This is a genomic window from Bacteroides sp. AF32-8BH (assembly GCF_003435205.1).
Lineage (GTDB): Bacteria > Bacteroidota > Bacteroidia > Bacteroidales > Bacteroidaceae > Bacteroides > Bacteroides ovatus.
This window is the reverse complement of the sequence record NZ_QVLZ01000011.1, coordinates 1-115,343: the sequence shown is the minus strand read 5'-3', so window position 1 is coordinate 115,343 and position 115,343 is coordinate 1. Positions and strand designations below refer to the sequence as shown.

Sequence of the window (115,343 nt, the reverse complement as noted above, 5' to 3'; positions counted from 1 at the left end):
CCATTCCCATGGATAAAATCTGTTCCACCAGCCCGCTAAGCCTTTGCAACTGCTCCTGACTGATGCGTAGATACTGGTCGCGCTTGCTTTTCTCTTCCGCCTGGTTAAAGTTCAGTAATGCGTCATTAGCCGCATAGGCTACGGCAATGGGAGTCTTTAATTCGTGCGTGATATTATTGGTAAAATCACTTTTCATTTCATCCAGCGTTTTCTGTTTCAGAAGCGTCCGGATAAGGAACCAGAAAGAGAATCCGAGAATCAGAAGAATTACAAATGAAGTGACCAGAATACCTGTCATCTGCTTTAACACCAATGAATTGATCGGCTCGAACACCAGTTGGTAGCGTTGGCTGTGATGCATATTAAATTCATAGTCATAGCGGATTGCCTTGGGACTGGGAATATAACTGCTATCTCCCGCAATACCTAATGTATCGGTATATACAATGGAAGAATCGGCACTGATTCCGGTATAAATCAAAAGAGTGTGATGAGGAATAGAGAGATTATGCTCTTTCATCACATGGGTGAGCAAACTGTCATATCGCTGCAGGTTGACATCTATATAAGTGTCCACACCCGAATGAATACCCTGCTGAATACTCATTAACAGCTCCTTTAGCGAATCTTGCTTTTTCAATAACACATCCAGCCCGTTCTCGCTACTTGCAACAGGTGTAGAATCTTCCGGAGCGTTACCAACGGCCTTTACCGTATCCGTAGTAGTTTCTGTCCGGGAGTGTATCGTATCCTGACGGCTACTATCCGTATAAGAAATCGTTTGTTTAGTCACTAATGAATTGCCGTCCGCATCATATCCGGCTGATACCGTCAGCGAACCGTGTTCCACATTATCTTTTTGCAAATCATTTACCCGGAGCACGACCTCGTTAAAGTCACTCGTCCGCATCGCATCTCTGATATTGCTCTCCATTTCCATCTTCATAGACCGGTAAAGCCCTGTCAACCAATAAGCTTGATAAACAAAGATTCCGATTAATGAGCAGATAACCAGTATGACAATATGTTTTAGTGGTAATTTCATACTGACAAAGATAATAGGAAACTATTCTTATTCTTCTCTTTGATAAGACTAAATAACACTAGATAAGCCAGTGATAACGCAAATTTCCATTTTTTCTACCGTATTTTGTCGTATTCCAAAAATAAAGACGAAATGAAACGGATTAATTTACTATTTATGTCTCTTCTATGTGTGTGGATATCCGCTACAGCACAAGTCGGACAACAGTCACAGGAACCTGTCGACAGTATCAAGAATATAGGTTATATGGATAGTTTGTTTCAGGAACTGCCCGAAGTGATGATTACAGGTGAACGCCCTATCGTGAAAGCCGAACAAGGCAAACTCGTGTATGACGTGCCGAGACTGGTGGGCAACCTGCCTGTGGATAATGCCTATGATGTTGTGAAAAATCTTCCGGGTATAGTAAATATGAATAATAGTCTGATGTTGGGAGGACAGGAGGTAACTGTTGTCATCAACGGAAAAGTGACCACTCTGTCTGCCGAACAATTGGATGCTTTATTAAAATCGATTCCTGTCAGCCGGATTGAAAAGGCGGAAGTGATGTATTCCGCTCCGGCACGCTATCAGGTACGCGGACCGATGATTAACCTGATATTAGCACCCGGCACAGGACAAGCATCTTCCCTTCAAGGAGAACTCTATACAGCTTTTAACCAACATCACTACGAATCTTTGGCAGAACGTGGAAGTCTTCTGTACTCCGGACGTAAATTCTCTGCAGATCTTCTTTACTCTTACTCTTATGATCGTGACCGAAGGATTACGGAGAAAGAAGCACTTCACACGTTAGCCGATGGTTCAGCGCATCAGATGGATATGGATGAAATAATGACTTCCCGTACCAACAGTCATCAGATACGTCTCGGAATGGATTACTCTCTAGCAGAAGATCATCTGTTAAGCCTGGTCTACACAACAGCTTTTACCGATTCCAAACATTATTCCATAGCTACCGGTGCGCAAAATTCTGTTACCGATTCACAGGGAGACAGCCAGCTCCATAACGCAAAGTTAGATTATCAAACCCCTTTCGGGCTGAAAGCTGGAGTGGCATTTACATCCTATCATTCTCCCGGCAGCCAATTATTATATAGCACGATGGGAACAGAGACAATGAATTTCTTGAGCCGGGATAAACAGCAAATCAATCAATGGCGTTTTTATGCCGGGCAAGAACATACCTTAGGTAAAGGCTGGGGATTGAATTATGGTATAACCTATACGACCGCTTTAGACCATAGCTATCAAAGATATTATGACCCGGAAACAGATAACCTGTTACCGGATAATAACATGAACTCCCGCCGTCGCGAACAAACCCTGAATGTGTATGCCGGACTAAGCAAAAGCTTCGGTGAAAAACTCTCGGCCGATGTTTCTCTGGCAGCAGAGCAATATCATACAAATATCTGGAATGAATGGAGCCTGTACCCGGTAGCCAATCTAACTTATATGCCCGCTGCCGGACATGTCCTGCAATTCTCATTGAGTAGTGACAAGGAATATCCCGAATACTGGAGCGTACAGAATGCAATCTCTTACATGGGAGCATACTCTGAAATTCAAGGAAATCCCTATCTCAAACCTGCCACGAACTATGAAACCAGCCTTAATTATATACTAAAAGGCAAGTATGTTTTTTCCGCCTTTTATAGCTATACCAAAAACAAGCAAATGCAAACCCTCTACCAATCACCGGAACGCTTAGTAGAGATTTACAAATTCTTCAACTTTGATTTTTCATCACAAGCCGGATTGGTAATGACAGTTCCCTTTAAGGTGAAAAAATGGCTCGACTCCCGTTTCACCGCCATCGGTTTTCGTTATCGCCAGAAAGATAGTGACTTCTGGGATATCCCGTTTGACCGTAAACTATATACATTTGTGTTGACGATGAACAACACCTTTACCCTTTCCACAAAACCCGACTTAAAATTCACCTTGACCGGATTCTATCAAAATAGAGCCATCCAGGGTATTTTCGATCTTCCCCGTTCGGGAAACCTGGATGCGGCACTTCGTTACACCTTTGCAAAAGGAAAAGCACAATTGACGCTGAAGTGTGACGACCTGTTCAATACCTCCACCATTTCGACACAAGTCCGTTACGGATTGCAGAATGTGAAAAACCACTATATGCGCACTACCCGTACATTCGGTATTTCGTTTAACTATAAATTCGGAGGATACAAAGAGAAGAAGAGGGAAGAAGTCGATACCTCCCGCTTTAAATAAACGCTAATTAATTTTTAGACATAAGAGCGAGAAAAATTTCAGACATAAGAACAAAAGAACATAAATGCTGCGCTTTGAAAATTATTTCTGTTGTTTATTTAACTGCTATTTTATTTTTTGTTCTTATGTTCTTCTGTCTGAATTAAATTCTCATTTATAAAATGAACTACTTAGTTCATTCTTTTGATGCTTTCCATGTTTGGGCATATTCTTCCAACACACACTTGATGCTTTGTCCGATTTTCACATAATCGGCCTCATTCAAATTGGCTAGTGACACACGCACACTCCATTTCGGTCCGGCAAAGCCACCACCATTCAACAGAACGAGTGAAGTTTCGTTTGCCAGGCGGAAAACCACATCCAATGGATTGTAGGTCTTTTGCAGATAAGTAACGAAGTCATCCCCATAGAATTTCTTCGCCCATACCAGCATATCGATCTCCGAATAATATCCGGCACGTAACGGATCTTCCACCAGCGTGAAACCTGTGTTATCCCACAACGCATGCAGACGACGATGAATAATTTCCTGCATCTTCTTCTTATAACTGTCTTCTTTATCCAGGAGCGAGAAGATGGCAAACAAACTCATCTGTATCTGTTGGGGCAGGGAAAGCCCTGCAGTATGATTCAGCGCAATTTGTCGGCTGTCAGCCACCATGCGGTCAATAAATTTCATCTTTTCCGGTTGCAGGCTAAGGCTGGAATAACGTTTGTTCAAGATTGATTTCTGCTCCTCCGACAGGCGGGCAATCATTTTGTCGTAGATGTTGTCTTCGTGTAGAGCGATAACAGCGGTTCTCCATCCTGTAGCTCCGAAATATTTGGAGAACGAATAAACGCAAAGCGTATTGTGCGGCAACTCTGCCATCAATGAACGGAAATGAGGAATAAACGTTCCGTACACATCATCCGTGATAATCATCAGATTCGGATTATCATTCTTCACAATGTTGATGATACGTTCGGTGGTCTCCTTGCCAAGTGCATAGCTGGGCGGGTTGCTCGGATTGGTGATAAACAACGCTTTGATCCGCGGATCTTTCAGCTTGTCTATATCTTCATCCTTATACTGCCAGGTATGTAAACCGTCAGGAGTCATCTGGTCAGCAGAAATTTCGGTAACGTCGAACTGATAGCGTCGCAGTTCCGGGATTTCTATATAAGGAGTGAACACAGGAACCATCAAAGCAATAGCATCCCCCTGGTTCAACAGGAAATTCTCTTGCAAAGAATCGAACAGATAACACATGGCTGCCGTACCTCCTTCGGTCGCGAAAAGGTCAAAAGTACCTTTCGGCGGACGGCGGTCACACATCTCTTGCGCCAGGTAATCCTGTACGATTAACTCCGTAAAATGTAAAATACGGTCGGGCACAGGATACTGGTCGCCAATCACCGATTCTGCCCATTCGTGAATAAGTGTATCCGGATCGGCAGCATGTTCCATCAGCATATAATTATAGCCCTCTTTCAATAGGTTAGCACCGGGAGCTTTCTCGTTTTCTTTCAGGAAAGCCTCGAAACGGGCAGCAATTCCCGCCTTTTGCGGAATACCTGCTATTCCTTCTTCCAGTGAAAACGCATGACGACATTCGCAAAGGCCGAATTGTCCCAGCAGAAAAAAGGCTTCGCGTGGTTCGGTAGCAATCCAGTTCGGGTTACCTCTTCCGGCATTCAACATCGTATGCGCTATCTTCTTGATACTTTCATCTGCCATATCGATCAGTTTGTTTTTCAGCTCGAACGGGCTGATCGTTTCCATTTTCTTGGCATAACTTTTGGTAATGGCAGGGTTATTTGTTTTCTTTTCCATAATGATATTTATTTATATAGTTTTACATAAGTAGTACGATGACAACTCCCCAGATAATCAGGAGCGTATTGCCGACTGCATACGTCACCGTATATCCTAATGCCGGTGTGTCGCTTTCCACTGCATCCTGAATAGCTCCCAATGCAGCTGTTGTAGTACGTGCTCCTGCCGTACATCCCAATGACAGGGCAGGGTGGAATTTGAACAAGTATCTCGCCATCAGCAATCCGGCGAGGAGAGGAATGGCCGTTGCCAATGCGCCGACGATAAACAGACTGACGCCTACTTCCTTGAATCCGGCAATGAAACTGGGACCTGCAGCGATACCGACCACTGCGATAAACATATTCAGTCCTACATTATTCAATACCCATAAAGAAGGTTCGGGGATACCTCCGAAAGTAGGATGCTTGCTGCGTAGCCAACCGAACAGAAGTCCGGCTATCAATGCGCCGCCACTGGTAGAAAGACTGATAGGAACACCTCCCAGATGAATAGCCAGTGCACCGAAAAGACCACCGAGCAAAATACCCAATCCAACGAAGATCATATCCGTCTGGTTGGTAGGCCGGTCAATATAGCCCATTTGTTTGGCAGCACTTTCCACTTCATGTTTAAGACCGGTAAGTTCGAGAATATCTCCCGAATCTACGATTGTTTTAGGTAATACCGGAACATTGATTCCGGCACGTTTGATATTCCGGATACTAACCCCGTGCATAAACTTCTGCGCCCTGATTTTGGAAACCGTTTCTCCGGCAAAAGTCCGGTGGGTCACCATTACAGGAAGAGTTTCTGCCGGGAAGTCGAGTAATTGTGCATCAATCACTTCCGGACCGATCCAGTCTTCTTCTCCAATCACAAATTCACGGCGTCCGCTAAGTACCACTTCGTCATTCTTATGAAGAATCAGGTTCGGATCTACTTCCTTCACCACTCTTTTTTGACGAATCCGTTCTACAAACAGTCGTTTATCATTTTTACATAGATAAGCTTCAAGTTCACTGACTTTCTTTCCTTTGCCAAACCATTCATTGGTGATTTTATAAGCACGGAACACAACCGGACGAAGAGCTGGGGAAAATCCGGGTTCGTCAGCTTCCGATGTTCCCATTTGAGCCTCCAATTCCTTGCAGTCGGCCTTCACCTTATCCAGTCCACCCAGCATTTTAGGGCCGAGAGAAGCCAGAATCCACGCCGAACCGGCCGTTCCGAAAATATAAGTTACGGCATACGCTACCGGAATTGCATTGATGAACGTGGCTTTCTGTGCATCGCTGATTCCCAGCTGGTTGATCGTATCGCTTGCCACGCCGATAACGGCGGATATTGTTTGTGAGCCTGCCAACAGTCCGGCAGCTTCTCCTACATGATATCCCATGATTTTGGCCAGTATCCACGGGGCTACCAGACTGACAATACACATCAGTACGGCAAATCCCACTTGTGGCAGGCCGTCTTTCTTCAATCCGCGGAAAAACTGCGGACCTACCTTATAGCCAACGGCAAATAAGAAAAGCAGAAAGAACACAGCTTTCATCGGACCATCTACAGTGATATTCAGTTGTCCGACCAATACTCCGACCAGAAGAACGCTGGTGACTGTCCCCAAGGAGAATTTCCCTATTTTGAGTCTGCCCAGCCAAAATCCGGCAAAGAGCGTCAGGAAAATAGCAAGTTCAGGATGTACCCTTAATTGATTAATAATCCATTCCATAATTAAGTTGTTGTTTTAGGTTATGTCATTTACAACAGTTATAGCGTAAAAAGAGTTTGTTGTGTTATGAAAAATAGAGATATAATATCCGTCGAACTTTAAATTTCTCTATTTCGCTTTTTTGTTATACTTTTGTTCCTTCAAAAATAAAACTAATCATATTCTGTATGAAATCAGACATAGAAATAGCTCGCAGTATTGAGCTGAAGAAGATTAAGCAAGTTGCCGAAGGTATCGGAATCCCTCGTGAGGAAGTGGAGAATTATGGCCGCTACATAGCAAAGATCCCCGAACAACTGATTGATGAAGAGAAAGTGAAGAAAAGCAATCTCATTCTGGTAACTGCTATCACAGCAACCAAAGCGGGCATTGGCAAAACTACAGTATCTATCGGTCTCGCTTTGGGATTGAATAAAATTGGAAAGAATGCGATTGTCGCTCTTCGCGAGCCGTCTCTCGGTCCATGTTTCGGAATGAAGGGAGGAGCAGCCGGTGGGGGATATGCACAAGTGCTTCCGATGGACAAAATTAACCTCCATTTTACCGGAGATTTTCATGCCATCACTTCTGCCCATAACATGATTTCCGCCCTGCTCGATAATTATCTCTATCAGAACCAGGCAAAAGGTTTCGGATTGAAAGAAATTCTTTGGCGGAGAGTGCTTGACGTGAACGACCGTTCGTTGCGCAGCATCGTTGTCGGCCTCGGACCTAAATCGAACGGGATTACCCAAGAGTCCGGTTTCGATATTACTCCTGCTTCGGAGATTATGGCAATTCTTTGCCTTTCCAAAGATGTGAGTGATCTGCGTCGCCGTATTGAAAATATCCTGTTGGGCTTCACGTATGACGACCAACCTTTTACTGTGAAAGATTTGGGAGTGGCAGGAGCCATCACCGTGTTGTTGAAAGATGCTATCCATCCTAATTTAGTGCAGACTACCGAAGGAACCGCTGCTTTTGTACATGGTGGTCCGTTTGCTAATATTGCACATGGTTGTAACTCTATTCTGGCCACTAAATTGGCAATGTCTTTCGGTGATTATGTAATAACAGAGGCCGGATTCGGTGCCGATCTCGGTGCAGAAAAATTCTATAATATCAAATGCCGCAAGAGCGGACTCCAACCACGTCTCACAGTGATTGTCGCTACAGCACAAGGATTAAAGATGCACGGAGGTGTCAGTCTCGACCGTATCAAAGAGCCGAATATGGAAGGCTTGAAAGAAGGATTGCGTAATCTCGACAAACACGTTCGTAACCTTCGCTCATTCGGTCAGACCATCATCGTAGCTTTCAATAAGTTTGCATCCGATACGGATGAAGAAATGGAATTACTGCGCGAACATTGCGAACAGTTGGGAGTGGGTTTCGCCATTAACAATGCGTTCAGTGAAGGAGGAGAGGGAGCAGTAGATATGGCCCGTCTGGTAGTAGATACCATAGAGAACAATCCGTCCGAATCTTTACGCTACACTTATAAAGAAGAAGATAGCATACAGCAGAAGATTGAAAAGGTAGCCACTAATATTTACGGAGCCAGCGTTATTACTTATAGCAGTATTGCCCGCAACCGTATCAAACTGATCGAGAAAATGGGAATTACTCATTATCCGGTTTGTATTGCGAAAACACAATATTCATTTTCTGCCGATCCAAAGATTTATGGTGCGGTAAACAACTTCGAGTTCCATATTAAAGATATTGTTATCAATAACGGAGCTGAAATGATTGTAGCCATTGCCGGAGAAATTCTTCGTATGCCGGGATTACCCAAGGAGCCGCAGGCATTGCACATCGATATTGTGGATGGAGAAATAGAAGGATTGAGCTAAAATATATACCTCAAAAAAATATTCCGGTATGATGCCGGTAAAATAAATCCCCGTCTTTCCCTATGAAATAAAATGTGGAAAGACGGGGATGACTGTATATAGAGTCCAGTGCGCTTCTGTTTTCTCTTCTTGCACACTGTACGGTTGAATTCGTCCTTGCTATGAGTGATATATGACATCATATATTTCTTTTATAGTAAGAAAAACGAAAATATGGACAGATGGTTCGGGCGGGACCGTTAATAAATAAAAAAAGCCTGCTCCTTTCACAAAGAGCAGACCTTATAAATAAGAAATAAAGCTGATAACAGTGAAGCTATTAGCTTTGAAATCGTTTTTTAATAAGCAAAAAGAGGATATTTCTTCATTGTCTCATTGACACGTGCGCGTACTTGTGCAATAACTTCCTCATTTTCTACGTTAGACAATACAGTCTCGATCATTTCAGCAATTTCGAGCATCAAATCTTCTTTTGCACCACGAGTTGTGATAGCGGGAGTACCCAAACGGATACCGGAAGTCTGGAAAGCCGAACGGCTGTCGAACGGAACCATGTTCTTGTTAACAGTAATATCGGCAGAAACCAATGCTTTTTCTGCCACTTTACCTGTCAGTTCAGGATATTTGCTACGCAGGTCGACCAACATAGAGTGGTTGTCTGTACCACCGGAAACGATGGTAAAGCCACGGTCGATTAAAGCCTGTGCAAGTACAGCAGCGTTCTTTTGTACTTGTTTAGCATATTCCTTAAATTCAGGTTGCAGGATTTCACCGAAAGCAACTGCTTTAGCAGCAATTACATGTTCCAGTGGTCCGCCTTGGATTCCCGGGAATACGGCAGAATCCAGTAATTGAGACATCATCTTGATCTCACCTTTCGGAGTGGTCTTACCCCATGGATTGGGGAAATCCTTACCCATCATGATGACACCACCACGAGGTCCGCGAAGTGTTTTATGTGTAGTAGAAGTGACGATATGTGCATATTTAACCGGGTTTTCGAGCACTCCGGCAGCGATCAGACCGGCAGGGTGAGCCATGTCGATCATCAGGATAGCGCCTACTTTGTCAGCGATTTCACGCATACGTTTGTAATCCCATTCACGAGAGTATGCAGAACCACCACCGATAATCATTTTCGGTTTCTCACGTAGAGCGACTTCTTCCATCTGGTCGTAGTCAACGCGTCCAGTTTCCTGATTCAGGTTATATTCGCAAGGAGTATAGATGATACCGGAAGTGTTTACCAGTGAGCCATGAGAAAGGTGTCCGCCGTGTGCAAGATTTAATCCCATGAATTTGTCGCCCGGATTCAGAACTGCGAGGAAAACAGCAGCATTAGCTTGTGCTCCCGAGTGTGGTTGTACGTTTGCCCATTCAGCGCCAAAAATTTCTTTCAGGCGGTCGATAGCGATTTGTTCGCTTTGGTCTACTACTTCGCAACCTCCGTAATAACGTTTGCCGGGATAACCTTCTGCGTACTTGTTAGTCAGGCAAGAACCCATTGCCTGCATAACCTGGTCACTCACAAAATTTTCTGATGCAATAAGCTCGATTCCTTTCAACTGACGTTGATGCTCTTTTTCGATGATGTCGAAAATGATGTCGTCTCTTTTCATTCTTTTATAAGTAAGATTAAATTTCTAATTCGAGATACCTATTTTAAGCGCACAAAGTTAATGAAAATAAATAAAGAATGAAGGAAGTACAAGAAAAATGTTAGTAAAAAGCCGGATTTAATGATATTTTATTCTTAAAGGATGAATCCCAGCGAAAAACTTAACGCGCTGTCACGGCGACGGAAAATAATGTTGCTCACTCCCGTGCTGCCGTCGAAATTGATATTGTCGTAAATGATGGACTTGGAGATATTTCCGATGCCTTGCTCGTAGCGGAAATCGAAAAAGATACGGGAGATGTTGACGCCTACACCGATCACTGCACTGACATTGAACGGATACAGCCTTTCGTGAATCCCTTTTTGGTCAAAATTCTTAAAAGTGATTTCATTGTGTTTTCCCCATAAGTAGCGAAGTTTGGGGCCTGCGAAGATAGACATTCCGTAAGGCCCTTTTTTCACCACATTATAGCCGTATAAAATAGGGAAATCCACACTGTGCAACACCGATTGCACGGAAGCATAATCAGGCTCGATGGCAGGATGCTGCGAACCGAGCTTATCGAAAGTAATCTCACATTTACTTACATTATAGGATACTTCCGGCTGAATGAAATGCTTCTTCATGTTGATGCGCATAAAGAGGGCGCCGAAATAACCTATCTTGTAGTTATTCTGCACCTCATCGATAGTTACATCCTTAATTTTCAGTTCAGACACCATGAACATGGAAGAGTTGAATCCCGCCTTGATACCGATATTTATTTTTTTTGTATTGGGGCGGTCTACTTTTTCTGCGTTATAGTTCTGGCCGACAGCCGTGCAGGCTATGGCTAACAAACCGGGAAGGATGAATTTACGCAGCATATTCATGGCAATATCGCACTTTTTATGATTTCTTCTTTTCTACACTCCAACCGAATTTACCGATTTTCTCTCCCAGATTATAATATCCTCCGTGCACATATACCAGCGGATTGGCTTCGGCCAGTTCCAGCTTTCCGGTTTCAGGATTCAGGTTCCGGTCGTCCGCACGCACATTTACTACGTCAGCGATAAACATATCGTGTGAGCCGAGAGAGATGATTTCTTTCACACGGCATTCAATGCAGAGAGGAGATTCTTCAATCAACGGAGCACTAACCACCGTACACTGTCCGGGTGTCAGCTTCATCTCATCAAATTTATGATAATCACGTCCCGAACGAACTCCGCACCAGTCGGTGGCAAAAGCCATATCTTTCGTTGTCAGGTTGATGACAAACTCCATGTTTTTTTTTATAATGTCATAAGAATGGCGTTCCGGACGTACGGATATATAACACATGGGCGGGTTTGTACAAATCGTACCCGTCCATGCTACTGTGAACATATTATATTCGCTTTCTTCCTTTCCGCAGCTGACCAGTACAGCCGGCAGCGGATAGATCATCGTTCCTGGTTTCCAGTCCTGTTTCATAGGCCTATACGTTTATTCAGAGGATTGTAATCTCTTCACGTTTCTGCTCTTTCTCGCAATAATGGCACTTTACGATACAATTATCCTTGTCTATCACATGAAAGATAGTGGCCATCGGTTCGTTGTTGGTGATACATTTCGGATTGGCACATTTCACGATGCCCCGAAGTTCATCCGGCATTTTCACCTCTTTCTTTTCCACTACTTCGTAATCGCGGATGATATTCAGTTTGACGTGCGGGGCAACTACTGAAATACGGTTAATCTCTTCGTCGCAGAAGAATTTATCTGCAATCTTGATGATCCCTTTTTTACCTAATTTCTTACTGTCGAGGTTGAATCCGATAGTGATATTGCTAGTCATCTGTTCCACACCGAGCAGTTGCACTACGGTAAAGAGCTTTTCGGATGGTATATGGTCAATCACTGTCCCGTTTTTCAGGGCAGCTACTTGCAATGCTTGTTTATTTTCGCTCATAATAAAATATCGTTTTTAACGTCATCTAATGTGATACCTAATACATCGCAAAGGATTGCTTCGCGGGCATACAGACCGTTTTGTGCCTGTTGGAAATAGTATGCTTTCGGATTGTCATCCACATCGTAAGCAATTTCGTTGACACGGGGAAGCGGGTGCAGGATACGCAGGTTCGGACGTGTGTTTTCCAGCATTTTGTTACGGAGAATATATACATTCTTCACCCGTTCATATTCCATCAGGTCGGTGAAACGTTCGCGTTGTACACGGGTCATATACAGAATATCGGCGTCGGCGATAATCTCTTCGGAAAAGTCTGTATGTTCAACGTATTTTATTTGGTGCGTTTTGCAGTAAAGTTTGTATTCTTCCGGCATTTTCAGCTCTTCGGGAGCGATAAAATGGAAAGTCGGATTAAAGTGTCGCATCGCCATCAGCAATGAATGTACGGTGCGGCCGTATTTCAAGTCACCCACCAGGAAAATATTCAGATTTTCCAGCGTTCCTTGCGTCTTGTAGATAGAGTAAAGATCGAGCATCGTCTGCGACGGGTGCTGGTTGGCTCCGTCACCTGCGTTGACAATGGGTACCGGGGCTACTTCGCTGGCATACCGTGCAGCTCCTTCGAGATAGTGTCGCATGACGATAATATCTGCATAGTTGCTCACCATCATGATCGTGTCTTTAAGTGTTTCCCCTTTGGCAGAGCTGGTAGCTTTGGGGTCAGAGAATCCGATTACTCGTGCACCGAGACGGTTGGCAGCTGTTTCAAAACTCAAGCGGGTACGGGTGGAAGGTTCAAAGAACAGGGTTGCTACAACCTTTCCTTGTAATAACCGGCGATTGGGGTTCATTTCAAACTGCTTCGCCATTTCGAGCATGTAGAGGATTTTTTCTTTAGAATGTTCGGCAATGGTTACTAAACTTCTGTTTTCCATTTTGTTATCTTTTATGTGGATAGAACTTGTTTTACCGGAGCGTAAAGGTACGAAGAATTTGTGAAAAGCACAGATTTTTCGTACCTTTTTTATCAGCTTTTAATCAGTCGGTTTATTTCCGTCCGCTAGCTAACGCTGCAATGATATATTTCCCCGGTGCTCCGATTTTACTCCAGGCCGTATTGGAGAGCAGTTTCCACACCTGGGTGCCTTTCCTGCCATAGTCCGATAGCCGGAGAATCGTCTGTTTCTCTTTTGGGTCAGTCACTTTATGGTTGTCCAGGCTCTCCATCAATCCTGCTATGTTGTGTGTAGCCAGATTGTAGGCATACCCCGGAATTTCAATCGGAACAACGTTGGTTTCTTCTTCTTCATGATTTAGTTTAGTTTCCTTTAGTTTAGTTTGTCGGGAAATGTCTGCATTTTCTTGACTCACCTCCTCTTGAGTTTCAAAAATGTCTGCATTTTCTGCGTTCAACTCTTCTTTTTGCATCCCTTTTTTCTTCTTGGTCTCTAATAAATAAGGTAGTTGGGAGAAATCAATTTTCCTTCGTGTAGTAGCTTCAAACCACACCCTTTGAATCTGTTCCGAAGTGAGTATGCCGTATTTTTCGTAGGTTTCCTTATGGAAAAATCCTTTCTCCAATAACAGATCGACAATCTTTTCCATCATATCCTCTTTAATCCCGCCGCCTACTTTACGGACAAAAATCAGGTTTTGTTCCTTTCCCCAAGAGATATAATATCCCTCTTTATATATTTTGCAAAGCAATCGCATGACAATGTAAGAAGCTAACACTCCAAATTTAGCTTCTAATAGTTCCATCACTTCTTCGTCAAAGAAGTTTGCCGGTGTCGGGAAATAAGGTATCCCTTTGTTAATCATATTCATTGTTAAATATATTTTAATCTAAGTTATACAATAGCTTTCCACTCCATCAGGTTCCCGATCATAAATCTTCTCCATCCTTTTTGTTCTTCACTCCAATAGACAATAGACTCTTGTTTTGCTGTGATATTGAATTTTCTATGAAAGAATTTTTCATATCCTACTAGTGTTCCTTTTTCCAGGCAGAATGTGCCATCCTGCCTATGAAAAGCGATCATTGCATTTCCATACAACATGCGTTCTATTAGTCTAATACACTCTTGTACAATTCTCTCTGCGCATTTATCCGAAATCCCCTTTTCAGCAGTAATACGTTTTTTCCATACTAATTTGCAAGCTTCTAACTTACTCTTCCTGATTTTTTGTCTCATTTTCTTCTGTTTTTAATTATGAAAAATAATCTGTTTGAGCGTAAATCTTCCCTTATAGATAGTGACGGTATGTTGTTGTCATAGCGTCACTATCCTTTCATTATAGTGACGCTATAACGATAGCATACCGTCACTATTTTTTTAAGAGAAAATCTGTAAGTTTTCGACCGGTTGAAAACGGCGGCGAAGGTAAGCCTTATATTCCAACTGTCCCATTATTTTTTTTAGTACTTGCTTTTGATCTTTTCAGCTTGTTCTCTTTTTTCCTTTTTCTCTTTCATGTACTCTTCTTCAACAGGTTTTCTCAATGCCCCTAATTCAGCATGTATACTACTAAGTTCCATTAACTTATAGCCACCGTGTTTGTGGATGTATAATACTTTTTGGTCATAGATATATTGGGCTAGATTTATCAGCTTTCTTTTCTTGGGATGGCGGAAATGTCCATCAATAAAGATTTTTAAATACATGGTGAAATAAAGACGGATATCTCCATCGATTGCTATTCTGTTATCCAGTTCTTCTTCACTGATGATTTCTTCCCTTGAATGCCTCCTGGGGGCTTTTTTCATTGTTTGGACATTTCTTTTCACCTTGCCGTTTTTACTACCTTTTTTGGCATTTTTACTTTTCATAATCTACTAATTTTAACGTTGGTTAAATATGTATTAATTCTAAAAATAATATCTGGAAAGCGGAATTAAACGTGCAAAAAGATTTGTTCTTTTGCCGCTTGCCAAATAGTATATATATAAAATAACTAGTGATGCAAATGATGAATAAAAATGGATTTAGTCGATGTGGTGAGAACTACATCAATCGTTTACGAAAGGAGGGGCGCTATTCTACAGCGCATGTCTATAAGAATGCCCTTTATTCTTTCAGTAAGTTTTGCGGTACGTTGAATATGTCGTTCAGACAGGTCACCAAAGAACGTTTACGACGTTATGGTCAGTATCTTTATGAGTGTGGTTTGAAGCCTAATACGATTTCTACGTATATGCGTATGCTTCGTAGTATTTACAATCGGGGAGTGGAAGCGGGTAGTGCCCCTTATGTTCCCCGATTATTTCATGATGTCTATACAGGCGTGGATGTCCGGCAAAAGAAAGCTTTGCCTGCCGGTGAATTGCACAAACTTCTGTATGAGGATCCCAAATCGGAGCGTTTACGTCGCACACAAACTATTGCCGCCCTGATGTTCCAGTTTTGTGGAATGTCATTCGCCGATTTAGCGCATCTGGAAAAATCAGCTTTAGAGCAGAGTGTATTACGTTATAATCGAATCAAGACGAAAACTCCCATGAGCGTGGAAGTGCTTGATACTGCCAGGGGAATGATTAATCAACTCCGGAATAATCAGGAACCCATTCCCGATTGTCCGAACTATCTGTTCGACATACTTTGCGGTAACAAGAAACGAAAGGATGAAAGGGCATACAGTGAATATCAGTCTGCTCTTCGAAGATTCAATAATAGTTTGAAGGATTTGGCGAGAGCTCTGCGTTTGAATTCTCCCGTTTCTTCTTACACACTTCGCCATTCGTGGGCAACGACAGCCAAGTATCGTGGAGTGCCAATTGAAATGATTAGTGAATCATTGGGACATAAATCTATAAAAACCACACAAATCTATTTAAAAGGTTTTGAGCTAAGAGAACGTACAGAGGTAAATAAAGGGAATTTATCTTACATTAGGAACTATCGTTTAGGTAGATAATTAATGGTAAAGTGTTAGAAATCAAGGGCGAAGTATATCTGTTACTTCTTAGGTAACGGAAAATTATTCGATGCAAAGATATGCAAAAATACAAATAGTAAACAAGTAAAATCTTCTTTTTTTTCTGATTTGTTGAAATATGCAACAAAAATATATCAGGACATGATAATTCTGTTTCATCATGCCCGATATTCCTATATTCTGTTTTCAAAGATGTTTTTCCCTTCGCGTAGGTTAGAAAAACATTGCTGTAGGCGGTTCTTGTCCATGTTTTTCTGTTTTCATCTGTTTTCCTGTGAATGAGTACCTTATCCGTTACCTAAGAAGTAACGGAAACATAAGGGGTAAAAAAGTATGATTCTAACGAAAGAAACTTTAAGTGCTGGGCCTAGTATTGGGACAGGGGAAGGCGTAGCACACTCTAAACGCTGGTATGTCGCTCTGGTCCGTATGCATCATGAGAAGAAAGTAGCCGAGCGTTTAGACAAAATAGGGATTGAAAATTTTGTACCGGTCCAGCAAGAAGTACATCAATGGAGTGACCGCCGTAAAGTAGTTGAGTCCGTGTTGCTTCCGATGATGGTTTTTGTACATGCTGATCCTAAAGAACGTAAAGAGGTTCTTTCCTTTTCTACAGTTAGTCGGTATATGGTAATGCGCGGTGAGAGCAGTCCGACTATTATTCCTGATGAACAAATGGCCCGTTTCCGTTTTATGCTCGATTATTCCGAAGAGGCAATCTGTATGAATAGCGCTCCTTTGGCACGTGGTGAAAAAGTACGTGTTGTCAAAGGTCCTTTGACTGGTCTTGTAGGAGAACTTGTCACGGTGGATGGCAGGAGTAAGATTGCTGTCCGGTTGAATATGTTGGGGTGTGCTTGTGCGGATATGCCGGTTGGGTATGTGGAACCGTTTAAATAAACACAGAATAAAAGCTACTTTGTGTCTATCTCAAAACAGCTTACTTATTTTCTAAAATTGAAATAAGCTTTTATGAAAGGAATAGTTTTAGCCGGTGGTTCAGGCACTCGTCTGTATCCTATCACCAAAGGAGTGAGTAAGCAGTTGCTTCCTGTCTTTGACAAGCCCATGATTTATTATCCGATTTCAGTCCTTATGTTGGCTGGAATCCGTGAGATCCTGATTATTTCCACTCCTTATGATCTTCCGGGTTTCAAGCGTCTTTTGGGTGATGGCTCCGACTATGGAGTACGGTTTGAGTATGCCGAACAACCCTCTCCGGACGGTCTGGCACAAGCCTTTATTATCGGTGAAGACTTCATCGGCAATGATTCCGTCTGCCTGGTATTAGGTGATAATATCTTCTATGGCCAAAGCTTTACCCGCATGTTGCAGGAGGCTGTCCGTACAGTCGAGGAAGAGCAGAAAGCAACCGTATTCGGTTATTGGGTTGCCGATCCCGAACGTTATGGAGTTGCTGACTTTGACAAGAATGGGAATGTTTTGAGTATTGAAGAAAAACCAGAAAATCCAAAATCCAACTACGCTGTAGTGGGACTCTATTTCTACCCCAATAAAGTGGTGGATGTAGCCAAACATATACAACCTTCTCCCCGTGGAGAGTTAGAAATCACTACCGTTAATCAGGAATTTCTCAATGACCACCAATTAAAGGTCCAATTACTAGGCCGTGGTTTTGCCTGGCTTGATACCGGCACGCACGATTCTCTTTCCGAAGCCAGCACTTTTATTGAAGTGATTGAAAAGCGTCAGGGATTGAAAGTCGCGTGTCTTGAAGGTATTGCCCTGCGTCATGGCTGGATAACAGCGGATAAAATGCGTGAGCTGGCCAAGCCCATGCTAAAGAACCAATATGGCCAGTACCTTTTAAAAGTAATAAATGAACTGGGACTGGAATAATGCCATATTCCTTTCCGGTAATTTAAATAACTAACAAACACTAATCACAGTGGAAATAATCAAAACTGCTATAGAGGGCGTTGTCATCATTGAACCCCGCCTTTTTAAAGATGACCGTGGTTACTTTTTCGAATCCTTCTCTCAACGTGAATTTACAGAAAAGGTCCGTAAGGTAGATTTTGTCCAGGATAATGAAAGTAAATCCAGCTATGGTGTTTTACGTGGTCTTCATTTTCAGAAACCGCCTTATGCCCAGAGTAAACTAGTACGTGTCATTAAAGGCTCTGTCCTTGATGTGGCTGTCGATATCCGTAAAGGCTCACCAACATTTGGAGAGCATGTATCGGTGGAATTGACAGAAGAAAACCACCGTCAGTTCTTTATTTCGCGTGGATTCGCCCATGGCTTTGTTGTCCTGACGGAAGAGGTTATCTTTCAGTATAAATGTGACAACTTCTATGCTCCCCAATGTGAAGGTGCCCTGGCTTGGGATGATCCCGCATTGAAAATTGACTGGAAGGTTCCTGCTGATAAAATAATCCTTTCCGGGAAAGACCAACATCACGAACATCTGGAAGAAGCCGGCTGGTTATTTGATTATAACGAAAATCTGTATTAAGCTCAATGAATATTCTAGTGACAGGAGCTAACGGTCAGCTTGGTAATGAGATGCGCCGTGTGTCATCAACCAGCTCCAACCAATATATTTTTACCGATGTGGCAGGATTGGATATAACCAGTCATGATTCTACCCGTAAAAAATGGTTTCTTGTATCAGAATTATAAAATGCGACTCTTCGCTATCGAATAAAAAATAATAATATAATGTATAGTTTAATTGATTTTGATTTTTTATCCACTATAAAGCGGAGGGCGTTCCTCTGGGCGAATCCCTTATGTCTTTTTGTATGCGGAATAAAGTGTCTTACCATTTGTGAAACAAATGATATAAGGAAACGTGTCATAAATTAGTGGTGTGGAGGGTAAAGGGTGAAAATGGTGAGGTGTATATTAACACTAGTGGGGCTTTAATGATTAGTAAAATATAATATTCAATTTCGGACAAAAATAAATTGATGGAGAAAATTGCAATTATTGGTGCTGGCATATCTGGCTTGAGTGTAGCACATTTTCTTAGTGATAGATATGATATTACCGTTTTCGAGAAAGAGAATAGGGCAGGTGGACTTATAAGATGCCTTCGCGTAAATGGTAATTTGTTTCATATATGTGGTGGTCATGTTTTTAACTCAAAACGTCAAGATGTTTTAGATTGGTTTTGGTCTAAGTTTATTCAAAGTGAAGAATTTTCAAAAGCAGACCGAAACTCTTGTGTTTTTATGGATAAGGGCAATAATTCTCTAGAGTATGATAATATTCCTTATCCTATAGAGAACCATATGTATTTGTTTAGCGAGGAAATTCAGAAGTCTTTTTATAAAGACCTTGAAGAAATAGATAAGAACAAAGGATTAAATGCTAAATTAACGGACTACGATAATTTTGGTGATTTTCTTAGATGGCGTTTTGGAAAGACTCTTTATGACATGTACTTTGAACCATATAACAAAAAAGTTTGGAGACGCGATCTTACTACCGTTCCTATGTCTTGGATGGGAGGAAAATTGCCAATGCCTACCACACAAGAAATGCGTGAAAATAATGCTAACAAGGTAGAGGAAAGAGCTTTTGTTCATTCTACTTTTTGGTATGAAAGGATGAATGGTTCACAATATATTGCAGATAAATTAGCAATAGGATTGAAGATTATTTATGATAGCGAGGTCACTTCCATTGATAGAATGGGGGAAAAATGGATAATCTGTGGGAAAGAATTCGATAAGGTTGTATTTTGTGGTAACATCAAAGATATGATTAAGATTGTTAAGGGCATAGACCTTTCTAAATACAATACGGATGTTGAATCTCTTGAATATCATGGCACTACAGCTGTATTCTGTGAAATAGATAAGAATCCATATTCTTGGATATATCAGCCTAGCAGACAACATGAGAGTCATCGTATTATTTGCACCGGTAATTTTGCTGAGAGTAATAATTCAGAGTTACCTAAAGGACGTATTACAGCTACAGTAGAGTTCACAGATGCAATTAATAAAGAGGGTATTCTTGAAAATCTAAAAAGAATCCCTCTTAATCCTAAATATTTAGACCATAAATTCAATAAATACACTTATCCTATCCAAGATGCAAATACACGCACAATAATTAATAAGCTGAAGAAAGAAACCTCTCTCTCTAATTTCTATTTTACAGGTCGATTTGCAGATTGGGAATATTACAATATGGATGTAGCGATAGGTGCAGCAATGGATTTGTGTAAAACACTTTAGTTAGATGTATGTTTAACCAAAAGTTTAAAAAAGGTAGCTTTTTTAGAAATTTTACAGTTTTGATGAGTGGTGAAGCATTAGCACATGCTTTCAATATGGTCATCAATATCATTCTTGCAAGAAAATTGGCTCCAGATTCCTATGGTCTCTATGCTTTATTTCTTACTTACGTTACCCTATTCTTTACCTTTTCAACTTTCGGACTTAGAAGAATTGTGATTAGATGCATAGCCCGTGATCAGGACAGTTCAAAAAAATATTTTGTAATATCTTTGGTACTCCGATTCTATGGAGTTATTCTATCAAGTATAGGGTTCATTGTCTATAATAAAATAAATCCCGTTTTTGATGACAACTACATTGTTCTTATGATATTGGCTGGTGTCTTTTTGCAATCTTATTGGGAAGGATTTCAAAATGTAGCTTTTGGTATGGAACGTATGGAGACGACAAGCTATATTAATGTTGGCATGTCTTTTATATTGCTACTTACATATTTATGTATGGATTCTTCGCTGATAACTGTAAAGCTTATAATAGGCATATATATAATAAATTTTTTTGCAAAAGATTGTTTGTACTTGTTCTCTTTATTTAAGCAAAGGTTGATAAAGGGCGTATATCGTTATGAAAAAAGTGAATTTAGATTACTACAGAAAAATATGCTTACAGATAGTATGCCATATTACATTCTAAATATATTTTCTTTAGTTTCCACACAACTACCCATACTATTCCTAAATAGCAATAGTTCTATCACAGAGGTATCATACTTCAATATTGCCAACAAGTTATTGCTACCGATGACTCTTTTTATTCATAGTGCATTAGTTGCTCTGTTTCCGAATCAAGCAAAGGAATTTGTGCGTAATCAGCAACGATTTACGACTAAAGCTTCTCTGATGCTTTATTTTATAAGTGTTGTTGGAACAATTTCCTGTTTGATAATTTCGTTATTTAAGAATGAAGTCGTTTTGTTGCTTTATGGAGAAAATTATGCAAGCACCGGTAATGTTTTAACGTTACAGTGTTGGTATATGATTTTATTTTCTATGTTTGGATTTATAGGAAACACTTTAGGTGCCGCGGATAAGCAAAAATGGATTGCGAGTCTGTCCATATTTTATGCGTGTGTTAATGCTCCATTGCTATGGTATTGTTCTAAAAATGGCGCAATTGGTCTTTCGTATGGTTATATTGTTGGAGCCTTACTTAATATGACCTATCATATATATTATTTACAAAAGGCAATGCCAGTAAAAATACCTACACGCACATTTATTTGTTTCTTTGGTGTCATGTTATCGGGTTTTATTTTTTCGATTGTCATTCCCGAAACAATATCAATATTTCTACGGTGTATAATAGTTCTGGTAATATTTGTCATACTTTTCTTGTATAGGGGAAGGTTTCTAGCAATACTAAAAAATCATGAGTAGAAGATTATCAAACAAATATTATTGGATTCTAACCTTCATAATATTACATTTTTTTCATTATTTGGATTATGTAAATTATAATCCTACGATAGGTGGACAATTGTCCAATGTTATCGTTTTACTTTTGATAGTTTATGTTCTTACAAGAAAAATAGATATAAGCAATGCGGTATCATATAAATATGTTCTCTATTTTATGTTAGTGCCAATGCTTAGTATAATACCTTGTTATCTAGATAGAGGGCAGAGTCTGTTTATTTCATTTAGAGCGTTCATGCCTTCTGGAATATGGTTATTGTATTTTTTTCTCCAAGATAAAAAATTTAATGCAGATAAAGTTGTAAAAGTTATACTTATAATTGCTTTTTTAAGAATAGGCATTACGTTTGTTGAGCAGTTTACATATCCTGTTTATTACTTTGCAAATAGAACAGATATCGAATTGGAGAATGGCATTATACGAGAAGTTGAGATTCGTTCAGGTTTTAGGCGATACCTTATATCAGATACATTCTTCTCAATGTTTGCAATATTCTTTTATTATCAAAAGTTGATAGAACGACATAAGAAAAAGATTATATGGTTAATTTTATTCTTAATAGCCTGCTTCGGGTTGTACATGGATCAATCAAGACAGTTCTTAGCATCTACAGTTGGTTCCATTGCCATTTTATCTATTTTTTCCTCAAAATATGGACTGGGAGGTAAAATTGCTTTTATAGCTTTGATAGTGGGAATATATGTAGGATATAACTTCCTTTTTTCAGAGTTGGCATCTAAGACAACAGAAGAATTGAATGATGATAATATACGAGTTGCAAGTTATGCATTTTATTTATTTGATTATTGGGGAGGACCTCTTTCGATAATCTTTGGTAATGGTTTGCCTGGTTCTACATCTGATTATGGTATTGAAATCCAAAAGTTAGAAACAACATTACATTTTTATAGGTCTGATGTTGGAATAGTTGGTGCCTTGAATATAGGAGGTATTTGTACCGTATTGGTTTTCTTTTTTTATTATTTTAAGGTTGTTAGAAAGAACTGGAGCTATATGGAGCTGTACCAACAATTATTTCTAATTAGTGCTTTGCTAAATATCCCATTAATATTTCCTATCACACAAGGTACACATTATAAATGTTTTTGGGCGATTCTTTTATTTATCATAGATAGAACAATATACAAAAAAAATACAATACATAAATGAAACTTCAAAAGATTATTTCTCAGCGTAATTATAATAGTGCTGCTCCATTTAAGATTGTATATGAATGGGAGAATATTATCTCTGATAAAGGAAATATAAATCTATATAAAGAAACTTCCTTTCATTTTCACAAGATATATGGATGGTTGAAAAAAATAGGATTAGTAGATTTTTATAAATCTATCATATCTTCTAAGGAGCTATCTCTATTTTTTGTGATGAGGGCTGATGTTTTTAAAGAACCATGGTTAAACAAAAGCACAATCCCTGTTATTATTGATTTTTGGTTGAATGACTCTGAATTGCCTTCTTTCTACGAAGCTTATAAGGATTGTCCATTAGTTCTGATTACTAGTGCTGAAGTAGTAGAATATCTAAAAACTAAAAATTGTCCATTAAAAATAGAACATTGGCCATTGTCAATACCTGATTACATGAAGCCCGATCGTAAGGAAAATTATGAGAAACTTTATGATTTATGTTTTCTTGGTCGGCCGTCGCCCTATTTCGTTGATATGCTGAAACAGTATGAAATAACGCATCCAGATTTTAAATATATTCTCGGATCTCGTTCCTCAAAAAATAGAGAATACATTGATAATCATGGAAATTTCATAGCCAAGGATAGTGGACGTGAGAGTTACATTCATATGATTCGAAGCAGTAAGATTACTTGCTATTCAACTCCGGGTCTTGATAGTAACAAGTCTGAAACATCAATTTTCAATCAGGTTACTCCGCGACTTTTTGAGATGCTTGCAGGAGGTTGTTATGTATTGGCACATTATCCAGATAATGCAGACACTCGATTTTATGAATTAGATAAATATGTAGGAAATATTCCTGATTACGAGACTTTTGAAATGAGATTAGATTATTTGCGAAAATCTGCTCCAATGGATTTTTCAATAGCTCATGAATTTCTGAATAAGCACTATACTTCTACGCGTGTTCATATGCTTTTCTCCATTTTGGACAAGTATCAAATAGAATATTAATTATGAGTAAGATTGGTTTTATTACCATACAACAAGCTAATTTCGGATCTGTTCTCCAAACTTTCGCAACTTCATATGTCCTAAAAAAAATGGGGCATCATCCTGTTTTGATAGACTATCAATACCCAACGGAGTATCATCGTAAAAACGCCATGGGAACAGAAGCTAAGCGGTATGTTTCTCCTTTGCTAGAACGTATATGGAAGAATGTTTTTAAATACTCATATAGGTTGTTGCATAAAATGCCAGTTGGGCAAGTAGCTTATCAGAAATGGGCTGCAATAAAAAGTCATGAAAAGTTTGTCCAGTTTCAAAGTCAAATAGAAAAGACTAATATTTCGTATGATATGGATAGCATTGTTAATAATCCGCCTCTCTTCGACATCTATATGACAGGAAGTGATCAGACATGGAATCCAAGATACTATGCAGATGATCATAGTTTTTTACTCAATTTCGCTCCTGATGATAAGCCTAAAGTGGCTTATGCCGCAAGTTACGGAACTAGCGAGTTTTATCCACAATATACTGAAGTTTATAGTAAATACCTGAAACGCTATGATGCAATTTCAACACGTGAATCTACGGGTGTTAAGATTACAAGCGATTTATCTGGAAAGAAAGCTGTACACTGTTGCGATCCTACGTTTCTTCTTACAAAGGGTGATTGGATGGAATTTGCTGCAGTAGAAAATCCTATTAAGGGTAAATATGTGCTTGTTTATATACAAGCCTATGCTATAAATCCTTATCCTTATGCAGATCAGCTGGCTAAACGAGTGAAGAAGTTGATAGGGGCAGAGCATGTTATTGTCTTAAACTCTGAAATATATGAGATTGCGAAGGGGTTTAAGCCAATGATTGGCGCTGGTCCTCATGAGTTCTTGCGTCTCTTTGCTGATGCATCTTTTGTTATTTGCTGTTCTTTTCATAGTGTTGCTTTTTCTATTAATTTTCGAAAACCATTTTATGCAATAGCTGGTGATGTACCTACGAAGGATAATCGTCAATCGGATATCATTGAAAAGCTAAACCTTCAGGCAAGAGTGAAAACTGTTGGTGATAAGCTACCAGAAACTTATGAAGAGTTGCTGCTGGATTATTCTTTTTGCGAAGATAAAATAGAATCTTTTAGGAAGCAGTCATTTGACTATCTAAAAAAAACACTAAAGTAATGAATATAAGCACTAATGAATTTTGTTGTGGATGTAGGGCTTGCGAGCAAATATGTCCTAAGCAAGCCATAGCATTAACCTCAGATAGAGAAGGATTTTATTATCCTCTTTTAGATGCGTATAAATGCGTTGATTGCGGCTTATGTTCCGATGTATGTCCTGTTCTGAATTATGAGACTTCTCTCTATTCTCGAGGAAAAGCTTTTGCTGCTCAAGCAAAGGATAATAAGATTTTAAATGTTAGTTCTTCTGGAGGTATTTTCTCTGTTGTAGCTAAAAATGTCTTAAAAAAAGGAGGGGTTGTGGTTGGTGCAGAATTGACAAAAGAGCTAATAGTGAAACACGTCGCTATTGAAAAAGTCACTGATTTATATCGCTTGCAAGGTTCTAAATATGCTCAGTCAGATACGACAGAAATCTATCAAGAAGTTAAGGGTTATCTTAAATCAGGAAGACTGGTCTTCTTTACCGGAACTCCTTGTCATGTTTCTGCATTAAAACTCTTTTTGCGTAAAGATTACGATAATTTGCTGACTTCAGATGTCGTTTGTCATGGTGTTCCATCAATAAAAATGTTTCACCAGTTAATAAAGTATATAGAAGAAGACCAACAATCGAAAGTTATCGATTATCGTTTTAGAGATAAAACTCTTTTGGGTTGGTCAAGAGTGTCTTCATGTACCTTACAAAAGGGAAACAAAATTTTGCCTCTTTATTATAATAAATATATGAGAGCTTTTTTTCAAGCTTTTCTTGAAGGACATGTTTTGCGAATGGATTGTTATAAATGTCCATTTACAAAAGTGGAACGAACAGGTGATTTTACCATGGCAGATTTTTGGTCTTTAAAGGATTCTAATCCAAATTTTCCTCGTCAACATCGAGGGGTAAGCATGGTTCTTGTTAATTCGGATAAAGGACGAAAGTTATTTAATGATATATCTAAAGATATTTTATTGGAGGACTCAGACTTGGATATAATTCTTGGTGGTTATAATTATCAACTAAAACATCCAACCGAATTGACACCAGAGCGGTCTAGTATCTTTGAAATTTTTATGAATGATAGAGATAAGTTTCTTTCTAACTATATAAGATGTAGAGTGAAATGCGACCGAAAGAAATTTTATATATCTGCGATTAAAGAGATTATTAAGAAAACGATACGTTATCATGGGCAATATTAGATTATCTATCATCATTCCTCTATACAATAAAGAAAAGCATATAAAGAAAACCATTGATTCTGTATTAAACCAAGATTTCTCTTGTTTCGAACTTATAGTTGTTGATGATGGCTCTACAGATAAGAGTGCGGAAATTGTTAGTCAAATACAAGACAATAGAATTCGATTGATTCAACAATCGAATAGTGGTGTTTCTAAAGCGCGAAATATGGGTGCCCAAATAGCATCATCAAGTTGGTTGATATTTTTGGATGGTGATGATGTCTTTATGTCAGGAACTCTAAGAAATTATGCAAATATGATTTTTCGTTATCCACATAATGAAGTCTTTATTGCTAATTATAAGAGTAGTGAACACTTGAAATTAGGTTCGTTCAGAGGGAAAAAAGAGCGAGTATATGAAAATCCTTTGAAGGCGATGTGGCATAGAGATTTTTATCCTCATCCAGGAAACATAATGTGTAGTAAAAATGCCTTTATGAAAATAGGAGGATTTGATGAAAGAATGTCGTACTATGAGGACTTTGAATTTGGCGCAAGATTAATTAAGAATTTCAGTATCGTTTATTCTCCATTTGTTTGTATGGAATATGTCGTAGAAAGTAACGAAGCAAGAATCAAATTACATCCTTTAGAAAAAGAATATGCTTTTTATATAGAGTCCGAGAGTCTTGAAAATCCATGGTTGAAAAATTATTGCTATACGATTTTTAAAGGTTTTATTCAAAAAAGAAGAAAAGGAAACGATATAGACGGGCTAAAAGCACTTATAGATGTTCGCAATCGGAAATTTGGTAGATATTATTATTTGAATGACTTCTTATATAGAATACGGAGAAAATTATTGAGACATGGAATATAATTATGTAATTTTTGGTTCAGATTGGGACTTGTATAAACAATCCTATTCTGACATATATAATCAAGACAATGTAAGATATATAGCAGGTCATGTGGATAATAAAAAAGGATTAGAAAAGATGTTGTGCAAATTGCATTTTTCCGCGGCCCTTTATAATCATATAAATGTTCCAGGAAAAAGCTTTTGGAATAGCTCTTATTTTAAGGATGACTTTCAAACGAAACGTCCATTATGTTTTATCTTTAATGGTGGGTGGTTGGAGTTTGATAACTATGGTTTGTTTGATTATTTAAGAAAACAACATCCAGAAGCTAAATTCGTTTTGTTTCTGCAAGATTTGATTAATAAAATCAAGCGAGGCAATAGATGGCTTCAAGTGGATGTCGCAAAGGTAAAACAGATATTTGATTTGGTATTGTCATTCGATCAAAGTAATTGTCAGACTTATGGTTTTGTTTATCATCCCCTTGTCTTTTCTAGTTATCATGGCATTATTAATAATACCATCGAAGACAGTGATGTCTATTTCTTGGGAAAAGCAAAGAATAGATTGCCAGAAATCATTAGTGCTTATGAAAGGTTATGTTCTTTTGGCTTGAAATGTGATTTTCATCTTGTTGGTGTTGAAGAAAAGAATCAAGTTCATAAAGATAATATATGCTATATATCTGGTATGGATTACCAAACGAACTTGCAACACATTCTTCATACGAAATGTTTGCTGGAAGTTATGCAGCAAAATGGAACAGGTTATACACAAAGAATGTGTGAGGCAGTTGCCCTAGATAAGAAAATTATTACGAATAACAGTAAAATTAATGAGGCACCATTTTATAATGATAAATTCATATTGAAATATTCCGAACCATCTGAAATCACAAAGGATTTTTGTGATGCTATCAAACGGAAAGAAGTGATTGATTATCATTATAAAGAAAATTTCTCGCCTAATGAGCTTCTAGCCTTTATTAATGAAAAGTTATAAGATGAAAAGCTCAGACATAAACTATGCAGTAAAGAATAATCTTTGCTTGGGATGTGGTATCTGCGCAGATGCTTGCCCTACAAAAAGCATTGTTATGGAGATTGTTAAGGGGGAATGGCGTCCAGTTATAAACCCAGCTCAATGTTTGAATAAGAAAGGATGTAACAAATGCTATAAGGTATGTTCGGGTGTTGGTATGGAGATTAAGAAATATGCAAATGATTTATATTCATCTTCAGAAACGTCAGATAAGTATATTGGTAATTATGAACGACTCTATACGGGATATAGCAGCGATATGAATATAAGGAAAACGGCTAATTCCGGTGGTTTGCTTAGTTCTATTCTCATTTTTTTGTTACAAAAAAGATATATTGATGGAGCCATTATTACTAGGTATTCATCCGAGAATCCTTTACAGCCCTCAGCTTTCATAGCTACTACATCTGAAGAAATATTAGAATCAAAAGGTTCTAAATATGCTCCAGTGCAGTTATCAGGAACATTAAGAAAAGCCCTTCTTTTAGGAAAAAGATATGTTATTGTAGGTTTGCCTTGTCATATACAGTCAGTTAGGAAATGGGCAAAGATCGATTCTAAGGTAGATAAGGTGATATTTGCTTATTTTTCTTTGTATTGCAGTAGTGAAAGATGCTTCTATGCGCAAGATTACCTTTGTAGGTATTTCAATATAGAGAAGTGCAACATTAAAGAATTCTCATTCCGCGAAAAAGGAAAATTGAAGTTCATCGGAAATAATGGGGAGAACTTGCTTTCTATGAGAAGGGGCGACTCGCCAGTTTTTCATAAATATTACCGACTAGTTGGTAGCCATTTTAAGCCCAATAGGTGTCAAATGTGTGTAGATCATTACGGTTATCTAGCTGATATGAGTTTTGGCGATATCGGAATAGCTCCTTATACTCAAGACAAAATAGGAATAAATAGTTTGATTGTCAGAAATCCCAAATTCATTGAGATCCTCAATGAAGCCATCAAGGATGGATGTATTGAGTTAAAATCTTTAGATCCTGATTTATTGAATAAGTCACAGGGAGATATGATGTTTTCTCGTCTGAAGAAAGCAAAAGCTAAATGTATACTTCAAAGTTTGATAGGTAAAAAATCTGTTGAATATGATTTGTTGGAAAATGAATCAATAACTTTCCACGACCTACTAAAAATTATCGTTGTTGACATAAAGCGATTTATTGGAAGAAGAAAATATTTGTGGTTTTTAATTGATTTTGAAAACAGAAACCAAAAATTATGAAAAATATTTTGATTACAGGTGGAGCCGGTTTTATCGGTTCTAATGTAGCTCTTCGGCTATTGCAAAAAGGCTATTATGTCACAGTGTTGGACAATTTGAGCAAGCAAATTCATGGTGTCACCCCAGAGATTACTTCTCCTTTGTATTTGTCTATCAAAGATAAAGTGAGATTCATTCATGGCAGTGTCGTTTCTCGTGAGGATTGGATGAAAGCTTTAGATGGTCAAGATGCTGTTATTCATTTGGCAGCCGAAACAGGAACAGGACAGTCTATGTATCAAATAGAAAAGTACGTAGATACTAACATTGGTGGTACAGCTTTACTTCTCGATATTCTGACAAATACCAAACATCATGTAAAGCGTGTTTTGGTGGCTGAGTCTAGAGCTATTTATGGTGAAGGTAAATATCATTGTCCTCATTGCGGTGATGTTTATCCTATGGGACGAAATGATGCAGATATGGCAAAAGGTGACTTTGAATGCAAGTGTCCTAAGTGTGGTGGAGCAGTTGAACTGGTAGCAACTACCGAGGATAGTGCAATACATCCATCTTCAGTTTATGGAATTGCGAAACAGGTTCAAGGTCAACTGGTTCATTTGGTATGTCCAACCATTGGCGTTGAGTCAGTATCTTTCCGATATCAAAATGTTTATGGCCCTGGACAGTCTCTAAGTAATCCTTATACCGGCATTTTGAGTATTTTCTCAACCCGGATAAAGAATGGTCATGGAATCAATATTTTTGAGGATGGTAAGGAAACACGTGATTTTGTTTACATCGACGATGTTGTAGACGCGACCATTCTTGGTCTTGAAGTTCTAAAAGCAAATGGGTGTATTTTTAATATTGGTACAGGTATGGCTACGGATGTTTTGACTGTGGCGAATACACTTTGTGAAAAATATGGAATTCAAGTACCTGTCACGATTTCTGGAAATTATCGTTTAGGGGATATTCGACATAATTATGCAGATATAAGTCTTGCACGTAGAATTTTGGGATTTGAACCAAAGTTCTCTTTCACTGACGGTATAGCTCAATTTTGTAAATGGGTTGATAAGCAAGAGGTACAGGATGATATGTATGAGATTTCTATTGAGGAAATGAAATCTAAAGGACTTTATAAATAAATGATATTATGAAAATTTTAGTAACTGGAGCTGATGGCTACATTGGTCGGCACATAGTAAATAATTTGTTGGATTTAGGCCATGAAGTAATTGCTGTAGACATTCATACGGATGATATTAATGATAAAGCGGAAAAGAAGAAACTTAATCTTTTTACAGCAGATCTAACGAATGTTTACACATCATTGGGAAGTCCTGATGTTTGTTTGCATATGGCTTGGCGTGATGGATTTGTTCATAACTCAGTCAACCACATAGGAGATTTGTCTTCTCATTATAAATTTTTGGTGGCATTGATGGAACAAGGATTGAAACACTTGGCTGTCATGGGAACCATGCATGAAGTAGGTTACTGGGAGGGTAAGATAGATGAGAATACACCATGCAATCCCATTTCTATGTATGGAATTGCGAAAGATGCTCTTCGTAGGTCTATGATAGCATATTGTAAATCTAACAGTATATTATTGCAATGGCTTCGTGGCTTTTATATTCTTGGCGATGACAAGAAAAACCATTCTATCTTTAGCAAATTATTGCAAGCAGATGAGCAAGGACAAGAGTTGTTTCCTTTCACTACTGGCAAAACAAAATATGATTTTATCAATGTTGATGAATTGGTAGAACAGATTTCTAAAGCAGTAACTCAAACAGATGTTACTGGTATTATCAATTGTTGTTCTGGTAATCCTATGACATTGGCTGAACGTGTAGAGAACTTTATCAAGGACCATAAGTTGAAAATTCGTCTGAATTATGGCGTTTTTCCAGATAGACCTTACGATTCTCCGATAATTTTCGGTGATGATAAAAAGATAAAACAAATTATGTCGTTGAAATAAGATTTTAATGACAAAAATAAGAATTTTGTCGGTGATGGTGTTATTTTTGATAGTTTGTACCCTGAGAATATTAGAATTGGTATACATATTACAATAACTATGGGATATATCTTTCTAACTCATTCGTTAGACACTGAAAAATTGGGTATATCATGGCGAAAGCACAATATAAAAATTGGAAATTTCGTCTTTATTGGTGCTCGTACAATCATCTGCAGCGATGTAGAAATTGGTGATAATTCAATAATTGGAGCTGGTTCCATTGTTACAAAAAATGTACCTCCAAATCAAATATGGGCAGGAAATCCTGCGAAGTTTATAAAAGAAAGACAAAACAAGACTAAAAATATTGATTTATGATAGGAGTTTATTTGGTTTTAATTCTGCAACTATATGTGTCAATATGTCATGTGCAGTGCTTTATAAGGTGATATCATTCTTTTGGGTAGATGATAGATAGGATTGTTGAATAAAGGAAAATAGAATATATGCAAATGAAAAGAAAAGTGGGTGCAGTGATTATTATGCACCCGGGGCAATGTAACTATGGTAGTTCTTTACAAGGATACGCTACAGCCAAAAAAGTGGCGGATTTTGGATATGAGTATGAGATAATCCGGTACAATAAGGTTCGCGATGTGAAATCTTTTTTGAAGAATTTTGTGGGACTTATGCGAAGTGGTGCTTTTAGGCAATGGAAATATTTGCGTAAAAAGAAAAAAGATTTTATTCAGTATCCGGAATTTGCAAGGACGAGAAAAATTAGGGAAGAGGCTGTGAATATATTCAAAGCGAGATATTTGGATAGTGTGTCGCATTATTATAATGGATATAAAGCTCTTCAAGAGGGTTCAAAAAATTACAGTGTAGTCTTTGTCGGCAGTGATCAGGTTTGGGGGCCATTGAGTTTGTACAGCAAGTTTTATAATTTGTATTTTGTAGATAATAGTATACCTAAGTTTTCTTATGCTTCAAGTTTTGGAGTTTCTTCTATTTTTCCTTGGCAGAGAAAAGGAGTGGCAGGTTTCTTAAAACGATTGGATTTAATTGGTGTGCGTGAACAGCGTGGTAAGCAAATAGTGAAAGAGTTGACTGGAAAGGATGCAAAAGTGGTATGTGATCCGACTTTTCTTTTGACTACTGATGAGTGGATAGAGGCACTAATGGAAAATGAAAAAGAGAGAGGGTTAGAGAGAAATGGCGAACCATATAAAATTGATACACCATACATACTGGCTTATGTTTTGGGGGAAAGGAAAGATGTCCGTGAAGAGATAAAAAAACTAAGAGAGCAATCTGGGTTGAAAATTGTAAATCTTCCTCATGTAGATAATTATCATGCAATGGATGATAATCTTGGTGATATTAATCTGTACGATGTTGATCCTTTTGATTTTATACGTCTTATACGTGATGCGGAATATGTAGTAACAGATTCTTTTCATGGTTCGGTATTCTCTATACAGATGCATAAAAAATTCCTTACTTTTTATCGTAAACCTTCTTCTGAAAAGGGAAACACGAATAGCCGGATAGATAGCTTATTCAACATTCTTGGCTTGAGCGAACGGTTATATAAAGGTGATGTATTCAACCAAATCAAAAAAAATATTGATTATGGTTATGTGGATAGACAGGTCGAAGAGTTAAGAATAGATTCTCTTGCTTTCTTTAAACAGGCGTTAGGTCTTGGACGGATTATTTAATTATGAATTTCCTAACAGATGAATATTAGTGGAATAAAAGATTGCTATGGTTGTGGCGTTTGTGCCACAGTTTGTGCCAGACAGATTATTGACATAGCTCTGAATGAAAATGGTTTTCTCGAACCTCGGATTACGGATGAGGGGAAATGCACGAATTGCAGGTTGTGCGTGGATGTGTGTTCTTATTCACATAAAGAGTTGTCGTTGAAAGCTTCGTGTGTCAAGAGTTTTGCTGCTTGGAGTAAGGATGCTGCTGTACGCCGGAAATGCAGTAGCGGTGGAGTAGGCTTTGAGGTGGGAAGAACATTGATTGGTGAGGGATATAAAGTGTGTGGTGTGCGCTATAATGCGGAGCGGAATAGAGCCGAGCATTACGTGGCAACAACTATTGAGGAATTGATTCCTTCGATCGGTTCGAAATATATTCAAAGTTACACAGTAGACGGATTCAAGGCTATCAACAGGAATGAAAAGTATCTGGTGACAGGAACTCCGTGTCAGATAGATTCTTTTCGTAGGTATCTTCAGAAATTTAAGAAAGAAGATAACTTTGTTTTGCTTGACTTTTTTTGTCATGGTGTTCCTTCTAAACTGATGTGGGATAAGTATGTGCATTGGGCGGAAAAGCAAGTGGGAAGTCTGACGTATGTCTCGTGGAGAAATAAGTTCACTGGATGGCATGATTCGTGGGCTATGGCCATTGACGGAAGTGAGAAAGGGGAATCTGTGAAATGGCACGAAAGTTACAACTTGTCAATAAGGGAAAAAAAAAGTTTCCTAAACACCCGATTGTCACAAGGCGATATGTTCTATCGTTTGTTTCTAAGTGATGCGTGCCTGGGTAAGGCTTGTTATGAAAAATGTAAGTTTAAATATGAGAATTCTTCAGCCGATATTCGGATTGGAGACTTGTGGGGCACGACCTATCAAGATGATGAAAAGGGGATAAGTGGTGCTATTGCGTTCACTGATAAGGGGAACAATTTATTGATGAAGGCCAATCTTGAGTGTGTAGAACATCCTTTGTCCGTTGTAGCAGAAGGGCAAATGAAGGAATGTGCTCATCGACCGTTTTTTTATAAAAAGTTGATGACGTTGTTGAAAGACAATAGCCTCGATATTGAAGTAATCATGCTACGCTCGGGAGGCTATTTGAAATGGAAGCGATTGAGGGAACGACTGATGAATCCTTCAAGAACAGCAAGAAATTTGATAAGACGATTCAGAAAATGACAGTAAAGGTTATTACAAGGCATGCTCCTTCGAACTACGGTTCTTTGTTGCAATCGATTGCGACTCAAACAGTTCTTGAACATTTAGGATATGAGTGCAAGATGATTGATTATCAGCGGAAAGATGAGAGGGGGATAAGAATGGTTCTGAATCAGGTGAGCCGGAAAAAAGATTTCAGTAGCCCTTTGAAGAAACTGTTTTATATAATAATTCGTTATCCTGTAGAAAAATATGCTCAATGTCGTTTTGATAGAATGAGGAATCGTTATTTGAAGATGACAAAACGATGTACGACACCGGAAGATTTGTCCCAATTAAAAGCGGATGCTTTTATGACGGGGAGTGACCAAGTGTGGGGACCGGTCATAACAGGAATGTATGATGCGGCTTATTTCCTACAATTTGCTACTGGAGGTGCGAAGCGTCTTTCTTATGCCGCTAGTTTTGGTAAGACAAATTTTGATGCTGCAACTACTAGGGTATATCAGCAAATGCTTGCTTCCTATGACAAGATTACAGTTCGTGAAGATTCTGCCGTGCAGATGCTTGAATCATGGGGAGCAAAGAATTGCTATGGGCAAGTGCTTGATCCTACTTTACTTTTGAGTGCGGATGAGTGGATTGATCTTCTTGTCTATGAAGAAATGCAAATTAAATATGCGAGTCAGAAATATATCTTGGTTTATCAGATTCACAACGATAGACAGTTGTCTTCGTATGCCTTACGACTGGCTGCGCATACAGGATTGAAACTGTTGAGAGTTAATCCTTTTATGCATCAAGTTCACCGTGGAGGAAAATTTGTGTTGTGTCCTGACGTTACGGAATTTCTCTCTTTGATAAAGAACGCTACCTATATTGTGACCGACTCCTTTCATGGGACATGTTTCTCTCTCACTTTCGAGAAGCAATTCATTGAGGTTCTTCCTAATAATACTACGGGAACACGTAATCAGAGCATCTTGGCGTTAACAGGACTATCTAATAGAATTGTATATGATTTTGATGATTTTAGCATCATAAACAGAATGATAAATTATCAGCCGGTGAGAGAGATTCTAGCGAAGGAGCGTGGACGATCAGTCAAGATGTTGAAGTGCTTATTGAATTCTTAATTTTTATTTGAATTAAGTAGCGGTTCATTACTGATTTGAGTAATGGGCATTAATGAAAAGATAATGCGAATATTATTAGCCAACAAATTTTACTATACTCGTGGTGGGGATTGTATTTGTGCCATCAATTTGGAGGAGCTTTTAAAGAAAAACGGGCACGAAGTAGCAATCTTTGCTATGGATTTTCCGAAGAACTTGCAGACTCCATGGAGTAAATATTTTCCCAGTGAGATTCGATTTAAACCGGGAATTGGAATGATAGAAGCTTTTACTCGCCCTTTTGGTACAAGCGAAGTGAGAAGAAAATTTAATATGTTATTGGATGATTTCCATCCGGACGTGGTGCATGTTCATAATATTCATAGCCAGCTTTCGCCAATCATAGTGGAATTGGCTCATCAAAGAGGAATAAAAGTGGTTTGGACATTGCACGATTATAAGTTGCTTTGCCCACGTTATGACTGTCTGCGCAATGGTACGGAAGTTTGTGAAGAGTGTTTTGCAGACAAGCATCGAGTAGTGAAGTATAAGTGTATGAAAAACTCGTGCATTGCTAGTATGCTGGCCTATTGGGAGGCGATGAGATGGAATAGACAACGTTTGGAGGCTTCTACGGATATTTTCTTATCACCCAGTTCTTTCTTGGCAAAAAAAATGAAACAAGGAGGTTTTGATAAATCGAAAATTCACATTCTCTGCAACTTTATAGATGTGGAAAAGACTATAAGGCACGAGTATAACAAGCAAGATTATTATTGTTTTATCGGTCGTTTGTCTCATGAGAAGGGAGTCGCAACTTTGGTAGAGGCAGCTCGGCGGTTGCCCTACAAATTGAAAATCATTGGCGGAGGCCTTCTTATGGATGAACTTAAAACATTGGCAGTCGGAACAAATATTGAATTTGTGGGCTATAAGCAATGGTCGGAGATTAAGGAATTAGTTGGATGTGCTCGCTTTAGTGTTATTCCTTCAGAATGGTACGAAAATAATCCACTTTCAGTAATTGAGGCACAATGTTTAGGAACTCCGGTTTTGGGAGCACGTATTGGAGGAATACCAGAGTTGATAGAAGAGGGAGAAAGTGGTATGTTGTTCGAGTCGAAAAATATGGTGGATCTGAAAAAGAAAATTGAAGCGATGTTTACACATACATTCGATTATGAGGCATTGGCTAAAAGTTCACAAGAAAGATATTCTGCCGATGCTTATTATAAACGGTTAATGACGATTTATACCGGGAAATAAAAAATCGTATATATTTAAAATCATATTTATATTATGGCTACAAATAGTATCCCGTGTCCTACGGACGCAAGCATTATTTTGACGTATCGTTGTCCGATGCGTTGTAAGATGTGTAATGTGTGGCAATATCCCACAGAAAAGAGTAAAGAGATACAACCGGAAGACTTGCGTACACTGCCGAAGTTGAAATTCATAAATCTGACAGGTGGAGAACCTTTTATTCGTGAAGATTTGGACAAGATTGTAGAAGAATGTTATAAACATTCGGATCGTATTGTGATTTCTACATCCGGATGGTTTGAAGACCGTGTGGTAGCATTGGCTAAGAAATTCCCGAATATCGGTATTCGTATTTCTATCGAGGGATTAAGCTGCAAGAATGACGAGTTGCGTGGTCATGCGGGTGGCTTTGATAAAGGTTTGCGAACGCTATTGACGCTGAAAGATATGGGATTAAAAGACATCGGTTTTGGATGTACGGTATCCAATAATAACTCCAAGGATATGCTTTCACTCTATCAGTTGAGTAAGTCATTGGGGATGGAATTTGCTACAGCTGCTTTCCACAACTCATATTATTTTCATAAAGACGATAATGTGATAACAAACAAAGATGAAGTCTGCAAAAACTTTGAACAGTTGATAGAATGGCAATTGAAAGAGAATCATCCGAAAAGCTGGTTCCGTGCTTTCTTCAATATGGGACTAATCAATTATATAGAAGGAGGTCGCCGTATGCTGCCTTGCGAAGCCGGTTCTGCCAATTTCTTTATTGAGCCTTATGGCGATGTGTATCCATGTAATGGTTTGGAAGAAAAATACTGGATGAAGAAAATGGGTAATATCCGTGAAACTCCGAACTTTATGACTATTTGGGAAAGTGAACAGGCGCAACAAGTACGTGCTATGGTGCGCAAATGTCCGAAGAACTGTTGGATGGTAGGTACTGCTTCCCCGGTGATGCATAAATATATTAAGCATCCTTTGAAATGGGCGTTAAAAAATAAATTCTTGAGTATAAAAGGTAAGCCTGCGTGTCTGGACAAATGTTGGTATAACGTAGGACAGGATCCTTGTCAGGGAGATTTAAGAGATAAGTTCTGATATAAAACAGTAGAAATGAATAATCAATCTCGTCCGATTACCCCCCCCCAAAAAAAACCGTTAAATAAGTTTAATAAACAACGATATGATTCGTTAGATGGGCTACGGGCTTATGCTGCTGTAGGTATTGTGTTAATGCACGTTTTGAGTAACATCACACTGAAACCTTCGGAAAATTATCTCACATTAAAGCTGATTCCTTTTTTTACGGATTTCACGCTGTTGTTTATGATAGTAAGTGGATTTTCGCTTTGTTGTGGTTATTATGAGCGATTCAAGAAAGGAACCATTACTCCTAATTCTTTTTACAAGAAGCGATATGCAAGGATTTTGCCTTATTTTGCCTGCCTTTGTTTGCTGGATTTGGTTATGAATCCTAGTCGTGGAGCATTTTTTGAGACATTCGCCAACCTCACTTTATGTTTTAATCTTTTGCCTAATCCACATATCACGGTGATTGGAGTGGGTTGGTTTTTGGGAGTTGTGTTCGTTTTTTATTTGCTTTTCCCCTTCTTTGTTTTTATGACGGACAATAAGCGGCGGGCGTGGCTGTCTATGTTGATAGCTTTGGGCTTTGTATGGGTGGCTATGCTTTATTTCTATACTCCGGAGTTTGTGGACAAGTCTCCCGGGCGTACAAATTTTATTTATTGTGCACCGTTGTTTTTATCGGGAGGAATCGCTTATTTATATCGGAAAAGCATTTGTCAATGGGGCGGTAAGTACAGTTCTCTTTGTGCTGTTTTTACTGTCCTGCTGACGGTGGCTTTCTTTATGTTTTGTTTGAGGGTGAAAAATGATTTCGTGCATTATGTTATTGAAAGCGGAATGTTCGTGGCTTGGCTGCTCTATGCAATTGGAGCTAAGAATGCGTTCTTGAATAATAGAGTGGCAAGATATATTAGCAACATCAGTATGGAGATTTATTTGGCTCACATGGTGATATTTAGAGTTATTGAAAAAGTACATATCGAACGTTTTATCAGCCAACCTGATATGAATTATATCGTTACTTGTATAATTGTGCTTGGTGGGGTTATCTGTTTTGCTCATATCATGAAGTATTATGTGTTGCAACGGGTTGTAAATTGGATAGAAAAATAAGACTTTTGATTACATGAGAATTGTAGTAACTGGCACTCGGGGTATCCCTGATATTCTGGGCGGTGTTGAGACACATTGTGAGGAGCTTTTTCCACGTATTGCGAGAAAAGATATTGACGTCACTCTGATTCGGAGGAAAAGCTACGTCCATGATTCGCTTACAGAATACAAAGGGATAAAACTGGTGGACTTGGTGACTCCCAAGAAAAAGTCATTTGAAGCTATCATTCATACATTCAAAGCTATTCTGAAAGCTAAAAGCCTGCATGCGGATATTGTACATATCCATGCTATAGGACCTGCACTGGTGACACCGTTGGCACGCCTGCTGGGCATGAAGGTGGTGTTTACTCACCATGGTCCCGATTATGACCGGGATAAGTGGGGATTTGCTGCGAAGACGATGTTGAGATTAGGGGAACGGATGGGATGTATGTTTGCTAATGAGGTGATTGTTATCTCGGAGGTGATCAATGACCTTTTGGTACGCAAATACGGGCGGAGAGACTGCCACTTGATTTACAACGGAGTACCTGCGCCGGATAAGGTGGCGGATACGGACTATTTGAATAGCCTGGGGGTAGAACCCTGTAAATATGTATTTGCAATGGGACGATTTGTACCGGAAAAGAACTTTCATCAGTTGATTCGGGCTTTTGCAGCTCTGAAACAACAGAATTATAAACTGGTGCTTGCAGGTGATACAGATTTTGAGGATGATTATTCAAAGAAACTGAAGTCTTTAGCAAAAGAGAATGGGGTAATTCTGACTGGTTTTATTAAAGGTACTAAGTTGCATGAACTGCTAACTCATGCCCGTTGTTTTGTTTTGCCGTCTTCTCATGAAGGTTTACCTATCGCTTTATTGGAGGCAATGAGCTATGATCTTCCAGTGATTGTGAGTAATATCCCTGCAAATCTGGAAGTAGGGCTGGCTTTTGATTGCTATTTTCAGACAGGGAATGAAAAGCAACTACAGGAAAAATTACAAAAGAATTTAGTGCAGGATTTTTGTTCTGTCCATTATTTTATGGATGAATATAACTGGGATAGAATAGCAGAACAGGTTGTTTCTGTATACAGAAATATGTTTTAATTTTTATATATTTAAGTTTGTTGTTATGCAGGAAGTCCAACGTTTTAACAAAGTCCTAAAGTCTTTGGTCCTTTTGGGGGATCTTATTTTGCTGAACCTGCTTTTATGGGGATTTAATTTGTTTCTAGGTACCCGTTTCTGGTGTATCCATTGCGGTTCTATCTTTCAGGGTATGACTCTTATCACTCTGTGCTATTTACTTTGTAATATGCATTCAGGTGTTATTCTTCATCGTCCTGTGGTGCGTCCTGAACAGATTATGATCCGTGTCTTACGTAACATGGTTCCTTTTGTTTTTTTTTCGGTTTGTACGTTGCTTGTTTTTCATTTTCATTTTTCCCATTCCCGCTATTTCGGACTGTTTTATGTTACACTGATAATTGTCATTATTAGCTACCGCCTAATTTCCCGTCATTTTCTGGAGCTTTATCGGAAAAAGGGAGGAAATGTTCGCAAGGTAGTATTAGTTGGGAGCCATGAGAATATGCAGGAACTTTATCATGCGATGACGGATGATCCTACGTCCGGTTATCGTGTACTGGGGTATTTCGAGGATTTTCCTTCGGACCGGTATCCGCAGGATGTTCCATATTTGGGACAACCAAACGAAGTATGTGCTTTTTTAGAAAAACATGCGGGAGAGATCAATCAGCTTTACTGTAGTCTTCCTTCTGTGCGCAGTGCGGAGATTGTTCCCATCATTAATTACTGCGAAAACCATCTGGTCCGTTTTTTTAGTGTTCCTAATGTCCGTAACTATTTGAAACGTAGAATGCATTTTGAATTATTGGGGAATGTTCCTGTACTTTCCATTCGTTGTGAGCCATTGGAATCACTGGAGAACCGTATTATCAAGCGTGCTTTTGATGTTGTTTGTTCAGGGTTATTTCTTATTACTGTTTTTCCGTTCGTCTATATATTCTTCGGAATTGCAATTAAATTAAGTTCTCCCGGTCCTATCTTTTTCAAGCAGAAACGCAGTGGTGAGGATGGTCGTGAATTCTGGTGTTACAAGTTTCGTTCGATGAAGGTTAATGCGCAATGTGATACTCTTCAGGCTACGGAAAATGATCCTCGTAAAACACGTATCGGAGAGATAATGAGGAAGACTAGTGTGGATGAATTGCCACAATTCATCAATGTGTTGAAGGGGGATATGTCCATTGTAGGTCCCCGTCCTCACATGTTGAAACATACGGAGGAATATTCCAATCTGATAAACAAGTTTATGGTTCGTCATTTTGTAAAACCTGGAATAACGGGTTGGGCGCAGGTGACAGGCTATCGTGGTGAGACGAAAGAACTCTGGCAGATGGAGGGACGTGTGCAACGTGATATTTGGTATATAGAGCATTGGACTTTTTTATTGGACTTATATATTATGTATAAGACGGTGTATAATGCTATACATGGAGAAAAAGAAGCATATTAGAAAATTAAAAATTAGGAATTAAAGGGCGTTTAATTATGAATTTAAGAATTATGATGAGAAGACTTAACAAAAGAAATTCGTGGCTACTATTGTTGCCATTCCTATTGGCTGCCTGCCAGTCTTATAAAAAGGTTCCCTATTTCCAGAATGTGGAAGTTGTGAACGAGGTAGAACAACAGGAAAAACTGTATGATGCCAAGATCATGCCCAAGGATTTGTTGACTATTGTGGTATCGTGTACTAATCCTGAACTTGCGATACCTTTTAATCTGACGGTTGCCAGCAATGCCGGAATAGCTGTAAGTACTTCGTCTTATGTGACTACTCAACCTGTATTACAACCTTATTTGGTAGATAATGAAGGAAACATAAATTTTCCAGTATTAGGAGAATTGAAGTTAGGAGGTTTAACGAAAAGGGAAGCGGAACAGCTGATTATAGATAAATTGAAGCCTTACATGAAGGAGACTCCCATTGTAACGGTCCGTATGGTAAATTATAAAATATCTGTTATCGGCGAAGTTACCCGTCCCGGTACTTTCACTATCTCTAATGAGAAAGTGAATCTGTTGGAGGCATTGGCCATGGCTGGTGATATGACGGTCTACGGTCTTCGTGATAATGTAAAGTTGATTCGTGAAGACGCAAACGGTAAACAGCAAATTGTAGCCTTGGATTTGAATAAGGCCGAAACCATTCTTTCACCTTACTATTGGTTACAGCAGAATGATATTGTCTATGTGACCCCCAATAAAGCAAAGGCTCGAAATTCAGATGTCGGTAATAGTACTAGTCTTTGGTTCTCCGCTACTTCTATTCTGGTATCCGTTGTCAGCCTATTAGTAAATATTTTAAAATAATGATTTGCAATGAAAGAAACAAATTTCAACGAAGCACAAGAATCTAAGGAAGAAAATATAGACGTCAAGGAACTACTGTTTAAGTATTTGATCCACTGGCCTTGGTTTGTGGGGGCGGTTGTGGCGTGTTTGATTGCAGCTTGGGTCTATTTGCATATGTCCACTCCCGTATATAATATTTCCGCTACGGTTTTAATAAAGGATGATAAGAAAGGGGGGAGTGCTGGAATGCTTTCCGGGTTGGAGAGTCTGGGATTGGATGGCATGGTCTCTTCTTCGCAGAATATTGATAACGAGATTGAAGTTCTCCGTTCCAAGACTATTGTCAAAGAGGTGGTTGAAGATTTGGGACTCTATATTTCTTATACGGATGAGGATGAATTTCCTTCCAGAAACATGTATAAGACTTCGCCTGTGCAAGTAAGCCTGACTCCACAGGAGGCTGACTTGTTGGAGAAACCGATAATTGTGGAGATGACATTGCAACCACAGGGAAGTATAGATGTGAATGTGAAGATAGGCGATGATGAATATCAGAAACATTTCGAAAAGTTGCCAGCTGTTTTTCCTACCGATAAAGGAACATTAGCTTTTTTCCTGACGCCGGACTCGGTATTGTCTTCTAAAAGAACATCGGAAGAAACTACGGATTCGGAAAAGACTACACGCAATATTACTGCAACAATTAATAAACCTTTGGCTGTAGCGAAAGCATATTGCAAGAATATGACTATCGAGCCGACTTCCAAAACCACTTCCGTGGCTGTCATATCTTTGAAAAACTCAAATGTACAGCGAGGTAAGGATTTTATCAATAAGCTATTGGAGATGTATAATATCAATACGAATAATGATAAGAATGAAGTGGCACAAAAAACTGCAGAATTTATTAATGAACGTATTAGTATTATCTCTAAAGAACTCGGTAGTACGGAAAAGGATCTGGAGAGTTTCAAACGTGGGGCGGGTATTACGGATTTGACCAGTGATGCACAAATTGCATTGACGGGTAGCGCTGAATATGAAAAGAAGCGTGTGGAAAATCAAACCCAGATTAATCTGCTGCAGGATTTGCAGAGATATATGCAAAATGAAGGTTATGAGGTTCTGCCTAGTAATATCGGATTGCAGGATGTGAATCTTGCGGCTGCTATCAACCGTTATAATGATGTTCTTGTTGAGAGGAAACGTTTATTACGTACATCAACGGAGAATAATCCTACCATTATAAATCTTGATACCAGCATTAGTGCAATGAAAGAGAATGTACAAGTATCTTTAGACAGGGTTTTGCGTGGATTATTTATCACAAAAGCGGATCTGGATCGTGAAGCGAGCCGTTATTCCCGTCGCATTAGTGAGGCACCTGGGCAGGAACGTGAGTTTGTGAGTATTGCGCGTCAGCAGGAAATTAAGGCCGGACTCTATTTGATGCTTCTTCAGAAACGTGAGGAAAATGCTATAACTCTGGCTGCTACAGCCAATAATGCGAAGATTATAGATGAAGCTATAGCAGATGATGCTCCTGTGTCTCCTAGAAGTAAAATTACTTATTTGATCGCTTTGATACTAGGAGTCGGAATTCCGGTAGGGGTTATATATTTGCTTGAATTAACCAAATTCAAGATTGAAGGTCGTGCAGATGTAGAAAAACTTACTAGTGCACCTATTGTCGGTGATATCCCGTTGACAGATGAAAAGCAGGGAGTTATTGCTGTATTTGAGAATCAAAACAACCTGATGAGTGAAACTTTCCGCAATGTCCGAACGAATCTTCAGTTTATGCTTGGAAATGGCAAGAAGGTGATTTTAGTTACTTCTACAGTCAGTGGTGAAGGTAAATCTTTTATCTCTGGTAATCTTGCTATCAGTCTTTCTTTATTAGGGAAGAAAGTAGTAATAGTTGGTCTTGATATCCGTAAACCGGGCTTGAATAAGGTATTTAATATTCCGAGAAAAGAAGTTGGTATAACTCAATATTTGGCTAATCCGGAAAAGAATTTGATGGATTTGGTACAACCTTCTGATGTTAGCAAAAATCTTTATATTCTTCCTGGTGGAACAGTTCCTCCTAATCCGACCGAATTATTGGCTCGTGATGGCTTGGATAAAGCAATTGAAACACTCAAGAAGAGTTTTGATTATGTAATTTTGGATACAGCTCCTGTTGGTATGGTAACTGATACATTGCTGATAGGACGTGTGGCTGATTTATCAGTTTATGTTTGTCGCGCAGACTATACTCACAAGAATGAATATACTTTGATTAACGAACTTGCTGAAAAAGATAAATTACCTAACCTATGTACTGTGATAAATGGTTTGGATCTGAAGAGAAGAAAGTACGGTTATTATTACGGTTATGGCAAATATGGCAAGTATTATGGCTATGGTAAGCGGTATGGCTACGGTTATGGATATGGAGAACAATCTCACGCCAAGGAAGACTAAAGCCATTAATGACCGATATTTTTTAGGTTAATAATGTCATAGAGTACTTTTAATACTTTACACGAAAGTGAGATGGAACATGTAGGTCCCTAACTTCATGCTACACACATGAAGACCCCTACATTTTGTGGTCAGGAAATACACAGCGGTGTATTCTTGATCAACGCCCTCATGTCGGTGTAAATCCGATGTGATTTCTATTATATCAACCGTCTGTGAAGATAGTTGATATTTTTTTTGTAAAGCAATGACTGATGGATAATTTTTAGTAGCTTTGTGAAAAATATGATTGATATGGAAGATTTGCAAAGACTATATCCTATCGGGATACAGACATTCTCGAAGATACGGGAGGGGAATTACCTCTATGTTGATAAGACGGAGTATGTTTACCGGATGACTCATTCGGCTTCCAGCTATATGTTTTTGAGCCGTCCACGACGTTTTGGGAAATCATTACTTACTTCTACGCTGCATAGCTATTTCTCCGGTCGTAAGGATCTGTTTCATGGATTGGCTATGGAGAAACTGGAGAAGGAGTGGACGGAATATCCGGTGCTTCACTTTGATATGAGTATGGCGAAACATGTGGATAAAGGAGGATTGGAACGTCTTCTTGATTTTATGCTTGCTGAATATGAACGTACGTTTGCTATTAACGCAGTAGAGGGGGATGCCAATCTACGCTTAGTTAATCTTATTAAGCGTGCTTATGAGCAAACAGGTAAGAAGGTGGTTGTGCTTATTGATGAATATGATGCTCCTTTGCTTGATGTGGTACATGAACGGGAAAATCTGGATGTATTGCGTAACATCATGCGTAACTTCTACAGTCCGTTAAAAGCTTGTGATCCTTATTTGCGTTATGTATTTCTGACTGGTATTACTAAATTCTCACAATTAAGTATTTTTAGTGAGTTGAATAATATAAAGAATATTAGTATGGATGAGCCATACGCTGTTATCTGTGGAATTAGTGAAGATGAGATACGTTTGCAAATGAAGGATGATTTGGAAGGATTGGCAAAGAAATTGGAGATAACACCTGAAGAGGCTTTGATGAAATTGAAAGAAAATTATGATGGTTATCATTTCACATCTCCTTCGCCCGATATATATAATCCTTTCAGTTTGCTAAATGCTTTTGCAGATGGAAAATTTGGATCTTATTGGTTTGGTAGCGGTACGCCTACATATCTGATAAATATGTTGGAGAAGTTTGGCGTAGAACCTTCCGAAATTGGAAATAATAGGGTTTCGGTCGAGGATTTTGATGCACCAACAGAAAGGATGACAAGTATTATCCCGCTGCTATATCAAAGTGGCTATATCACTATTAAGAATTATGATGAGGAATTAGACTTGTATACATTGAATATTCCTAATAAGGAAGTGAGAATAGGCCTGATGAAAAGTCTTCTTCCACATTATGTCGGTAGTAAAGCTCCGGAAACCACGACAATGGTGGCGTATCTTTCCCGTGATATCCGTAATGGGGATATGGATACTGCATTACGCCGTTTGCAAACGTTCCTGTCCACTATACCGCAATGCGATAATACGAAATATGAAGGACACTATCAGCAGGTTTTTTATATCATATTTAGTTTATTAGGGTATTATGTGGATGTGGAAGTTCGTACTCCTCGTGGACGGGTAGATATAGTACTTCGTACGAAGACTACATTGTATGTGATGGAACTGAAATTGGATAAAAGTGCGGGTGAAGCGATGGAGCAAATTGATTTGAAGAATTATCCGGAACGCTTTGCTTTATGTGGATTGCCTGTCGTAAAGGTGGCTGTCAGTTTTGATAGCGAACGGTGTACGATTGGGGGCTGGGAGATTATAAATGCTTAAGTATGTGAAAAATATGATTGATATGGAAGATTTGCAAAGACTATATCCTATCGGGATACAGACATTCTCGAAGATACGGGAGGGGAATTACCTCTATGTTGATAAGACGGAGTATGTTTACCGGATGACTCATTCGGCTTCCAGCTATATGTTTTTGAGCCGTCCACGACGTTTTGGTAAGTCATTACTTACTTCCACGCTGCATAGCTATTTTTCCGGACGTAAGGAGCTGTTTCATGGATTGGCTATGGAGAAACTGGAGAAGGAGTGGACGGAATATCCGGTACTTCACTTCGATATGAGTACCGCCAAACATGCGGATAGTGAACAGTTGCTCCAAGAATTGAATCTGAAACTATATGGTTATGAACAGATTTATGGACGGCTGGAGGAGGAGGTTAATCCCAATCAGCGTTTGATGGGACTGATAAAACGTGCCTATGAGCAGACCGGAAAGAAAGTGGTTGTGCTTATTGATGAATATGATGCTCCTTTGCTTGATGTGGTACATGAACGGGAAAATCTGGATGTATTGCGTAACATCATGCGTAACTTCTACAGCCCATTAAAAGCTTGTGATCCTTATTTGCGATATGTATTTCTGACTGGTATTACCAAATTCTCCCAACTAAGTATTTTTAGTGAGTTGAATAATATAAAGAATATTAGTATGGATGAGCCATACGCTGCTATCTGTGGAATTAGTGAAGATGAGATACGTTTGCAAATGAAGGATGATTTGGGAGGATTGGCAAAGAAATTGGAGATAACACCTGAAGAGGCTTTGATGAAATTGAAAGAAAATTATGATGGTTATCATTTCACATCTCCTTCGCCCGATATATATAATCCTTTTAGTTTGCTAAATGCTTTTGCTGATGGAAAATTTGGATCTTATTGGTTTGGTAGCGGTACTCCTACATATCTGGTTAAGATGTTGGATAAATTCGGTGTGAAACCTTCCGAAATTGGACGTAGACAGCTGAAATCTTCAGTTTTCGATGCTCCTACTGAAACGATGACTGATGCAGTGCCTTTATTATACCAAAGTGGTTATATCACTATTAAGGATTATAATAAGATGCTAGATCTTTATACGCTGGATATTCCCAATAAAGAAGTAAGGCTGGGACTTATGGAGAGCCTTCTTCCTTATTATGTAAATAACAAGACACCTGAAGCAACTACCATGGTGGCTTATCTTTTTTATGATATTCAGAATGGTGATATGGATGCTGCTTTACACCGTTTGCAGGAATTTCTGTCTACGATTCCTTACTGCGACAATACAAGGTTCGAAGGACACTATCAACAGGTCTTTTATATCATATTCAGTTTGTTGGGATATTACGTGGATGTGGAGGTTCGTACTCCTCGTGGACGGGTAGATATAGTACTTCGTACGAAGACTACATTGTATGTGATGGAACTGAAATTGGATAAAAGTGCGGGTGAAGCGATGGAGCAAATTGATTTGAAGAATTATCCGGAACGCTTTGCTTTATGTGGATTGCCTGTCGTAAAGGTGGCTGTCAGTTTTGATAGCGAACGGTGTACGATTGGGGACTGGGAGATTATAGAATGCTGATTATGTTGTTGATTTATAGTTTGTTATATACTTAGGTAAATGAAAATAGCTCCGCAAGGAGCTTTTTTCTTTTCTATCCGGAATAAAAGTTTCACCTTTGCATTGTTGATCAACAAAACGTGAATAAATAAACTTGAATTTAAATCTTTAAAAAAACGTAGTATGAGTGTAATTTACAAAGTCATTACGCGGCCAACAGATCCGCGTGTTCCCAATTCTCCTAAGAGATATTATCCGCATCTGATCACTTTAGGTCAGTCCGTCAACCTGAAATATATTGCACAGAAAATGCAGGATCGTTCTTCGCTGTCTATCGGTGACATCAAGAGTGTAATCCAGAATTTTGTGGAAAAAATGAAGGAGCAGTTGTTGGAAGGTAAGTCTGTGAATATCGAAGGTTTGGGTGTGTTTATGTTGACTGCCCGTTCGAAAGGTGCGGAGTTGGCGAAGGATATTAATGCTAAGAGTGTAGATAGTGTTCGTATCTTTTTCCAAGCTAATAAAGAGTTGCGTGTCACCAAAACTGCTACCCGTGCAGATGAGAAGTTAGATCTGATCAGTCTGGATGAATATCTGAAGAAAATTAGCGTTACTGTATCTCCGGAAGATCCCGAGAAACCGGATGAAGGCGAAGGTGGCGGAGATGAAGGTGGCGGTAGCGGAGAGGCACCGGATCCCGCAGCTTAATGTCTTGTTGATTAATAGCTGACGGTTAGAGTGTTCATTTAGTGTTTAATTTAAAAAGAGAAATGTCTATGAAAAAAACGTGGAGTATTATTTTGAAAGTGATTATTGCTGTTGCCGGTGCGATTGCCGGAGTGGTAGGTGTGCAGGCAGCAACCTTGTAATTGATTATCTTATAAATAGGTATATTTATGAATGAATAACAGGCGGGATTTTTCCCGCCTGTTTGTGTTTAGATATAATAAGAGGGTTGCTTTCTTGAAAAAAGCTCTTTTTTGTTTTGTTTCATGCTATTTGTTAGGAGTATCGCTCTATATTTTAACAAAATAGAAATTATAATCAAACTCGTTGGCTGAATAGCGGATTTTATCTACCTTTGCATCTTAATTAAATGCGTCATTTTAAGCGAGAAAAAACATGATTCGAAAAATAATAAAAGCTCTTTGGATATTCTTGGTAGTCATAATATTGGCTATTGTTATAGTCTTTGTCTCCATTTCAAAGGGTTGGATTGGCTATATGCCTCCTGTAGAGGAACTTGAGAACCCGAGCTATAAATTTGCAACAGAGATTTTTTCTGAAGATGAGAAAGTGCTTGGTACATGGTCTTACAGCAAGGAAAACCGGGTGTACACGGCTTACAAGGATTTGTCACCCAGTATTATCAATGCTCTTATTGCAACGGAAGATGTTCGTTTTGTCGAGCATTCGGGTATTGATGCCAAAGCGTTGTTCCGTGCGTTTGTGAAACGTGGTTTGATGTTTCAGAAAAATGCAGGTGGGGGTAGTACCTTGTCACAACAGCTAGCTAAACAGTTGTTTACGGAAAATGTGGCTAGAAATACACTTCAACGTCTTTTCCAAAAACCGATTGAATGGGTGATTGCGGTGAAACTTGAACGTTACTACACCAAAGAGGAAATATTGAGTATGTATCTCAATAAATTTGATTTTCTGAATAATGCTGTTGGTATCAAAACTGCTGCATATACCTATTTTGGCTGTGAACCGAAAGACTTGAAGATTGAAGAAGCAGCTACGTTGGTGGGTATGTGTAAGAATCCGTCACTCTACAATCCGGTTCGTTTCAACGAACGTTCCCGTGGCCGTCGTAATGTGGTGCTCGAGCAGATGCGTAAAGCCGGATATATCACAGATGCAGAATGTGATTCTTTGCAGGCTCTTCCGTTGAAACTGACTTATAACCGTGTTGACCATAAAGAGGGACTGGCTACTTATTTCCGTGAATATCTCCGTGGCGTTATGACAGCACCGAAACCAGTAAGAAGTGATTATCGTGGTTGGCAAATGCAGAAATTCTACGAAGATTCTATCGCTTGGGAAACTAACCCGTTATATGGCTGGTGTGCGAAAAACAAGAAGAAAGACGGTACAAATTATAACATCTATACAGATGGATTGAAGATTTATACAACTATCAATTCACGTATGCAGCAGTATGCCGAAGATGCTGTAAAAGAGCATTTGGGTGATTATCTGCAACCTGTATTCTTCAAGGAAAAAGAGGGAAGTAAGAATGCCCCGTATGCACGATCACTACCGGAAAAACGAGTGGAAGAGTTGTTGACGAAAGCAATGAAACAAACGGAACGTTATCGCCTCATGAAAGAGGCGGGAGCTTCGGAACAACAGATTCGTAAGGCGTTCGATACACCGGAAGAAATGACTGTCTTTTCCTGGAAGGGTGATAAAGATACGATTATGACACCGATGGATTCCATCCGCTACTACAAATCTTTCTTGCGGACGGGATTTATGTCAATGGATCCGGCAAACGGACACGTGAAGGCTTATGTGGGCGGACCGAATTATGTATATTTCCAGTATGATATGGCGATGGTGGGACGTCGTCAGGTAGGTTCTACTATTAAGCCGTATTTATATACATTGGCAATGGAGAACGGATTTTCTCCTTGCGATCAGGCACGCCACGTAGAGCAAACTTTGATTGATGAGAATGGAACTCCCTGGACACCACGTAATGCAAATGATAAGCGTTATGGAGAAATGGTAACTCTGAAATGGGGATTGGCAAACTCCGATAACTGGATTTCTGCATATCTGATGGGTAAGCTGAATCCGTATGATTTGGTACGCTTGATCCATAGTTTTGGTGTACGTAATAAAGCAATTGATCCGGTGGTTTCACTTTGTCTGGGACCTTGTGAAATTTCTGTCGGTGAAATGGTCAGCGCATACACGGCTTTTGCCAATAAAGGAATCCGGGTGGCTCCATTGTTCGTTACCCGCATTGAGGATAGTGATGGTAATGTCATTTCTACTTTTGCACCGCAAATGGAAGAAGTGATAAGCGCGTCGAGCACTTACAAAATGCTGGTTATGCTGCGTGCCGTTATCAATGAAGGAACGGGTGGACGTGTTCGTCGATATGGGATTACCGCCGATATGGGTGGAAAAACTGGAACGACCAATGATAACTCCGATGCCTGGTTTATGGGATTCACTCCTTCACTGGTATCCGGTTGTTGGGTAGGAGGGGACGAACGTGATATTCACTTCGGTAGAATGACCTATGGACAGGGTGCTGCTGCAGCTTTGCCTATCTGGGCAATGTATATGAAGAAAGTGTATGACGATCCGACCTTGGGATATGACCAGCAGGAGAGATTCAAACTCCCTGAAGGGTTTGACCCGTGTGCCGGTTCGGAAACTCCTGATGGCGAAGTGATAGAAGAAGGGGGATTGGACGATCTTTTCAATTAAAGAAGTGCACAAGTATATTGTTTGCATAGGGAGTAATTACAACAGGAAAGAGAACTTGACTTTTGCCAGGCAGAAGTTGACTGAATCGTTCTCTTCTATATGTTTTGCTCCCGAACTGGAAACTAAACCTTTGTTTTTTAAGAATCCGGCTCTGTTTTCCAACCAAGTGGTTCTGTTCTATTCCGATAAGGATGAAGAGACGGTGAGGAAAATGCTGAAAGATATAGAACAGAGGTCCGGACGTCGTTCGGAGGATAAGAAAGAGGAAAAGGTTTGTCTGGATATTGACATGCTTTTATATGATAACAAAATATTAAAACCGGAGGATTGGCAAAGGGGATATATACAACAGTCATTATCTGCTTTCCATTCTTCATTATTTATTAAGTAGATGAAATTTCTTGGAATTATACCTGCTCGCTATGCATCCACTCGTTTTCCTGCGAAACCGTTGGCTATGTTGGGCGGAAAAACAGTCATACAACGCGTATACGAACAAGTGGCAGGCATTTTGGATGACGCTTATGTAGCTACGGATGATGAACGCATTGAAGCTGCTGTTAAGGCGTTCGGGGGAAAGGTTGTGATGACTTCCGTTCACCACAAAAGTGGTACGGATCGTTGTTATGAAGCCTGTACCAAGATTGGAGGTGATTTTGACGTCGTAGTGAATATACAAGGAGATGAGCCTTTTATTCAGCCTTCACAATTGGATGCGGTAAAGGCTTGTTTTGAAGATGTAACCACGCAGATTGCTACGCTGGTGAAGCCTTTTACTGCCGATGAACCGTTTGCTGTACTGGAAAATGTGAATTCACCGAAAGTGGTAGTCAACAAGAACTGGAACGCACTTTATTTCAGCCGTTCTATCATTCCTTATCAGCGTAATGCCGAGAAACAGGACTGGTTGAAGGGACATATCTACTACAAGCACATCGGATTGTATGCTTATCGTACAGAGGTGCTGAAAGAGATTACCATGCTTCCACAGTCTTCTTTGGAGTTGGCCGAATCTTTGGAGCAGCTTCGCTGGCTGGAGAACGGATACAAAATAAAGGTCGGTATCAGTGAAGTGGAAACTATTGGAATTGATACCCCACAAGACTTGGAACGGGCAGAAGAATTTTTGAAGAATAGAATCTAATCTTATGGATCGTACGATACAACCTGAAATACAAACCCTGAAAAATTTTCGTATACTTCCTCCCGTTCGAATGACGTTGCCAAACGGTATTCCGTTGACTGTTATTAATGCGGGTGAACAGGAAGTGGTACGCATAGATGTGCTTTTTGCCGGGGGACGCTGGCAACAGTCGCAGAAACTGCAAGCTCTGTTTACGAACCGGATGCTGCGTGAAGGTACAAAAAAATATACGGCTGCCACCATTGCCGAAAAACTGGATTACTACGGCTCATGGCTCGAATTGTCCAGTTCGTCGGAATATGCATATATCACTGTTTATTCGCTGAATAAGTATTTGGCGAAAACATTGGAGGTGGTGGAATCTATGATTAAAGAACCGCTTTTCCCGGAGAAGGAATTGCATACTATCCTTGATACCAATATCCAACAATATCTGGTCAATACTTCCAAAGTTGATTTCCTGGCACACCGCAGTCTGTTACAGTCGCTTTATGGCGAACAGCATCCATGTGGCAGAATAGTGGTGGAGGAAGATTATCATGCCATCACTCCGGAAGTGCTCCGTGGATTTTATGAACGGTATTATCATTCGGGTAATTGCTCTATCTTTTTGTCCGGTAAGGTGACGGAGGATATTATCAGCCGGGTGACAGATACATTCGGCACTTCTTTCGGCCAGCATCAGCAGCAGGTGTCGAGATTAAGTTTTCCTTTTACTGCTGTTCCCGGAAAGAGAATTTTTACAGAGCGTGAAGACGCCATGCAGAGTGCTGTGAAGATGGGATATACGACCATTACTCGTAATCATCCTGATTATTTGAAACTTCGGGTATTGATGACTTTATTCGGAGGTTATTTCGGCAGTCGGCTGATGTCTAATATTCGTGAAGAGAAGGGATATACTTATGGTATTTCGGCAGGAATCATGTTTTATCCGGATAGCGGACTATTGGCTATCTCGACAGAAACGGATAATGAATATGTGGAACCGTTGATACAGGAAGTGTATCATGAAATAGACCGCCTGCATCAGGAACCTGTGTCGGCGGAAGAACTGACTATCGTGCGCAACTATATGTTGGGAGAAATGTGCCGTAGTTATGAGTCGCCTTTCTCACTTTCGGATGCGTGGATCTTCATAGCTACTTCCGGTCTGGATGATGACTACTTTTCACGTTCTCTGCTGGCTGTGAATGAGGTTACTCCGATGGAAATACAAGATTTGGCACAGCGCTATTTGTGCAAAGAGACATTAAAAGAGGTCATTGCAGGTAAAAAGTTGTCATAATTTGCTTTCCGAAAGTGGGCTGTTTGGGATAGAAATTGTATCTTTGTCCAAATTGTAATTCTAAAATGAGTAACGACTAAAACCAATGAGGAAATATCTATATACTACACTTTTGCTGGCTCTTCTTGCACAAGAGGGAGTGATGGCACAAGAAAATGAAGGAAAAACAGGCGGATTTTTCGGAAAAATTAAAGATACATTCTCCACTGAAATAAAGATTGGCAACTATACTTTTAAGGATGGCAGTGTCTATACGGGAGAAATGAAAGGACGAAAACCGAATGGAAAAGGAAAAACAGTCTTTAAAAACGGTGATGTCTTTGAAGGAGAATATGTGAAGGGAAAACGTGAAGGATATGGAATTTATATGTTTCCCGACGGAGAAAAATACGAAGGACAGTGGTTTCAGGACCAGCAGCACGGAAAAGGTATCTATTATTTTATGAATAATAACCGTTACGACGGTATGTGGTATCAGGATTATCAGCATGGTGAAGGAACAATGTATTATCATAACGGTGATTTGTATGTAGGTAAATGGGTGAATGATAAGCGTGAAGGCGAAGGTACATACACTTGGGCGAATGGTGCCAAATATACCGGTCACTGGAAAAATGATAAGAAGAACGGCAAAGGCATCATGAACTGGGACGACGGCTGTAAGTATGAAGGAGACTGGAAAGATGATGTCCGTCACGGAAAAGGGGTATTTGAATATACCAATGGAGATAAATACGATGGTGACTGGGCGGATGATATTCAACACGGAAGAGGTACTTACTACTTTCACACGGGCGATCGTTATGAAGGTTCTTATCTCTTAGGTGAACGCACCGGTGAAGGAGTTTATTATCATGCTAACGGTGACAAATATGTAGGTAATTTCAAAAATGGCATGCAAGACGGAAAAGGTACTTTTACCTGGGCGAATGGTGCCGTGTACGAAGGAAGCTGGAAAAACAATAAACGTGATGGCAGAGGAGTCTATAAATGGAGCAATGGCGATGTTTATGACGGTGACTGGAAAGACAACCGTCCCAATGGACAGGGTACTCTGAAAACCGTTGCTGGGATGCAATATAAAGGTGGCTTTGTTGACGGATTGGAAGACGGACAGGGCGTACAAATCGATAAAGATGGTAATCGCTTCGAGGGCTTTTTCAAACAAGGAAAGAAAAATGGTCCTTTTGTGGAAACAGATAAAGATGGGAAGGTGATTAAAAAAGGAACCTATAAATTCGGAAGACTTCAATAGATGATAAATGGTAGTGGGCTGCGCATTGCGTGGCCTATTTTTTTGCATATATGTACCAGGTGATGGAATAATGATAATTGGTATGGACAAAGAAAAATGGATAATAACCCAAAGCGGCCATTATCCATTTTATAATTTCCTGTTGAAAGTAACTTCAACTATCATTTATCACTTGTCATCTGTTAAATGATGTATTGTGAACTGATAGATTCGTTATTCATCACTCGTTTGATTGTTTCAGCAAACATATCGGCAATACTCAACTGTTTTACTTTCGGGCATTTCTTTGCGTAAGGGATGCTGTCGGTAAATACCATTTCTGTCAGACCGGACTCTTGTACACGGAAAGAAGCCGGATCAGACATTACGCAGTGGCTGGCGATGGCACGTACTGATTTGGCACCGGCATCCAGCATAATGTTGGCTGCTTTGGTGATTGTTCCTGCTGTGTCAACTATATCGTCGATCAGTACGACGTTTTTACCTTCTACGTCACCGATGATTTGCATAGATGCTACTTCATTGGCTTTTTCGCGTGATTTGTTGCAGAGTACCAATGGTACACCGAGGTATTTGGAGAAAGTACTGGCACGTTTTGAACCTCCTACATCCGGTGTAGCAATAACCAGATTTTCCAGTTGCAATGACTGGATATAAGGAAGGAATACTGCTGATGCGTACAGGTGATCTACCGGGATATTGAAGAATCCCTGAATCTGGTCTGCATGCAAGTCCATCGTAATCAGACGGTCGATACCTGCAACAGACAGCAGGTCGGCTACCAACTTAGCGCCGATAGATACACGGGGTTTGTCTTTTCTATCCTGACGTGCCCATCCGAAATAGGGGACTACAGCTACAATACTCTTTGCAGACGCACGTTTTGCAGCATCGATCATCAAGAGAAGTTCCATCAGGTTGTCTGAATTAGGGAAAGTGGATTGAACCAGGAATACGTGTGCGCCACGAATTGACTCCTCATATGAAACTGCAAATTCGCCATCGGCAAAATGGGTAATGTTCATATTTCCCAGAGGACAATCCAGGCTTGCGCAGATTTTTTCTGCCAGATATCTCGAGTTCGTTCCCGAGAATACCATAAAGGGTGCTTTTTCGCTCATTTTGTAATAGATGTTACCTATTTGTTAATTTGCCTGCAAAGGTAGGAATTTCTCTTATTATTTAGAAGGACTTATTGTATAAAAAATATTTTTCTCTCCAACTTATCGGAAATATTTGTAGATTTGCTTTCTGAAAACAGTTAATAGTCAAAAATGAGTTCACGCTTTCCTTTATATATAATAGGTATAGTGTTGTTTGCCTCTTTTTTTTCGTGCACTGATATGGTGCCGACCAAAGAGGTGCGCCTGATTGATTCATTAAACGGGAAAGCGTATGCTTATCGTTATCGAAGCCTGGATTCTTCTTATAAATATGCCAATGAAGCCTATCGGCAGGTGAATTTCTACAAGTCGGGGAAAGCGGAAGCATCCAACAACCTGGGGTTCTGTGCTTTTATGGCTATGGACTTTGACCGGGCGGAAGCGTTGCATAAGGAAGTATATAAACTGACTAAAAATGAACTCGAACTGTTGATTGCCGACATCGGACTGATGAAAATCTGTCAGCGGACGGCTATGAACAAAGAATTTTATGATTATCGTAATAGTGCGCTCAAGCGCATGAAACGTATTCGTGAAGAGAGTGATTTGTTTGCCGACCGTCACGAGGCACTACGGCTGGATTATGCATTCACCGAATTTTTCATCGTTTCTTCTATTTATTATTACTATCTGCAGCAACGGCAGGAGGCCATCACATCTCTTAACCGGATTCCGGAAGATGAAGCTTTGACAGATACTAATCAGTTGCTTTATTATCATTATATTAAAGGTTCGGCCTCGTTGGTGGAAGCAACCAAGCCGGAAGACCGGAAAATGCGTGAGTTCGACCAACTTTATATTACCTGGCGGACAGCTGTTCAGACTAATCATCCTTATTTCGAAGGAAATGGTCTGCAAGGATTGGCTAATCTGATGGTTTCACCTAATAATTTCGAACTTTTTCGGACGAGAAGGGGATATGCGCTGGATCAGTTTGGGTTTCCCGTAGATTCGCTTTTGCCTTTGCGAATGGCACAGCGTGCGCTTGAAAAATTTCGTGAGTACAATGATTTGTATCAGATTGCCGGTGCGTATGTGTCTATCGGTAAATATATGAATGAGCACGGACGTTATACGGAGGCATTGGATACGCTTGCAAAAGCGTTGGATTGTGTGAATCAACATCACATGCTCTATTATCACCATGCGGCGGATACATTGGATAAACTACATGTTTTTGTAGAAGGAGATACGACTTATACCGGGGTTCCATGGATCATGCAGGAAGATGTGAGAACGGTACCTGAATGGATCTCAAGGATTCGGGAGCAATTGAGTGTGTCGTATGCGGGGCTCGGGATGAAGTATGCTTCTGATTACAACCGGAATATATATTTGGATATTTTAAATTATACCCGTCAGGATAAGGAGTTGGAGAGCCGCTATCTTTCATTGGAAGCCGATTCACGACAAATGACGCTTGTACTTTCTTTGGTTATTGTCGGACTTGTATTGGTGGTTATTCTTTGGTGGTTTTTCAATAAACGGTCTAAAATAAGGAATCAGGTAGACGTGGAGCGTCTGCAACGGATTCTGACTCTTTGCCGGGATATAACTTCGTCCATTCCGATGAATGTTCCATTAATTCAACAAGGTATCGATCAATTATTTGGGAAAGGACGTCTTCAACTGGAAATTCCGGAGGAAGGAAAAGCGGCACTGGTTCCTCTGCATCGGTTGAACCGTGATGAAAAAGCATTGGTGCATGTGCTTGAACCGTATATTGTTTGGGCTGCGGACAATGAGCAGATGGTGGAAGCGTTGAGTGACGAGCGGATGCAGTTGGAAAAGCAACGGTATGTTTACGAACAACATATTGCGGGAAATAAACGTCAGAATCTTATAAAGAAGGCTTGTCTGGGCATTGTCAATGGTATTAATCCTTATATTGACCGTATCTTGAACGAAGTGCATAAGTTGACGGAGCGGGGGTATATTGATAATGCGAAGATTAAGAAAGAGAAGTATCAATACATTGATGAGCTGGTAACTACGATTAATGAGTACAACGATATTCTGGCTCTTTGGATTAAGATGAAGCAAGGAACGCTTAGCCTGAATATTGAAACTTTCAGTCTCAATGAACTGTTTGAGCTGCTAGGCAAGGGAAGACGTGCTTTTGAAATGAAAAATCAGAAGTTGGAAATTGAACCGACTACGGTTATGGTGAAGGCCGACCGGGCACTAACTTTGTTTATGATTAATACGCTGGCGGAAAATGCCCGTAAATATACTCCGGAAGGAGGAACAATTAAAGTGTATGCCCGTACTACGGAGGATGCGTATGTCGAGATCTCTGTGGAGGATAACGGAAGAGGTATTTCCGAAGAGGATGTGGCGCATATCATTGGTGAGAAGGTGTATGATTCCCGTGTGATCGGAATGAAGAATGCGGCCGATCCGGAAGTGTTGAAAGAAAACAAAGGTAGTGGTTTCGGATTGATGAATTGTAAGGGAATCATTGAGAAGTATAAGAAAACGAATGATTTATTCCGGGGATGCGTTTTTGATGTGGAGAGTGAACTGGGGAAGGGAAGCCGTTTTTATTTTCGTTTGCCTTCGGGAGTGCGTAAAGCAATGGGGGGATTGTTGCTTTGCTTGTTGCTTCCGTTGGGGATGGTTTCTTGTCTGCATGATCCGATTCCTCCCATGTTGCAGGATGGCGATTCGATTGTAGTAGTTATGGATTCTGCGTATGAGGATTTGCTGGATGTAGCGTCGGATTATGCGAATGCTGCCTATTTTGCTAATGTGGATGAAAATTATGAGTTGGCTTTGCAATATATAGATTCTGCAATGCTATTTCTGAATGAGCATTATGAAAAATATGCGCGTCCGGATCGTCCACATCGGTATATGAAGCTGGTAGGTGAGGGAACGCCTGCTGAAATCAGTTGGTGGAACGAATTGTTTGATTCGGATTATCATGTAATTCTGGATATCAGGAATGAGGCGGCAGTTGCTTTTCTGGCTTTGAAACAGTTGGATGCTTATAGTTATAATAATTCGGCATTTACAGATTTGTATAAGTTACAGGGAGAGGATCAAACCCTCGAAGCATATTGCCGGCAGTTGGAGCGTTCGAATACCAATAAGACGGTAGGAATTATTTTATGCTTTGTTTTATTGATTGTTTCGTTGGTTGGATATTATTTTCTGTACATGAGAAAACGTTTGCAGAATCGTTTGAATCTCGAACAGGTACTTGAGATTAACCAGAAGGTGTTTGCTGCATCTTTGGTGAGACCGCAGGAACAGGAAAATGCAGAGGCACTTCAACGAGAAGAGAGTACGCTTAAAGAAATTCCGCAGCGGATTGTGGATGAAGCATTCGGTTCGGTAAATGAATTACTGACGATTGACCGGATGGGAATTGCCGTTTATAATGAAACGACACATCGGCTGGAATATGCTTCTCGTCCCGGACAGGAAATGCCGGAGATGGTAGAGCAGTGTTTTAGTGCCGGAGAATATCTTTCTGAGCAGCATCTTCAGGCAATTCCGCTGATGGTGGAAGCAGGGGGCGAGCATCAATGTGTCGGTGTGCTTTATCTGGAGCGCAGAGAAGGAACGGAACAGGAGACGGATCGACTGCTTTTTGAACTGGTAGCTCGTTATGTGGCTATTGTCGTGTTTAACGCAGTGGTGAAGCTGGCTACAAAATATCGGGATATCGAGTCGGCACACGAAGAAACACGTCGGGCTTCCTGGGAAGACAGCATGTTGCATGTTCAGAATATGGTGCTTGACAACTGTCTGTCGACTATTAAACATGAGACGATTTATTATCCGAATAAAATCAAGCAGATTGTAGGGCGGTTGAATGCGCAGAATCTTTCGGAAACGGAGGAGCGTGAAGCGGTGGAGACTATGACGGAATTGATTGAATACTATAAGGGAATCTTTACGATTTTGAGTTCGTGTGCTTCCCGTCAATTGGAGGAGGTCACTTTCCGGCGTACGGTGATTCCGGTACAGGAACTTTTGGATGCTGCCGGAAAATATTTCAAGAAGTTGATGAAGAATCGGCCGGAGAGGATAGAATTGGAAATAGAGCCGATGGAGGCGAAGGTGATAGGAGACGTGAATCAGTTGCGTTTTCTATTGGAGAATTTGATTGATGAAGCATTGACTGTACGTGAAGATGGAGTGATACGTTTGCAAGCGCGCAAGGATAATGAATATGTTCGTTTCCTCTTTACGGATACGAGACGTGAGAAGAGTGTGGAAGAGTTGAATCAACTATTTTATCCGAATCTGGCACGTATGACTTCCGGTGAAAAAGGGGAGTTGAGGGGAACGGAATATCTGGTATGCAAGCAAATTATCCGCGACCACGACGAATTTGCGGGACGTAGGGGATGTCGTATCAATGCCGAGCCGGCTGAAGGCGGCGGGTTTACGGTTTATTTCACTATTCCGCGCCGATAAAAGGAAAACACATAAAAGTTATTAGATAAGGAACATGGAAGAACAGAAGTTTAAAGTTATTATTGTAGAGGATGTAAAACTGGAGTTGAAAGGGACAGAAGAAATATTCCGTCATGAAATACCGAATGCAGAAGTGATCGGCACGGCAATGACGGAAAGTGAGTTTTGGCCGTTGATGGAGGCCCAGCTTCCCGATCTGGTATTGTTGGACTTAGGACTGGGAGGTTCTACGACCATTGGTGTTGATATTTGCAAAAATATATTCAAACGTTACAAAGGAGTTCGGGTATTGATCTTCACGGGTGAGATTCTGAACGAAAAGTTGTGGGTGGACGTATTGAATGCCGGTGCCGATGGAATCATCCTCAAAACGGGTGAGCTACTGACGAAAACAGATGTACAGGCTGTGATGGATGGAAAGAAATTGGTATTTAACTATCCGATTCTGGAAAAGATTGTAGATCGTTTCAAGAAATCTGTAGCCAATGATGCTAAGCGTCAGGAGGCTGTCATCAGCTATGATATTGATGAATACGATGAACGTTTTCTCCGTCATCTGGCTTTGGGTTATACGAAAGAGATGATTGCCAATCTGAAAGGAATGCCTTTTGGTGTGAAATCATTGGAGAAACGGCAGAATGATCTTATTGGACGTCTTTTCCCGAATGGAGAACGGGTGGGAGTGAATGCTACCCGGTTGGCAGTACGTGCATTGGAATTGCGTATTATTGATCTGGATAATCTGGAGCCTGACGAAGAGTAAATTAAGTATTAACGGTAGCTTCTTGCTTAGTCGGAAAATGATGAAGAATAAATGGCGCATGCCCCATCCCGCTACGATGTTCCTTCTGCTGACAATGGCAGTGGTCTTTCTTTCATGGATATGCGATATCTATGGATTGAAAGTGACATTGCCGCAGACAGGTGAGGATATCCGTGTACAAAGCCTGTTGAGTCCGGAAGGAATCCGCTGGTGGTTGCGGAATGCTATTAAGAACTTTACAGGTTTTGCTCCATTGGGCATGGTGATTATTGCTATGTTCGGATTGGGAGTGGCACAACATTCCGGTTTTATTGATGCTTGTATCCGCATGGGGGTGGGAAACCGGCAGGAAAAGAGGAAGATCATCTTGTGGGTGATTGTGCTTGGCTTGTTGTCGAATGCCATTGGTGATGGTGGATATATCATTTTATTGCCTATTGCTGCTATGCTGTTTCAATGGGTGGGGCTTCATCCGATTGCAGGGATTGTTACGGCTTATGTTTCCGTTGCGTGCGGGTATAGTGCTAATATTGTATTGAGTACGATGGACCCGTTGTTGGCGCATACCACGCAAGAGGCTGCACTGGCACAAACGGGTTATCAGGGGAATACAGAACCTCTTTGCAATTACTTTTTTATGAGTGCTTCAACGGTGGCCATTACGGCTATTGTGTATTGGATTACTCAAAAATGGCTTCTTCCTACGTTAGGTAAGTATGAAGGCAGTATGAAGGTGGTGGCTTACCATCCTCTGTCTCGTAAAGAGCGGCGTGCCATTATGATTTCCATTGTTGTGGCAGCTATCTATGTGGCTCTTATCTTGTGGCTTACTTTTTCTTCTTATGGAATTTTGCGGGGTGTGAATGGTGGTTTGATGCATTCGCCTTTTATTGCCGGTATTTTGTTTTTGCTTTCTTTGGGAGCAGGTATTACGGGAATGGCTTATGGATTCAGTTCCGGACGGTATCGCACTGACAATGATGTGATTGAAGGACTTACGCAGCCAATGAAGCTTCTTGGAGTGTATTTCGTTATCGCTTTCTTCGCTGCGCAGATGTTTGCCTGTTTTGAATATTCCCATCTGGATAAATGTCTGGCGATTATGGGGGCTGACTTGCTTTCTTCGTTTGAACCGGCTCCTTTGTCTGCTCTTGTTCTGTTTATTCTGTTTACGGCATTGATAAATCTGATTATGGTATCTGCTACCTCCAAATGGGCTTTTATGTCTTTTATCTTTATCCCGATGTTTGCACAGATGGGAATTGCTCCGGATATAGCACAATGTGCTTTCCGTATCGGAGATAGTTCGACGAATGCCATTACTCCTTTCTTATTCTATATGCCTCTGGTGCTTACCTATATGCGGCAATATGATAAGCAGATTACGTATGGTTCATTGCTGAAATATACTTGGAGATATTCATTAGGCATCCTGGTTGTCTGGACATTGCTGTTTATCGTTTGGTATTTGTTGAAAATACCGATGGGATTGTAGGGTTAAGGAATGATTGCCGGGCTCCGGTTTATCTGATTGGAATTTTGTTTTTCTGAATTAATCGCTATATTTGCACCGTTCCTTAAAGAAAGACAACGAATGAATCTACCAGAAATCTCTGAAAATCTAATTGAACAGTTAAATCACGGTAATACAAAAGCATTTGATAAAATCTATCATACCTACTACCTTTATTTGTGTGCGATAGCTGTTTATTATGTGCATGACAAGAGGGTGGCAGGGGAGATTGTGAATGATGTCTTTGTCGCTTTTTGGCAGAATCGCCACCATATCACTCACCCGGCTCTTCCGTACTTGCGGCGTGCTATTCAAAACGCAAGTATTAGCTATCTGCGTTCTTCCTACTTCAACGAAAAACAGATGACGGAACAGATGGAAGAAATCTGGGCTTTTCTCGAAAATCATATTCTTTCTTCCGATAATCCTTTGCAGGCATTGGAGCATAGCGAAATGAATACCATCATCATGAAGAAGGTGGAGGAATTGCCAGCCAAATGCCGTGCCATATTTAAAGCAAGTTTGTATGAGGGTAAGACATACAGTGAAATTGCCGAGGAGCAGAATATTAATGTGACCACTGTAAGAGTACAGATGAAAATAGCATTGACTAAGCTACGCGAATCACTGGGTACTCCTTATATGATAGCTATTTTGATGTTTCTCTAAAAAAAATCGCTTTTCTTTTAAACGTTTCTTTTTTTATTGCGTATCTAGTTATATACACCCATAGAAAAAGTACGTTTATGAATGACTCTTATCATATAGAAGAATTGGAAATCCGGATAAGCAACTATCTGTCCGGTAACTGCACCGAAGAGGAGAAAGAAGCTCTGTTCGCTTATCTGGCTTCCAATGAAGATGCAGCTAAAATTTTCCGGGAGATGTCCGCAGTATGGGCTGTTTCTTCTGTGCCTGCATTTGCCAAAGTAGAGGATGCTAATTTATCACAGATAAAAGAAAAAATAGCCGCTGCTGAGATGAAACCTGTCCGTTCGCGGAAGATAGTTCCTGTGTGGCTGAAGGTAGCTGCTGCAATTATTTTGTTGTTGGGCTGTAATTACTTCTGGTACACTTATACTGAAAATCTTACGGAAGTATATACGAATGCGGATTCTCCTTATGAAATTAAAGTGCCAGCTGGTTCGCGGACGAATATTGTGCTTCCGGATGGAACAGAGGTTTCATTGAATGCGGGTTCTGTGTTACGTTATTGCCGTGGGTTCGGTATTCGTGAACGTGATGTTACGCTTGATGGCGAAGGATATTTCAAGGTGGCGAAAAATGAGAAGATTCCTTTCTTTGTAAATACGAATGGTGTACAGGTAAAGGTGGTAGGGACTGTTTTTAATGTACGCGCTTATGATGACGATAATTATGTAATGGTATCTTTGTTGGAAGGTCGTGTCAATTTAGCCACTTTGTCCGGTTCGGTAATGAAACTATTCCCTAGCGAACAGGCTTTTTACGATAAGAATACGGGCCGCATGGAGAAAATGAAATCAAATGCTAGTTCTGCCTGTGACTGGTTGGATGGTGGCCTGACATTTGAAGATGCTCCGTTTGCCGACATCGCACACCGTCTGGAGCGCAAATTCCAGGTGAAGATCAGTTTAGAGAGTGAACGTCTGAAAGCGGAACGCTTTTCCGGATGTTTCAATAGTAATCAAAGTATCAATGATATATTGGGAGAAATCAACGTTGAGAAGCAATATACATGGAAAGTTAGTGGAGACACTATCTTTATAACTGACAAGAAAAAGGAGGTAAAATAAGAAAAAGTAAAGTATGATTGGGAACTTAGTCGATAGATATATCGGCGGTTCAGCGTTGTATAGAAAGATATTATGTTAACCTTTAATAGTGAAAAATATGAGATTAATAGTAAAAAGAATATTATTAATGCTTCTGCTTTTGTCTGTAGGAAACGTTTTGACTGGGGGGAGCCAGCTATCGGCACAGGAACAAAGTAAGCGATTCAGTGTGAAAGTAGATAATATTACTTTGAAAGAAGCCATTGAAGTAATAAAGAAGCAAGGCAATTACTCTTTCCTGATTCGTAATAATGACATTGATTTGAATAGGAAAGTCTCTGTGAATATAAATAACGGTACTATTAATGATGTGATGGGACAATTGCTGGCCGGTACGGACGTCAGTTATGAAGTGAACGGACCCCGGGTGATTATGTTCCATGCAGTGACACCGCAGAAAGAACAGGAAAAAGCGTTTGTCTTAAAAGGTAGAATCACTGATCCTACAGGTGAAGGGGTGATTGGGGCAAATGTGAAAGTGGTCGATTCTACGGAAGGTACCATTACGGATATGGATGGCAATTTTTCTTTGATGGTTACTCCGAATGCCCGTTTATCCATATCGTATATCGGCTATGCCACACAGGAAGTGGTGGTGAAAGATCAACGTCCTCTCAATGTAACTTTGAAAGAAGATACTCGGTTAATAGACGAAGTAGTAGTTGTTGGTTACGGCGTACAAAAGAAAGCGAACCTGACAGGTGCGGTGAGCAGTGTGAAGATGGATGATGTTTTAGGTGACCGTCCGGTGGTGTCTGTGAGTGACGCTTTGAAAGGGGCAATGCCCGGCTTGCAGATTACAGGTAATTCAGGAAGACCCGGTGAAGAAATGAGTTTCAATATTCGTGGTGTCAACAGTTTGGATAAGAATGGGAAACCGCTGGTGCTGGTGGATAACGTGGAGATGGATATTAATATGCTCGATCCGAACGATATTGAATCGGTGACTGTTTTGAAGGATGCGGCATCTTCTGCTATTTACGGAGCACGGGCAGCTTTCGGTGTGATTTTGATTACTACAAAGAAAGGCTCGGATGCAACTAAACTCTCTATTAATTATTCAAATAACTTCTCTTTTAGCAGACCTGCCAATATGCCTCATAAGGCTACTCCGCTCCAAACGGTACAGGCTTATAAGGACATGGGGACAATCAATTATCAAAGTGGTCAGAACGTAGATACCTGGTTGGGACTTTTGAAGGAATATAATGCTAATCCGTCTGCATATCCGGATGGTTATGCAATGGTGGACGGGCTGCGTTATAGCTTGGCAGAAACTGATCTTTTCGATGATATGATGGAGACTGGTTTCCAGCAAACTCATAATATCTCGGTAGGTGGCGGTACGAAAGATATTTCTTATCGTTTTTCCTTCGGTATGGTGAATGAAAATGGGGTACTGGCTTCGGATAAAGATACGTACAAGCGTTACAATGTGTCTTCTTATCTCCGTTCAGATGTGTTTTCATGGATTACTCCGGAATTGGATATTAAATATACGAACTCGAACTCTTCATTGCCGGAAACTTCCGGAGGATATGGTATATGGGGAGCAGCAGTCGCATTCCCTTCTTATTTCCCTACTGGAACAATGAATATTGACGGCGAAGAATTACCGATCAATACTCCTCGTAACTTGATTGATCTGGCATATCCGACAACTATTCAAAAGAATAATCTTCGTATTTTCGGAAAGGTTACGATCAGTCCTTTGAAGAATGTGAAGTTGATTGGTGAGTATACATTCAATCATCTAAGTAACGAGAAAACGAAATTTGAGAAGAAGTTCTATTATGCACATGGAGGTAACTTTGTGAAAGAGGTTTCCACTGCCAATTCCAAGTATGAATATTCCAATGGTATTACGGATTATAATGCATTGAACTTCTATGCTAACTATAACAACTCATGGGGCAAACATGATGTAACGGTGATGGGAGGTTTCAATCAGGAGAGTAGTGATTATCGTTATGCTGAGATGTCGCGTATGAATATGATTAATGAAGATCTGCCGTCTATTTCGCAGTCGACAGGTGATTATTTTGCTAAAGACAAATTTGAACGTTATACGGTAAGAGGGTTATTCTATCGCATTAACTATTCGTTTGCCGGCAAGTATTTGCTTGAAACGAACGGACGTTATGACGGTTCTTCCAAATTCCCGAAGAATAGCCGTTTCGGTTTCTTCCCTTCGGTTTCCGCCGGATGGCGTATCAGCGAGGAAGCGTTTATGAAACCTTTGAACTCTGTTCTTTCGAACTTGAAATTGCGTGGTTCTTGGGGTAATATTGGAAATCAGAGCATCACTCCTTACGCATATATTCCCGGTATGGATGCGGAACAGGCTTATTGGACTGTTTCCGGTATTAAAGTTACTACTTTGAAACCAGCTGCTTTGGTTAGCAATAGCTTTACTTGGGAAAAAGTAACGACAATTGATGTCGGATTCGATCTTGGGCTATTGGATAACAGATTGAATATGGTGTTCGACTGGTATCGTAGAGATACTAAGGGTATGCTTGCTCCGGGCTCTGAACTTCCGGGTGTATTAGGTGCAAGTGCCCCTTTACAGAACACGGCTGACCTTCGTTCTAAAGGTTGGGAAATCTCGGTTGACTGGAACGATCAGATCGGAAAAGTGAAATATAGCATAGGCTTTAATCTTTACGATGCGAAAACAAAGATTACTAAATACAACAACGAAACAGGACTGTTTGGCAAGGACAAGAACGATAATGAAACATATCGCGTAGGAATGGAACTGGGTGAAATTTGGGGGTATGTGACCGATCGTTTGTACACAGTGGATGATTTCGATGCAGATGGCAAACTGAAACCGGGTATTGCTAAAGTGGAAGGTTATAATCCGAATCCGGGAGATATATTATATAAGGACTTGGATGGTAATGATATTATCAACAGTGGTACCAGTACAACGAAAGATCCGGGAGACCGTAAAATCATTGGTAATAATACCCGGCGTTATCAGTATGGTATTCATGGTAGTGCAAGTTGGAACGGTTTTTCTCTGTCATTCTTGCTGCAAGGAGTTGGTAAACGAGATTTGTGGGTGATGAACGATCTGTTTTATCCGCATTATGATGCTTGGACTACCGTTTATGATTCACAGTTGAATTATTGGACTCCGGAAAATACGAATAGTTATTTCCCCCGTATTTATGAGAAAGCGGCCGGAAATACAGATGCCAATACACGTGTACAGACTCGTTATCTACAGGATGGATCGTACTTAAGTATTCGTAATATAACGCTTTCTTATAATTTCCCGTCTAAGTGGATGAGTAAGATTGGAGTTAATAATCTGGCTGTGTTCTTCAGTGGTGAGAATCTTTATACGTTCGACCACTTGCCGAAGGGACTTGATCCGGAACGTTCTGTCACGGATGATTTAGGACAACGTGGTTTTACCTATCCGTATATGAGACAGTATTCGTTCGGTATAAACCTTTCATTCTGATTGTTTCACAACTTAAAGAGTAATTATTATGAATAAATATATACTATGTGTAAGCGTTAGTCTTTGTTTGTTGATGTCGTCTTGTCTAAATGACGAATTTCTGGAGGTTTATCCCAAAGGACAGCAAACAGAAGCATCGGTCTTTACTACCTATGACAACTTTAAAACGTATACATGGGGATTGTATAACGTGTTCTTCGGATATACGTATGATACAGGGCAAACGGATGAAATTTTCCGTGGTGATTTTGAATCGGATAACATGATAAAAGGATTGGATGGATATGAAGGTCAGTGGGCATATCGCAAAGCAAAGGCTACGGATGAGTCTAAAGATTGGGATTATGATTATATCCGTCGTGTTAACCTGATGCTCGATAATATTGATCATTCGGAAATGAGTGAAACCGAGAGGGAGCATTGGAGAAGTGTGGGATATTTCTTCCGTTCTTATAAATACTTTCAGATGCTTTCTAAATTTGGTGATATTCCTTGGGTAGAGCATGCTTTGACTGAGGAAAGTCCCGAGCTTTATGGAAAACGTGATAGTCGTGACTTGGTGGCTTCCAATATTCTGTCTAATTTGAAATATGCGGAAACACATATTGGCAGTAATATCGAAGCGGATGGGAAAAATACAATTAATATGTATGTGGTGAAAGCTCTTATTTCCCGTTTTGCTTTATTTGAAGGAACTTGGAGAAAATATCATGGTTTGTCGGGAGCGGATACTTATCTGGAAGAATGTGCCCGTGCTTCTGAAGAGGTGATTAAGCAATATCCGAATGTGCATCCTAAATATGATGAGTTGTTTAATTCGGAAACACTGGATGGGGTGACAGGTATTCTTTTGTATAAGGCTTATGAAACCGGACAGTTAATGCATGGTTTGACCCGTATGGTGCGTACAGGTGAATCTTATATTGAGGCAACGAAAGACGCGGTAGACAGTTATCTTTGTACGGATGGACGACCGGTTAGCACGACGACTAGCCGTTATGGGGGTGATAAGAATATGTATGGACAATTCCGTGATCGTGATTACCGGTTGTATTTGACGATCTGTCCTCCATATATGGTGAAGAAAGAAAACGGACCCAGTACGGCTGATTGGAAATATACGGATAATGCACAGGACAGGGAATTTATAGATTTAATGGCTACGATTTCCGGTGAAACTTATCATCGTTTGCCGTCTTCCAACTTTAAAGGATTCACCGTGCAAGGACAACCTCACTTTAAGAATATGAACTGGGGACAGGGCTGGAACGCTTCCCAAATGGGCTTCTGGGTATGGAAATATTATAATACACATACTGTAGCTACCAACGCGAATGGGGTGAATACAACAGATGCCCCGCTGTTCCGTATAGGTGAGGTGATGGTAAACTATGCCGAAGCGATGTGCGAATTGAACAAGTTCGACCAGGCTGCTGCGGATAAGTCTATTAACAAACTTCGGGCAAGAGCTAATGTGGCGAAAATGGTGGTGAATGATATTAATGATGCTTTTGATCCGAAGCGTGATCCTTCCGTTCCTGCTCTTTTGTGGGAAGTGCGTAGAGAGAGACGAGTTGAATTGATGGGCGAAGGTTTCCGTTTGGATGATTTGCGCAGGTGGAAGAAAGGAGACTATGTTAACAAACAACCGCTGGGTGCCTATGTGACAGGGGCTTCGGCCAAGAATTTGAAAGTAACGGGTGGTGCAGGTGCTGATGAAGGATATGTTTATTTCTTTGATACCCCGCTTGGATGGCAGGAACATTATTATCTGTATCCGTTGCCTTTGAAGCAATTGGCGTTAAATACGAATTTGGAACAAAATCCGGTATGGACAAAGTAATTTTAAATTGAAATGATGCACAAGACCTGTAATATTTTAGTATATTGCAGGTCTTGAAAATTTAAGGTAGAAAATGAAAAATAGAATATCAATAAAATATGCGTTTTTTTGTGGAACAGCTTGCTGCATCTCATCTATACTACGTGCACAACAGGATGCATCCCAAATGAATGTGCTTTTTATAATGGCTGATGATATGCGCCCCGAACTGGGGTGTTACGGGGTAGATGTAGTGAAAACTCCTAATATGGACCGTTTGGCGGCAAGTGGCGTCTTGTTTCAGAATGCGTATTGTAATATTCCTGTGAGTGGGGCATCCCGGGCTAGTTTATTGACGGGTGTATATCCTCATTACCCCGATCGCTTTATTAGTTTTTCCGCCTATGCCAGCAAAGATTGTCCCGAAGCAATACCTATTTCGGGATGGTTCACCCGGAATGGTTATCATACTATTTCGGACGGCAAGGTGTTTCATCATATCAGCGATCATGCGGATTCGTGGAGTGAGCCTCCTTACCGGAATCATCCGAATGGATATGATGTATATTGGGCGGAATATAATAAATGGGAACTTTGGATGAATTCGGAATCGGGAAAAACGATTAATCCGAAAACGATGAGGGGACCTTTTTGTGAATCTGCTGATGTTCCTGATACTGCCTATGATGATGGGAAACTTGCAAACCGAGCTATTCGTGACTTGAAAAGGATGAAGGAGGCTGGCAAACCTTTCTTCTTGGCTTGTGGTTTCTGGAAACCTCATTTGCCGTTCAATGCCCCAAAGAAATATTGGGATTTATATAAACGGGAGGAAATACCTTTGGCTACCAATCGTTTCCGACCTGAAGGATTGCCGGAGCAGGTTCGTAATTCAAGCGAGATATATGCGTATGCACGGGTTGCGGATACGAGTGATATTGACTTCCAGCGGGAGGTAAAACATGGATATTATGCTTGTTTGAGTTATGTGGATGCGCAGATCGGCAAGGTATTGGATGCATTGGATGAACTGGGATTATCGGATAATACAATTGTGGTTTTGTTGGGGGATCATGGCTGGAATCTGGGAGAACATGATTTTATAGGTAAACATAATCTGATGAATACTTCTACTCATGTACCGTTGATTGTCCGTGTGCCGGGAATGAAAAAAGGAAAAACAAAATCGATGGTGGAATTTGTTGATTTGTACCCGACTTTATGTGAACTTTGTAAACTGCCTGTTCCCGCTGAACAGTTAAGCGGGCAAAGCTTTGCCGGGGTATTCAAGAATCTGAAAGCTAAGACGAAAGGTGAAGTCTATATTCAGTGGGAAGGAGGAGATAATGCCGTTGACCGGCGTTATAGTTATGCGGAATGGATGAAAGGCGACGTGAAGAAAGCCAGTATGTTGTTTGACCATCGGATTGACGGGAAGGAAAACAAGAATCGGGTCGATGAAAAAAAATATAAGAATAAGGTTGAATCATTATCTTCTTTTATCAGAATAAAGAAGTCATCATTAAAGAAATAATATGAAAACAGTTTTATTACAGTCCAGCCGTTTGGTATCGGTTGTTTTATTCATGCTTTACGGAATGTCGATGTTTGCCCAGCGACAGGATATCTTGCTAAATAATGATTGGAATTTCCGGTTTTCGCATCAGGTACAGAAGGGAACAGGGGTAAGAGTTGATTTGCCTCATACTTGGAATGCGCAGGATGCTTTGTCCGGTAAGATAGACTATAAACGGGGAATTGGTAATTATGAGAAGAATTTATTTATTCGTCCCGAATGGAAAGGAAAACGTCTTTTTATTCGTTTCGAAGGAGTGAATAACATTGCAGATGTGTTTATAAATCGTCGTCATATAGGTGAGCATCGTGGGGGATATGGAGCTTTTATCTTTGAGATCACAGGAAAGGTGGAATATGGAAAAGAAAACTCTATATTAGTACGGGTGAATAATGGTGAACAGTTGGATATTATGCCTCTGGTCGGTGACTTTAATTTTTACGGAGGTATTTATCGTGATGTACATTTGTTGATTACTGATGAGACGTGTATTTCTCCTTTGGATTATGCTTCCCCCGGAGTACGTCTGATACAGGATAGTGTGAGCCATCGGTATGCTAAGGTACGGGCTATTGTTGATTTATCAAACGGGAGTAGTGGTAATCAGGAAGTGGAGCTTAACGTACGCCTGTTAGATGGTCAAAGGGTGGTGAAAGAAGGAACAAAGAATGTGAATCTTTCTGGAAACGAAGTAATGCAGCAGGAACTTACATTTGAAATCGATCAGCCTCATTTGTGGAATGGTCGTCAGGATCCTTTCCTTTATCAGGCGGAAGTGACTCTTTTCCGGAATGGTCAGATGGTAGATCGTGTTACACAACCGTTGGGACTTCGTTTTTACCGGATCGACCCTGATAAAGGTTTTTTCCTGAATGGAAAACATTTGCCTCTTCAAGGCGTTTGCCGTCATCAGGATAGGAGTGAGGTGGGCAATGCGCTGCGCCCGCAACACCATGAGGAAGATGTGGCATTGATGTTGGAGATGGGAGTGAATGCTGTTCGTTTGGCGCATTATCCGCAGGCTACTTATTTTTATGATCTGATGGATAAAAATGGTATTATTGTATGGGCTGAAATACCTTTTGTGGGTCCTGGTGGATATAATGATAAAGGTTTTGTGGATTTACCTGCTTTCCGTGCCAACGGAAAAGAGCAGCTCAAAGAACTGATTCGTCAACATTATAATCATCCTTCTATTTGTGTATGGGGGCTGTTTAATGAGTTGACGGAGTTGGGAGATAATCCGGTTGAGTACATCAAAGAATTAAATGTGCTGGCACATCAGGAAGATACTACCCGGCCTACGACCTCCGCAAGTAATCAAATGGGAGATTTGAATTTCATAACGGATGCTATTGCTTGGAACCGTTATGATGGATGGTATGGTGGCACTCCCGCTGATTTGGGGAAATGGTTGGATCGAATGCATAAGGATCATCCGAAAATATGTATTGCTATCAGTGAATATGGTGCCGGCGCAAGCATTTACCATCAACAAGATTCGTTGGTTAAAACTGTACCAACCAGTTGGTGGCATCCTGAAAACTGGCAGACGTATTATCACATTGAAAACTGGAAAACAATCTCTTCCCGTCCTTATGTATGGGGGAGCTTTGTCTGGAATATGTTTGATTTTGGCGCTGCACATCGCACTGAAGGAGACCGTCCCGGAATTAATGATAAAGGTTTGGTTACCTTCGACCGGAAAGTTCGTAAAGATGCTTTCTACTTCTATAAGGCCAACTGGAATAGGGAAGAACCAATGCTTTATTTAACAGGCAAACGTAACACAGTACGTACACAACATTTGCAAACAATTACTGCTTTCACGAATCTGTCAGGAGCCGAATTGTTTGTAAACGGTAAGAGTTATGGTAAAGCAATACCGGATTCGTATGCTATTCTGGAATGGAAAAATGTGGAACTAGAACCTGGTGAAAATGAAATAAAGGTTGTTTCCACTAATAAGAAGTTACCTTTGAGCGATAGTTTTCATTGTAGATTGTGATAGGTAGTTTAAATGCTAATCGGAAAGAGCACTGTAAACAAAGTAGGTTTGCAGTGCTTTTTTCTAGGGGTTTCTCTTTTGGGAGATAATAATCCTTCCTGAATCTATAACAGCGGATAATGATACTCCAACAGTATAACAGATCATATCTGACCATAGAAAACCATGTCCAAAGATTAATGCTCCAAGTGTGGTGTTTCGTACAGTATTTGCCCAGTCTGCTTGGTATAGTTGGCTAATTTCTATACAATAAGAAAATAATAAGGAAATAACAATGGTCTTGAGTATAGATAATGACGGGAAAAGAAAGCGTATTCCACAATACACCATGGCTGCCCAAAGCGTATCGCCTGAATACTCTGCGATAAATTCGGGCAATATATCACCATGTTTTCGGGAAGCCAATCCTAACACTATAATTGCGGAAGTAATTGCTAAATAAATCCAACGTTTGTTTTTCACGCAGTAATGTTTTAGTATGGTGCAAATTTATAAAATTAAGTTGGATAACTTGGCAGGATGGATCAAACTCTGATAAAAACAGATTTTATTTACATACTAAACTTTTCGTTCTTTTGAAATGTTATAAGGTCGTTCGAGCTTTATCTCGATAAATGTGTTCATAACCAACCGATTTACGCAATTGTTGTGGAAACGGCTGCAGTTGGTCACTTAAAAAGTTAGTAATTAAAATAATAGAGTTATGAAGAATCTTTTTCGACCGTTGTTAGTACTGACAGGATGTATAGTATTGGCGAGTTGTGTAAGTCAGAAGCAATTTAAAGGTTTAAAAACTGATTATACAAAGTTGCAAAAAGAATATCAGGAAAGTCAATTGCAGCTAAGAGAAAATCAGGCACGTTCAACAAGTCTTGAGGAGAGACTTGCCGAAGCGCAGCGGAATAATAGTGAGTTACGCAAGAGCTTGTCCGATATGCAAAGCATCTTGAATAAGAGTCTTACACAGAGCTCTCAAGGGAATATGAATATGGGTAAGTTAATAGATGAGATCAATGCTTCAAACCGTTTCATCCAGCATTTGGTTAAAGAAAAGAATAGATCAGACTCTTTGAATCTCGTAATGGTCAATAAACTTACCCGTTCGCTTACCCGTGAAGAGATGCGTGACTTGGATATTAAGGTATTGAAAGGTGTTGTATATATTTCCTTAGCAGATAACATGCTTTATAAATCAGGAAGTTATGAAATTAGCAATAAAGCAGAGGCTGTGCTTAGTAAAATAGCCAAAATCATTCAGGACTACAAAGATTATGATGTTCTGGTAGAAGGAAATACAGATACCGATCCGATATCTCGTACGAATATACGTAATAATTGGGATTTGAGTGCGTTGCGTGCTTCATCTGTTGTTCAGGCATTACAGAATATTTATGGTATAAATCCCAAACGCCTGACTGCTGCCGGTCGAGGTGAATTTAATCCGGTAGCCGGTAATGATACGGCAGAAGGAAAAGCTCGTAACCGCCGGACCGAGATTATTATAACTCCTAAACTGGATCAGTTTATGGATTTGATAGATCAGGCTCCTGATAATTCTTCATCAGGTATAATGGGGGATGAGAATACAAAAGAGTAAAGGAAATATTTCCATCTAGGGCTAATAATAAAGCGATGAATTTGAATTCATCGCTTTATTATTAGCAATTTGAAACAGATACAGTAAAGTGTTAGAGGTATCTATATTTTATTTTCAGAGCTTGAGAAATTGCTCTATTTTATAGAGAGTCCGATTTGAAATGAGTATTGCTGATTTTAAATGTTTTCGGCAGATGGACCTATTTTGAAAATTCAAACTCATATGGATAAGGAGTTTGATTCCATGAAACCCATTCTATCTTTCCATAATTATGCAAATCACATGGGAAAACCACAGAATAGTCCCATGGATTATATCGATATGGTATGTCAACATATTGACAAGCATATTTATTTGAATATAGCCAATGATATCCTGTTTTAGAGTCGCTATATATTGCTACCATAAAATATTTACCAATCTTTACTTTAGCGGAAGTATATGTTTCCTTTATTGACGAGGCAAATATAGAATAAGTAGCATCAACTATGCTACCATCTTTCTTTTTAATTTTTGATTTTGACAGCAAATTCCAAGTTTCATCTTGTATTTTTTGATAATCAAGTATATTCCCTGAAAAAGTTTGCTTTTTCACATCAAATTCCTCATTGTTGTCAGCCTTAAATAATAAAAATGTGGTGGAAATATTTTCGTAATCAGACTCTGGAGTAAGAGCTTTGTATCCATTTAGCCAAATTTCCTGAATGTCACTTTTTTCTTCATCACTTTTACTACATCCAACTACTATCAGTGCAGTCATAATTAAAAATAGAAGTTTTTTTGGGCTGACCCCAAAGGAACCCTGAATGCATTTGATGCTGTCAAGTTTCTCTTGGTATTCATTGAGTATATTACGTAGTTTGGTATTGATTAGTGCTGCGTCTGGACGTTTGACTACTTGCCCGTTTTTGAATTGTGAAAGACTGTCGACTTTGAATCGAGTGACAATGTACTTTGTTTCTTCTTTGTGATGGATGGCTATACAAATTTTGTGAGATCCATCACTTAACACCTTTGCTGGGATTAGAGCTAATCTGATTGTTGCCATAGTTTCAAAATTTAGAGAAAACACTCGGACAAGATTTCGACAAGGTAAATTGCTCAAAAGTGAGAGTTTTCTCGTTTTTTTTAATCAATAGCAGCTAATTAGAAAAGTAAAAAGGCTGATTAACCATTTGATAATCAGCCTTTCTGCTAAGTGATTCCGCTGCGATTCGAACGCAGGACCCACGCCTTAGAAGGGCGTTGCTCTATCCAGCTGAGCTACGGAACCAGCCTTATTTGCGGATGCAAAGGTAGTGCTTTTTATGAAAACTCAAAAACTTTCCGGCACTTTTTTATTCATATTTTTCTTTATGGCTATGAATCAGTAATTTATAAAAGAGAAATATTTTGTTTACTTATATGATTGGGGAGGAATGAATAGGAAAACGTCATTTTTACGAAGAATAACGAACGTTATATAGGTTTCAAAAAGGTCAAAAAAATAAAATACGGTTGTGTTTTTCTATTATAACTTCTACTTTTGAACGATAAACAACTAAAAAACACATAAAGTTATGAAGAAATTGATTTTTTTATTTGCATTTTGTATTGTAGTGACTAATGTTTTTGCACAAACCGCCCCAGAGCAATTGAAAAAAGAAGGAAATGATGCATTTAATGCTAAAAATTATCCAGTAGCGTATGCGAAGTTCAGCGAATATCTGAAACAGACTAATAATCAGGATTCTGCAACAGCTTACTATTGTGGTATAGCAGCAGACGAAGTGAAAAAGTATGCGGAAGCCGTGACCTTTTTCGATATTGCTATTCAGAAAAAATTTAATATAGGAAATGCGTATGCTCGTAAAGCTTTGGCTTTAGATGCACAAAAGAAGACTGCTGAATATGTAGCTACATTAGAAGAAGGGCTGAAAGTCGATCCTAAGAATAAGACAATGGTGAAGAATTATGGTCTTCATTATCTAAAAGCAGGACTTGCAGCACAGAAAGCAGGAAAAGCAGAAGAAGCTGAAGATTGTTTTAAGAAAGTAATTCCTTTGGATCACAAGCAATATAAAACAAATGCATTGTACAGTTTAGGAGTTCTGTGCTATAATGATGGCGCTAATATCCTGAAGAAAGCTGCTCCTTTGGCAAATTCTGATGCAGATAAATATGCTGCAGAAAAAGAAAAAGCTGATGGTAGATTTAAAGAAGCATTAGACTATCTGGAAGAAGCTGCTAAGATCTCTCCGGAAAATGAAAATGTGAAGAAGATGCTTCCTCAAGTGAAAGCTGTTATGAAGTAATTTGACCAATTTTATAAATGATAAAGGGTTGCCGATATGACACGTCGGACAACCCTTTTTTATTGCTATCTTTTTCTAATCTATACTTTTTGTGTACATTTGCCTTCCCTAAACGTAGAAGTATTTTATATGCACTTATATAATAAGGAACAGGCTATTAAACGAATGAACCAGTTGGGACAACTCCACCGTCCTTTCATTTTCATTATAAATTATCTACAAGATGTATCTTATATAGAGGAGGTTGCCGCTGTTGATTCCGCTGAAGTTTTGTATAATTTGAATGGATTTACCAATCAGATTATATCGGCTGAAGATGATATAGCTACTTACTCCGCAAAAACAGTGCCTTCACTACATTGGCAGCCTTTCGCAGAATCTTTCTCTTCTTATCAACGTTCGTTTAATATCGTGCGACGGAACATCCTGGCAGGAAATAGTTTCCTTACGAATTTGACGTGTCGCACTCCGGTAGAAACCAATCTCACTCTGAAAGATATTTATTTTCATTCAAAAGCGATTTATAAGCTATGGATTAAAGATCGTTTTACGGTTTTCTCTCCTGAAATATTTGTTAGAATTCATCAAGGAAAAATTAGCTCATATCCGATGAAGGGAACCATTGATGCTTCAATTCCCTCTGCTGCTCAATTATTGATGAATGATCCGAAAGAGACTGCCGAACATGCTACCATTGTAGATCTGATTCGTAATGATTTAAGTATGGTTGCCAACCGGGTGTCAGTTTCCCGGTATCGGTATATGGACAGGTTACAGACTAATCGGGGAGTCATTTTCCAGACGAGTTCTGAAATTCAGGGTATATTGCCTGAAAATTATCAGGAGCATTTGGGAGATATTATTTTCAGGCTATTACCAGCCGGTTCTATTACCGGTGCTCCAAAGAGAAAAACGATGCAGATTATTCAGGAAGCTGAAACCTACGACAGAGGATTTTATACGGGAGTTATGGGATATTCTGATGGCATTGATTTAGATAGTGCCGTTATGATACGATTTGTAGAACAGGAAGGAGAGAAGATGTATTTTAAAAGTGGAGGTGGGATCACCTGCCAGAGTGATGTGGAAAGCGAGTATAATGAAATGAAACAAAAAGTATATGTACCCATTTATTGAGACTATCCGGATAGAGGATGGACAGATTTATAATCTTGATTATCACACAGAACGCTTTAATAAAACCCGTGCAGCTTTTTGGAAAGACAGCACTCCGCTGGATTTACGGGAATTTATATCTCCGCCAACTTTAAATGGAATTCATAAATGCCGGATTGTATATGGAAAAGAAGTGGAAGAAGTTACGTATGCGCCCTATCAGATGCGACAGGTATCTTCTTTGCATTTGGTTGTGTCTGATACCATTGATTATACTTATAAAAGTGCGTATCGGGAAGAACTGAATGCCTTGTACGCTCAAAGAGGAATGGCGGATGATATTTTAATTGTGAGAAATGGCTATCTGACAGATACCTCTATAGCTAATGTTGCTCTCTATGACGGACATACCTGGTTCACACCGGCTCATCCGTTACTCCGTGGGACGAAACGAAGCGAATTTCTGGACAGGCAGCTCATTGTTGAGAAAGACATTCCGCAAATATGTTTGAAAGACTATTCCCATATCATGTTATTCAATGCAATGATTGACTGGAAACACATTATATTGCCTATAAATGAGAAACATTTAATTCTATAAACTATAATTAACTGAAATATACAGAGAACTGCTGAACAAAAGTCTCTTTTGTACTGTTATATTTATGTGTTTTTCATAGTATTAGATATAAGATTAATTAAAGAGATTGTACTTCACTTGTGAAAGCTAAAGTACGTCAGAGACAGAAGAGTCTGTTTTTTTGATAAATGTGTTAGAGCATCGGTTTTACCAGACCGATGCTTTTTTTATGTCCTTTTACCCCCTTTTGTAGTTTATATGAAATAAAATTTGTACGTTTGTAGAGTAATAATAGAAAATGATAAAGATGAACATACCCGTTATCTTTCAGTTTTTAAAAGATCTTTCCGCGAATAATAATCGTGAGTGGTTTAATGAGCATAAGGCAGAATATGAAACAGCCCGTGTCGAGTTCGACAACTTTTTGGCAACAGTGATCGCCCGTATTTCCCTGTTTGATGAAACTATCCGGGGGATTCAGCCCAAAGACTGTACTTATCGTATTTACCGGGATACCCGCTTCTCTGCGGATAAAACACCTTATAAAATACATTTCGGAGGTTATATCAATGCCAAAGGAAAGAAGTCCGATCATTGTGGATATTATGTACACTTGCAGCCGGATGGTTCTATGCTTGCCGGAGGAAGCCTGTGTCTGCCTACCAATATCCTGAAAGCAGTGCGACAATCTATCTATGATAATATCGAAGAGTTTGTTGCGATCGTAGAAGATCCGGAGTTTAAGAAATACTTCCCGGTGATAGGAGAGGATTTTCTGAAAACAGCTCCGAAAGGTTTTCCGAAAGATTTCAAGTACATTGATTATTTGAAATGTAAAGAATATGTTTGCTCTTATAATGTTCCAGATGACTTCTTTACCCGACCGGATATGTTGGAACAGATAGACAAAGTGTTCCGGCAATTCAAACGGTTTGCCGATTTTATAAATTATACGATTGATGATTTTGAATAAATAATGCCTAGAATATAAACTTTAAAATTTAACTTATATGGTAGTAGATACTTTAGAAAATCTGGAGAAATATGCGTCTTTAAACCCTCTGTTTGCACAGGCTATTGAATTCTTGAAGTCTCATGACCTCCAAGCCATGGAAGTTGGTAAGACAGAACTGAAAGGAAAAGATCTGTTGGTGAATATTGCACAAACCAAACCTAAAACAAAAGAGGAAGCCAAACTGGAAACTCATAACGAATTTATTGATATTCAAATCCCATTGTCGGGAACAGAAATAATGGGGTATACTGCTGCTAAAGACTGTGTTCCGGCAGATGCACCTTACAACGAGGAAAAAGATATTACTTTCTTCGAAGGATTAGCAGAAACATACGTTGCCGTAAAACCGGGAATGTTTGCTATCTTTTTCCCGCAAGACGGTCATGCTCCCGGTATCACTCCAGATGGTGTGAAGAAAGTAATCGTAAAAGTAAAAGCATAATCCTAATTCAATTCTGATATGGAAAAGACACTTAATCTCGTAAAAAACGATCCCTGGCTGGAGCCTTTTGCCGGTGCTATCACCGGACGCCATCAGCATGTATTAGACAAAGAAGCTGAATTGACGAATAAGGGAAAACAAACCCTTTCAGATTTTGCATCGGGGTATCTTTATTTTGGATTGCATCGCACCGATAAGGGGTGGACTTTCCGTGAATGGGCTCCTAATGCTACTCATATTTATATGGTGGGTACATTTAATAATTGGGAGGAAAAAGCTGCCTACAAGCTGAAAAAACAAAAGAATGGCATTTGGGAAATCAACCTGCCGGCGGATGCCATTCATCATGGCGATCTCTACAAACTGAATGTATATTGGGAATGCGGACAAGGCGAACGTATTCCTGCGTGGGCTACACGTGTGGTACAGGATGAACAGACCAAAATATTCAGTGCACAAGTCTGGGCTCCGGAGAACCCCTATAAATTCAAGAAGAAAACATTTAAGCCCGACACGAATCCGCTGTTGATTTATGAATGTCATATCGGAATGGCACAGCAGGAGGAAAAAGTGGGCACATATAACGAATTCCGCGAGAAAATACTTCCTCGTATTGCTGAAGAAGGATATAATTGTATCCAGATTATGGCTATTCAGGAACATCCATATTATGGAAGCTTCGGCTATCATGTATCCAGTTTCTTTGCTGCCTCTTCGCGTTTTGGTACCCCCGATGAACTAAAAGCATTGATTGATGCTGCTCATGAGATGGGTATTGCTGTGATTATGGACATCGTTCATTCACATGCAGTGAAGAATGAAGTAGAAGGACTAGGAAACTTTGCCGGTGATCCGAATCAGTATTTTTATCCGGGCGCTCGTCGCGAACATCCGGCTTGGGACTCTCTCTGCTTTGATTATGGCAAGAATGAAGTGATCCACTTCCTGTTGTCAAACTGCAAGTACTGGCTGGAAGAATATAAATTTGACGGATTCCGTTTTGATGGAGTGACTTCTATGTTATATTACAGCCATGGACTGGGTGAAGCTTTCTGTAACTACGGAGATTATTTCAACGGTCATCAGGATGATAATGCGATTTGTTACCTGACACTGGCTAATGAAGTGATTCATCAGGTAAATCCGAAGGCGATAACCATTGCCGAAGAAGTTTCCGGTATGCCGGGACTGGCTGCCAAAGTAGAAGATGGCGGTTACGGCTTCGATTATCGTATGGCCATGAATATTCCGGACTACTGGATCAAGACAATCAAAGAAAAGATCGATGAAGACTGGAAGCCTTCCAGCATGTTCTGGGAAGTAACCAACCGTCGCCAGGATGAAAAGACCATTTCGTATGCAGAAAGTCATGACCAGGCATTAGTAGGAGATAAGACGATTATCTTCCGCCTGATTGATGCCGATATGTACTGGCACATGCAGAAGGGAGACGAAAATTATGTTGTCAACCGTGGTATTGCTTTGCATAAAATGATCCGCCTGCTGACCTCTTCGACTATCAACGGAGGTTATCTGAACTTTATGGGAAATGAATTCGGGCATCCCGAATGGATTGACTTCCCGCGTGAAGGTAACGGATGGTCGTGCAAATATGCCCGCCGCCAATGGGATTTGGTGGACAACAAAAATCTGACCTATCACTATATGGGTGATTTTGATAAAGAAATGCTGAAAGTTCTCAAGAGTGTGAAAGATTTCCAGGCAACACCTGTTCAGGAAATATGGCATAATGATGGCGATCAGGTATTGGCATACGAACGGAAAGACCTTATATTTGTCTTTAACTTTAATCCAAAGCAGTCATTCACTGATTATGGATTCCTGGTAACTCCGGGAGCTTATGAAGTGATACTGAACACCGACGATGTAGCATTTGGAGGAAATGGTTTAGCAGACGACTCTGTCGTGCACTTCACTATTACCGATCCGCTGTACAAGAAGGAAAAGAAAGAGTGGCTGAAACTCTATATTCCTGCCCGTACCGCTGTAGTACTTAGAAAGAAAAAATAATTTTATCTTTAAATCAAGAAGCCCCCGCAAATATTATTGAATATCTGCGGGGGCTTTCTCGTTTATTACCCTATTATATAATTCAGTTCCTAGTTTTCCAGAAAGGTACTTGGCCCGAGAATATCATACATATCACTAACGTTGCGCGTTTTGAGCAATACCCCTTGTGGAGTATAGAATAACTGATATTTGATGTCGACATTATCTTGCCCTACCTTAATTACTATAATAGCCTGCCATTTGGGAAACTCCACCATTGTCACATTATCTACCACCCAATTTGCGTATGGGCCGGATACAAAGGCATTATAGACTGTTGGGGTCAGCCGGTCGAGACTGACAAGATCAGTCTGCGTCATCACCCATTGTCCCCGAACGTTGAACCATACATTTTTAGTAAATCCGTTCATTGCAAAGTTGGCACAATAATATCCGTCGTCTTGTGACCAGGCGACGCCATTTGCTTTAGGATACATTTTCTTGAAAGTCGACTGTACATTGCCGGGAGGGGTATCTCCAAAGACAGATGTAGATAATAGCAGAAACAATGCGATTGCACAAATCATAAATTTCTTCATAAGCTTTGAGTTTAGAGGATTATTTATCTACCTAAACAGCCTTTGAGAATATTTGTTTGAGTGATGTGCATAAAATAATCCCCCGGTCATTCATAAGTGACCGAGGGATGAAGAGTATACAGATCTTAGTCTTTTTATTTAAAAAGTAATCTTTAAAATCTTTCCGTTATAGCCTCCTACCGAAACATCCGTGGGTTTATAAGGTAATAGACTGATTTCTTCTTTAGCGCCCGTCATCAAATCAGTGGCCTGATAAGATTCCATTTGAGGAATCTGTAAAAAGTCGAAAGCATGTGAAGGCACATTGATAGCAACATCTACCAGTTGACTGTCGAAATTAATAATGAAAAACAGAATCTCATTTTTATATTTTCGCATAAAAGTATATTGTTTATGCTCATTGAAACGCCATCCGTTTATATTGGCATACATTAAATCAAAGAATACTCCCTTGCTGATTGCCTGCTCTTCATTACAAATCGTCAGTACTTTTTGGTAGATAGAGTAGAGGTGTTTATGCTCTTCAGTAAGCATCTTCCCGTCAAATTTACCTCCGTTGCGCCAGCGTCGTATGCTGTCTACACTCCAATAATCGAATATAGTAGTCCGTCCGTCCCTTCCGCTAAATCCTTCACTATCCATGCCCAGTTCTCCAAACTCCTGACCGAAGTAGATCATCATAGGATTAGTGTTCATACAGGCGGAAACGATCAGTGCGGGAATTCCTTTACGCGGGTTGCCGGCAAAGAAATCAGAAGCGATACGTTGCTCGTCGTGATTCTCCAGGAAGTTGAGCATCTTTTTCTCTATTCCATTCAGACTTTGCCAGCAATGAGTGATAGCGGATGCAGATTCATATCCACAAGCTACATTGCGTAACGTGTCATACAGCCCTACCTTATCATACAGGTAATCAAACTTGCCGCGGAACAGATAGTTACGGTATTCACCTGGATTGTAAACCTCTGCGATGAAAAGTATTTCAGGATAAGCCTCTTTTACTTGAGGAATAGCCCATTCCCAGAATTCAACAGGAACCATTTCGGCCATGTCGCAGCGGAAACCGTCAATGTCTTTTGATGCCCAGAAAAGAAGAATGTCCAGCATCTTTATCCAAGTATCCGGAGTCGGGGAGAAGTGGCAGGTACCGCCATTCTGATAATCCACTCCATAGTTTAATTTCACTGTTTCATACCAGTCGGTGATATTGGGAGTAGCATCAAAACGATTGTTACCGGTAGCTTTCGCCGGGAATTCCCGGTAAGGCTCTGCTGCACCGTCTTTCATATCAAACTGGGCATGAAGTTCCGCTTGCGGAATATAATAGAAATTATTATATGGGCTGAAAGATTGGCTGGAGTCATCGTTAGCTCCCAATTCGGTCGTACCGTCCGGTTGTGCATCCGAGTGATATTGGCGTGCTACGTGATTAGGTACAAAATCAATAATTACTTTCAGACCTGTGCGATGTGTGCGATGTACCAGATTCTCAAATTCTTTCATACGTCCTTGCACGTCGTTAGCCAAGTCAGGATCTACATCATAATAATCCTTGATAGCATACGGAGAACCAGCTTTTCCTTTCACAATAGCAGGATGATCCGGACTGATATTATAACGGCGATAGTCCGTTTGAGTGGCATGCTCGATGATGCCTGTATACCATATATGTGTAGCACCTAATTTCTTGATTTCACCAAGTGCTTTGAGCGTGAAATCAGCCATTTTCCCGCAACCATTGGTGGCAATGTCTCCATTGTAGACACAGTGGTTGTTGTTATTTCCAAACAGGCGGGTGAATACTTGGTAGATAATTATTTTATTTTCGTCATTCATATAGAGTAGATTATTAATATTCGTATTCATTCTTGTTTCTGATGGATAGGAGATTATTTCCATATTTTCCCCTTTTCTTCCAACAGTTGACTAAGTACTTCGTTAGCTGTATTATAGCCTTGCCCGAAGATTTCTTCAGCTTTTTCCAGTTCGGTGTTACTGTACCCGTATAGGTTGTATGGTTCGATTAATAAATCGCATTTTTCTCTTTCGGGAAAGGTATTGGCGCGGAACATGAAATGGAATGAACGCATAGCAATGCTTACAATATTCATTTTGTAATCCTGTGCCATGATGGGACTTACGTTGACAGCTACCACTTTATTGCAAACCCTGCGCAGGGTAGAGACCGGAAGATTCATCATCAATCCTCCATCCACATAGTTAGTGCCGTCTATGTTGACCGGAGAAAACATGACAGGCATACAGCAGGAAGCGGCGACCCGTTCCGCTATGCTTCCCCGATGAAAGTGAACCATGCGACCGTGATCGAGGTCAGTTGCTGTGATAATCAGGGGAAGTTGTAGCTCTTCCAGATTTTTTGCTTTTAAGTTAGTCCGGAGAAAATCAATAAATTCACAGAGGTCAAATAGTCCCTTCTTGGGAATCACCAGTTTGGTTAAATCCTGGAATTTATGTCCGGAGAAATAATCAAGTACTTTGTGCGGCTCGTTGCCGTCCGCGTAAAAGACACCTGCAAGTGCCCCTGCACTTACTCCAGAGATGATTTCCGGTTTAATATCATGTTCCAAAAGAGCTTGCATGACTCCCAAATGGGCAAATCCTTTAATAAATCCTCCGCTTAGTGCATAGCCAATCTGATATTTCCGGCTATTCCAGTTATTTGTGAATACCTCCATGAATTGCTTTCTTTAGTTCGCCACGAATTTAGTGAATTTATTGAAAGTAGGAGGAATATAATGGATAGTTTTTTTTAAATCCATACCATCTGTCTTGTTCACATTTGAAATAAACCGTCATAGAACATAAAACACGGATGGAAACTCTGCTCCGGCACCATGCCGGTCAGAATCCGAAATCGTCTATCTCAACTTTGTGCTCTTCGCTTTCTTTGAATGGTTTTGCTTCTTTTTGTACGGGATTTCCTTCGATATAGATGGCACGGAATGGACGGGCTGGGCAAACATATTCACATCCTCCACAACCTACACATATTTCTTTATTTACATGAGGAATCGTCAATCCGTCCTTATACGGCACCATCGCTACTGCTTGTGTGGGGCAGTGTTCGGAGCAGGCTCCGCAACTGGTTCCATCAGTATAAACAATGCAATTTTCCTCGATGAAAACAACATATCCCATTTGTGTAAGATGTTTTTGCTCTACATTTATGGGAAGAATTGCTCCATTGGGACAGACATCTCCACAGACAGTACAGTCAAAGTTACAAAATCCTTTCTCAAAGCTAACAGTAGGTTGCATCATGCCTGCCAAGCCATATTCCATAAAAGCCGGTTTCAAGATATGAGAAGGGCATTTGCTGACACAAAGATGACAGGATGTGCATTGCTGTTGGAAGTGTTCCCGACTGATAGACCCCGGAGGAGTGATCGGATTTTCCTTTTTGTATGCCTTCTTACCTTCCAAGCTTGCTACAGATTCCTTGGCTTGGGAGATGAGTTTGGGGGGTGCTCCGGCAGTAACAAGACCGGCAACCAAAAAACGGCGTTTAGATGAATCCAAATCCGGTGATGATGGTGCAGAAGTTTCTACATCAGACTGTTTTTTTAAAGAAGGGGCGTAAACTAATGCTTTTTGTTTGCATACTCCCAAACAGTTGAAACAATCTACACAACGACTATAATCAATAGCGTGTTCTTTACTATTGATGCAAGCTGCTTTGCATTTGGTGGCACAAAGCCCGCATCCATTACATTTGGCAGTATCAATACGGACTTTGAATAATGAAAATCGGCTCAATAACCCCAATATTGTTCCTACGGGACAAATCGTATTGCACCATGTCCGTCCATGTTTCCATGCCATTACAAAGATGACTGCAAGAGTAATAATAGCGATGAGAAGGGAAGAAATGCTCAAGATGGAGGTGTCTACCTGATAAAATGTATAATTGTCAAATCTGGCAAAGAGTGATTCCAGCAGATTATTCCCCAGCATATAGATAGGTTTGAATATGTGCACTACCACACGTCCATACGCACTGTACGGATCGAGCAAACCAACAATAAATGTAAATCCACATAGAAACCCGACCACTGTCAGTCCGAGCACACCCCAGCGCAATTTGTTTTTTGCAGGACTGTAACTATATCTTTTTTTCTTTTTTCCCGTTGCTTTGGAAATTCGTGCAATCACATCCTGCAAGATACCCATAGGGCAGATTGTAGAACAATATACACGCCCGAATAAAAGCGTTAACACAATGAGAAATAATAAGATACCTATACTTAGTGAAAGGATGGCTGGAATAAATTGCAAATGTGCCAGCCGATGAAAACTGTTCGGTAATATTTCTGCGAAATCGAGAAAAAAGAAAGAAATCAGCACAAATAAAAGTGCTGATATTCCAATACGTAGCCTTCTTAACATGGTTGTTTTACATTTTAATTCGCTTGACATTCAATTTGTCAATGTTCATGGTTCCTATTTTCAATGCTTCCCCATTGGCGAGATGTCCTACTGTATCCAGTGGCATCTCACGTACTTGATTGAAGAACTTGGCAGCAGCCGTATCCACGGCTACAATATCCGGTGAGATAAACAATCCTTTTGCCAGTACAACATCGGATGCAGAGCGTCCCCGGGGACCGTTTGTTTTCATGATCCGGTAGGCGTCTACTACGTTGAGTACAGCTTTCTTCTGTAATGTACAGATATCTGCGATGCATTGTTGCAAATCGTTCTGGTGGAAGAATCCGCGATCCCACACAATCCCCATGTGATTTTTCATGGAGATAGTCAGATTGGCACCTCCGTGATTCTTCAGAATAGGAACATTGATCCATACATCACAATCCAGAATCGCTTCGTGCACTTTGGCTTTCTTCATCTTTTTGCCTTTTGGCAGATCAATTGGTTTGTAATACGACTCCAGATGTGCAGGCATTACTTTGGCTCCGGCTTTTTTGGCAGCAGCTTCAATACCACTGTTTTTGTAGCATTTCTGCCAATCGTCACAAGTATGGTCGAACACGACCACTTCTTTAGCTCCGGCGGCAAAACATTGTCTGACGATTTCTTCAATCAGTTTCGGATTCGTATTTCCTGCCAGTTCCGGCACTTTATCCCAACCGATATTAGGTTTTACAACCACTTTCTGTCCCGGTTTCACGAATTGCTTCATACCCCCCAGTTCGCTTATGGCACGGCGGAACATCTCTTCGGGTTCTCCGCCCATAACGGCCACCAGATCAGGATTGCTTCCGTTTGCTTTATTGATTGTTTGAGTTAACACCTCCATAGCCTCCGAACGCTGTATAGTCAAGGCGGCTCCGGTGATAGCTACTGTTTTTAAAAAATCCCTTCTGTCCATCTTTCTATATTAGTTTAGAGTTTGGCAATTGCTTTCAGGAGGGCGTATCCGCCGAACCATTGCAGTAACATTCCCGGAATACCGATACGGAAGTCCTGTACTGCTTCGTAGAAACTTCCGACGATGGCCCATTCAAATGCAACGCCTATGACCTGATAAGTGAGTACGACACCAAGAATGGCCAGTAATGAAACCGATTTTATAGTACGTGCTGCAAGAGCTGAAGCTCCGGCGAGTAAGGACGATTTGATTAATAGGATGGGAAGTACCGCTTCCGAGGGCATGGCAAACAATAAATGATTGATGACTGGTGAAAGAATAGCAGTCAATAATCCTACAAGAAAACCATATTTATAAGCCGCAATCAGCGTGAAAAAATAAATAGGTAACAGGGTAGGACCACCATAAGGTACAAGATGGCATAATTGTGGAAGTGCAATGTTACCCGCTACAAATAGTAAGGCGAACAGGTAGGTTTTCACATTGCTGTGTTTCAGCGAATAGAGTTTGACGGATGTTTCCATTTTCGTTGATACTTTAATGTTGAATAGAACGATAATATATTAATAATAAGACTTTTCTCCAGATAAAAGGTTTAATCCGACTGATATATTATTTTAATCCTGTAGGAAAAGAAAGTTTCAGGCGCTTGAAACTTTTAGTTTCCCGGCATGAAACTAATGGTTTCTCGGTGTGAAACTGATGGTTTCAAAGCGTGAAACTATAAGTTCCACACTGGGAAACAAAATAGGACAGGCAGGGATTGATATTCAGAAAATATCTGTCTTGATAATGAATTGTCAGTATCAAGTGGCAGTTTCTTCCTATAACAACGAAAGAGAAGCCTTGTATGTTCGGAATAAGCATACCTAATGTCCCGATAATTGTATAATGATATGCAATTTCGTTATGGGAGATTATCCGTTCATTCTTTCTTTAATCTTTCCCCATGCATGCGTATCGAATAGACAACTTTGGCGCATCGTCTCATACATCTCTTTAAATCTGGACATAGGTATGGTATAGCTTAGTTTGTCAGCTTCGAAATGAGGGCGAACCGATGGGTCGAAGAAACCGAGGAAAGTGCGTTTGCCTCCTTTACGATTTTCTATCGTGGCTTGCGTCACTACAGCACTACAGCCGGAACCAAAGGTAGAAACGACGCAATCTGCTGCGTTATTATCATAAAAAGCCCAAGTGGTCAAGCCCGAAAGCATATCCGGATTTGCCAGAAATACGACACCTTCTATTTCTTCAAGGCTTTCTACCTTATCTATACGTGCAAAATGAAGATACTTGTTTTCTGTTCGGGGAACTCCGATTTGCTGTATAAAGTCGATGACCATTTCAGGAGTCTGTTTGTATTTCTCTTTGAGCGAAACGAAAGTCGGTACACGTTCTGGCATTTCGGTGAAGCCAGTATAGAATTTACCGCCGCCACAACCGATGTTTTCAGCATTCAGGCTGATAATACCACCATCTCTTACCGTCTTCATACCTTTGAAGAAGCAACCGTTTATCTTTTCTGTTTCTCCTTTTTGCTCGTCCGAGTACCAGAAAACAAGAGGCAATTCAGCATTTTTTCCGAATGCCTCTCTGAAATTTTGAATAAAAGTTTGGATGTCCATAAGCTTATCAATTTTGGTTCTTTATGTAGGTCTTTCTACAAAGTTAGAATAAAAAAGGATAAGCGCAAGTGATTTAAAAGTTAATGTTTGATACACTTTTCTTACACTCTTCCAGCTTCTCCAATCCCTCTTTCGACAGTTTGGGGTAATGTAAATCCAATTGCTGCATCCGGTCACAAATAATTCGTCCTACTGCGTAACGCATGAACCATTTATTATCGGCAGGGATTATATACCATGGAGCCAGTTCCGTTGATGTCTCCGTCAGTACATCGGCATAAGCATTCATATAGTCCTCCCAGAATTGACGCTCTTTGATGTCCGCCGAAGAGAATTTCCAGTTTTTAGATGCATCGTCCAGTCGCTCCATGAATCGATTTTTCTGTTCGGCTTTCGATACATTGAGAAAGAATTTCAGGACAATCGTTCCATTCTCCGTCAGATAGCGTTCAAAATCGTTGATCTGTCGATAACGACGCTTCCAGAAGTCGGGATCAATGTCATTTATGGTTTCGACACCTGGTAACTTGTTGGATAGAATAATTTCCGGATGCACTTTGGCAATCAGCACATCTTCGTAGTGCGAACGGTTGAAAATGCCGATTCGTCCTCTTTCCGGGAGAGAGCGATTGATACGCCAGAGATAATCATGGTCCAGTTCTTCAGCAGACGGTTGTTTGAACGAATACACCTGGCATCCCTGTGGGTTAATGCCGGACATCACATGCTTGATAGTCCCGTCTTTTCCTGCAGCATCCATCGCCTGAAAGATAATCAGGATTGAATACCGGTCTTGTGCATAAAGCATACTTTGCAGCTCCGAAAGCTTCTCAATATCCTTTGCCAGTTGCTCTTTAGCGTCTTGTTTGGATAAATCGCCAGTGAATGACGAGTCAAAATCCGATACCAAATGTTTCTTTCCGGGCTTTGCCAGCAGGTCTTTTAGAATATCCTTTTTCATGTGACGGTAGTTTTAATAGTTCTATTCAAATAAAACAGTTGAGGCAGTCAATTGGTTTTTATAATCAGTATGTTTGAGACATTTCATGAGAAAGAGGCTTCTTGACGGATAATGACCAAAAATGAACGGATATTGCTCTGGTATCATGAAGGAATTTATCCGAAATTTGCAATCGAATTAGTACTATATAATAAAAGAAACAATGAAGTATTTGAATAAAGAAACCAATGGTATCACCCTTTCACGTATCGGACTGGGTGCCATGAGAATGGCTGACGTTCAGCAGGGAGTCGACACGATACATGCCGCGCTGGACAGTGGAATTACGTATCTGAACACAGGGGACTTTTATGGTCACGGAGAAAGTGAACTGGTGATCCGCGAGGCTTTGAAAACCCGGAAGCGCGAAGACATTTTTATCGCCGTCAAGTTTGGTGGAATGCTCACTCCAGATGATCGGTTCTATGGTATTGACGTCCGTCCGCAGAACGTACAAAATTATCTGGCTTACACCTTGAAACGATTAGGCACAGATTATGTTGACCTCTATCAGCCAGCACGTATCAATCCGCACATCCCGGTGGAAGATACTATTGGTGCCGTTGCCGATCTTGTAAAAGCTGGTTATGTGCGTAGTGTCGGGATCACCGAGATAGATGCTGAAACGTTGCGTCGGGCGCATGCCGTTCATCCTATCAGTTTGGTTGAAGTACGATATTCCTTGCTGGATCGTGACATTGAAGAGGGGATTCTACCCACTGCACGAGAATTGGGTATTGATGTGGTTACATTCGCCAACCTCTTTCATGGAGTAATTGGAGGTAGCAATCCTGCCGGAAAAGTTGCGGGATTGAGTCAACGGATGCCACCGCAAGCTGCCGAGAAATTAAAGCAAGCCGTTTCACGGCTCGAACTGTTGAAAGAAATGGCCGATGAGAAGAACGTATCTGTATCGCAACTCGCCATTGCATGGGTATTGGCGCAGGGGGATGACATATTGGCTTTGGTAGGCTCGCGTACTGTCGATCAGCTTCACGATACCGTGAAAGCGATTGATATTCACCTTAGTCCGGAGGATTTGCAACGTATCGAGCAGATAATCCCTAAAGAATATGCTTCCAATTCGGCAATGTTACCGATTAATCTGGACGAGAACGGGCTGTTTAAATTCTAACGCCATTCGTTGTCTTTTCACCTTTCTTGTACTCCAATGGTGAGAGACCTGTATTCCTTTTAAAGAACTTCACGAATGTAGACTGATCCGGGAAGTTCAATTCTATTGCGATTTGGTTGATCGTCTTGTCCGGTTCACGAAGTAGAATTTTAGCTTCTGTAATCACTGCATTGATAATCCACTTTGCTGCTGACTGCCCATCATATTCTCTGACCACTTTCGATAAATAATCAGAAGTAACACAAAGTTTGTCTGCATAAAAAGTGACTTCTCTGTGCATCCGGCATTCTTCCATAAGTAATTCCCTGAACCGTTGACGGAGGGTTTCACTGCGGGATAGTCCCAGCTCTCCGTCGCCATACCTATGCCAGCGGCAGTTGTCAAGGTCAAAGAATAGATTTATAATCTGATTCTTGATGACGTAAGAGTGGTAGACGTGTTCTTTATCAGGAATATAACTTTTAATGAGTTCAACCTGTTTTCTCAAACGCAGGCTTTCTTCCTCACTCAACTCTTGCCTGGTATGTAATTTCTTCAACTGACCCGCCTGTTGCAGACGGATGCCGGATGTCATAGCCATTATTTCCTTTTTCAATTCAGCAGAATGAATGATGAGATAGCCCTTGAAATCGGCTGAATAAGCTGTGTGCTTGACTTGAACCGGTGAACGACGGGAGTTATCCATATCTATGACGGACAATTGCTCCTGAAAGGTAGCTTCTGCGGATATTCTTTCAAAGTATTCGGGCAAAGCTAAATCTACCACCTGTTCCATAAAAACACTATTATAATTTGTGGAAAACAAAGTTCGTACTATTCTTACAGAAAAAAGAGAGTATAGGCCACTTTGTTTTAGTCAGAATCCGATATTACATATTTTTAAGACGATAGCGTCTTCAATCGGGAGAAAAACAGACATTCAACTTCGTTTTCCATAATAATTACTTATATTTGTCCGGATATGGAATAAGAAAAACCGATATGAAGTATTTGTTAATGTGTGCAGGCTTACTTTTCACAGTCTTTCAGTCATGGGGACAGGAGAGGCTTGCAGATAGAATCGCTCCTCCGTCAGGATATGTTAGAGAGACCTGCTCCGATAATTCGTTTACAACTTATTTGCGCAATTTGTCATTATTGCCTAAAGGCAGTAAAGTGTTACTTTACAATGGAAAAGAAAAAGCCAATCAGGCAGCCGCATTTGCAGTCGTAGATATGGAGATAGGCAATCGTGATTTGCAGCAGTGTGCCGATGCAGTGATACGCCTGCGGGCGGAATATCTGTGGAAACATAAACGGTATACAGATATAAAATTCAACTTCACAAGTGGATTTACTGCCGAATACAAGAAATGGGCGGAGGGAAATCGAATAAAAGTCAGCGGTAATCAGGTTCAATGGTATGCTTCGGGAAAAGGAGTGGATTATTCCTATAAAACTTTCCGTAACTATCTCGATATGGTTTTTATGTATGCCGGAACTGCCTCTTTATCTCGTGAGCTCCCAGCTGTGCTTTATACTTCCTTGCAACCCGGGGATGTCTTTATTAAAGGCGGTTCACCCGGTCATGCTGTGATTGTTATGGATATTGCCATTCATCCGAATACCGGAAAGAAAGTATTCCTTCTGGCGCAAAGCTATATGCCTGCCCAACAGATTCATATCCTGGTCAATCCAACCAGCCGGAACCTTTCTCCCTGGTACGAGCTGACCGAAACGGATACTGGGAAACTATACACTCCGGAATGGATTTTTGAGAAGAAAGACCTGAAGCGTTTTAAATAGGAGAATAGATATAAATGCAACATAACAAAGAAATAATTAAATCTTTTCTTACTTGATTTTCCATCTTTTCCTTATCTTTGGCATTCAACAAACCGTTTTAATCATACAACAACGAAAAACAACCGATTATGAATTATGATTTATCAATGAATGCTAACCAGTTGGTGGCATTCCTTCAAAAACCAACTTCAGAGTTTACAAAAGCTGACATTATCTCATTTATCCAGCAAAAAGATATCCGCATGGTTAATTTTATGTATCCGGCGGGAGACGGGCGTCTGAAAACTCTGAACTTTGTCATCAACAATCAAGCTTATCTGGAAGCTATTCTCACATGTGGAGAACGGGTAGACGGTTCCAGTCTTTTCTCATTTATAGAAGCGGGCAGTAGTGACCTTTATGTAATTCCCCGTTTTTGCACAGCATTCGTTGATCCGTTTGCCGAGATTCCGACGCTGTCTATGCTGTGCTCTTTCTTCAATAAAGACGGCGAACCCCTCGAAAGTGCACCAGAACACACTCTTTACAAAGCAAGCAAAACTTTTACAGAAGTTACCGGAATGGAATTTCAGGCAATGGGCGAATTGGAATATTATGTAATAGCTCCGGATACTGGTATGTTTCAGGCAACCGACCAACGTGGTTATCACGAATCGGGCCCTTATGCTAAATTCAATGAGTTCCGTACTCAATGTATGTCTTACATCGCACAGACAGGCGGGCAAATAAAGTATGGACACTCCGAAGTGGGTAATTTTACGCTGGATGGTTATATCTATGAGCAGAATGAAATAGAATTCCTGCCGGTTCCCGTATCGCAGGCAGCAGATCAATTAATGATTGCCAAATGGGTGATTCGTAACCTGGGATTTAGATATGGATACAATGTAACCTTTGCTCCAAAGATTACGGCAGGTAAAGCAGGTTCGGGCTTGCATGTCCACATGCGTATCATGAAAGACGGAAAGAACCAGATGCTGAAAGACGGTGTTTTGTCGGAAACAGCACGCAAGGCAATTGCCGGAATGATGGTGCTTGCTCCGTCAATTACTGCCTTCGGAAATACCAATCCTACTTCTTATTTCCGTCTCGTTCCTCATCAGGAAGCACCTACCAACGTTTGCTGGGGAGATCGCAACCGTTCCGTATTGGTGCGTGTACCTCTGGGATGGGCTGCAAAAACAGATATGTGTACATTGGCAAATCCGTTGGAAGCTGAAAGTCATTTTGACACCAGTCAGAAGCAGACTGTAGAAATGCGCTCTCCGGATGGTTCGGCAGATTTGTATCAACTGTTGGCTGGTTTGGCTGTTGCCTGCCGTCATGGTTTTGAGATTGAAAATGCGCTGGACATTGCTGAAAAAACTTATGTAAATGTGAATATCCATCAGAAAGAAAACGAAGATAAGCTGAAATCACTGGCGCAACTGCCGGATAGCTGTGAAGCTTCTGCCGATTGTCTGCAACAACAACGGGCAATCTTTGAACAATATAATGTATTCAGCCCGGCAATGATTGACGGTATCATCCGCAGACTTCGTGGTTATGAAGATAAAACATTGCGTGCGGATTTGGAAGGAAAGCCGATGGAGATGTTAGATCTCGTACATAAGTATTTCCATTGTGGATAATTAAAAAATGATATATGAATAAAAGACTATCTTCGGTTGAAAGGTAGTCTTTTATTTTTTTATATAATACATTCAGACCAAACAGGCTACAAATTTACAGGTTTGGTCTACTTAATGCCGGGTTTGGTCTACAAACTCTCTACGCAGATCGGTAAAACTCTACTTTTGTCTCATTCAAACCCTAAAACTGATAAAAGAATGAGGATTATTTTGTTAAGTGCGTTCGCCTTGTTTCTATTACTTCCTGAAAATATACAGGCACAGGTTACTGTGAAAACCGGGTATATATCTTCTTCCCGATATAAAGATGAAAACGGACAGTATCCCGGGAAAGGGGATATGTGCTTTGTGGAAGGGAACGTCAATATTCCCGTATCACAGAAAATGAATGAAAGAAATCAGCCAACTCTTTGGATGATTTCGGCAGGAGGAAGCTATACGGCAATGAATAATAAGAATCTTCAATCTTACATAGACATAGATCAAATTATAAATATGCAGTTGAGCGTAACCAATATTCGCCCTATCAGCAAAAAATGGCTTTTGTTGACGACTGTCGGTGCAGGCGTCTATACCTCTTCTGATGTAAAACTGAAGAATGTTCTGGGACAGGGAGGAGTTATTTTCATCCGGCAGTTCAAGTCCAATTTATCTCTTGGAGCCGGATTGGCTGTGAACAACACATTTGGTTATCCGATGGTATTTCCTGCTATTTATTTTGATTGGAGCACTGAAGGACGTTATCAAATTAAAGTTTCGATGCTGAATGCCATGGAAGTATCGGCAGGAATGAAAATGAATAAATATCTGAATCTAAGGATCGTGGCAGAGATGAACGGGTCATTGGCATTGTTGGAAAGAGAAGGAAAAGATACTATGTTTTCCCAGCAATTCATTATTGTAGGTTTACAACCGGAAGTAAGTATGGGGAATTCTTTTTCAATCACTGCTACTGCCGGTGTGTCGTGTAGCAGAATAGCTTATTACACTACCCGCACTTTAAAGGCTTTCTTCGAAGATATGTCTAAAGATACTGATCCATATTTTAAACCGGCAATGTATGTTTCGGTGGGAATGAAGTATAAGTTCTAAAAAAATGGTAACTTTATCGCCTGATGTCAGTTAAGATACTATTATATACGTTACTGAAGCAAATTGGGATATTTCTTGTAGTCTCCTTTTTAGTGTTCAGAGGCACTTTTGTCGAAAGCGATAGTTTAGGGCTAAATCTTTCTACGGGAGTTAGTCTTTTACTTTCTGTCATTCTATGGGGAATCATAAATCTGCATACTTACTGGTTAATTCCCGGTTATCTGTTTCAGCGTAGATATAAAAAGTATATCATATATTTGAGTTGCCTTGTTGGATTTATGCTGACCGCCATGGTTGGTGCTATTTGTTTTCTAGGGCAATATTATGTTATACCCGAACAGATGCAAAGACTAAACAGTGATCTCCCTTTCTTTCTGTTGATAAATGCATTGGCACTGATACTCTATTTCCTGGCTTTTTCTTTTACTATTTTTCTGCATCGTTGGGTGGCCTATCAACAACGATTAAATGAATTGGAGAATATTAGCATACAGACTGATCTAAATCATTTGAAAGATCAACTCCAACCGGAGTTTCTTTCGAGAATATTGAATAAGGTACGAACCTTGCTGGGAGAAGATGGAGAAAAGGCGTCATTGCTTATCTTTAAATTAAGTCGGTTGCTTAGATACCAACTTTATGAAAGTGAACGGCAACAGGTATTGTTGGGAGATGATATCGATTTTATGACTGATTATATGAAGTTGGAGAAACTATGTAATCCGGAGTTTAATTTTGAAGTCAACATCCTGAATGAAGTGCGTTATATACAAGTTCCTCCTTTATTGTTTATGCCTGTGATAGAATATGTGATTCAGACAACTGTATGTGGAGAGAATGGAAAGGGAGAAAATATAAGGATCGATTTTCAAATGGAAGAGAATCAGCTTCGATTTATTTGTACATACTGTCTGCGAAAAAAGGAAAGTCTGCAAGTAGCACCTGCTTTTGACAAGTTACGGCAACGATTGGACTTGTTATATCCGGGAGGTTATCAATTAAAAAGTGGCTATAATGATGAGGCACTGTGTACCATTGGTTTAATGTTGGAATTATGAAAGATACCTGGAATGTATACGATTGGGGGAAGAATCTGGTAAATGACCGTTTCAGGCTTATCAGTAATTTACTATTGCTATTTATTATACTCTTTTTGGGCTTTCAGAATGTATATGGAGATTTTACTAGAGAAGGTTTCCTATATGCATATCCAGTTAGTATATTGGTTTTTGCATTTCCTATCTATCTGAATATATATTGGTTAGTGCCCCGTTTCCTGTATAAGGCCAAGCGCAAGTTATGGTGTTATTGGATTTCGTTTCTCGGAGTCAATTTAGTGAGTGTATTATTAGGATTTATATTTCTGTCTCCATTATATCAACGATACGGTATTCGTGGGTTTTGTATACAGGATAACCACGCTGTTTCTTTTGATAGTATTGCTTATGGAGTATTAGTACTGCTATTAAGTGCAGGTGGCTGTACGAGCTTTGAACTATTCCGCCGTTGGGTTGTCTCCGATAAAAAGATTCTTGAATTGGAGAAGGCGACTAAACAGACAGAATTGCAACAATTAAAGAAACAGATCAATCCGCATTTTCTTTTTAATATGCTGAATAATGCCAATATTTTGGTAAAGGATGCTCCGGATGAGGCTTCACAGATATTGGAGAAACTGGACAATCTACTTCGCTACCAGTTGAATGACAGTACAAGAAGAGAAGTATTTCTTACTGCAGATATACAGTTTCTCACCAGCTTTCTTGAATTGGAGAAGGTGAGAAGGGATCATTTTGAATATACAATCTTTCAAGAGGGAAATATGGAGAATATCTGTATTCCTCCGTTATTGTTTATCCCTTTTGTAGAGAATGCGGTGAAACATAATTTGGATAGCGACAATTTATCTTATGTTCACTTGTATTTTTCTGTGCATAATAAACAGTTGACGTTTCGTTGCGAAAATTCTAAGCCCCGTGTTCCTGTTAAGCGGGAAGGGGGAATAGGGTTGGCCAATGTGAAACGCAGACTGGATTTACTTTATGAATCACGGTATACGCTACAGATAGAAGATAAAGAAACAACTTATAATGTCAACTTACATCTAAACTTATGAATTGTATTATTGTTGATGACGAGCCGGTAGCTCGCAAAGGTATGAAGTCATTGGTGGAGCAGATTCCACAACTGACATTGGTGGGTAGCTTTAATAATGCTATCGCAGCGTCTGCTTATATAAATGAATATACGGTTGATCTGATTTTCCTTGATATTCAGATGCCGGGAATTACCGGAATAGAATTTGCGCAAAGCATTCCCGTGAATACGTTGATTGTCTTTACAACGGCGTATGCGGAATATGCACTCGATAGTTATGAAGTAAGTGCCATTGATTATCTGGTGAAGCCCATTGAAATGAACCGTTTTCTGAAAGCAGTCAATAAGGCAATAGTATATCATAAACTGTTATTGTCGGAAACAGCCGAAAGAGTGGAGGAGATACAGGAAGAATATATCTTCATCAAATCGGAACGACGCTATATCAAGATAAACTTCAGTGATATTCTTTTTATTGAAGGACTAAAGGATTATTCCATTCTCCAATTGGAAGGTCAGCGGGTGATTACTAAGATGAATCTGAAAAATATTCATGAGCAACTGCCCGCTAAACAGTTTCTCCGGATAAACAAGTCCTATATTGTCAATACTTCACGGATTGACTCTTTTGATACCAATGATATTTTTATTAAGTCTTATGAGATAGGAATAGGAGGTGGAAACTATAAGAAAACGTTTTTTGAGGAATTTGTAGCGAAGAATTTGCAGAAAGACTAATCCGGTAGTTTACATGGAATGGCTTGGTATAAAAAGAATAAGAACGTTAAGTATTGGCCTATTTTCATAAAAAAGATGTTTTGCAGAAAGAAAAAGGAGAGAATATAGTGCAATATCCCCAAATAATGCTTTCCTTTGTACCAACAACAATAAAGAGGTTTATTACGATTTGATTTTTTTACATGAATCTTCTCATTTATTTGAGCATATCCATCTCTAATTAAGATCTTCCTAAAACTTTCTTATTGAATTATTAATTTTTTATATTTGTATTTTATGAATTTGTACATTGGAAATCTTAGCTATAATGTTAAGGAATCAGATTTGAGACATGTAATGGAAGAGTATGGAACAGTTGCTTCAGTAAAGTTAATCACAGATCGTGAAACTAGAAGATCAAAAGGTTTTGCGTTTATCGAAATGCCGGATGATGCAGAAGCTGCTAAAGCTATCGAACAATTGAACGGTGCAGAATATGTAGGTCGTTCAATGGTAGTAAAAGAAGCATTGCCAAAGAATTAATACTGAATACATATACAGTAATAGAGAAAGGCGCACTAGGTAACTAGCGCGCCTTTCTTCTGTTAATCCTCATTGTTATCTTCTTCATCATCCACCATATTATTGAGTTCCAATTCCAGGTCTACCAGCTCTTGTTCCCATAATTTCAGGATATCCTTCGGTGTATCTTTTGCAGCTTTCTTTATTCTTTCTTGAGCAACAGATACTTCATGCTCTAATTGTCTACGTCTGCTCATAATTCTATTGTTTTGATTATAAAATGATAACAACTCGTGTGGGGAATAGTTCGACGGGATAAAATTAAAAGTAATGGGGTGAACTATTCACAAATAAAGGATGTTTTGTAATCTGAATCTTTAAAAAACATACAGCCATGCTCAATTTAATAGCCGTTTTCTTAGTATGTTCAGGTATCGGAATTGCAGTACATATTGCCATAGACCTGACACATCGTCCGCAATCAATGAAGATAATGAATGCAGTCTGGATATTATCTGCATTATGGGGAAGTTATTTAGCTTTATGGGCGTATAATAAGTTTGGACGGAGTAGTCCGATGAAAGCTGAGGATGATGGGATGAAAATGGATATGTCTGGCATGAAAGATATGTCTGATATGAAGGGAATGGATATGTCCGGTATGAAAGATAATATGGAGATGGATATGGCCATGCAGGGAGAAATGTCGATGCAAGGAATGCAACGTCCTTATTGGCAATCGGTAGCTTTGTCGGCGCTTCATTGTGGTGCAGGATGTACATTGGCAGATATCATAGGAGAGTGGTTTACAAACTATGTTCCTGTAACTGTGGCAGGAAGTCAGCTCTTTGGTAATTGGGTACTTGACTTTATTCTGGCTTTGATGATTGGTGTTTATTTCCAATTCTATGCTATTCGGGAGATGGAAAAAATATCGGTAGGTAATGCCTTGGCTCGTGCTTTCAAAGCGGATTTCTTTTCTCTTTTGTCCTGGCAGGTAGGAATGTATGGCTGGATGGCGATTGTCTATTTTGTATTGTTCATCAATGAACCGTTACCCAAAGACACATGGATATTCTGGTTTATGATGCAGTTGGCTATGCTTTTCGGCTTCTTCTGTGCATATCCTATGAATGCTCTTCTTATAAAATTAGGTATAAAGAAAGGTATGTAAAATAAATGCAGATTTACTCTAAACGATAAGTATGTAATTACTTATTTGAGGGAGTGAATCTGCATCTGTTATGATATGACTACTTTTGTCTTTTCTTTCTCTTTGGGAGTTTATCTTTTCAATAATTTCGGTATATCCGAAGGTTCTTGTGCTACCCGGATACCGGCAGCTTCTAAAGATTTAATCTTCTCTTTTGCCGAACCGGAACTTCCCGAAATGATAGCTCCTGCATGTCCCATCTGCTTTCCCGGAGGAGCTGATTGCCCGGCAATAAATGCTACCACAGGTTTGGTTACATTATTGCGGATATATTCGGCCGCTTGCTCTTCCGCATTTCCTCCAATCTCTCCAATCAGAACGATTGCTTCTGTTTCCGGATCATTTTGAAACATCTCCAGCAGTTGACGGAAATGAAGACCTACAACAGGGTCACCCCCGATGCCGATAGCAGTGGATTGTCCCATGCCATTCGCCGTTAAGTGATACACAATCTCGTAAGTAAGTGTTCCGCTACGACTGATAACTCCGACATTCCCTTCTAAAAAGACCTGTCCCGGTAAAATACCAACCATACTTTTTCCCGGAGAGATCAGTCCCGGACAGTTAGGCCCGATCAACATGGCGCCTTTTTGTTCGGCAAACTGATGTGCCTTAATCACGTCCAGTGTGGGGATTCCTTCTGCAATGCAGACTATGATACGGATGCCTGCGTCCGCTGCCTCCATAATAGCATCTGCCGCAAAACGTGCCGGAACGAAAATGATGGAGGTATTAGCCTTTGTCTGCTCGACAGCATCATACATGGTGTTGAATACGGGGATTCCGTCCACATCTGTTCCTCCTTTGCCCGGAGAAGTACCTCCGACCACATTGGTTCCATATTCTTTCATCTTCTTGGCATGGAAAAGCCCGTCTCTGCCAGTGATTCCTTGCACAATTAAACGGGTGGATTTATCTATTAGTATGCTCATAATTGCTTTATTTTTTAGTGATTTGGTACGTATTATGCTTTCAGAGCCATAAGAGCAGCCTCTTTCATCGTTGTGGCTATTTGGAAACGGCTGTAATTCCGTAACAGTTCCCGTCCGATATGTTCATTGGTGCCTGTAAGCCGGACGATGACGGGGACATTGCTGTTTATCTGCTCGAATGCCTGAAGGAGCCCCATTGCCACATCATCGCAACGAGTGATCCCACCGAAAATATTAATCAGGACCACTTTTACTTTCTCATCCTGCAATAAGAGTTTCATAGCTTCAATAACCTTGACAGGATTGGAGCTGCCACCGATGTCGAGAAAATTAGCTGGCTGACCTCCATAAAGTTTAATCATGTCCATAGTAGCCATGGCAAGTCCGGCGCCATTTACCATACAACCGATATTGCCGTCCATGTGGACATAACTGAATCCTTTATCTTTGGCATCTGCTTCCACTTTTTCTTCTTCCGTCGGATCAAATAAAGCATGTACCTCCGGATGGCGATAGAGCGCATTGTCATCAAAAACGATCTTTGCATCAATAGCCATCAACGTACCTTTCTTGGTAAGTGCCAGCGGATTTACTTCCACTAATGACGCATCATTTTCCATGAAGATCTTATAAAGTTCCTGAAGGATGGCCGCCATTTTACCCGCCTGCTCCATTTGGGGAAAAAGAGAGAAAGCAAAACGCCTTGCCAGATAGTCGGGAAGACCAATAAATGGATTGATTGAATATCGGATGATTTTCTCCGGTGTTTGACGGGCTACCTCTTCGATATCCATACCGCCGGATGCACTCATCATCAGAACGACAGAACGTGTATTCCGGTCGATGGTGTAACTGACATAATATTCGGCAGCAATATCTACCGCCTCACTAACCAGTACTTGATTGACCGGAAGTCCTTTAATACTCATTCCGAGAATATTTTTAGCTTCCTGATAAGCATCTTCCGTATTGTTTACCAGTTTCACTCCTCCGGCTTTTCCCCGGCCTCCGGTTAATACCTGTGCTTTTATAACCACCCTGTCTGTTCCCATCCTCCGGTAAGCGGCTATGACACCTGCGGCTGTACGGCATAAAGTGTGCCTCTCGACAGGTATTCCGTACTTGGAGAAAATCTCTTTCGCTTGATATTCATGTATTTTCATGGCTCATAAATTTGAGTAAATGATTCCTGTAATAAAAACAATAGCAAGATACGGAAAGTTTGCCGGAAAAGAAAAGTAATGGGGTGTTATACAACATGTTAATCCGTATGCTATGAATAGGCTTAATATAAAAAAGCGTGTTGGCAATAGTTACCAACACGCTTCATATATTTAAAGATAAAGTCTTTCTTACGGATGCTTATGCAATACCGTGAGCGTTGACAGTACCGTCAATTTTCTTAATCAGTCCTTGAAGTACTGCACCCGGGCCACATTCTGTAAAATCAGTAGCACCGTCGGCAACCATATTCTTAACAGACTGTGTCCAGCGTACGGAAGCAGTCAGCTGGGCAACCAGGTTCTTTTTGATTTCTGCAGGGTCAGTGTGAGGAAGTGCATCCACATTCTGATATACCGGACATTTAGGAGTATGTATTTCTGTAGCTTTGATAGCAGCTTCCAGTTCTATTTTAGCAGGATCCATCAATGGAGAATGGAAAGCACCACCCACTTTCAGCGGAAGAGCACGTTTGGCTCCGGCAGCTTTCATCAGTTCGCAAGCTTTTTCGATACCTGGTACAGAACCGGAGATAACGATTTGTCCCGGGCAGTTGTAGTTAGCCGGTACGCAAACTTCACCTTCTGCATTTACTGCTGCGCAGATTTCTTCTACTTTCTCATCAGGCAATGCTATAATGGCAGCCATAGTAGAAGGAGTAGCTTCACAAGCTTTCTGCATAGCCATTGCACGTGCATAAACAAGTTTCAAACCATCTTCAAAACTCAATGCACCGGCAGCTACCAATGCAGAGAATTCGCCGAGTGAGTGGCCGGCAGTCATTTCCGGTTTGAAGTCATCACCCATGCAAAGAGCAGAGATAACAGAGTGAAGGAATACGGCAGGCTGAGTAACCTTTGTCTGACGGAGATCTTCGTCTGTACCATCGAACATGATATCTGTAATGCGATATCCGAGGATATCATTTGCTTTTTCAAACAATTCTTTTGCTAAAGCTGAGTTTTCATACAGGTCTTTACCCATTCCTACAAATTGAGCGCCTTGACCGGGAAATACAAATGCTTTCATATTTTTATTATTTAATTGATTTTTAATTGCGGGTGCAAAGTTACGTATTTTTATGATACAACCGCACAAAATGTACACATTTGTGCAACGAAGTCCGGAAAATGCCATAAAGGGCCGTTGCCGTGTCCGACATTCAATTCTTTTCCTGCGATAATAGCTTGAGTGATATACGTTTTAGCGTGCTGGATGGATTCTCGCATGGGGTATCCTTTGGCCAGATAAGTAGCAATGGCAGAGGAGAGGGTACACCCGGTTCCATGCAGGTTATGGCTTTCTATCTTTTTCTCCTCATATATATGATAGATAGATTCGGACGTGTGCAAAAGGTCGCACATATTGTCTCCCTCCAGATGTCCGCCTTTTAACAAGATGCTAGTGTGATAATCGTCCGTCAGCATTTTGGCGGCTGCCTGCATGTCTTGAATGTTGTGAATACTTTTACCTGTAAGCACCTTCGCTTCGTCGATGTTGGGGGTGATTAATGTCACAAGCGGCAAAAGTTCTTTTTTTATTTCTTCTATAGCTTCATCTGTCATGAGTTTCTTTCCGCTGGTAGACACCATTACCGGATCGTAGACGACGTATGCAGGTGAATATTTTTGTAAACAGTCGGAAATCACACGAACAATCTGAATATCATTTACCATTCCTATTTTGATGGCAACCGGTTGCAGGTCGTCCATCACTGCTTCTATTTGTCCACGAACAATGTCAGGGGCGATAGATTGTACGGCACGTACTCCCAGTGTGTTTTGTATGGTGATGGCAGTAATAGCCGATGCCGCATAGCCACCTAAAGCGGAGATTGTTTTTATGTCTGCTTGAATACCTGCGCCTCCCGAACAATCGGAGCCGGCAATGGATAAAATGACTGGATGACGTTCCATTTTAGTTCTTTTAATATTTACCCGACAAAGATAGAATAAAAAACGATAAGGTACAAAATGGCATATCGTTTAAAATACAATAAGTACCTTTACCGCTATCTGCTGGAAATGATATGAAAAGTACTGATAATAAAGCATCCATCTAGTTTTTGTACTTTATACAATTACTCACTCGCGGAAATACTAAAATACATATTGTAATTCGTAAGATAACACTAACTATTCATATTGTAGAATGTATGATATGTATTCATATGAAAAACAATGTTTTATAGCATAGTTCTTATTTTTGTTTTGATGAGTTTTAGCCTCTATATTTGCACCGTCTTAAAGAAATGGATATGCAAAATTTACAGAAAAATACACCTTTAGCAAACAATCATATATCAGTGGACTGTGTAGTGATTGGTTTTGACGGAGAACAACTGAAAGTGTTGCTTGTAAAACGTGCAGGTGAAGATAATGGAGAAGTATATCACGATATGAAACTTCCCGGAAGTCTTATATATATGGATGAAGACCTGGATGAAGCAGCACAACGAGTTTTGTATGAACTGACAGGACTTAAAAATGTGAATCTGATGCAGTTTAAAGCATTCGGTTCTAAAAACAGAACAAGTAATCCGAAAGATGTACGTTGGCTGGAAAGAGCTATGCAGTCAAGAGTGGAACGCATTGTAACTATTGCGTATCTGTCGATGGTGAAGATTGACCGCACACTGGATAAGAATCTGGACGATCATCAGGCTTGCTGGATTGCTTTGAAAGACGTGAAAACATTGGCTTTCGACCATAATCTGATTATTAAGGAAGCAATGACTTATATTCGTCAGTTCGTAGAATTTAATCCTTCCATGTTGTTCGAACTGCTTCCGCGCAAATTTACAGCTGCACAATTAAGAACCCTTTTTGAATTAGTATACGACAAAGCTGTGGATGTACGCAACTTCCATAAGAAAATAGCCATGATGGAATATGTAGTTCCTCTGGAAGAAAAACAACAAGGAGTGGCTCACCGTGCTGCCCGCTATTATAAATTTGATAAGAAGATATATAATAAGGTGAGAAGGTAGACTTTATTCAAGTATTAAGTATCAAGTATTAGATATTAAGTATTTGGCGTTGAATGTTATAGTATTAATTGCCGGGCATTGAGCGTTAAATCGTAAATAGTAAATCGTTTAATCGTAAATAAAATTATGTTTCTATTAGGTTATGACATAGGTAGCTCGTCTGTAAAAGCGAGTTTGGTAAATGCTGAAACAGGCAAATGTGTATCATCGGCATTTTTTCCGAAAACAGAAGCGAATATTATTGCAGTGAATCCCGGATGGGCGGAACAAGATCCGGAAAGTTGGTGGGAAAACTTAAAGTTGGCTACACAGGCTATTATGACCGAATCCGGAGTGAGTGCTGCTGAAATAAAGGCCATCGGTATCTCTTATCAGATGCACGGATTGGTATGCGTCGATAAGAATCAGCGTGTATTGCGTCCTGCTATTATCTGGTGTGACTCCCGTGCTGTGCTATACGGCCAGAAAGCATTTGAAACAATCGGAGAGGAGAGATGTCTTTCTCATTTGTTGAACTCGCCGGGAAACTTTACAGCTTCCAAGTTGGCATGGATTAAAGAAAACGAACCTGCCATCTATGAGCAGATTTACAAGATAATGCTGCCGGGTGATTATATTGCCATGAAGTTGAGTGGAGAGATTTGCACAACTGTTTCCGGACTTTCGGAAGGTATGTTCTGGGATTTCAAGAACAACCGGGTGGCTGACTTCCTAATGGATTATTACGGATTCGACTATTCTTTGATCGCAGATATAAAACCGACTTTCGCAGAACAAGGACGCGTCAGTGCAATGACTGCCAAAGAACTTGGATTGAAAGAAGGAACACCTATTACTTATCGTGCAGGTGACCAGCCTAACAATGCTCTCTCTCTGAACGTGTTCAATCCGGGCGAGATTGCTTCTACGGCGGGAACATCAGGAGTAGTTTATGGTGTGAACGGTGAAGTGAATTATGATCCGCAGTCACGTGTCAATACCTTTGCCCATGTCAATCATACAATAGACCAGACACGTCTGGGAGTATTGCTTTGCATCAACGGAACAGGTATTCTTAATTCATGGGTAAAACGCAACATTGCTCCCGAAGGAATATCTTATAATGAAATGAATGTGTTGGCTTCCAAAGCTCCTATCGGTAGTGCGGGAATCAGTATTCTACCCTTTGGTAACGGTGCCGAGCGCATGTTGAATAATAAAGAAATCGGTTGCAGCATCCGTGGATTGGACTTCAATGCACATGGCAAACACCACATTATCCGTGCCGCTCAAGAAGGTATCGTATTCTCTTTTAAATATGGCATTGATATCATGGAGCAGATGGGAATTCCCGTGAAGATGATCCATGCCGGACATGCTAATATGTTCTTGAGTTCTATCTTCCGCGATACGTTGGCGGGAGTTACAGGAGCCACTATCGAGCTTTATGACACAGACGGTTCAGTAGGAGCTGCGAAAGGTGCAGGTATTGGTGCAGGTATCTACAAAGATAACAATGAAGCATTTGCTACGCTTGACAAACTGGATGTGATCGAGCCTAATGTGGCGAAACGTCAGGAATATGCTGACGCGTACGCAAAATGGAAATACCGCCTTGAAAAGTCGATGACCGGTAACATACCGGCTCCGGTTCTTTCTTCAGATAAATAATTAACAATTTAAATAATAACCATTTAAAATAAAAGAATTATGGCAACAAAAGAATTTTTCCCGGGAATTGAAAAGATTAAGTTCGAAGGTAAAGATAGTAAGAATCCGATGGCATTCCGTTACTACGATGCTGAAAAGGTAATCAACGGTAAGAAAATGAAAGATTGGTTGAGATTTGCTATGGCATGGTGGCATACTTTGTGTGCTGAAGGCGGTGACCAATTCGGTGGCGGAACAAAACAATTCCCTTGGAATAGTAGTGCTGACGCTATACAAGCAGCAAAAGATAAAATGGATGCAGGTTTCGAATTCATGCAGAAAATGGGTATCGAATACTACTGCTTCCACGATGTAGACTTGGTTTCTGAAGGTGCAAGCATTGAAGAATACGAAGCTAATCTGAAAGCAATCGTAGCTTATGCAAAACAGAAACAAGCTGAAACTGGTATCAAACTGTTGTGGGGTACTGCCAACGTATTTGGTCATGCACGTTATATGAACGGTGCTGCTACTAATCCTGATTTTGACGTAGTAGCTCGTGCTGCTGTTCAAATCAAGAATGCAATCGATGCCACTATCGAACTGGGTGGTCAAAACTATGTATTCTGGGGTGGCCGTGAAGGCTATATGTCTCTTCTGAACACAGATCAGAAACGTGAAAAAGAACACCTGGCAAAAATGCTGACTATGGCTCGTGATTATGCTCGTGCTCGTGGCTTCAAAGGAACTTTCCTGATCGAACCGAAACCGATGGAACCAACTAAACACCAGTATGATGTAGATACAGAAACTGTGATCGGCTTCCTGAAAGCTCATGGCTTGGATAAAGATTTTAAAGTGAATATTGAAGTAAACCACGCAACTTTGGCTGGCCATACTTTCGAACACGAATTGGCAGTAGCAGTAGATAACGGTATGTTGGGTTCTATCGACGCTAACCGTGGTGATTATCAGAATGGTTGGGATACAGACCAGTTCCCGATTGACAACTACGAACTGACACAAGCTATGATGCAAATTATCCGTAATGGTGGCTTGGGTAACGGTGGAACAAACTTCGACGCTAAAACTCGTCGTAACTCTACCGACCTGGAAGATATCTTCATTGCTCACATCGCAGGTATGGATGCTATGGCTCGTGCATTGGAAAGCGCAGCTGCTCTGTTGAACGAATCTCCATATAAGAAAATGTTGTCTGACCGTTACGCTTCATTCGATGGTGGTAAAGGTAAAGAATTTGAAGATGGCAAGTTGACTTTGGAAGATGTAGTTGCTTATGCTAAAGCAAACGGTGAACCGAAGCAAACTAGCGGTAAACAAGAACTTTATGAAGCAATTCTGAATATGTATTGCTAATAATTAATTCACCACAGAGTAGCACAGGGTCTCGCAGAGTTCATTTTCATTCAATATTATATTTCTCTGTGAAACTCTGTGTCACTCTGTGGTGAGATTTCCAACTACTACAACACTACTTTATCTACTTATAACCATGATTAATACAACGAACGAGGGTAGTAAACTCTACCTATATTCGATCACCTCTGTCGCCATTTTGGGAGGACTGCTTTTCGGATACGATACAGCCGTTATCTCCGGTGCAGAGAAAGGCTTGGAAGCTTTTTTCCTTTCGGCCTCTGATTTTCAATACAATAAAGTAATGCATGGAATCACTTCTTCCAGTGCATTAATTGGCTGTGTACTGGGTGGTGCGATCTCCGGTATATTTGCTTCCCGTTTGGGACGTCGTAATTCCTTAAGGCTTGCTGCCGTACTCTTCTTCCTTTCAGCATTAGGTTCCTATTATCCGGAATTCTTATTCTTCGAATATGGAAAGCCGAACATGGATTTGCTGATTGCTTTTAATCTGTATCGTGTTTTGGGCGGTATCGGAGTAGGACTGGCTTCTGCAGTCTGTCCGATGTATATTGCTGAAATAGCCCCTTCCAATATTCGTGGAACGCTTGTATCGTGTAACCAGTTTGCTATCATCTTCGGTATGTTGGTAGTGTACTTTGTGAATTACCTGATTATGGGCGACCATCAGAATCCTGTTATTTTGAAAGATGCAGCCGGTGTGCTGTCTGTTAGTTCTGAATCTGATATGTGGACTGTTTATGAAGGATGGCGTTACATGTTCGGTTCGGAAGCTTTCCCAGCCGCTTTCTTTGGTCTGTTATTGTTCTTTGTGCCGAAGACTCCTCGTTATCTTGTATTGATACAGCAGGATGAAAAGGCTTACTCAATTCTGGAAAAGATCAATGGTAAGATAAAAGCACAGGAAATCCTTAATGATATTAAAGCTACTGCTCATGAAAAGACAGAGAAGATCTTTACCTATGGAGTGGCAGTAATTGTAATCGGTATTTTGCTTTCTGTATTCCAGCAAGCTATCGGTATTAATGCCGTACTATATTATGCTCCTCGTATTTTTGAAAATGCAGGTGCAGAAGGAGGTGGTATGATGCAAACGGTTATTATGGGCGTTGTAAACATTGTCTTTACACTGGTTGCTATCTTCACTGTAGACCGCTTCGGACGTAAACCGTTATTGATAATCGGTTCTATCGGTATGGCTGTTGGTGCATTTGCAGTAGCAATGTGTGACAGCATGGCAATAAAGGGTATCCTTCCGGTACTTTCAGTGATTGTGTATGCTGCATTCTTTATGATGTCCTGGGGACCGATTTGCTGGGTATTGATCTCGGAAATCTTCCCGAACACTATCCGTGGTAAAGCAGTGGCAATCGCTGTGGCTTTCCAATGGATATTCAATTACATTGTATCTTCTACTTTCCCGGCACTGTACGACTTCAGCCCGATGTTTGCATATAGTTTATATGGCATTATCTGCGTAGCTGCTGCCATCTTCGTTTGGCGTTGGGTACCTGAAACGAAAGGTAAGACACTGGAAGATATGAGCAAACTTTGGAAAAAAGATAAATAAATTAGGTTAGTGTTATTTCATCATGTCATTATGACTTTGGCCTCCTGACATGATTCTATTGAGATTATGACATCATACCAATGGTATGGTGTCATAATTGTTTATATACATATCGTACAGTAAATCAATCTTTTATTTTGCATTAATTGTTTTATTGTTGGTGTTACAATTAATGTTTTTGCATTTTTGAGTAAATATGTTCTCCAATGATGCGCTTATCTTTGCATTATAAAAATTGAAGTATGATAACAGAGCAATATAAAGATACCGTTTATTTTTCGAACCTTTTTGTACGTCACTACCCTAAAGTTTATGAAGAATTATCTAATATTCTTTCTCACCATCATATAGCACATGGGACTTTGATGCACACTAAAGATTATTGGTGTCGAGATTATATGCCAATGCAGTGGGGAGCTAATACTTATATTCAGTTCCGCTATGAACCTGATTATTTGACGGATAAACCACAGTATAAAACTAATATTGTTCCCGTACTTAAAGCTATGAGTAGCAAGATGGATATTATTCAATCGCCACTTATAGTTGATGGAGGGAATGTTGTTGTGTGTGAGGGAAATTCTAAGTGGATGGGATCATGTATAAGAGAGCGGAAACCAATTATTATCATGACAGAAAAGGTGTTCCAAGAAAATTCGCAGATTGATCAGGGAGAAGTACTGGCAATATTAAAGGCAAACTTTCATGGAGCAGATATTATATTTCTACCATGGGATAGATACGATATCTGTGGTCATACAGATGGGATTGTTCACAATATTGGCGATGGTAAGATTTTGGTCAACTTGAAAGTATATCCTCAAAAGATAGAACGGGAGATGAGATGTAGATTGAATGACGTTTTTGTAGTTGTGGATTTAAAACTTAGTAAGTATTATGAGAATAGTTGGGCATACATAAATATGCTTCAGACACGTGATATAATCATTGTTCCCGGACTTGGATTACCTACAGATGGAGAGGCTTTAGAACAGATAAAAGAATTATATCCTTCCTATGAGGGGCGAATTTACCCAATTAATATGGCTCCGATTGTAAAGAAATGGGGAGGTGCATTGAATTGTTTGTCTTGGACTGTGAGTAAATTATAGAAATTATATGATATCAGCATTACCGATTTCCAAACCTATACTTTATATTGATATGGATAATGTTCTGGTTGACTTTCAATCAGGTATTAACAAGTTGAGTGAATACGAAAAGAGAGAGTATGAAGGACGATATGATGAGGTACCTGATATTTTTGCAAGAATGAGTCCGTATGAAGGAGCAATTAATGCCTACCATCATTTAGCGCGTTTTTATGATGTATATATTCTTTCCACGGCACCTTGGAATAATCCTTCTGCCTGGTCAGATAAACTAATATGGGTGAGAAAATGGTTAGGTACAGATGGTTATAAACGATTAATTCTTAGTCATCATAAAAATTTGAACAACGGAGACTTTTTGATAGATGATCGTCTCAAAAATGGTGCTGAAAATTTTAGTGGTGAATTAATCTTATTTGGTTCGGAACAGTATCCGAATTGGGACTCTGTTGTTGACTATTTGATATCATCTAAGTGAGAAGTAAAAAAGTTGATATATTCGGCACAACTCTTTACTAGAAAGATTATCTTTACCCAAAGAAATATTAATACTATAATAATTATGGATACTTTGAAAAAGGAAATTGCAGTTTTAATGCAATGTATTGATTTTAAGGAAATAGAGAAACAGCTTCAAGTAATTAATAAACTAATAGTCACAAACTATATGTTTGAACTAAATAATGGGCTACGGATTTACCCAATTGAAGTAGAAGCTTATTTTAAAGATGCAAAATTTAATGATGAGTTTGTGCATGGAAATGAACTGCAAAAAAATAATTATGGAAGATTTTATGTTCATCGTACAGGTATAACAAAGAATTCAAAATTTAAAGGTGGAACAAGAGGAGGTATTGATATTTGTTTATCTGATGACGTTAATGCATATTATGGCATCTTAATAAGAAGTGCTAAGTTTGATGATGGCACAATTAAATTTGGACCGAATAATGTTTTAAAATTTATTGTTGAGGATAAGGATGTAGATTATGATACTTTGGAAAAAGAATCTGTTTTAAAAGAAGCTGTTAAAGATTGCCGTGATGGAGAAAGTAAATCAATCATCATGCATTCTACACGTGTTGGTCTAAGTGACAAGCAAAGTGACGATTTTAAAAACTTGCAATTACGAACGATGGTAGGACCGCTGCTTTCATCTTATGCATATAAAGAAAAGGAAAATGTATTTAGGAACTATATCGTTAATGATAACATCTCAAAAGAAGAAGCCGAGAAAATTTCTATTGACATCCTCGGATATTGTCCTAAGTCTTTGATAGAAAGTGTATATCAGGCATGATAGCTACTAATTTTGTATAAGGGTGAAATATCGCCCTTATACAAAATTATTTAACGATTGGAATCCAAACTTCAGTAAGAAGCTCTTTCACATCTGTGTCGGTGGGAGAGTTCAAGTAATGTTCCAGGATTGGAGTTTCTCCTAAGCTATAAAATTGCGGTAATTGTTTCAATATTGTCTCATAAAAGGCATCTAACAATGCATAATCTCCTTGATGGATATAAACTGCGTATGTACCTTGAGGTAAATCCATGTGTTTTATTGGACTAGTAAGAGGGGGATTGGATCTTATTCCTTTTTGAATAGCTATACAAGCGTAAAAACGGCATTTTTCTAATGAGGTAATGTCCGTGTCATCATAAGCTATCCCCCAATAATCTTCTTTATCTGGCAATAAAGAGTTTTCTTTTGCATATTCATATAGGCAGTCCCAAGTGTATGTCTCAAAAGCAACTGTGCTACAAGTGTCATAATTGCCAATATAAGATAAAAATAAGACAGGTATTGTTTCTGATTCCACTATGCGGTAAGGAGAAATATATGAAGGATAAGTATGACTTGTTTCCAATAATTTCTTTTGTAGTTCTCGAGGAGTGAGATTGTATTTTTTTTGAAGTGTATTATTTAAAGCTGACTGGTTAGCAAATCCAATATATTCATATATTTCAGCTATACTTTTTTTATTATCTTTGAGTAATTGCTGGGCATATTCCATGCGTGTACGAATGATATATTGATGTAATGTTTCGCTAGTGTAAACTTTAAACATCAGCTGAAGATTACGAACAGACATACATGCCATTTTAGCTAATTCAGGTATGGATATCAAACGATTGAACTCATCGGCAGTTTTACCTGTCCAATTCTTTTGTATCATGGAATTTAGATAATGAAGAATTGTCTCGATTTGTCCTTGATAGGAGAATTTGTTGGAATTCATATCTTTTCTTTACCTTTTGAGGTACTCTTTTATTTATGATTGATATTCGCAAAGATAGTATTTATATACGCATCCTATATGAAAATGATTCAAAAGTTGATTCTATGACTTCTCATATCGGTTTCTGGCTTAAAAAAGATTCCTTTGGAAAATCTAATCGTTTTATCTTTAGAATTTTCCAGACTAGAGAGACGTGGATAGAAGAAGCAGAATCAAATAAAAACAGCTATTTCCCGCAGCTAAAGCATTGCTTTAGCCTACCTAAAGCACCGCTTTCCTTCTCTTAAAACACTGCTTTTTTCTCTTTCTGTTTAAGCAGCATTCTCTATATATAAGAAACATTTTTTATCTACTCCTTCATCTTTCTTCTGAATTACCTGTGAATAAGTATTTTGTAGGTGAAGGAGTGCTTCTTCACCTTTGGAATTTACGTAAGCGTCTCCGCGATTCTATCTTGTCGCCCTTTTTTCATTCTTATATTT

General features: G+C 39.9%; 98 protein-coding genes, 1 tRNA gene and 2 pseudogenes (1 of these 101 running past the window's edge). 71 read left to right on the top strand and 30 right to left on the bottom strand.

Translation table 11 applies throughout. The annotated features are described in order from the left end of the window. Window positions 1–1,045: pseudogene (locus tag DWZ47_RS09865) on the bottom strand (sensor histidine kinase) (it extends 475 nt beyond the left edge of the window). A 132-nt stretch (window positions 1,046–1,177) separates the two neighbouring features. Here DWZ47_RS09865 and DWZ47_RS09860 point away from each other — a divergent pair. Continuing rightward, a complete protein-coding gene (locus tag DWZ47_RS09860) occupies window positions 1,178–3,286 on the top strand; it encodes an outer membrane beta-barrel family protein (RefSeq protein WP_117512981.1) in 2,109 nt (702 codons plus the stop codon). 175 nt (window positions 3,287–3,461) lie between these two features. Here the strand turns inward: DWZ47_RS09860 and aspD are convergent, their stop codons facing one another. Together aspD and aspT are read right to left on the bottom strand one after the other, a co-directional pair. Continuing rightward, the gene (gene aspD / locus DWZ47_RS09855; protein ID WP_117512979.1) at window positions 3,462–5,105 is read right to left on the bottom strand and encodes an aspartate 4-decarboxylase; all 1,644 of its coding nucleotides are present in this window, start codon (window positions 5,103–5,105) and stop codon (window positions 3,462–3,464) included. Window positions 5,106–5,127: 22 nt separating this feature from the next. Further along, window positions 5,128–6,822, bottom strand: coding sequence for an aspartate-alanine antiporter (gene aspT / locus DWZ47_RS09850; RefSeq protein WP_004308876.1), 1,695 nt, complete (start codon window positions 6,820–6,822; stop codon window positions 5,128–5,130). A gap of 167 nt (window positions 6,823–6,989) precedes the next feature. Between aspT and DWZ47_RS09845 the strand changes: the two genes are divergently transcribed. After that, complete coding sequence (locus DWZ47_RS09845) at window positions 6,990–8,657, top strand: formate--tetrahydrofolate ligase (protein WP_004295785.1); 1,668 nt, start codon at window positions 6,990–6,992, stop codon at window positions 8,655–8,657. Between the two features lie 338 nt (window positions 8,658–8,995). On the opposite strand, the gene glyA is transcribed toward DWZ47_RS09845, so the two are convergent. From glyA to DWZ47_RS09805, 8 genes are all read right to left on the bottom strand, one after another. After that, window positions 8,996–10,276 carry a serine hydroxymethyltransferase gene (gene glyA, locus DWZ47_RS09840; protein ID WP_004308877.1) on the bottom strand — a complete coding sequence of 427 codons (1,281 nt, stop codon included), beginning with the start codon at window positions 10,274–10,276 and terminating at the stop codon, window positions 8,996–8,998. 134 nt (window positions 10,277–10,410) lie between these two features. Beyond that, complete coding sequence (locus tag DWZ47_RS09835; protein ID WP_117512977.1) at window positions 10,411–11,148, bottom strand: porin family protein; 738 nt, start codon at window positions 11,146–11,148, stop codon at window positions 10,411–10,413. A 16-nt stretch (window positions 11,149–11,164) separates the two neighbouring features. Beyond that, complete coding sequence (locus DWZ47_RS09830) at window positions 11,165–11,734, bottom strand: flavin reductase family protein (RefSeq protein ID WP_004325806.1); 570 nt, start codon at window positions 11,732–11,734, stop codon at window positions 11,165–11,167. Between the two features lie 16 nt (window positions 11,735–11,750). Then, the gene (gene pyrI, locus DWZ47_RS09825; protein ID WP_004295791.1) at window positions 11,751–12,212 is read right to left on the bottom strand and encodes an aspartate carbamoyltransferase regulatory subunit; all 462 of its coding nucleotides are present in this window, start codon (window positions 12,210–12,212) and stop codon (window positions 11,751–11,753) included. Then, complete coding sequence (gene pyrB, locus DWZ47_RS09820) at window positions 12,209–13,150, bottom strand: aspartate carbamoyltransferase (RefSeq protein ID WP_117512975.1); 942 nt, start codon at window positions 13,148–13,150, stop codon at window positions 12,209–12,211. The genes pyrI and pyrB overlap by 4 nt, the downstream gene beginning before the upstream one ends. A 112-nt stretch (window positions 13,151–13,262) precedes the next feature. Next, window positions 13,263–14,042, bottom strand: a complete 780-nt coding sequence (locus DWZ47_RS09815) for a DUF4373 domain-containing protein (RefSeq protein ID WP_117512973.1) — start codon at window positions 14,040–14,042, stop codon at window positions 13,263–13,265. A gap of 23 nt (window positions 14,043–14,065) precedes the next feature. Further along, window positions 14,066–14,410, bottom strand: a complete 345-nt coding sequence (locus DWZ47_RS09810; RefSeq protein ID WP_004318110.1) for an SH3 beta-barrel fold-containing protein — start codon at window positions 14,408–14,410, stop codon at window positions 14,066–14,068. 224 nt (window positions 14,411–14,634) lie between these two features. Continuing rightward, window positions 14,635–15,045 (bottom strand): DUF4119 family protein, encoded by a 411-nt coding sequence (locus DWZ47_RS09805; protein WP_061448191.1) that lies wholly within the window; start codon window positions 15,043–15,045, stop codon window positions 14,635–14,637. A gap of 131 nt (window positions 15,046–15,176) precedes the next feature. Between DWZ47_RS09805 and DWZ47_RS09800 the strand changes: the two genes are divergently transcribed. From DWZ47_RS09800 to DWZ47_RS09630, 36 genes and pseudogenes are all read left to right on the top strand, one after another. Continuing rightward, window positions 15,177–16,130 carry a tyrosine-type DNA invertase cluster 3b gene (locus tag DWZ47_RS09800; protein WP_044917512.1) on the top strand — a complete coding sequence of 318 codons (954 nt, stop codon included), beginning with the start codon at window positions 15,177–15,179 and terminating at the stop codon, window positions 16,128–16,130. A 354-nt stretch (window positions 16,131–16,484) separates the two neighbouring features. Next, window positions 16,485–17,051: a UpxY family transcription antiterminator gene (locus DWZ47_RS09795; RefSeq protein ID WP_004318113.1), complete on the top strand. Its 567-nt coding sequence runs from the start codon at window positions 16,485–16,487 to the stop codon at window positions 17,049–17,051. 72 nt (window positions 17,052–17,123) lie between these two features. Further along, window positions 17,124–18,011: a glucose-1-phosphate thymidylyltransferase RfbA gene (gene rfbA, locus DWZ47_RS09790; RefSeq protein WP_008998411.1), complete on the top strand. Its 888-nt coding sequence runs from the start codon at window positions 17,124–17,126 to the stop codon at window positions 18,009–18,011. 49 nt (window positions 18,012–18,060) lie between these two features. Further along, window positions 18,061–18,630: a dTDP-4-dehydrorhamnose 3,5-epimerase gene (gene rfbC / locus DWZ47_RS09785; RefSeq protein WP_004318115.1), complete on the top strand. Its 570-nt coding sequence runs from the start codon at window positions 18,061–18,063 to the stop codon at window positions 18,628–18,630. A gap of 5 nt (window positions 18,631–18,635) precedes the next feature. Then, window positions 18,636–18,767: pseudogene (locus DWZ47_RS09780) on the top strand (dTDP-4-dehydrorhamnose reductase); the annotation flags it as partial. 320 nt (window positions 18,768–19,087) lie between these two features. Beyond that, a complete protein-coding gene (locus tag DWZ47_RS09775; protein ID WP_004318117.1) occupies window positions 19,088–20,365 on the top strand; it encodes a protoporphyrinogen/coproporphyrinogen oxidase in 1,278 nt (425 codons plus the stop codon). A gap of 8 nt (window positions 20,366–20,373) precedes the next feature. Next, window positions 20,374–21,804, top strand: a complete 1,431-nt coding sequence (locus DWZ47_RS09770) for an oligosaccharide flippase family protein (protein ID WP_117512969.1) — start codon at window positions 20,374–20,376, stop codon at window positions 21,802–21,804. After that, window positions 21,797–23,014 (top strand): hypothetical protein, encoded by a 1,218-nt coding sequence (locus DWZ47_RS09765; RefSeq protein ID WP_004318119.1) that lies wholly within the window; start codon window positions 21,797–21,799, stop codon window positions 23,012–23,014. The genes DWZ47_RS09770 and DWZ47_RS09765 overlap by 8 nt, the downstream gene beginning before the upstream one ends. Further along, entirely contained in the window at window positions 23,011–24,012 is a 1,002-nt protein-coding gene (locus tag DWZ47_RS30925) for a hypothetical protein (RefSeq protein ID WP_004318120.1), read from the top strand. Before DWZ47_RS09765 ends, DWZ47_RS30925 begins: the two co-directional genes overlap by 4 nt. A gap of 2 nt (window positions 24,013–24,014) precedes the next feature. Next, window positions 24,015–25,187, top strand: coding sequence for a polysaccharide pyruvyl transferase family protein (locus DWZ47_RS09755; protein WP_004318121.1), 1,173 nt, complete (start codon window positions 24,015–24,017; stop codon window positions 25,185–25,187). Beyond that, the gene (locus DWZ47_RS09750) at window positions 25,187–26,374 is read left to right on the top strand and encodes a Coenzyme F420 hydrogenase/dehydrogenase, beta subunit C-terminal domain (RefSeq protein WP_004318122.1); all 1,188 of its coding nucleotides are present in this window, start codon (window positions 25,187–25,189) and stop codon (window positions 26,372–26,374) included. Before DWZ47_RS09755 ends, DWZ47_RS09750 begins: the two co-directional genes overlap by 1 nt. Continuing rightward, window positions 26,361–27,236 carry a glycosyltransferase family 2 protein gene (locus DWZ47_RS09745; RefSeq protein WP_004318123.1) on the top strand — a complete coding sequence of 292 codons (876 nt, stop codon included), beginning with the start codon at window positions 26,361–26,363 and terminating at the stop codon, window positions 27,234–27,236. The genes DWZ47_RS09750 and DWZ47_RS09745 overlap by 14 nt, the downstream gene beginning before the upstream one ends. After that, window positions 27,226–28,221 (top strand): hypothetical protein, encoded by a 996-nt coding sequence (locus tag DWZ47_RS09740; RefSeq protein WP_004318124.1) that lies wholly within the window; start codon window positions 27,226–27,228, stop codon window positions 28,219–28,221. Before DWZ47_RS09745 ends, DWZ47_RS09740 begins: the two co-directional genes overlap by 11 nt. Window position 28,222: 1 nt before the next feature. Beyond that, the gene (locus DWZ47_RS09735; RefSeq protein ID WP_004318125.1) at window positions 28,223–29,494 is read left to right on the top strand and encodes a Coenzyme F420 hydrogenase/dehydrogenase, beta subunit C-terminal domain; all 1,272 of its coding nucleotides are present in this window, start codon (window positions 28,223–28,225) and stop codon (window positions 29,492–29,494) included. Then, entirely contained in the window at window positions 29,491–30,627 is a 1,137-nt protein-coding gene (locus tag DWZ47_RS09730) for an NAD-dependent epimerase/dehydratase family protein (RefSeq protein WP_004318126.1), read from the top strand. Before DWZ47_RS09735 ends, DWZ47_RS09730 begins: the two co-directional genes overlap by 4 nt. Before the next feature lie 8 nt (window positions 30,628–30,635). Beyond that, the gene (locus DWZ47_RS09725; RefSeq protein ID WP_004318127.1) at window positions 30,636–31,469 is read left to right on the top strand and encodes an NAD-dependent epimerase/dehydratase family protein; all 834 of its coding nucleotides are present in this window, start codon (window positions 30,636–30,638) and stop codon (window positions 31,467–31,469) included. A 99-nt stretch (window positions 31,470–31,568) separates the two neighbouring features. After that, complete coding sequence (locus DWZ47_RS09720) at window positions 31,569–31,829, top strand: acyltransferase (protein WP_080599528.1); 261 nt, start codon at window positions 31,569–31,571, stop codon at window positions 31,827–31,829. Window positions 31,830–31,963: 134 nt separating this feature from the next. Next, window positions 31,964–33,175 (top strand): polysaccharide pyruvyl transferase family protein, encoded by a 1,212-nt coding sequence (locus DWZ47_RS09715; protein WP_157452178.1) that lies wholly within the window; start codon window positions 31,964–31,966, stop codon window positions 33,173–33,175. Window positions 33,176–33,193: 18 nt separating this feature from the next. Continuing rightward, window positions 33,194–34,408 (top strand): Coenzyme F420 hydrogenase/dehydrogenase, beta subunit C-terminal domain, encoded by a 1,215-nt coding sequence (locus DWZ47_RS09710; RefSeq protein WP_004318129.1) that lies wholly within the window; start codon window positions 33,194–33,196, stop codon window positions 34,406–34,408. After that, on the top strand, window positions 34,333–35,523 hold the full coding sequence (locus DWZ47_RS09705; protein ID WP_229092842.1) for a polysaccharide pyruvyl transferase family protein: 1,191 nt from the start codon (window positions 34,333–34,335) through the stop codon (window positions 35,521–35,523). Before DWZ47_RS09710 ends, DWZ47_RS09705 begins: the two co-directional genes overlap by 76 nt. A 63-nt stretch (window positions 35,524–35,586) precedes the next feature. Next, the gene (locus DWZ47_RS09700) at window positions 35,587–36,768 is read left to right on the top strand and encodes a glycosyltransferase (protein ID WP_044917515.1); all 1,182 of its coding nucleotides are present in this window, start codon (window positions 35,587–35,589) and stop codon (window positions 36,766–36,768) included. Between the two features lie 33 nt (window positions 36,769–36,801). Beyond that, entirely contained in the window at window positions 36,802–37,872 is a 1,071-nt protein-coding gene (locus DWZ47_RS09695; protein WP_004318132.1) for a radical SAM protein, read from the top strand. A gap of 15 nt (window positions 37,873–37,887) precedes the next feature. After that, the gene (locus DWZ47_RS09690) at window positions 37,888–38,976 is read left to right on the top strand and encodes an acyltransferase family protein (protein ID WP_117512967.1); all 1,089 of its coding nucleotides are present in this window, start codon (window positions 37,888–37,890) and stop codon (window positions 38,974–38,976) included. Between the two features lie 13 nt (window positions 38,977–38,989). Continuing rightward, window positions 38,990–40,072, top strand: coding sequence for a glycosyltransferase family 4 protein (locus DWZ47_RS09685; RefSeq protein ID WP_004318134.1), 1,083 nt, complete (start codon window positions 38,990–38,992; stop codon window positions 40,070–40,072). 25 nt (window positions 40,073–40,097) lie between these two features. Continuing rightward, on the top strand, window positions 40,098–41,504 hold the full coding sequence (locus tag DWZ47_RS09680; protein WP_004318135.1) for an undecaprenyl-phosphate glucose phosphotransferase: 1,407 nt from the start codon (window positions 40,098–40,100) through the stop codon (window positions 41,502–41,504). A gap of 35 nt (window positions 41,505–41,539) precedes the next feature. Then, window positions 41,540–42,364 carry a polysaccharide biosynthesis/export family protein gene (locus DWZ47_RS09675; RefSeq protein ID WP_004318136.1) on the top strand — a complete coding sequence of 275 codons (825 nt, stop codon included), beginning with the start codon at window positions 41,540–41,542 and terminating at the stop codon, window positions 42,362–42,364. A 9-nt stretch (window positions 42,365–42,373) separates the two neighbouring features. Continuing rightward, the gene (locus DWZ47_RS09670) at window positions 42,374–44,815 is read left to right on the top strand and encodes a GumC family protein (RefSeq protein WP_117512965.1); all 2,442 of its coding nucleotides are present in this window, start codon (window positions 42,374–42,376) and stop codon (window positions 44,813–44,815) included. Window positions 44,816–45,109: 294 nt separating this feature from the next. Next, the gene (locus DWZ47_RS09665) at window positions 45,110–46,675 is read left to right on the top strand and encodes an ATP-binding protein (protein ID WP_115484278.1); all 1,566 of its coding nucleotides are present in this window, start codon (window positions 45,110–45,112) and stop codon (window positions 46,673–46,675) included. Between the two features lie 13 nt (window positions 46,676–46,688). Beyond that, window positions 46,689–48,263: an ATP-binding protein gene (locus tag DWZ47_RS09660; protein WP_099146667.1), complete on the top strand. Its 1,575-nt coding sequence runs from the start codon at window positions 46,689–46,691 to the stop codon at window positions 48,261–48,263. A gap of 162 nt (window positions 48,264–48,425) precedes the next feature. Further along, on the top strand, window positions 48,426–48,950 hold the full coding sequence (locus DWZ47_RS09655; protein WP_004295818.1) for an HU family DNA-binding protein: 525 nt from the start codon (window positions 48,426–48,428) through the stop codon (window positions 48,948–48,950). 68 nt (window positions 48,951–49,018) lie between these two features. Beyond that, the gene (locus DWZ47_RS30405; protein ID WP_004295819.1) at window positions 49,019–49,111 is read left to right on the top strand and encodes a smalltalk protein; all 93 of its coding nucleotides are present in this window, start codon (window positions 49,019–49,021) and stop codon (window positions 49,109–49,111) included. A 253-nt stretch (window positions 49,112–49,364) separates the two neighbouring features. After that, complete coding sequence (locus DWZ47_RS09650) at window positions 49,365–51,692, top strand: transglycosylase domain-containing protein (RefSeq protein ID WP_117512963.1); 2,328 nt, start codon at window positions 49,365–49,367, stop codon at window positions 51,690–51,692. A 4-nt stretch (window positions 51,693–51,696) separates the two neighbouring features. Next, window positions 51,697–52,083 (top strand): 2-amino-4-hydroxy-6-hydroxymethyldihydropteridine diphosphokinase, encoded by a 387-nt coding sequence (locus DWZ47_RS09645; RefSeq protein WP_004318143.1) that lies wholly within the window; start codon window positions 51,697–51,699, stop codon window positions 52,081–52,083. After that, on the top strand, window positions 52,084–52,836 hold the full coding sequence (kdsB, locus tag DWZ47_RS09640; RefSeq protein ID WP_117512961.1) for a 3-deoxy-manno-octulosonate cytidylyltransferase: 753 nt from the start codon (window positions 52,084–52,086) through the stop codon (window positions 52,834–52,836). It begins immediately after the preceding gene. 4 nt (window positions 52,837–52,840) lie between these two features. Beyond that, entirely contained in the window at window positions 52,841–54,124 is a 1,284-nt protein-coding gene (locus DWZ47_RS09635) for a M16 family metallopeptidase (RefSeq protein ID WP_117512959.1), read from the top strand. A gap of 85 nt (window positions 54,125–54,209) precedes the next feature. Continuing rightward, window positions 54,210–55,379: a phosphatidylinositol-4-phosphate 5-kinase gene (locus DWZ47_RS09630; protein ID WP_117512957.1), complete on the top strand. Its 1,170-nt coding sequence runs from the start codon at window positions 54,210–54,212 to the stop codon at window positions 55,377–55,379. 182 nt (window positions 55,380–55,561) lie between these two features. Here DWZ47_RS09630 and DWZ47_RS09625 read toward each other — a convergent pair whose 3' ends face one another. Then, on the bottom strand, window positions 55,562–56,500 hold the full coding sequence (locus DWZ47_RS09625; RefSeq protein ID WP_032847337.1) for a ribose-phosphate pyrophosphokinase: 939 nt from the start codon (window positions 56,498–56,500) through the stop codon (window positions 55,562–55,564). A gap of 153 nt (window positions 56,501–56,653) precedes the next feature. Between DWZ47_RS09625 and DWZ47_RS09620 the strand changes: the two genes are divergently transcribed. The 9 genes from DWZ47_RS09620 to DWZ47_RS09580 all read left to right on the top strand — a co-directional run bounded on the left by DWZ47_RS09620 (window position 56,654) and on the right by DWZ47_RS09580 (window position 73,947). Next, entirely contained in the window at window positions 56,654–60,973 is a 4,320-nt protein-coding gene (locus DWZ47_RS09620) for a DUF5113 domain-containing protein (protein WP_182281626.1), read from the top strand. 34 nt (window positions 60,974–61,007) lie between these two features. Then, the gene (locus DWZ47_RS09615; protein WP_004295828.1) at window positions 61,008–61,736 is read left to right on the top strand and encodes a DUF5932 domain-containing protein; all 729 of its coding nucleotides are present in this window, start codon (window positions 61,008–61,010) and stop codon (window positions 61,734–61,736) included. A gap of 40 nt (window positions 61,737–61,776) precedes the next feature. Next, on the top strand, window positions 61,777–63,231 hold the full coding sequence (locus DWZ47_RS09610; protein WP_008777020.1) for an AbgT family transporter: 1,455 nt from the start codon (window positions 61,777–61,779) through the stop codon (window positions 63,229–63,231). Between the two features lie 99 nt (window positions 63,232–63,330). Further along, the gene (locus tag DWZ47_RS09605) at window positions 63,331–63,918 is read left to right on the top strand and encodes an RNA polymerase sigma-70 factor (RefSeq protein WP_004308903.1); all 588 of its coding nucleotides are present in this window, start codon (window positions 63,331–63,333) and stop codon (window positions 63,916–63,918) included. Window positions 63,919–63,995: 77 nt separating this feature from the next. Then, window positions 63,996–65,024, top strand: coding sequence for a FecR domain-containing protein (locus DWZ47_RS09600; protein ID WP_004295831.1), 1,029 nt, complete (start codon window positions 63,996–63,998; stop codon window positions 65,022–65,024). Between the two features lie 127 nt (window positions 65,025–65,151). Then, window positions 65,152–68,541 (top strand): TonB-dependent receptor, encoded by a 3,390-nt coding sequence (locus DWZ47_RS09595; RefSeq protein ID WP_032854710.1) that lies wholly within the window; start codon window positions 65,152–65,154, stop codon window positions 68,539–68,541. A gap of 28 nt (window positions 68,542–68,569) precedes the next feature. Continuing rightward, on the top strand, window positions 68,570–70,384 hold the full coding sequence (locus DWZ47_RS09590) for a RagB/SusD family nutrient uptake outer membrane protein (protein ID WP_004308905.1): 1,815 nt from the start codon (window positions 68,570–68,572) through the stop codon (window positions 70,382–70,384). A gap of 73 nt (window positions 70,385–70,457) precedes the next feature. Then, complete coding sequence (locus DWZ47_RS09585; protein WP_009039568.1) at window positions 70,458–71,897, top strand: sulfatase; 1,440 nt, start codon at window positions 70,458–70,460, stop codon at window positions 71,895–71,897. A gap of 52 nt (window positions 71,898–71,949) precedes the next feature. Next, window positions 71,950–73,947 (top strand): glycoside hydrolase family 2 protein, encoded by a 1,998-nt coding sequence (locus DWZ47_RS09580; RefSeq protein WP_374938662.1) that lies wholly within the window; start codon window positions 71,950–71,952, stop codon window positions 73,945–73,947. Between the two features lie 63 nt (window positions 73,948–74,010). On the opposite strand, the gene DWZ47_RS09575 is transcribed toward DWZ47_RS09580, so the two are convergent. Beyond that, complete coding sequence (locus tag DWZ47_RS09575) at window positions 74,011–74,409, bottom strand: DUF2809 domain-containing protein (RefSeq protein WP_004295836.1); 399 nt, start codon at window positions 74,407–74,409, stop codon at window positions 74,011–74,013. Between the two features lie 241 nt (window positions 74,410–74,650). Here DWZ47_RS09575 and DWZ47_RS09570 point away from each other — a divergent pair, with 241 nt between their 5' ends. Continuing rightward, a complete protein-coding gene (locus DWZ47_RS09570; RefSeq protein WP_004295837.1) occupies window positions 74,651–75,544 on the top strand; it encodes a flagellar motor protein MotB in 894 nt (297 codons plus the stop codon). A gap of 199 nt (window positions 75,545–75,743) precedes the next feature. On the opposite strand, the gene DWZ47_RS09565 is transcribed toward DWZ47_RS09570, so the two are convergent. Together DWZ47_RS09565 and DWZ47_RS09560 are read right to left on the bottom strand one after the other, a co-directional pair. Continuing rightward, window positions 75,744–76,592 (bottom strand): Arm DNA-binding domain-containing protein, encoded by an 849-nt coding sequence (locus DWZ47_RS09565; protein WP_004295838.1) that lies wholly within the window; start codon window positions 76,590–76,592, stop codon window positions 75,744–75,746. A gap of 151 nt (window positions 76,593–76,743) precedes the next feature. Then, a tRNA-Arg gene (locus DWZ47_RS09560) sits at window positions 76,744–76,817 on the bottom strand. Between the two features lie 286 nt (window positions 76,818–77,103). Here DWZ47_RS09560 and DWZ47_RS09555 point away from each other — a divergent pair. The 6 genes from DWZ47_RS09555 to DWZ47_RS09530 all read left to right on the top strand — a co-directional run bounded on the left by DWZ47_RS09555 (window position 77,104) and on the right by DWZ47_RS09530 (window position 83,022). Then, window positions 77,104–77,838: a hypothetical protein gene (locus DWZ47_RS09555; protein ID WP_004295839.1), complete on the top strand. Its 735-nt coding sequence runs from the start codon at window positions 77,104–77,106 to the stop codon at window positions 77,836–77,838. A gap of 129 nt (window positions 77,839–77,967) precedes the next feature. Further along, window positions 77,968–78,975, top strand: coding sequence for an aminodeoxychorismate synthase component I (locus tag DWZ47_RS09550; RefSeq protein ID WP_004308911.1), 1,008 nt, complete (start codon window positions 77,968–77,970; stop codon window positions 78,973–78,975). Continuing rightward, window positions 78,959–79,555 carry an aminotransferase class IV family protein gene (locus DWZ47_RS09545; protein WP_117512950.1) on the top strand — a complete coding sequence of 199 codons (597 nt, stop codon included), beginning with the start codon at window positions 78,959–78,961 and terminating at the stop codon, window positions 79,553–79,555. Before DWZ47_RS09550 ends, DWZ47_RS09545 begins: the two co-directional genes overlap by 17 nt. 277 nt (window positions 79,556–79,832) lie before the next feature. Further along, complete coding sequence (locus DWZ47_RS09540) at window positions 79,833–80,507, top strand: DUF2461 domain-containing protein (protein ID WP_199488149.1); 675 nt, start codon at window positions 79,833–79,835, stop codon at window positions 80,505–80,507. A 37-nt stretch (window positions 80,508–80,544) separates the two neighbouring features. Continuing rightward, the gene (locus DWZ47_RS09535; protein WP_004303343.1) at window positions 80,545–80,991 is read left to right on the top strand and encodes a YhcH/YjgK/YiaL family protein; all 447 of its coding nucleotides are present in this window, start codon (window positions 80,545–80,547) and stop codon (window positions 80,989–80,991) included. 18 nt (window positions 80,992–81,009) lie between these two features. After that, window positions 81,010–83,022 (top strand): alpha amylase C-terminal domain-containing protein, encoded by a 2,013-nt coding sequence (locus DWZ47_RS09530; protein WP_004325877.1) that lies wholly within the window; start codon window positions 81,010–81,012, stop codon window positions 83,020–83,022. An 89-nt stretch (window positions 83,023–83,111) separates the two neighbouring features. Here the strand turns inward: DWZ47_RS09530 and DWZ47_RS09525 are convergent, their stop codons facing one another. The 8 genes from DWZ47_RS09525 to DWZ47_RS09490 all read right to left on the bottom strand — a co-directional run bounded on the left by DWZ47_RS09525 (window position 83,112) and on the right by DWZ47_RS09490 (window position 91,539). Continuing rightward, window positions 83,112–83,600, bottom strand: coding sequence for a PepSY-like domain-containing protein (locus DWZ47_RS09525; protein ID WP_004303340.1), 489 nt, complete (start codon window positions 83,598–83,600; stop codon window positions 83,112–83,114). A 138-nt stretch (window positions 83,601–83,738) separates the two neighbouring features. Further along, window positions 83,739–85,436, bottom strand: a complete 1,698-nt coding sequence (locus DWZ47_RS09520) for an alpha-amylase family protein (protein ID WP_004318215.1) — start codon at window positions 85,434–85,436, stop codon at window positions 83,739–83,741. A gap of 53 nt (window positions 85,437–85,489) precedes the next feature. Next, window positions 85,490–86,296 carry a patatin-like phospholipase family protein gene (locus DWZ47_RS09515; protein WP_004295848.1) on the bottom strand — a complete coding sequence of 269 codons (807 nt, stop codon included), beginning with the start codon at window positions 86,294–86,296 and terminating at the stop codon, window positions 85,490–85,492. Window positions 86,297–86,462: 166 nt separating this feature from the next. Beyond that, window positions 86,463–88,007, bottom strand: a complete 1,545-nt coding sequence (locus tag DWZ47_RS09510) for a 4Fe-4S binding protein (protein WP_117513004.1) — start codon at window positions 88,005–88,007, stop codon at window positions 86,463–86,465. A gap of 7 nt (window positions 88,008–88,014) precedes the next feature. Further along, window positions 88,015–88,950, bottom strand: coding sequence for a DUF362 domain-containing protein (locus DWZ47_RS09505; protein ID WP_004295850.1), 936 nt, complete (start codon window positions 88,948–88,950; stop codon window positions 88,015–88,017). A 14-nt stretch (window positions 88,951–88,964) separates the two neighbouring features. Then, the gene (locus DWZ47_RS09500; protein ID WP_004295851.1) at window positions 88,965–89,474 is read right to left on the bottom strand and encodes a hypothetical protein; all 510 of its coding nucleotides are present in this window, start codon (window positions 89,472–89,474) and stop codon (window positions 88,965–88,967) included. Window positions 89,475–89,867: 393 nt separating this feature from the next. Then, window positions 89,868–90,578 (bottom strand): DUF169 domain-containing protein, encoded by a 711-nt coding sequence (locus DWZ47_RS09495; RefSeq protein ID WP_008647972.1) that lies wholly within the window; start codon window positions 90,576–90,578, stop codon window positions 89,868–89,870. Between the two features lie 73 nt (window positions 90,579–90,651). Further along, window positions 90,652–91,539 (bottom strand): polyphosphate kinase 2 family protein, encoded by an 888-nt coding sequence (locus DWZ47_RS09490; protein ID WP_004303329.1) that lies wholly within the window; start codon window positions 91,537–91,539, stop codon window positions 90,652–90,654. 202 nt (window positions 91,540–91,741) lie between these two features. Here DWZ47_RS09490 and DWZ47_RS09480 point away from each other — a divergent pair, with 202 nt between their 5' ends. Continuing rightward, window positions 91,742–92,713, top strand: a complete 972-nt coding sequence (locus DWZ47_RS09480) for an aldo/keto reductase (RefSeq protein ID WP_008647971.1) — start codon at window positions 91,742–91,744, stop codon at window positions 92,711–92,713. On the opposite strand, the gene DWZ47_RS09475 is transcribed toward DWZ47_RS09480, so the two are convergent. Next, the gene (locus DWZ47_RS09475; protein ID WP_117512948.1) at window positions 92,703–93,488 is read right to left on the bottom strand and encodes a helix-turn-helix domain-containing protein; all 786 of its coding nucleotides are present in this window, start codon (window positions 93,486–93,488) and stop codon (window positions 92,703–92,705) included. The two genes, DWZ47_RS09480 and DWZ47_RS09475, sit on opposite strands and share 11 nt — an antisense overlap. Before the next feature lie 206 nt (window positions 93,489–93,694). On the opposite strand from DWZ47_RS09475, the gene DWZ47_RS09470 reads away from it, so the two are divergent. The 7 genes from DWZ47_RS09470 to DWZ47_RS09440 all read left to right on the top strand — a co-directional run bounded on the left by DWZ47_RS09470 (window position 93,695) and on the right by DWZ47_RS09440 (window position 100,578). Next, window positions 93,695–94,498: a DUF4846 domain-containing protein gene (locus tag DWZ47_RS09470; protein ID WP_008647969.1), complete on the top strand. Its 804-nt coding sequence runs from the start codon at window positions 93,695–93,697 to the stop codon at window positions 94,496–94,498. 128 nt (window positions 94,499–94,626) lie between these two features. After that, window positions 94,627–96,129 carry a glutamine synthetase family protein gene (locus tag DWZ47_RS09465; RefSeq protein WP_022200158.1) on the top strand — a complete coding sequence of 501 codons (1,503 nt, stop codon included), beginning with the start codon at window positions 94,627–94,629 and terminating at the stop codon, window positions 96,127–96,129. A 198-nt stretch (window positions 96,130–96,327) separates the two neighbouring features. Then, the gene (locus DWZ47_RS09460; protein WP_004303320.1) at window positions 96,328–97,221 is read left to right on the top strand and encodes a DUF6268 family outer membrane beta-barrel protein; all 894 of its coding nucleotides are present in this window, start codon (window positions 96,328–96,330) and stop codon (window positions 97,219–97,221) included. 341 nt (window positions 97,222–97,562) lie between these two features. Continuing rightward, window positions 97,563–98,279: a histidine kinase gene (locus DWZ47_RS09455; protein WP_233525030.1), complete on the top strand. Its 717-nt coding sequence runs from the start codon at window positions 97,563–97,565 to the stop codon at window positions 98,277–98,279. Beyond that, window positions 98,276–99,337 carry a sensor histidine kinase gene (locus tag DWZ47_RS09450; protein ID WP_008647965.1) on the top strand — a complete coding sequence of 354 codons (1,062 nt, stop codon included), beginning with the start codon at window positions 98,276–98,278 and terminating at the stop codon, window positions 99,335–99,337. Before DWZ47_RS09455 ends, DWZ47_RS09450 begins: the two co-directional genes overlap by 4 nt. Further along, window positions 99,334–100,056, top strand: a complete 723-nt coding sequence (locus DWZ47_RS09445; RefSeq protein ID WP_004309337.1) for a LytR/AlgR family response regulator transcription factor — start codon at window positions 99,334–99,336, stop codon at window positions 100,054–100,056. Before DWZ47_RS09450 ends, DWZ47_RS09445 begins: the two co-directional genes overlap by 4 nt. A 276-nt stretch (window positions 100,057–100,332) precedes the next feature. After that, window positions 100,333–100,578, top strand: a complete 246-nt coding sequence (locus tag DWZ47_RS09440; protein ID WP_004295865.1) for an RNA recognition motif domain-containing protein — start codon at window positions 100,333–100,335, stop codon at window positions 100,576–100,578. A 62-nt stretch (window positions 100,579–100,640) separates the two neighbouring features. On the opposite strand, the gene DWZ47_RS30610 is transcribed toward DWZ47_RS09440, so the two are convergent. Continuing rightward, window positions 100,641–100,814 carry a hypothetical protein gene (locus DWZ47_RS30610; protein ID WP_004303314.1) on the bottom strand — a complete coding sequence of 58 codons (174 nt, stop codon included), beginning with the start codon at window positions 100,812–100,814 and terminating at the stop codon, window positions 100,641–100,643. Between the two features lie 137 nt (window positions 100,815–100,951). On the opposite strand from DWZ47_RS30610, the gene DWZ47_RS09435 reads away from it, so the two are divergent. After that, a complete protein-coding gene (locus DWZ47_RS09435; protein ID WP_004303313.1) occupies window positions 100,952–101,731 on the top strand; it encodes a DUF4396 domain-containing protein in 780 nt (259 codons plus the stop codon). Window positions 101,732–101,841: 110 nt separating this feature from the next. On the opposite strand, the gene sucD is transcribed toward DWZ47_RS09435, so the two are convergent. The 4 genes from sucD to thiD form a co-directional block, all read right to left on the bottom strand. Then, on the bottom strand, window positions 101,842–102,702 hold the full coding sequence (sucD, locus tag DWZ47_RS09430; protein ID WP_004309340.1) for a succinate--CoA ligase subunit alpha: 861 nt from the start codon (window positions 102,700–102,702) through the stop codon (window positions 101,842–101,844). Between the two features lie 32 nt (window positions 102,703–102,734). Next, window positions 102,735–103,865 carry an ADP-forming succinate--CoA ligase subunit beta gene (gene sucC, locus DWZ47_RS09425; RefSeq protein ID WP_117512944.1) on the bottom strand — a complete coding sequence of 377 codons (1,131 nt, stop codon included), beginning with the start codon at window positions 103,863–103,865 and terminating at the stop codon, window positions 102,735–102,737. 199 nt (window positions 103,866–104,064) lie between these two features. Further along, complete coding sequence (gene fabD, locus DWZ47_RS09415; RefSeq protein WP_004316407.1) at window positions 104,065–104,952, bottom strand: ACP S-malonyltransferase; 888 nt, start codon at window positions 104,950–104,952, stop codon at window positions 104,065–104,067. Window positions 104,953–105,002: 50 nt separating this feature from the next. Further along, window positions 105,003–105,839: a bifunctional hydroxymethylpyrimidine kinase/phosphomethylpyrimidine kinase gene (gene thiD / locus DWZ47_RS09410; protein ID WP_117512942.1), complete on the bottom strand. Its 837-nt coding sequence runs from the start codon at window positions 105,837–105,839 to the stop codon at window positions 105,003–105,005. A 341-nt stretch (window positions 105,840–106,180) separates the two neighbouring features. Between thiD and DWZ47_RS09405 the strand changes: the two genes are divergently transcribed. From DWZ47_RS09405 to DWZ47_RS09375, 7 genes are all read left to right on the top strand, one after another. Continuing rightward, window positions 106,181–106,912: an NUDIX hydrolase gene (locus DWZ47_RS09405; protein ID WP_117513002.1), complete on the top strand. Its 732-nt coding sequence runs from the start codon at window positions 106,181–106,183 to the stop codon at window positions 106,910–106,912. A 126-nt stretch (window positions 106,913–107,038) separates the two neighbouring features. Continuing rightward, on the top strand, window positions 107,039–108,562 hold the full coding sequence (locus DWZ47_RS09400) for a xylulokinase (protein ID WP_117512940.1): 1,524 nt from the start codon (window positions 107,039–107,041) through the stop codon (window positions 108,560–108,562). Window positions 108,563–108,601: 39 nt separating this feature from the next. Next, entirely contained in the window at window positions 108,602–109,918 is a 1,317-nt protein-coding gene (gene xylA, locus DWZ47_RS09395; protein WP_117512938.1) for a xylose isomerase, read from the top strand. Window positions 109,919–110,054: 136 nt separating this feature from the next. Beyond that, a complete protein-coding gene (xylE, locus tag DWZ47_RS09390) occupies window positions 110,055–111,509 on the top strand; it encodes a D-xylose transporter XylE (protein WP_074638304.1) in 1,455 nt (484 codons plus the stop codon). 242 nt (window positions 111,510–111,751) lie between these two features. Further along, entirely contained in the window at window positions 111,752–112,621 is an 870-nt protein-coding gene (locus tag DWZ47_RS09385; protein ID WP_117512936.1) for an agmatine deiminase family protein, read from the top strand. A gap of 7 nt (window positions 112,622–112,628) precedes the next feature. Next, window positions 112,629–113,099, top strand: a complete 471-nt coding sequence (locus tag DWZ47_RS09380; protein WP_117512934.1) for a 5' nucleotidase, NT5C type — start codon at window positions 112,629–112,631, stop codon at window positions 113,097–113,099. Window positions 113,100–113,183: 84 nt separating this feature from the next. Continuing rightward, the gene (locus tag DWZ47_RS09375) at window positions 113,184–113,921 is read left to right on the top strand and encodes a hypothetical protein (protein ID WP_117513000.1); all 738 of its coding nucleotides are present in this window, start codon (window positions 113,184–113,186) and stop codon (window positions 113,919–113,921) included. Between the two features lie 46 nt (window positions 113,922–113,967). On the opposite strand, the gene DWZ47_RS09370 is transcribed toward DWZ47_RS09375, so the two are convergent. Beyond that, window positions 113,968–114,798, bottom strand: a complete 831-nt coding sequence (locus tag DWZ47_RS09370; protein ID WP_233525029.1) for a GyrI-like domain-containing protein — start codon at window positions 114,796–114,798, stop codon at window positions 113,968–113,970. Window positions 114,799–114,896: 98 nt separating this feature from the next. On the opposite strand from DWZ47_RS09370, the gene DWZ47_RS09365 reads away from it, so the two are divergent. After that, the gene (locus DWZ47_RS09365; protein WP_233525028.1) at window positions 114,897–115,148 is read left to right on the top strand and encodes a hypothetical protein; all 252 of its coding nucleotides are present in this window, start codon (window positions 114,897–114,899) and stop codon (window positions 115,146–115,148) included. Window positions 115,149–115,343: the final 195 nt, after the last annotated feature.

Excerpts from the sequence above, each read along its gene's own strand:
- DWZ47_RS09620 (WP_182281626.1), top strand. The coding sequence starts at position 56,654 with ATGAGTTCACGCTTTCCTTTATATATAATAGGTATAGTGTTGTTTGCC.
- DWZ47_RS30405 (WP_004295819.1), top strand. The coding sequence starts at position 49,019 with ATGAAAAAAACGTGGAGTATTATTTTGAAAGTGATTATTGCTGTTGCC.
- DWZ47_RS09450 (WP_008647965.1), top strand. The coding sequence starts at position 98,276 with ATGAAAGATACCTGGAATGTATACGATTGGGGGAAGAATCTGGTAAAT.
- DWZ47_RS09520 (WP_004318215.1), bottom strand. The coding sequence starts at position 85,436 with ATGAATGACGAAAATAAAATAATTATCTACCAAGTATTCACCCGCCTG.
- DWZ47_RS09830 (WP_004325806.1), bottom strand. The coding sequence starts at position 11,734 with ATGAAACAGGACTGGAAACCAGGAACGATGATCTATCCGCTGCCGGCT.
- DWZ47_RS09685 (WP_004318134.1), top strand. The coding sequence starts at position 38,990 with ATGAGAATTGTAGTAACTGGCACTCGGGGTATCCCTGATATTCTGGGC.
- DWZ47_RS09710 (WP_004318129.1), top strand. The coding sequence starts at position 33,194 with ATGAATATTAGTGGAATAAAAGATTGCTATGGTTGTGGCGTTTGTGCC.
- DWZ47_RS09665 (WP_115484278.1), top strand. The coding sequence starts at position 45,110 with ATGGAAGATTTGCAAAGACTATATCCTATCGGGATACAGACATTCTCG.
- DWZ47_RS09765 (WP_004318119.1), top strand. The coding sequence starts at position 21,797 with ATGAGTAGAAGATTATCAAACAAATATTATTGGATTCTAACCTTCATA.
- DWZ47_RS30925 (WP_004318120.1), top strand. The coding sequence starts at position 23,011 with ATGAAACTTCAAAAGATTATTTCTCAGCGTAATTATAATAGTGCTGCT.
- DWZ47_RS09515 (WP_004295848.1), bottom strand. The coding sequence starts at position 86,296 with ATGGAGGTATTCACAAATAACTGGAATAGCCGGAAATATCAGATTGGC.
- DWZ47_RS09610 (WP_008777020.1), top strand. The coding sequence starts at position 61,777 with ATGAAGAATAAATGGCGCATGCCCCATCCCGCTACGATGTTCCTTCTG.
- DWZ47_RS09800 (WP_044917512.1), top strand. The coding sequence starts at position 15,177 with ATGCAAATGATGAATAAAAATGGATTTAGTCGATGTGGTGAGAACTAC.
- DWZ47_RS09510 (WP_117513004.1), bottom strand. The coding sequence starts at position 88,007 with ATGTTAAGAAGGCTACGTATTGGAATATCAGCACTTTTATTTGTGCTG.
- DWZ47_RS09525 (WP_004303340.1), bottom strand. The coding sequence starts at position 83,600 with ATGAAGAAATTTATGATTTGTGCAATCGCATTGTTTCTGCTATTATCT.
- sucC (WP_117512944.1), bottom strand. The coding sequence starts at position 103,865 with ATGAAAATACATGAATATCAAGCGAAAGAGATTTTCTCCAAGTACGGA.
- DWZ47_RS09500 (WP_004295851.1), bottom strand. The coding sequence starts at position 89,474 with ATGGAAACATCCGTCAAACTCTATTCGCTGAAACACAGCAATGTGAAA.
- aspT (WP_004308876.1), bottom strand. The coding sequence starts at position 6,822 with ATGGAATGGATTATTAATCAATTAAGGGTACATCCTGAACTTGCTATT.
- DWZ47_RS30610 (WP_004303314.1), bottom strand. The coding sequence starts at position 100,814 with ATGAGCAGACGTAGACAATTAGAGCATGAAGTATCTGTTGCTCAAGAA.
- DWZ47_RS09755 (WP_004318121.1), top strand. The coding sequence starts at position 24,015 with ATGAGTAAGATTGGTTTTATTACCATACAACAAGCTAATTTCGGATCT.
- DWZ47_RS09530 (WP_004325877.1), top strand. The coding sequence starts at position 81,010 with ATGGAAAAGACACTTAATCTCGTAAAAAACGATCCCTGGCTGGAGCCT.
- pyrI (WP_004295791.1), bottom strand. The coding sequence starts at position 12,212 with ATGAGCGAAAATAAACAAGCATTGCAAGTAGCTGCCCTGAAAAACGGG.
- DWZ47_RS09775 (WP_004318117.1), top strand. The coding sequence starts at position 19,088 with ATGGAGAAAATTGCAATTATTGGTGCTGGCATATCTGGCTTGAGTGTA.
- DWZ47_RS09670 (WP_117512965.1), top strand. The coding sequence starts at position 42,374 with ATGAAAGAAACAAATTTCAACGAAGCACAAGAATCTAAGGAAGAAAAT.
- DWZ47_RS09580 (WP_374938662.1), top strand. The coding sequence starts at position 71,950 with ATGCTTTACGGAATGTCGATGTTTGCCCAGCGACAGGATATCTTGCTA.
- DWZ47_RS09725 (WP_004318127.1), top strand. The coding sequence starts at position 30,636 with ATGAAAATTTTAGTAACTGGAGCTGATGGCTACATTGGTCGGCACATA.
- DWZ47_RS09675 (WP_004318136.1), top strand. The coding sequence starts at position 41,540 with ATGAATTTAAGAATTATGATGAGAAGACTTAACAAAAGAAATTCGTGG.
- DWZ47_RS09810 (WP_004318110.1), bottom strand. The coding sequence starts at position 14,410 with ATGAGACAAAAAATCAGGAAGAGTAAGTTAGAAGCTTGCAAATTAGTA.
- DWZ47_RS09475 (WP_117512948.1), bottom strand. The coding sequence starts at position 93,488 with ATGGAACAGGTGGTAGATTTAGCTTTGCCCGAATACTTTGAAAGAATA.
- DWZ47_RS09730 (WP_004318126.1), top strand. The coding sequence starts at position 29,491 with ATGAAAAATATTTTGATTACAGGTGGAGCCGGTTTTATCGGTTCTAAT.
- DWZ47_RS09545 (WP_117512950.1), top strand. The coding sequence starts at position 78,959 with ATGTACCCATTTATTGAGACTATCCGGATAGAGGATGGACAGATTTAT.
- DWZ47_RS09860 (WP_117512981.1), top strand. The coding sequence starts at position 1,178 with ATGAAACGGATTAATTTACTATTTATGTCTCTTCTATGTGTGTGGATA.
- DWZ47_RS09845 (WP_004295785.1), top strand. The coding sequence starts at position 6,990 with ATGAAATCAGACATAGAAATAGCTCGCAGTATTGAGCTGAAGAAGATT.
- sucD (WP_004309340.1), bottom strand. The coding sequence starts at position 102,702 with ATGAGCATACTAATAGATAAATCCACCCGTTTAATTGTGCAAGGAATC.
- DWZ47_RS09695 (WP_004318132.1), top strand. The coding sequence starts at position 36,802 with ATGGCTACAAATAGTATCCCGTGTCCTACGGACGCAAGCATTATTTTG.
- DWZ47_RS09615 (WP_004295828.1), top strand. The coding sequence starts at position 61,008 with ATGGAAGAACAGAAGTTTAAAGTTATTATTGTAGAGGATGTAAAACTG.
- glyA (WP_004308877.1), bottom strand. The coding sequence starts at position 10,276 with ATGAAAAGAGACGACATCATTTTCGACATCATCGAAAAAGAGCATCAA.
- DWZ47_RS09550 (WP_004308911.1), top strand. The coding sequence starts at position 77,968 with ATGCACTTATATAATAAGGAACAGGCTATTAAACGAATGAACCAGTTG.
- DWZ47_RS09705 (WP_229092842.1), top strand. The coding sequence starts at position 34,333 with ATGGAAGCGATTGAGGGAACGACTGATGAATCCTTCAAGAACAGCAAG.
- DWZ47_RS09740 (WP_004318124.1), top strand. The coding sequence starts at position 27,226 with ATGGAATATAATTATGTAATTTTTGGTTCAGATTGGGACTTGTATAAA.
- xylA (WP_117512938.1), top strand. The coding sequence starts at position 108,602 with ATGGCAACAAAAGAATTTTTCCCGGGAATTGAAAAGATTAAGTTCGAA.
- DWZ47_RS09400 (WP_117512940.1), top strand. The coding sequence starts at position 107,039 with ATGTTTCTATTAGGTTATGACATAGGTAGCTCGTCTGTAAAAGCGAGT.
- DWZ47_RS09465 (WP_022200158.1), top strand. The coding sequence starts at position 94,627 with ATGAATTATGATTTATCAATGAATGCTAACCAGTTGGTGGCATTCCTT.
- DWZ47_RS09480 (WP_008647971.1), top strand. The coding sequence starts at position 91,742 with ATGAAGTATTTGAATAAAGAAACCAATGGTATCACCCTTTCACGTATC.
- DWZ47_RS09750 (WP_004318122.1), top strand. The coding sequence starts at position 25,187 with ATGAATATAAGCACTAATGAATTTTGTTGTGGATGTAGGGCTTGCGAG.
- DWZ47_RS09690 (WP_117512967.1), top strand. The coding sequence starts at position 37,888 with ATGAATAATCAATCTCGTCCGATTACCCCCCCCCAAAAAAAACCGTTA.
- DWZ47_RS09535 (WP_004303343.1), top strand. The coding sequence starts at position 80,545 with ATGGTAGTAGATACTTTAGAAAATCTGGAGAAATATGCGTCTTTAAAC.
- DWZ47_RS09595 (WP_032854710.1), top strand. The coding sequence starts at position 65,152 with ATGCTTCTGCTTTTGTCTGTAGGAAACGTTTTGACTGGGGGGAGCCAG.
- DWZ47_RS09715 (WP_157452178.1), top strand. The coding sequence starts at position 31,964 with ATGAAAAGAAAAGTGGGTGCAGTGATTATTATGCACCCGGGGCAATGT.
- DWZ47_RS09490 (WP_004303329.1), bottom strand. The coding sequence starts at position 91,539 with ATGAAAAAGGATATTCTAAAAGACCTGCTGGCAAAGCCCGGAAAGAAA.
- DWZ47_RS09585 (WP_009039568.1), top strand. The coding sequence starts at position 70,458 with ATGAAAAATAGAATATCAATAAAATATGCGTTTTTTTGTGGAACAGCT.
- DWZ47_RS09440 (WP_004295865.1), top strand. The coding sequence starts at position 100,333 with ATGAATTTGTACATTGGAAATCTTAGCTATAATGTTAAGGAATCAGAT.
- DWZ47_RS09365 (WP_233525028.1), top strand. The coding sequence starts at position 114,897 with ATGATTGATATTCGCAAAGATAGTATTTATATACGCATCCTATATGAA.
- DWZ47_RS09635 (WP_117512959.1), top strand. The coding sequence starts at position 52,841 with ATGGATCGTACGATACAACCTGAAATACAAACCCTGAAAAATTTTCGT.
- DWZ47_RS09385 (WP_117512936.1), top strand. The coding sequence starts at position 111,752 with ATGATAACAGAGCAATATAAAGATACCGTTTATTTTTCGAACCTTTTT.
- DWZ47_RS09770 (WP_117512969.1), top strand. The coding sequence starts at position 20,374 with ATGTTTAACCAAAAGTTTAAAAAAGGTAGCTTTTTTAGAAATTTTACA.
- DWZ47_RS09650 (WP_117512963.1), top strand. The coding sequence starts at position 49,365 with ATGATTCGAAAAATAATAAAAGCTCTTTGGATATTCTTGGTAGTCATA.
- xylE (WP_074638304.1), top strand. The coding sequence starts at position 110,055 with ATGATTAATACAACGAACGAGGGTAGTAAACTCTACCTATATTCGATC.
- DWZ47_RS09555 (WP_004295839.1), top strand. The coding sequence starts at position 77,104 with ATGAAGAAATTGATTTTTTTATTTGCATTTTGTATTGTAGTGACTAAT.
- DWZ47_RS09470 (WP_008647969.1), top strand. The coding sequence starts at position 93,695 with ATGAAGTATTTGTTAATGTGTGCAGGCTTACTTTTCACAGTCTTTCAG.
- DWZ47_RS09505 (WP_004295850.1), bottom strand. The coding sequence starts at position 88,950 with ATGGACAGAAGGGATTTTTTAAAAACAGTAGCTATCACCGGAGCCGCC.
- DWZ47_RS09795 (WP_004318113.1), top strand. The coding sequence starts at position 16,485 with ATGATTCTAACGAAAGAAACTTTAAGTGCTGGGCCTAGTATTGGGACA.
- DWZ47_RS09495 (WP_008647972.1), bottom strand. The coding sequence starts at position 90,578 with ATGGACATCCAAACTTTTATTCAAAATTTCAGAGAGGCATTCGGAAAA.
- DWZ47_RS09700 (WP_044917515.1), top strand. The coding sequence starts at position 35,587 with ATGCGAATATTATTAGCCAACAAATTTTACTATACTCGTGGTGGGGAT.
- DWZ47_RS09625 (WP_032847337.1), bottom strand. The coding sequence starts at position 56,500 with ATGAGCGAAAAAGCACCCTTTATGGTATTCTCGGGAACGAACTCGAGA.
- aspD (WP_117512979.1), bottom strand. The coding sequence starts at position 5,105 with ATGGAAAAGAAAACAAATAACCCTGCCATTACCAAAAGTTATGCCAAG.
- DWZ47_RS09655 (WP_004295818.1), top strand. The coding sequence starts at position 48,426 with ATGAGTGTAATTTACAAAGTCATTACGCGGCCAACAGATCCGCGTGTT.
- thiD (WP_117512942.1), bottom strand. The coding sequence starts at position 105,839 with ATGGAACGTCATCCAGTCATTTTATCCATTGCCGGCTCCGATTGTTCG.
- DWZ47_RS09735 (WP_004318125.1), top strand. The coding sequence starts at position 28,223 with ATGAAAAGCTCAGACATAAACTATGCAGTAAAGAATAATCTTTGCTTG.
- DWZ47_RS09605 (WP_004308903.1), top strand. The coding sequence starts at position 63,331 with ATGAATCTACCAGAAATCTCTGAAAATCTAATTGAACAGTTAAATCAC.
- DWZ47_RS09805 (WP_061448191.1), bottom strand. The coding sequence starts at position 15,045 with ATGAAAAGTAAAAATGCCAAAAAAGGTAGTAAAAACGGCAAGGTGAAA.
- DWZ47_RS09630 (WP_117512957.1), top strand. The coding sequence starts at position 54,210 with ATGAGGAAATATCTATATACTACACTTTTGCTGGCTCTTCTTGCACAA.
- DWZ47_RS09570 (WP_004295837.1), top strand. The coding sequence starts at position 74,651 with ATGAAGAATCTTTTTCGACCGTTGTTAGTACTGACAGGATGTATAGTA.
- DWZ47_RS09380 (WP_117512934.1), top strand. The coding sequence starts at position 112,629 with ATGATATCAGCATTACCGATTTCCAAACCTATACTTTATATTGATATG.
- rfbA (WP_008998411.1), top strand. The coding sequence starts at position 17,124 with ATGAAAGGAATAGTTTTAGCCGGTGGTTCAGGCACTCGTCTGTATCCT.
- DWZ47_RS09460 (WP_004303320.1), top strand. The coding sequence starts at position 96,328 with ATGAGGATTATTTTGTTAAGTGCGTTCGCCTTGTTTCTATTACTTCCT.
- DWZ47_RS09565 (WP_004295838.1), bottom strand. The coding sequence starts at position 76,592 with ATGGCAACAATCAGATTAGCTCTAATCCCAGCAAAGGTGTTAAGTGAT.
- pyrB (WP_117512975.1), bottom strand. The coding sequence starts at position 13,150 with ATGGAAAACAGAAGTTTAGTAACCATTGCCGAACATTCTAAAGAAAAA.
- DWZ47_RS09660 (WP_099146667.1), top strand. The coding sequence starts at position 46,689 with ATGATTGATATGGAAGATTTGCAAAGACTATATCCTATCGGGATACAG.
- DWZ47_RS09590 (WP_004308905.1), top strand. The coding sequence starts at position 68,570 with ATGAATAAATATATACTATGTGTAAGCGTTAGTCTTTGTTTGTTGATG.
- DWZ47_RS09540 (WP_199488149.1), top strand. The coding sequence starts at position 79,833 with ATGATAAAGATGAACATACCCGTTATCTTTCAGTTTTTAAAAGATCTT.
- DWZ47_RS09745 (WP_004318123.1), top strand. The coding sequence starts at position 26,361 with ATGGGCAATATTAGATTATCTATCATCATTCCTCTATACAATAAAGAA.
- DWZ47_RS09600 (WP_004295831.1), top strand. The coding sequence starts at position 63,996 with ATGAATGACTCTTATCATATAGAAGAATTGGAAATCCGGATAAGCAAC.
- DWZ47_RS09405 (WP_117513002.1), top strand. The coding sequence starts at position 106,181 with ATGCAAAATTTACAGAAAAATACACCTTTAGCAAACAATCATATATCA.
- fabD (WP_004316407.1), bottom strand. The coding sequence starts at position 104,952 with ATGAAAGCATTTGTATTTCCCGGTCAAGGCGCTCAATTTGTAGGAATG.
- DWZ47_RS09680 (WP_004318135.1), top strand. The coding sequence starts at position 40,098 with ATGCAGGAAGTCCAACGTTTTAACAAAGTCCTAAAGTCTTTGGTCCTT.
- DWZ47_RS09835 (WP_117512977.1), bottom strand. The coding sequence starts at position 11,148 with ATGAATATGCTGCGTAAATTCATCCTTCCCGGTTTGTTAGCCATAGCC.
- DWZ47_RS09445 (WP_004309337.1), top strand. The coding sequence starts at position 99,334 with ATGAATTGTATTATTGTTGATGACGAGCCGGTAGCTCGCAAAGGTATG.
- DWZ47_RS09370 (WP_233525029.1), bottom strand. The coding sequence starts at position 114,798 with ATGATACAAAAGAATTGGACAGGTAAAACTGCCGATGAGTTCAATCGT.
- DWZ47_RS09435 (WP_004303313.1), top strand. The coding sequence starts at position 100,952 with ATGCTCAATTTAATAGCCGTTTTCTTAGTATGTTCAGGTATCGGAATT.
- DWZ47_RS09720 (WP_080599528.1), top strand. The coding sequence starts at position 31,569 with ATGGGATATATCTTTCTAACTCATTCGTTAGACACTGAAAAATTGGGT.
- kdsB (WP_117512961.1), top strand. The coding sequence starts at position 52,084 with ATGAAATTTCTTGGAATTATACCTGCTCGCTATGCATCCACTCGTTTT.
- DWZ47_RS09455 (WP_233525030.1), top strand. The coding sequence starts at position 97,563 with ATGCAAAGACTAAACAGTGATCTCCCTTTCTTTCTGTTGATAAATGCA.
- DWZ47_RS09375 (WP_117513000.1), top strand. The coding sequence starts at position 113,184 with ATGGATACTTTGAAAAAGGAAATTGCAGTTTTAATGCAATGTATTGAT.
- DWZ47_RS09815 (WP_117512973.1), bottom strand. The coding sequence starts at position 14,042 with ATGAATATGATTAACAAAGGGATACCTTATTTCCCGACACCGGCAAAC.